The sequence below is a fragment of the Aeromonas sp. CU5 genome, from assembly GCF_002586745.1.
GTDB lineage: Bacteria > Pseudomonadota > Gammaproteobacteria > Enterobacterales > Aeromonadaceae > Aeromonas > Aeromonas sobria.
In genome coordinates this window covers 634385-747949 of sequence record NZ_CP023817.1, presented here as the reverse complement: position 1 = coordinate 747949, position 113565 = coordinate 634385, and the positions used below count along the sequence as shown (strand labels likewise).

Genomic DNA, 113565 nt, shown 5'->3' with positions numbered 1-113565 from the left:
CTGACAGGGAGCGGCCCGATCCGGCTGGAGGGGGAGATAAGGCTCGGCGAGCGGCCACTCAACGCCTTGCCACCGCAGGCGCGGCGCATCGGCATGCTGTTTCAGGATGACTTGCTGTTTGACCATCTGACGGTGGCGGAGAACCTGATGTTCGGCATGCCTGCGACCATCAAGGGAAAACGCGCGCGGCGGGAAAAGGCGCAGGCCGCATTGGCACAGGTCGCGCTGGCGGATCAGGCTGACAAGCTGCCGCAACTGCTATCAGGGGGTCAGCGGGCGCGGGTCAGTCTGCTGCGGGCGCTGTTGGCCGAACCCGATGCCCTGCTGCTGGACGAGCCCTTCTCCCGCCTCGACAAGCCGCTGCGGGCCGCCTTTCGCGAGCTGGTATTCGCGCAGATCAAGGCGCTGGCCATCCCCGCTATTCTGGTGACCCACGACGAAGAGGATGCACCGGGCACCATACTCAATCTCACCGAATCCTGTTTTTAACCGAGGAGTTCACCTTGTTTGACCGCCACCTGATCCCCGTGATCCGCAGCCCCCTCAGCCAGCTTGCCAAACCGCTCTGCCGCGCCGGGGTCAGCGCCAACCAGATAAGCCTCACCGGCTTTGCCATCGGCATGCTGGCGTTGCCGCTGCTGGCCTTTGGCTGCTATCAGTGGGCGCTCGCGGCCATCCTGCTCAACCGGCTGCTGGACGGACTCGATGGCGCCGTGGCGCGGGAAACCGGCATCACCGACTGCGGCGGCTTTCTCGACATCACGCTGGATTTCATCTTCTACGCCGCCGTAGTGCTGGGCTTTGCCCTTGCCGCCCCCGCCAATGCGCTGCCCGCCGCCACCCTGCTGTTTGCCTTCATGGGCACCGGCTCGAGCTTTCTGGCGTTTGCCATCATGGCGGGCAAGCGGGGGATCGAAAATCCGGTCTATCACCACAAGTCCCTCTACTATCTGGGCGGCCTCACCGAGGGGAGCGAGACCATCGCCCTCTTTGTGCTGATGTGCCTGTGGCCCGCCGCCTTCACCCCGCTCGCCTACGGCTTTGCCCTGCTCTGCGCCATCACCACCCTGAGCCGACTCTGGAGCGGCTACCACACCCTACGTCACACCCCGCGCTGACCCCTCGCTGAACAGTGCAGCCCTCACCGGAGGGCTAATCCATCGCTCGATGAATTGGCAGCCAACAAGGCACACGGAACACTTGCACGTGGATGACAATGTTTTACCATGACGGCACTTTTTTCAGTCTCTTTGAGAACCCTATGCGTCGCCTTGCCTCTCTTCTCACTCTGTCGTTATTCCCCCTGCTCGGTGGCTGCAGCAGCGCCCCGGCCCCCAAGCCCGTGGTCATCCCCCAGCCCAACAGCGCCTTTATCAATCAGGCGCCATCGAGTAAACCCGTTTACACACAAGGGGTTAGCAAAGGGGATTTCGCCAATCGCCCCAATGTGGACAGATTCGTCCAGAAGATGGTTGAGAAGCACGGTTTTGACAGCGCCCAGCTGCATCAGGTGCTGGCACAGGCAGAGCGTTACGACTGGATCATCCGCCTGATGGATGCCCAGGCGCCGACCACCGCCAAGCCCACCGGCCCGACCGGTGCCTGGAACCGCTATCGCGCCAAGTTCATCACCCCCGACAACGTGCAAAACGGCGTCAACTTCTGGCGTGAATACGCGAGCGAGCTCAACCGGGCAGAACAGATCTATGGGGTGCCGCCGGAGATCATCGTCGGCATTATCGGGGTCGAGACCCGCTGGGGCCGGGTAATGGGCAAGACCCGGATTCTGGATGCGCTGGCCACGCTGGCGTTTGATTATCCGCGCCGCGCCGAGTTCTTCACCAGCGAGCTGGAAGCCTTCCTGGTGATGACCCGCGACGAGGGGATGGATCCGGCAGAACCCAAGGGCTCCTACGCCGGTGCCATGGGTTATGGCCAGTTCATGCCCTCCAGCTTCCAGCGCTATGCGGTGGACTTTGACGGCAACGGCCACACCAACCTGTGGGATCCGGTGGATGCCATCGGCAGCGTCGCCAACTACTTCAAGGCCCACGGCTGGGAGAAAGGCCAACCGGTGGCGGTACGCGGTCAGGGGCAACTGCCCGGCTATGAGCACGGCTTCCAGACCCGCTACCCGGTCGCCACCTTGCGCAGCGCCGGTTTGACCCCCACCAGCAGCCTGGGCAACCACAGCGAGTCGAGCCTGCTGCGCCTCGATGTGGGCACCGGCTACCAATACTGGTATGGCCTGCCCAACTTCTACGCCATCACTCGCTACAACCACAGCACCCACTACGCCATGGCGGTGTGGCAGCTGGGCTTGGCGGTCAAAGCGGCACGCTAGCAACACCATGAGGCGCCATGGCGCCTCATATCAACAAACGGGAGGCAGGATCTGCTGGCGATAAACCAGTCGATCCTGCCTCCCGTGTTCTATTGTGGTTCACCATTTGTGGGTCACCGTTTGTGGTTCAGGATGGTTGCGCACCGATGCGGCAACTCATCCATCACTGCTCTGGCAAGTTAAGATCCAGCTTGGCGGCCGGTTGCGCCGATTGCTGATTTTCAGCCTGCGCGGCAGCCAGGGCTCGCTTGAGAGCCCGCCGTTTTTGCACCACCACAAATCCGACCCCACCCAGTATGACGGCCAATAACACCCCGCCACCGGCCAGCACCCAGACTAACCAGCTTATACCTTGCTTTTTTGGTACTTCATCAGTCGCTGCAGCACTGGAAGCAACTGGCTTCACCACCACAGGCTCAGGAGGTGGTGGCGGCGGAAAGATGTTGAAGGTTTTGGCCGGTAAGGTGATTTTCAGCTCACGACCCTGCAGGGTGGTGCCATACAGGGTGGCATTCACCACATGTTGCCCGACCGCGGTGATCATGGAGAGATCAATGTCCAATTTGGGCTCAATGGCCATCTCGCTAAAAGCGTAATCCCCCCCCGCATTACTGGTCACACGGCCTTTAACCACCACAGAGGCAGGATCCAGTTCATCACGATCAATCAGAAGTGAAAGTTTGGCGCCCAACTCTTCTGAAGGCGGCGCAAGGCTATAGGTAAACGGAGAGGGATAGAGCAGGATGTCCTGATAACGGGCCCGCACGAACACCTGATTACCGGTGCTGAACATGGCGCGGTACTTACCGCCGGGAATATCCTGCAGGCTCACTTCCGCGGTCATGATGCCATCGCCCGGCACTTCATCGAGCCCCTTGCCATCATCGCGATAGTGGCCAAGTACCTCATCCAGCACCACCCTTTGCTGGCTGGCATCGCTGAAGGATTGCAGCTTGACGGTCATCCCCAGATCAGAGAGGTAATATTTATCCTTTGGCGGCTGACCATTAATCAACAGCCATGACTTGAGCTTGATCAGCTCCCCCTGATAGAGCTGCATCGGTAGCGCCGCGATATCGAGCCGGATATCGGAGAGGATGCGCACCCGATTATCGGGGTCGACCTCGCCAATGGCCTGCCAGGGACCGGGCATGGGATTGCGCAGGGTAATAAGGTCATGTTCAGGGAGTGCCAGCCAGCCAACCTCATCGGGTTTGACCTTGCCGACATAGAGCTTGCTACCATCGGGCCGCACCAGGATCACCGAAGGGGTTTGTGGCTTGCGCTTGACGATAAAGGTGATCTCCTTCACCCCGTAATCAATACGAAAACGGTTATCCAGCAACGGAATATCGGAGGGTGCAAACACCTCAGTCTCGGTCGCTGTTGCGCCCAACGAGGCTAACAGCAGCAGGCAGCCCCACCACTTGCTCACTCTCGCCACAGGCAACTACCTCCTTTTTTCTGCACCAAATCGAGTCTGGCCTCGTGCAGTGCCAGATCCTCGGCAGTGGCGCGCACAATATTGAGCGCGGGACGGTTGCTCTCCAGCCGCCGAATACTGGTGTCCTGATTGTTTTCATTTTCGCTGTTTTCGCTCGCCAGATTCAGCTTGGTCTGGCCACCGGTCATCAGCAGATAGACATCCGCCAGGATCTCCGCATCGAGCAAAGCCCCGTGCAAGGTCCGGTGAGAGTTGTCTATGCCGTAGCGATCACACAGCACATCCAGGTTGTTACGTTTGCCGGGAAAGATATCCCGGGCCATTGCCAAGGTATCTGTGATGCTGCAGATATCTGCCGTCTTGAAGTCGAGTCCGAGCTTGCTGAACTCATAATCCATAAAGCTGACGTCAAACGGCGCGTTGTGAGCGATAAGCTCTGCGCCACGAATAAACTCGATGAAGTCATCAGCTATCTGTCTGAAGGGAGGCTTGTCAGCCAGATACGCATCCGTAATGCCGTGCACCTGGATGGCTTCCGGGTCAACCAGCCGATCCGGCTTGATATAGACGTGGTAGTGATTACCGGTCAGCTTGCGGTTGATCACCTCCACACAGCCGATTTCGATGATGCGGTGACCCATATAGATAGGGCCGCCACTGGTGTTCATACCCGTGGTTTCAGTATCCAGGATGATCTGGCGATTCAGTTGGGGTGTGTTCATGATCCAATCTATGTCAAACTTCGGTTTTACTCGCTAGTTTACCCCAAGCCTCATGCTAAAACAGATTGATTGCTCATGTTAAAACACATTGATGTCTATACCGATGGCTCCTGCCTCGGTAATCCCGGCCCCGGTGGTTACGGCGCCGTCATGGTCTACGGTACCCATCGTAAAGAGATTTCCGCAGGCTTTACCCTGACCACCAATAACCGGATGGAGCTGATGGCCGCCATCATGGGCCTGCGCACCCTCAACGAACCGTGCAAGGTACGTCTCACCACCGACAGCCAGTATGTCCGCCAGGGGATCACCCAGTGGATCATCGGCTGGAAGAAAAAAGGGTGGATCACCGCCAGCCGTCAGCCGGTCAAAAATGTCGATCTCTGGAAGGAGCTGGATGCGGAAGTGGCTCGCCATCAGATCGAATGGCTTTGGGTGAAAGGCCATTCGGGTCACCCCGAAAACGAGCGCTGTGACGAACTGGCCCGTGACGCCGCCTGCGGCAAGGATCTGGCCGAGGATACTGGCTACCAGCCCTGACGTGCCATTCCCGGTGTGGCAAGCGACTTTGGCAACTGCCAGCGCCGCCGCACCGGGAGCAATGGAAAGCGCCGTTTACGAGCCGCGATCACGTATACCGAAGCAAACGCCCTGCAATAATCCCGCCCGACACTCTCTCTCCACCAGCTATGCCAGCTCTGCTTGCCCATGAGCGAGTAGCCAAAACGATCATCAAACATCACCTCACAGCCCAATAGATGGAGCCAGTCCGTGACTCGTCCAGGGGTGAACATCCGTGCCGACCAGGGCAGTTTTCGCCGCAAGAACGGCACGCAATGACCTATCCCGACCAGACTCAAGGGATTGTAGCCACTGATGATCAGCCAGCCATCGTCGGTCAGCACCCGTTCGGCTTCACGCAATACCTGATGAGGATCGGCAGAGAAGTCGAGGCAGTGGGCCAGCAGGCAGGCATCGACGCTGCCGGTACGTACTGGCAGATCCAGCGGATCGCCATACATATCGAGCAAGCGCCCGCTGGGCGCCACCCCTATTTGATGACGAATGGATGAGCGTTTGCAGGAGAGTTCGGCACTCAGGGCGCCAATTTTCAGCAGATGATAACCAAACAGATTGGGACACCAGTTGTCGAGTCGATCCTGGATTTCTGCGGCTACCCAATCCCCCATAGGGAGGGCAGACCAGCTGGTCGGTATCTCGATTTGTTGTTCGGTATGTGCCACCTGCATAATAGAGCTCAACTCGGGGTTTCGAACGCCATCCTGTTATATAAGATACCCTCCCTAAAGAGAAGCAAACTCATGTATACCGTCATCACAGTTCCTGCCTTTAATGACAACTATATCTGGTTGATCCGCCACGAAAATCACTGCCTGGTGGTCGATCCTGGCGAGGCCGCGCCGGTGCTGGAGCGGCTCGCAGTGCTGGGGTTGCAACTCGATGCCATTTTGCTGACCCATCATCATCATGATCATGTGGGCGGCGTCACTGAACTGCTCGCCCACTTCCCCCATGCCAGACTCTATGGCCCCAAACTTGACCCCATGCCGGATCACCACGGCCAGTGGCTGGACGACGGCGATCAGATCACCTGGCACGGCCTCGCCCTCGAGGTGCTCCATGTGCCCGGCCACACCCGTGGTCACATCGCCTACCATGGCAACGGCATGCTGTTTTGTGGTGACACCCTCTTCTCGGCCGGGTGCGGGCGCCTGTTTGAAGGGACTGCTGAGCAGATGTACCACTCACTGCAACGACTCGCCGCCCTGCCCGATGAGACCCTCATTTATTGTGCCCACGAATACACCCTCTCCAACCTGCGGTTTGCCTATGCGGTCGAACCAGGCAACCCGGCGATCCAGCGTCAGATCGGTCTGATCAGCAAACTGCGCCAGCAAGGGCTGCCAAGCCTGCCGACCCGACTGGCAGACGAACGCACTTTCAACGTTTTTCTGCGCTGCGAGCAGGATTCGGTAAAATTTTCTGCTGAAAAACATGGGCTGAAATGCGTGGAAAATCCGGTAGATACCTTCACCATACTGCGCCAGTGGAAGGACGTTTTTTGAACAAACCTTGATCAGAGGGGCATTGCCCCTTATGATGCCCGCTGTTTTTCCTAAAAATGACCGGAGCGAGATGAAGGTACGAACGGCCTTATTGGCGGCGCTGTTGCTCAGCGGCTGCCAAAACCTGAGCCATCAGGATGACCGGGCGCTAACGGCAATCGAGTCGATCAAGTCCCCCCAAGTCAACAAAAAAGCGCACAAAAAGCACGCTTCCGGTTTTCTGTTTGGCGATGAACAGCTAGACGAAATGGAAGATACCGACAATCTGTGGGTACGTATCAGCAATGACATGCAGCTTGATACCCCAGAGAATGATCGCGTGCGTCAACAACGTGCATTGCTGTTGCGTAATGATATGCATCTGGCGACCATTGCCAGCCGGGCTGAACCCTACCTCTATTTGATGGTGGCGGAGATTGAACGGCGTGAGCTGCCAATGGAGCTTATTACTGTCCCGATGATCGAAAGCATGTTTGATCCCCATGCCCGATCCCGCAGCAATGCGGTGGGTCTGTGGCAGTTTGTGCCCGCCACGGGCAAAAACTTCGGTCTGCGCCATGACAACTGGTATGACGGTCGCCGCGATGTGATGGCCTCAACCAATGCGGCGCTCGATTATCTGGAATACCTCAACCGCTTCTTTGATGGCGACTGGCTGCAAACCCTGGCCGCCTACAATGCCGGTGAAGGTCGGGTGCGCAGCGCCATTCAACGCAACCAGCGCGCCGGTCGACCGACCGATTACTGGTCGCTGGACCTGCCCCGCGAAACCCGGATGTATGTCCCCAAGATCCTGGCCATGGCGGACATGATCAGCAATGCCGACAAGTACAACGTCCAATTGCCGGTACTCGCCAACCAGCCGCAGCTGCGGGTGGTAGATACCGGTAGCCGGATCGATCTGAACGTGGCGGCGCAACTGGCGGGCCTGCGCACCTCACAGCTCAAGGAGGTCAATCCGGCCTTGAGCCGTGGCGTGATGTCCCCCCGTGGCCCTTACCGTCTGCTGGTACCGGTAGAGTATGCCGATACCCTGGAGCTGGCGCTGGCCGATCTGCCCCAAAGTGAGCGCACTCGCACCACCACGGGCTCTGGCTCCTATCTGGTCACCAGTGGCGACACCCTGTCACGGATCGCCCAGAATCACGGCGTCAGCGTCAGTGAACTGAAGCTGGCCAACAATCTGCGCAGCAATAACCTGCGTCGTGGTCAGCGACTGGAGATCCCGGACAACGGTCGGGTCAGCAGCAAAGCCACTCCTGCCAGCAAGCCTCAGCAGCTTGCCAGCCGTGGCAGCAGCCAAAACAAGATCAACTATAAAGTCCGCTCAGGTGACAACTTGTGGAGCATCAGCCAGACCCATGGTGTCTCCCATAGCGAACTGGCCAAGTGGAACGGTCTGAATGCCAAGTCGGCACTCAAGCCGGGCATGAAACTGGTGGTCTATACCAAGCCAGGCAAAAAGAGCGGTAAATCGATGGTGTATCAGGTACGCCGCGGTGACTCTGTCTCCTCCATCGCAGCCCGCTTCCAGGTTGCCATCAACGATGTGATGCGCTGGAACCAGCTGGATAAAGGGGAGTACCTCAAGCCCGGTCAGGAGCTGACCCTGTTTGTGAAGAACAACAGCTAAGCGCCACCCCTTGAACCCGATACAAAACGGGGCCAGTCAGATGACTGGCCCCGTTTTTTTATCCCGCGACAAACCGCTGTGTTTCAGCCGCCAACCCAAACAGTGGGCTTGGCGCCGCCTGCGAACGCCTCACCACTCTGCCGGCAAAGAACTCAAGCGCTATTCCCAGAGCCTTGTTGGCACCACCAGCAGCACGGTGCGCTGGCCTACCGCCACGTTGGCATTGGGAAAGACGACGGCTTCTCGCGGCTGCTCAACCGTGTAGCGCAGCTCGCCATCCTCGGCCAACACGAACCCTTGGGGAAATTCGGTGAAGTTGTCCACATCGCTGGCAAACAGGAAGCGAAAGTCCGCCGATTTTTTAGTGATCACCCGATCGATGGCAAACAGGGTGAAATCCTCGGCCCGCCAAGGCTCCAGCTCCACTTCATCCTGACTCACCAGCTCTTGCAGCGCTTGCCGCGTCTCGATAAAGCGGGTCATGTCGTTCTCGCCAAACGGCCGAACCTTGCCCAGCTCCACCGTAAAGGCATGGGCCCCATGCTGGCGGGAGCTGTAGTAGCTGAAGGTGGTGGTGGGGGCATTAGACAGCAATAGGGTACGCACCCCGCAGGCGCCAAGGAACTGCACCTGCTCGCGGCAGTGGGGCCGCTCGTGAGGGAAGGGGTAGACGGCGAACTTCTCGTGGCGGGAGCCGCGAATGGCGGTGTGTAGATCGTAGTGATAACGGGGCCGGGCCGGATCGGCAAAGAAGCGGCTCACATACTGTTCGAGGCGCATGGCGCGGATCCGCTCCCGATTGCAGAGCCCTTCCCCCTTGCTGTGGGCACCGGAAAAGAGCCGATTCATGTTCTCTTCTACCTCCCGCAGCCCCAAGTTCATCGCCGCCGGATTGCCAAACAGGAACAACAGCCGATGGCGGGCGCTCAGCTCGCCAGAGAGCAGGCGGCTCAGCAGCTGATTACAGATCTCGATGGGAGCAGTCTCGTTGCCGTGAATGCCGCAGGAGAGCACGATATCCTTGCGCCCGCCCGGCAATTCGCCTGCGCCTTTGGCAGGCTCCAGACAGAGCACTCCCGTATCCCAGACGCTGACCCGCGCGCCGTCGGGCAAGGCAAAATCAAAGGGCTCAAGCTGCCACTCATTACTGCGGGTCAGGGCCAAAAAATCGTGCTGGGGAATCATCCGTCTCACCCTCTTGCTCTGGATCACTATGGCCGGATTATACGCAAGGCATCGCGGCTTAAAATCGTTTTTTAAACAAATTCAAACATTAACGACACAATTGTGATAACAATCGAACGATGACAGCAATGACAGTAGCGATGTGAAATAAAGAGGAGAGGAAAGAGGATCAACGAACAACAAGAGGAAAGCAGGGGAGATAAAACAGACTATTGCCAGACTGATAGCAGGGCGCTACAGGGGCGGAGCAGTAAACGAGTCAACAGAAAAACAAGGCATCCATGCCCGGCTGATCAACCACGCCAGAACGGCTTGGTGGTCTCTTGATAACGGTCAGCTTCGTTCAGGCCGATGTCTTTGAGCAGGTACTCGGGCAGCTCGGAGAGCTGGCGACGGCTGCGGCTACGCTCCAGCCAGGTCAGAACGGCCATTTTCACCCGGGCAACCAGATTCAATTGGCTGGACTGCTGGTAACCGGTTTCGGTATAAGTCATGTTGGCCATGTTGTGGCTCCTCTGGATTATGTTTGCGCACTGGGCTTTATTTGATGCGCAAAGCTTAGTCAGGGAGAGCATCCGACTCAATTGACGAATTTTGATACATTACATTAGTAAAACTAATGGCATAAATCTGACTGATACAATTTTAATCATTTGATTTATAAAGAGTAATTAAATCACCATTCGGCCATCCACTGCCCACAGCATATTGTGCTGCATGACACCACCTTACATATGCAATTTACCGCCCTGCCTATGCACTCGCCAATATGCCCCCAAGCGCTGGCAACCCCACCATTACATTCAGTTGTTAATCAGGAGATCTTTTGGTGATCTCCATTTAACACAATGATACATAAAACAAACTTCAGGTCATTCACTCACATCCTGCTGAACAGCAACCTGCAAACGAGACCCTTGGCGCGCAACCGACACAATGATATGGTTATTTATACAGTAGTTTAGTCGCCCGCCCTGACGCCATCGCTTATGCCGTCAACGGCGGATGAAACCACAGGATCATCGATGGATACCTTTACCCCGACCGCGGCCCTGCGCCAACAGATGGAAGCCATTGAAGCCTCCTTGCACCAGCTGACTGACCTGCTCGGCCAGCTCACGCTGCAAGAGGCCCATGTCTACCCCCTTCCTCCGGTGCCGCAAGGGGAAGAGCACGACCCGATCGAACAGATTGAGGTGGGTTACCTCAACGGTGAAGCGGCGCTGGCGGCCACCCTCGCAGCCTATCGGGATCACAGTGCCCGCCCCGGCTGCTCCACCAAGGCGACTCATCGGCTGCCCGGCTGGTTGCGCTTTCCTGCTGCCGCCGCCCCCTTGCTGCAACCGCTGATAGACCAAATCAACCAGCACAAGCTCGATTTCAAGGCACTGGTGCAGCAGGCGGGCGGACGGGACGAGAAGTTTGATCTGGTGCACACCGCCCTGCCCGGGGTGATCACCTTGCAGGTCTATCGCAAACTGACCCTGCTGGCCGGGGAGCTGCAGTCCCTCGGCTTTACCTGGGCCGACAAGCAGACCATCAATCGCCTCAGTCGCGAGCAGGTGCTGGAGATGCTGGAGCGCAGCCGCCGCTACATTCCGGCCCTCTCCAACAACGAGGAGTGGAGCAAGATGGTGGATCAGGAGGTGTATGACATTCGCCGCCTGCCCGCCGATGCCGAGTTGCGGATCCGCCGCCCGGTCAAGACCCACCCGATGATCAACCTGCTCTGGCTGGAGCGCACCCCGCGCAAGCAGCAGATCAAGGCGAGCCTGCCCCTGCTGCTCTGCTCGGATACCCCGCCAGCGGTCACCCATCTGGGCAACTACCCCCCAAGAGCCGACAGGCGCGGCGAGATCGTAAAATTGGCGGCGAGCCTATCATCGAGCGGCTGCACCTCTATCTCTATCAGGGGTGACTGGAGCAGGGATAACTGGGCCGCCTTGCCGCGATAAACGGCACATCCCACATCAGCATCCCAAATGAGAAAGGGGAGAACATCTTTGGATGTTCTCCCCTTTTCTGTATGAATAGGCGGTGTGGATAAGCGGTTAAGCCAATCAGCCCATCAACAGGGCCCGCAGGCTCTCTACGTCCAACCCGCGCACCTCCGACTGGCCGCTTAGCAAGCCATCGGCCAGCGCCCGCTTCTCGTCGTGCAGGGCGACGATCTTCTCCTCCACCGTCTGCTCGCACACCAGCCGGTACACTGTCACCGGCTGGGTCTGTCCCATCCGGTGGGCCCGATCGCTCGCCTGATCTTCCACCGCCGGGTTCCACCAGGGATCGAGGTGCAGCACGGTATCGGCCTGAGTCAGGTTGAGGCCGGTGCCCCCCGCCTTGAGGCTGATCAGAAACAGCGGCACCGCTTCATGGCGAAAACGCAGGATGGACTCCTGGCGGGATTTGGCCGAGCAGGCGCCATCCAGATAGCAGTAATCCCACGATTTTTGCTCGATACGGGCCCGCAGCAGGCTCAGCAGATCGACAAACTGGCTGAACACCAATACCCGATGACCGTTATCGATGGCCTCTTCCAGCAGCGCCATCGCCTCATCCAGCTTGCTGCTGGTTTGCGACCACTCGGGCATCACCAGCTCCGGCGAGCAACAGAGCCGACGCAGCCGGGTCAGGCCACTCAGCACATGCATCAGGGCGCGGCCATCGGCACTTTGCACCTGCTGCACCACCTCGCGCCGGGTCGCTTCGTAGAGCTGACGCTCTTCGGGGGAGAGGCTGATGTGGTGGATGATCTCGGTCTTGTCCGGCAACTCGGTCAGCACCTGCTGCTTGAGACGGCGCAGGATGAAGGGGCTGATCACCGCACGCAGCAGCGCCATGTGCTGGGGATCCTTGACCGCCTTGCCAAAGCGGCGCTTGAACTCACCGAGGCTGCCGAGCAGCCCCGGGTTGATAAAGGTAAACAGGCTCCACAGCTCCCCCAGATGGTTCTCGATGGGGGTGCCGGAGAGGGCGAGGCGAAAATCACCGTCGAGCTGGAACAGCAGCTTGGCGCGCTGGGTGCCGGCATTTTTGATCTGCTGCGCCTCATCGAGCACCATGCTCGACCAGCGGCGGGATTTGAGTGCCTCCGCCAGACTGCCGAGCATGCCGTAGTTGATGAGGATCAACTGACCGGCCTTGGCCTCGCGAATAATCGCTTCGCGCCCGGACGCATGTTCAAACACCACCACCTCCAGTTCGGGGGCGAAGCGAGCCACCTCTTCCTGCCAGTTGGTGACCACTGACTTGGGCACCACCACCAGCGCCGGGCCCAAGTGCTGGCGCATCCGCAGTACGATCAGCGCCTGCAGTGTCTTGCCCAGACCCATGTCATCGGCCAGACAGGCACCAAAACCATGATGGGCCAGGGTCGCCAGCCAGCGCACCCCATCCTTCTGGTAGTCTCGCAGCGCGGTGAGCAGCTCGTCCGGGCACGCGACCTCCTGCTGCCACTCCTGCTGCAGGGATTGCCACGCCGTATCCCCTTCAGTGGTAATGACCGAGAGCAGGCGAGTGAGCGGATAGGCCAGCTTGTTGTTGATGCGCTGCTCTTCATCGAGCATGGCCCCCAGCATGGTAAGCCGCTCCACCAGCTTGTCGCTCAGCATCAGGCTGGTCTTCTCGTCGAGCTGAACGGTGCGCTGGCCCGGGGTCATCTGGCGCAAGATAAGGCGCAGGTCGAGGATCTGATGCTCATCGAGCGCCAGCGCCCCTTCGACCTGGAACCAGTCCTGCCGCCGCTCGATGCGCAGGCTCAGGGCCGCTTCATCAAGGCTCTTGAGGCGGGCGCTGTCCTGATGCCAGTGAATCACCACGCCGGCATCCACCAGCTCGGGCAGGGCATTGACCAGCGCCAGCGCCTGCTCCCCCTGCAGCAACCACTCGCTGCCGGGCAGGCCGATGGGCAATTGATTGCGCAGCAGCTGGGCCTGTACCTTCTCTGCCGCGAGATCACGTAGCCAGTAGTGATACGCCTTGATCCCCTGCCGCACGATGGGCTCCCCCTTGCCGAGGGGCTGGGGCGGCAGCTCGTCAAAGCGGGTGACCAGCTTGACCGACAGCTGGCCATCCTGCCAATCCAGTTGCACTGACGGAATACCCGGCCAGGGGGCCAGTTCGGCATTGCCGCTAAGCCCCTCGACCTGACTGTGCCAAGGGAGTTCAGCAATACCATCCAGAGTCCGTTGCAGCTCGGCGAGCCCTTCGGCGGGCAACAGCGGGATAGATTCGAGCGCGGGCAGCCGGTCGAGCAGCGGCTGCGGGGTGAGGATCAACTGCCACAAGTCTTGCGCCAGCGGCACTATATGGGCCCCGCGCGCCGCGGCATCCGGGCAGAGCGCCGCACTCATTCCCTGCTCGGTGGCGACCACCTGCAGCAAGGGCGCACTGATGGCCAGTTGCAGCTTTTGCCCCTTGGCATTGAACAACCGCGGATGATCGGCCAGCGGTGGCCAGACATCCCGTGGCAACTGTCCCATCACCCGTGGCAGGGTGCGCACCAGCGCCCAGTCGTGCTCATCGAGCATGGCCGCATATTGGGTGGAGAGCAGCGACGGATCGACCCGACGACCGGCGGTCCACTCCCCCTTGGTACTCAGTTTCTGGATCTTGCACTCCAGCTCCGGGCCCTCGGCATGGAGCAGCCACACCAGCCGCTCCTGGGGCTTGCGCACACCGCTGGAGCGACCCAACCCCTGCAACCAGTTGAGCCAGCTGGCAGAGGCCGCACTGTTATCTTCGTCGGCCTCCTCTTCTTGCTCATCAGCTTGACTATCCGCCGTGCCATGACTGCTACGCAGCTGGCAAAGGGGCGCCCCTTTGGCACCCTCCCCCAGCAGAATACGCAGCAGATCCTGACAAAACGCCATCAGGCGATGATGGGGCTCGGCATCGAGCAGATGGGTAAGATCCCACTTGTGCAGCATGGCCACTTGCGGACTCTGGGTGCCGTGACGGGCCAGCGCGCAGAGATCGAGCCAGAGATAACCCCAGTGAAGCTCCTCCACCGGCAGTTGCAGGGTGTCGAACAGACCGACCGCCTGACCGTGGCGATCGCCTGCCCACTGGCTGAGTAGATCAGAAAGCAGCGGGAACTGGCCGGTCAGGCTGCGCTGCCACTTCTTGCGCTGTTCGCTGGCAATGACCGGATCGGCCTGCTGCAACCAGCCAAGCCAGAGCAGGGCGCTGAACGAACGGGGCCACTGCCCGGCATTACCTTCATCACCGCCCTGCCACTGACCCAGCGCCGTCAGCAAATGCTCATCGAGCGGGCCACTCTGGCTCTGCTGGGCCAGCGCCTGCAGCGCAGGCCAGCAGGTGGCGGCATCCTTGTTGCTCTCCAGCTCACCATCACCGCAAAGCCAGTGCCACTCGGCCTCACACTCTTTGGCCCGGGTCTGTACCTCGGGAGTACAGCGCACCAGGGCATTGGCCAGCGGCCAGCGCTCTTCATACGGGGCATCGAGCAGCAGTTGCAGCGAGAAGTGCTCCAGCAGCAGTTGCTGCCAGGCGGGGCTGGAGCCTGCCAACAGTTGGTATGCATCCGGGGTATCGAGCAGGGTCAGCAGATCGCTGGCGGAAAAATAGGTCGGGATCTCCCCCGCCTTGCCGCGACATAGCTCGCGCACCACCGCATGGGTGAGGTCCTGCCCGGTCAACGAGGGCACCCGGCTCCAGTCCGGTGCTGGGCAGAGTCCGGCACGCACCCCGAGGATCAAGGCCAGGGTGCCTTCGGCAGTCAAGCTCCACTGCTGCTCTCCGCGCAATCTCACCAACCCGGCCTCTTGCAGCGGAGTCAGTTTATCGATCAGCGCATGGCCAACCGCCAGTTGATCTTGCAGCAAACGGGTACTGGCGACGCGCTGCAATTGCAGGGTGCTGAGCAGGGCATAACTATCCGAAGAGAGGGTGGACGCAGACATCAAGACTCACGGGCAGGTGCAAAAGCGGAATTTTAACGGTAAAGCGTCAGCGGCTCGACCCTTAACTGCGAAATAACTCAAAAAAAAACGGCCATCCGTGATGACCGTCGAAAGTAACGAAGGAAATAGCCGGATTGTCCGGTACTTCCCACAGCGGGAAAATCGAGGGCGTGAGCCCCAAATTCGTGCCGTCATGCTAGAGCCTGGCGACGGAAAAAGCTATGAAGCAGATCACAGTTGAAAAGGTTTTCTGAAAGCGGTTTCAATTTTTGACTGCAACAGACCATGAATTGGCGCCAAGTGCCCCCCCCCCCCTCCCTTCTGCAGCAGTGGTCAGACGATAACTGGTGCTGTACATCAGATCTCAGAATGCCAAACGCTGACCGGCGAACTCGATGCGCAACGCCAACTCTGAATCACGATCCCGCACAAAGGGTGCACCTGCGGAGCCGATCCCCTTGGGAGTCTCTGTTCTATTTACATCTGCAGTTATCAGTACATCACTCTCTACAAATATAATTCCCACAACTATTTGCAGTTCAGGTACAAAGACAGCTCTCTAATTTAACTTTACGCGAAACTACTACTGCCGAATAAATAACAAAATGGGTAACTATAACGTCCAGCGTAAAGAGAATGTCGTCACGGCGACATGCTTGCTACCTAATGCAAAATCAAGTTTTGGTGCATATCCAACTTCTAGCGCCAATGATTTGTAACCCAGCGTCACCATCGGCAAGGCAGCAAAGCCATCCAGGCCAGAACCATTGAGATAACCGGCCTGAAACCCCAAGCCAGCAAAGGCATGCTCGGTAAAATACCACTCCTTGCGATATGAGAGCGCACCGTATAAAGCCGTCTCGCTGAAAGAGTCCTTATATGCCCCTCCGCGCACCGCCAGCTTGCCAGTGTCGTTATCGCCCCAAAAAGCCCAGGCCAACCCTAATCCCGGATTGAAATTATTAAAATCACAACTCTTGCTTTTCTTTCCCTTTCCTTTGGTGCAATCACTATGAATTGCTGCGCCATGAATTAAAATTGAAAAATCATCTGCGGCACTCGAAACGACAGGCAAGCACAATAGCGGAATGGCCAACATATATGGCTTGGTTTTCATATCAGCATCCTTGATGGTTATTTTTTTACGAAAGAGAATGAAATTCGTGGGTTGAAAATATCGGAGTCCCTATGGGGAAGGGCTATGGTGATCTATTTCCCTGCTTATCTATGCTCCACGTGAACGAGTTGGCTCTCTGTGCAACGCAGGTTCATGAGTGACCGCCGTTTCCGCAAGCCGCATCCTTGCGAGCACCGCCTCAGCCCCCGTATCAAGATGGCGATAGAAGCTGGCATTAAGCTGGGTGAGGTGCAGCAGGGAGTTTCTGGCTCGCTGAAAGGTCGCTTCACAAACCGGGCTCTGATGTTGCCAGAAAGAGGAAAGCGGACCTGTGGTGGTTAACCCCTTAATGTCATAGATCGCACGGCCAAGGCAGATGGTGGGTACCCGATGCAACAGGGCTGACAGCCCAACCGTGCTATTGATGGTGATCACCCCCTTGAGCAGTGGGTAAAGGGCCGGAAGCGGCCATTCATAACCATAAAAGATCCGCCCCGCCAAACCATGCTCGGCGATGAGTCGATCGATACAGTCACGGTAGCTGACATACCCCCGATCCATGGGGTGATGTTTGAACAGCAGCACATCATCCGGATTGGCGTGGCGGGCAAACGAGCTGACCACCTCCGAGATCATCGCCTCCAGGTCACCAAACTCGGAGTGCTCTCTTATTTGAAAATCTTCACTCACCTGCAGCGGCACCAGGAAGAGCTGCCCGGCATGTTCCTTGAAACGATGGAGTAGTGCTCGATCGCGATGCCAATGGCCATATTTGATCCACCCGCTTCTCAGCCAGCCCCTCGCCTCCTGCCAGAGCGTCCAGGGGCGGTGATCGACAAAATGGGGATAACGTGACTGCTTGATTGCTTTGTTGATGTGATAGCGGCTGGCATACCAGGCTCTGGCCGCAAACGTCTTGCCCACCTTGAGAGGTGCAATAAACTCGGCGGGCCAGTCTACTCGCGGCAATCTGGCGCGCTCTTCATACCAGGAGCTGAATGCATTGACGCCGCCCGGCTCAAGGGTCACAAAATCGGGACGCAGATACCCCTCCTCCAGTGCCCAGAATGACAATCCCTTGAGCTCACACACCTGGCTCGCCACCTTGTGGTAATAACGGCAATCGCCGTAACAAAGCACTGTATTGATTGAATATTCCTTCAACATCCGCCGCAGAAACGTATTCCAGCCATCTGGCTCGCCGTGATAACTGATAGAGATCCCGGCACAGGGCCAGCACTCGTCGCCACCGTTGAAGTTGATCTTCACCACCTGATGGCCAGCCCGAACCAGATGCTGGCTCAGGGTTTGATAAAAGGGGCCAAGCGGCCCCTGTAACAACAACACATTCATACAATGAGGATCCATCAGGAGAACAGAGAGCGAGTGGGTTTGAGGGTATCAACCAGAAAACGGAGCTTGAGGTGCCAGCGTCGCCAACGGCTCGCACCGCTCATGGCGAGGGGCTTGTGTGCCGCCAGTTTGCGGATCAACTGTTCGGGGCTGCACCACAAACCTGATTGCCAATCGATATAACGGGGATAAGCGGCAAGGGTCAGACAAACCAGTGCCGCCAACGGCAAGGGACGCTCGCGTCTGGCAGGCGGATGGATGTCGCGGGTCAGGCCCCAACCGCTGTAAAAGGGTTGCCCCCAGGTTGTGACCTTGACCCCCTGCACCAGCGCCTCGAAGCCACTGAGTGAGGTCATGGTGTGCAGCTCGTCGATATGGGGATAGAGGGAGGCGAGATCGCACTGGATCACCTGACTATCAACACATTCGGCCAGGCAACTTGCCGAGATGGTCCCTTCCCGGTTGCCACACACCACATCCGGGTGGGGCTTGAACAGAATATGCGCCTGCGGTTTGGCGGCTCGCACCGCCCACAGCAACTGCTCGTTACTACGGATCACCGGGCTGCCGCAGAGAATGGAGGCATCGCCATCAACCTGCCCCACCACCAGCACCAACTCGCGGCCATCTTGTGGCGGCTGGAATGGCACGCTCATCCCCACGTTGTATTTGCTGACTCGGGATCGGCGCAGCAACGCCAGCAGCCTGTTGCCCCGAGCCAATAGCGCCTCGTCGATTGGCTCGTAATTGAGCAGCTGCTCAAGCGCACTGGGGCGGCGACTGTCGAAGTAGATCCCGACCGGATCGATAGAGAGTGACGACGGCCTACAGAGATTGGAGCCAAGGCCACTCGAGCGGATAAAACCATCCTCGACCCGGATGGCCGAGACCAGTTCGGGATAACGGCTACCCCATACCAGCACCTGTTCATCACCAGTCAACCGTCCGGGTGGGCGCCTGACAAACCGCAGTTCATCGGCCAGATGGGCACAAAAGGTGCGCATAAAGGCCCGCTTCCAGAGCGAAAAACCCACCAGATAAAGCCGCCGCCAGCGGGCTGGTGCCATCTGCTGGCGGGCCAGCAGCTTGACGACATCTTCAACTTCGCAGCGCTCCCCCAGCACAGGGTCGACATAACGGGGATAACAAATCAGCGCCGCCGCCACCAGTTGTGACAGCGAAATCGCCCCATCAGCCCTTGCCAGCACACGCCGTTCGCAGCGCTTGGTGTCATGGGTCAAGCCCCAACCAGCGTAGAAAGGCATGCCAAAGCAGTGGACCGGCTTGCCAATTAGCAACGCCTCGAACCCCAGTTGGGAAGAGACGGTATAGACCGCATCCACCCTCTTGAGCAGGAGATGGGGATGACAGGGCTCGCTCACTATCTCCAGATCTGCCAGCTCAGGGAGCTTTTGCGTCAATCGCGCCAGCACCCCGCGCTTCTTGCCAAAGCGGGTGTCTGGGTGAGTGCGCAGCAGCAGACGGGCTCCAGGATGATTGCGACGTGCCGCCGCCACCATGACCAAGAAATCGGCCTCGCTAGCCAGTGCCCCCGGGATGGAGAGATCCCCCGCCACCTGATCGACCAGCAATACCCTGGGTCTGCCATCTTGCAGCAACCCCTCGGCCATTGAAGCAGGCAACCCTTGCTCTTCACCATACGGCGCCTGGGGGGCAAGTGCATCGGGACGAGTGGCATAGCAGTTGTATTTGGTAATGCCAAAGCGCACCAACTCTCTGATCAGCCGCTCGGCACGGGCCAGCATCCCGGGCTCGCAAGGGGTGGCGATCAGCTGCTCAAGCCAACTCGGCTGGCGGGCATCGTAATAGATACCGACAGGGTCAGCGATCAGCGACACCGCCTTGCCCCCCCTGGCGGGGTGGCCGATATAACCGATAAAGCCATCCTCCAGCTGCCAGTAGGGCAACCCCAGCGCCTGCGCTTGCTGTTTTATCTCTGCGGTATTGGCCTTCTGGCCCCAGCCGACCAGCACATCGCCCGCTTGTGGCACGCACTCAGAGGAGGGCTCAAGTCGGGCCAATGGCTGGCCGAGACAGGCAGAGATCTGCCGCCTGCGCGCCAGAATGCCGCTGGATTGTGTCCATAGAGTCATGAAAAATCTCGGATGTCAGTAAGGGGGATAAAAGAGGGAAGGTTTAAAACTATCGGTTAAAGCCAATACCAGGGGGATTACCAATCCGGGTCACTTCAGTTGCACATTTCCCATCGGGATCCTGTCGAACTCCTCACGCGAGAGATAGCGGATCCCTTGTACGCTCGACAAGGGTACCAGCAACTGTGGGCAGCGGGTCAGTGACCAGACAGACACATCCCGATCAGTAAAAGCCTCGCCACCCAAGGCATAGTAGCGCCCCCGGCAACCCTCATCCCAATCATCCCCCACCACCTCGGGTGTACTCGGCACCAGAGAGCACCCGCGGATCACCGCTACCACCATGCCCTGATAGACACCGACCACGGTATCAATATCGGGCACCCGAGCTGCGGCCACTCGCCACGAAGAGCGGGCACAGCTTTCAGGGTGGCGACCGGTTGGGTAGGTCGCTATCAGATTCACAACAAGAACAGGTTTCATAAATCGTCCAGAGGAATAGGGCCACAGCCCCCGTATGGAACAATCAGGTGAGCAGATAAAAGGATGGCTGGCCGTTTTAGGTGAGCGGCACAGCAACTACAGCCTCTCAATCAACGTCAGTCACCCTCTCATGCAGGAAGTGGCGTTGAATACGGGCCAAATCCTCCGGGGTATCGACACCATGGGGAGGCGCTTGATCCACAGTCGCTACCGCAATCCGGATACCGTGCCAAAGCGCACGCAACTGCTCGAGTGATTCCAGCTGCTCCATAGGGGCGGGTGGTAAATGGCTCAACGCCTTGAGCGTCTTGACGCGGTAGGCATACAAACCGATATGCCGCAGCCAGTGAGTAGAGGGGCTATCTGGCATGACGTTCCCCTGCTGCAAAGAGGTGAAATGATCCCTCGCCCACGGCACCGGAGCACGGGAAAAATAGAGAGCCTGACCAGCCTTGTTGGTCACAACCTTAACACACTGGGCGGCCATGACCTGTGCCATATCGGTGATGGGGCATGCCAAGGTGGCAATACCACACTCCGCATCAGCCGCCAGCGTAGTGGCGGCCAGCTCGATCATCCCGGCTGGCAGCAAGGGCTCATCCCCCTGCACATTCACCACAATCTCATCCTCTCCCCACCCCTGGATGGTAGCCACTTCAGCCAAACGGTCGGATCCACAACTGTGATGGATGCCGGTCATCACCACATTGGCGCCGAAACCTGCGACCACATCCCTGATCCGCTGATCATCGGTGGCAACCCAGATATCGCTGGCCGGGCAGCCGGTTTCCAGTGCTCGCTGCCAGACATGCCATACCATGGGTTTGGCACCAATCATGGCAAGGGGTTTACCGGGCAGGCGGCTTGAGCCATATCGGGCAGGAATGACAATTTTGTAGGCCATAACAGAACCAACCATTTAATAGAAAAACAAAAGGGAGTACCGCAAGGCACTCCCTGTTTACCGGCTCACATTTGCCACCAAAGTACGGCGCACGACCGCAATCTCGTGAGTAAAGGCACAGCACGGCATCAATCAGACAACTCAGACCAGCGCGTCTTCAAGGAAGCGATGGCCACGGGTAACACGGTCAAGCTCGGCCAATACGGTCAGCATCTCCTCCATAACGGAAAGAGGCAGCATATTCGGGCCATCGCTGAGCGCCTTGGCAGGCTCTGGATGGGTTTCCATAAAGAGACCATCCACCCCCACCGCAACCGCGGCGCGAGCCAGCACGGGAACAAATTCCCGCTGACCACCGCTGGTGGCACCCTGTCCGCCCGGTTGCTGTACCGAGTGGGTTGCATCAAATACCACTTTGCAACCTGTGCGGCGCATCACGGGCAAACCACGCATATCGGAGATCAGGGTGTTGTAACCAAAGGAAGTACCACGATCACACAACCAGATATCCTGATTACCCACCTCATGGCACTTCTTGACCACCTGTTCCATATCCCAAGGGGCCTGGAATTGCCCTTTCTTGATATTCACCGGCTTGCCACAGCGGGCGACACGCTGAATAAAATTGGTCTGGCGCACCAAAAAGGCCGGGGTTTGCAACACATCGACAATACTGGCCACTTCTTCCACTGGCGTATCTTCATGCACGTCAGTCAATACCCGCAAGCCATAGGTCTCTTTTACCTTTTGCAGGATCTGTAAACCACGCTCCATACCCGGGCCACGAAAACTACCGGTAGAACTTCGGTTGGCCTTATCAAAACTGGATTTAAAAATATATTCCATACCCAGTTTGTCGGTGATCTCTTTAATACGACCAGCGACATCCATCACCAGTTGCTCGGATTCAATTACACAAGGGCCTGCGATTAAAAACATAAAAACAACACCAATTAGGTTGATAATTTAATGCCGCTATGAAAGGCATTTTTAGAATAATGTAGCTCTAGAAACAAGAGCCTTGAGCTTAATATTCAAGGAAGTGCTTATGTCATTTCATTAGTGCGTTTCATATAATTTTCAGGACTCTGTCGCGACCAGTTAATATTGTGTCTAAGGACTTTTGCGGGTACTCCACCAATAGCCACATTTGTATCATTGAAATGCTTAACGACTACAGAGCAAGCGCCAACAACCGAATTGTCAGACACGACAGAGCCTTTCATTAAATTAACGTGATAACCAACCCAAACATGATTTCCAATGATAACATCTTTACCCTGATTTAGGCACTCTAGTGTATCATTATCGAACATGGTATGACCATCAGATGTCCAGATGGTAATTCCGAATGAAAACATACAGTCGTTACCTATGTAGACGCTGCCAGATTCATTCATATTAATCTGGCATCCGACACAGGAGAAGTTGTCACCAATACGAACTACTGCATTTGTTGCACGACGTCCGGCAATAATCATGTGTTTAACATGATGTCTTGTTTTTCCAATGTGGATATTTGTACCACTCCCACAAATTATTTGGCATTTATGAAAATCTGTTCCTTCGTAAACAGTAACTGAATTACCCGTTCCCGAAAAAGAAACCTGCAGACCATCGACTGAAGTTTTTATCAGTCTCTCACCTGATGCAGTTATTACGATAAGTTTGTTTTCCATATAATCACCATGTAACATTTTTCCAAATGTAGATTCTGTACAAACCATAATTATCAAACCAATGTTGATAGCAATATCACTTTAGGGGCTGTATGGCATTTTTCAGGTGACACCAGCTGTCTAATAAAGATGTATGTGTAGTGATAAACGCTTTACTGGTAGAACATCGCAGAATCAAAATTAGCAAACTGAGGCTGAATACAACGATTCAAACAACAGACTAGTAACAAGAGGTACCTTTACGTTAATACGCTTACTATCTATATGAAAATGCATTTATATAAATATGCATAACTGTGTCTATATATAATTATCACATTAAAAAATTCTAAAGTATTTTCCAGTCATAGTTGTTGTACTTATAGTCTGAATTCTCGCTTTATTTTAAAATTATTTATTTTTTTTCCTATTATTTTTAATAAAGAAAATTGACTATCTATCAGGAATCTTGTCGGTGATTTAGTGAATTTTTTAATTTTTTTAATTACCATGAACTTTCTGATACGTGAATTGCCAGAAATTGTCTCTGATGTATTAGTTATTGGTGTTTTAGTATGCTGTAAAGTGTAAATTTTATTAAGCATACTAACCGCACCTTTCCATGAATATGATTTGTGAAGATTTTGCAATTCTTTATCTGTTATGTGTTGCTTCAGCGGGCCGACTAGCCATCTGTCGTCCCGCCCACCATAGGAGTCTTCAAGTTGTGTTTCTTCAAAAAGTTTTATGTCTGTTAAAGATGGTGTAGCTAAAAGAGAGTAATAATTATGCTTTACACAAGATAAATCTATTTCGTCATAAGTGGAAGAATGTATGGTCCAGTCATCAACAAAATCAAATGCTCCCTCATGAATATGCTTCGTGATGAGTTGTCGTGAAATATCATGCGCCTGCTTTTGTTTAAAGCATGGTTCTGCCTTTCCGTCCAAAACTGTAAACTTTTCAACGGAAGTATCACCGTCAAGTGTCAGCCATTCAGCTAACGCAACTCCTTGCCAGAATGGTGATGAGCCTGCTTTGTTGACTCGGTTCTCAAGGAAACCTTCTGATGGAAGCTTGCCAATTTCATCTGTTGTCACTAGATAATATCCTAGTATTTTATTATCAACTAGATTACTAAGGGACTGTTGCATCGAGCCTTTATATCCAATATCAACAATCGCGATTTTTTTATTGTGAGTAATTTTTGATTTCAAATAAACATCAAGAGCTTCTCTTTCTGCTGTAGCATTATTAATAATTCTTGACTCAGCAGCATCAATGAATCTTGCTATGTCGTGGTCATTTCTTGTGACAACTTTTTCAAAATTAAATTTTTTTGCAACCGCTGGATCAATTGATTCAGGAGTAAGGCCGAGTCTATTCTTAATAAGATAACCCAACGTACAAGGATTGAACGGAGCCATCATTATTTCTTTGATCTGAGCCTTTGTAGTAATAGACGGTAAGTTTATAGATCTTCGACTTGCATATAAATAATGCGTGGATAAATTCAAGTTGGAACATGTTTTATCAAATGCCTTCTTGAAAACTTTTCCATCTCTAGCCAGAAAATAAATATCATCAATTCCATTATCAATGCATTTTTTTTCCAGCCACTGTGAAAATGAAACGAGTAGAGGACCAATTACAGAATAACCTAAAAGGTACTTGCTGCCACATGTTACTCCGTCAGCACGAGTTAATGAGTTATCATAGAGTTTACTTATTAAAAGACCTGAATAAAGGCTACTATTAAAAGATGATTTGTTTGATATTTCTTTATGAAAAAAAACATTTCCTTTAAACAAATCGTAAGCTTTTGGAATGTGTAATGATTTTATACCATTCAGTTCAGCACTCTTAACGTCTCCGGTTGGATTATCACCTATATGTAATCCAGATTCGGATTTTACTTTAGTATCAGATATGAACTTTTTAAATAAATTGCCACTGTGTTTTTGCAACCTGAAATTACTAGAGACATAAATATCCTCTGCTGGAATGTTAATATTGTGTTTTTTTATAATTTCAATTATATGACTTTTTTCCAGATACATGTCTGAAATTAAATAAACTTTCTTCCCCATTTTCTTTGCATAAGAAAGAAGCTCAATACCTGCTTTTCTAGGTAGAGAGAAAGATACTTCAGCCTCCAGTTCAATATTTACTAACTTCTGAACAATATCATACGACAAATTCAACTCAGAGATTATTTCATTATAAATCTCAAATATAGTGACTTCTTCATAAATGGAGTTATCTCTGACAGTTTTCTCAGCTTTAACTCTTAAAGAAGCAAAAACTCTAGGCTCAAGGCCTATAATTTTCTCCATTGCCAAACCGACATAAATAAAAATGTCTTTAGGAGTACGTGTTGCTCTCTGAACAAGTGTGTCAAAGATATCGAAAGACACCCACTCAGCACTGTCAATTAACTGGCGATGATTACACTCTATCTCATGTAAAGAAGGCAGCTTTAATTTATTGCTTTTTTGGGGGGCTTTTTTATTTATTATGATGGGGTCTGATACAGAAATGCCATTTAAAATATCCTTTATCACTCTCTCCTCATCTAATTTGTAATCTAGATAGAAATTAATGTTGAGCTTATTATTTCTAAATTTATTTAAGGTATTGTCAAGATAGTTGGAAAGCCATGCTCCGTTATGAACTTTTTCTTCTTGATTATGCCAATATTTTGTAATTAAATGGTATATGATTTTATCAAATGAATTTTTGTGATGCCTATTTACAATCCTTTCTGCTCTATGTAGTCCATGTGGTGATGAGAATATAGAAACATGAGAGTCACCAATAACTTTTACTGGAATGTCTAATATTACTGCCTGTAACAACACACTGGAAGTTGTTCCTACAACAAAATCGACCAGTGGCAATAGATATTGTGAGGCTCCCTTTACTTCATTTAACTCTTCATGCCAATAAAAATTGCTATATCTTTTTCTGAGATAGTTTAATGTTCTCGGTGTAAAAATTGATGGATAGCTTGTATGTTCAGTTACAACAACAAGAACATCTGAAGACATGTTATCAAGAATATGACATAAGTAATCAAACTGAGATTTATATGGCACGTTACCATCAAAAGCATAGTATCCGGACACTTGGAGTGGAACTAATGCAACATATTTAAACCCATTGTTATGCAATGCATAATTGGCGAATGGATTTGATAAATTCAATGACTTTTTAATTTTTTCTCTAATTTTAGATAAATTGTAAGACTGTTTTTTTGTAAGATCAGGAATTAATATGTCGCCACTTTCAAGGTTGCTTTTCAGTTGAGCGATATATGAATTCTTGAATAAGCCAAATATATCAATTGCCTGAGTTGTTGGAAATGGATGCCTAGATATTGCCCCGTAGTTTTCATATACGACTAAAGCATCAGGGAATGCAACAGACATAAATGGGATCGGAGACTCCCACGTCATTATCACATCTGGAACATAACCATCTAGCACATTATGTATAAGTGTCACCATAGATTGCAATTGTTCTTCGGTATATTCATTTTTATACCATGACATAGATGCTTTATGATAATCGCAGAATATTTTTCTAAGATGCTTCTGTCGAATAGTTTTATAATTAAGCTTATCTAATTTAAACCCTTTTTGTTTAGCCTCTAATTCTAGACCATCACCGATAACCAATAAAACTTCATGTCCTTGTGAGATAAGGCCATTAATTTCTGCATTTAGATATCCATTTAGGCTACCGAAACGGAATCCAGGCCAGTTCATTTCAATCCAAGGCTCTATATAATATAAAATTTTCATAATGACTTCTTTTTGATTGACTTATATATTTTAATTAAGGATGGGAATTAAAATAATCAATAAGTGATTGAGGAAGATGAGTGCAAGTACACTATTTAAATAGCATTGAGATTTCTGACCTGTTCAGTTTTTTCTCTTATAGAGAAATAATTTATGTTTATGAAATTTTCAAACCGTCCTATGTATTGCGCTCAATTATAAAAATCAACTATACCTACAGGGGTATCGGCATCATTAACAACCAGTAATTGCTTAATTTTTTGCTCGCGCATCAACTCTTCCGCATCGCTTAACATAGAGTTATGAGTCGCCGTGATGGAATTCAGACTCATAATATCTTTGGCCTTGAAGGTATTTAAATCGAAATCATGACGCAGCATGGCACGACGCAGATCACCATCAGTGATAACGCCGAGCAGGTTATCCTGTTCCATCACCAGCGCGATACCATGCTGATCTCGTGTCATCTCAACGATAACCTCTTTAAGAGCTACCTCTGGAGCCACCTTGGTCAACTTGGTGCTCATGATATCTTTAAGACGAGTCAATAAGCGGCGACCCAAACTACCACCGGGATGGAATCTGGCAAAATCATTGGGCATAAAGTTGCGTTTATTCATCAAGGCGGATGCAAGCGCATCACCAATCGCCATGGTCAAGGTGGTCGAGGTGGTTGGCGCCAGATTGTTGGGGCAAGACTCCCCCTGCATTTTTATTTCCAGCACGACATCAGCATTTTTTGCCAAAGTGGATGGCATACCGCCGGTAATGGCAATAATCCGGTTGCCAAAGTTTTTCAGCGATGGAATAAGTTTCAATACTTCATCGGTTTCCCCACTGTTGGAGATCAGTACCACCACATCATCCGGGGTGATCATCCCCAGATCCCCGTGAAACGCTTCGGCAGGGTGAACGAAAAAACTGGGTGTACCGGTTGAGGCCAGGGTCGCCGATATTTTCCGCCCTACATGACCTGATTTTCCCATACCGCAGATAATCACATGCCCTTTGCACTGGATCATCAGTGACAAGGCCAGCTTGTATTGTGCCTTATTGAAGGTGGCGGCAAGCTCAAGCAGGGTTTCCCCCTGCTGTTTGAACGTCTGTTTGATGCTGTCGATGACATCCCCACCAAAAGGCACTTCATCATAAAAACTGCGAATATCCACTGATGGCTGGCTTTTCATGGATTTACCTTATCCCGGTTTGATGTTGAAAAATATATGGAGAAATAGGCATCAGAGCGCCACCAGTACACCCGCCGAGACGGCGATCTGGTAAAGCACGCTGGTGAAGTCTTTGGTAATTTGCAGCGATTTGGTTTCAACCTGCGGCAAGACAAAAATCTCGTCGCCCGGGGTGACGCGAATATTCCGGTCTTCAAGTTCGCTCTTCTCTATCTGGCTAAAGGTGCCGTCGCGATGCAGCAGCAGGATGCGTGAGTTGCTCGCCTTCTGGGTAAAACCACCGGCCAGATTGATATAGTCCGCCACGGTGCGTTTCTGATCCGCCAGAATGGCGTTCGGGAACATCACATCCCCGTGCACCATCACCAGATTGGTCTGGCGCGGAATGCGGATGATGTCGCCGGGCTCAAGACGTACCTCCTCCAGATTGGGGGCGTTGGCCAGCACCACCTGACCGCTTGGTTCGATCTCTTTGGCCCGCGCAACCCACTGCATCAGCAGGTCCGCCTCGCTTTTGCGCAAGCTGGCTTCACCATCGGAGGCGGAGCGGGCGGTGAGAATGCTCGCTTCAAAGGCCTTGAGGGAGGAGCCCAGCATCTCTTTCTGGCGTACCTTTACCGAGTCGCGATAGAGCTGAATGGCGTTGATATCGGCATCACGGGTCAATTTCAGGCCATTGAGCACCTCGCCCAACCGCGCGCCGTAGCGCAGTACCACCTCCTGCTCGCTGTCGTGCTCCCCCTCAATGCGTACCGCGATGGAGGCATAACGCTTGTCGGCGATGGCCTCTACGGTATCGCCGCTGCTGACCATTACCCGAGCCAGAGTAGCTGTATCACTGAGGGGATAGTTATCCATCCGGATATCTTCCCCCTGATTGCGGCTGACCCGGATATGGGTGGCATCTGCATCGGGTCTGGCCAGCTGTAGTAGCTCGGCCAGGGTCATATGGGGGGTGGCCATCTCAAACTTGTTGGCATTGGCCACCTTGCCACGCACCGTGCTCTGATAGCGCAGCGGCGCCACCACCAGGGTATCGCCGTCGCGCAGTTGGGTCGGCTGAAGATTGCCGTTTAGCAAAAACTGGTAGAGGTTGAAATTGCGCAGGGTCTTGCCACCGCGCTTGAGCGCCACATCCAGATAGCTGCCCCGCTCGGGAGAGATGCCACCCGCCTTGTCGAGGAAATAGAGGATGGAATCTCCCGATTGACCGGCATAGAGGCCGGGTTGATTGACAAAGCCGGTAACGAAAATCTTGACCGGCTGGCTCACATCAAGGGTGGCGTAGACGCTGACGTTCTTCTGATAGACGCGGGTGATAGCACCAAGCAGGGTGTCATTGAGCTGCTCGTTGCGCACTCCGGCTACCTTGACCGGCCCGACCTTGGGCAGAAAGATATTGCCCTGGTGATCCACCAGCAGGCTCTGTTCAAACTCGACCCCTCCCCACAGTTGCACTTGCAGCTTGTCGCCGATGGCGATGCGATAATCGGGGTTGAAGCCGTTGAACGATTCACGGGCAAACTCGCCGCGAAACAGCCAGTTGCCAAAGACGGGATCACGGGTTTGGGTGTCGCTCACCACCTTGCGCACCGGCGCCGCCTCCTGGGCGACCTCCAGTCCATAAGCCTGAGGGATCATCAATGCGGCAACCAGCGCCAGTGATGTGGTGCGGAGATTGCAGTGGATAGACGTTAACTGCCGGTTGCGTCCGGGGTCACGGGTACGTGAGAACAAAGTTGAAATCAAGGTAAACTCCTGCCGGGCGCAAGTTTATGCACTGCGCCATCGGGTATTGAAAAGGACGAGTATCAATTGGTGTTGCTACCCGTGCTGGCGGGTAGCAGTGGCCATCAATCCTGATGTTCACGCAAGGTGGCGAGTCCCATTACCACCAGGCCATAGAAGAGGCAAAGCAGCACGCCAATGGTGGCGAGGTTGTAGAGGCGGCGCGGGTAATGCGCCTCCTGTGCGGCACTTGGCGTGCTTACCACCAACAGGTGCTTGAGCTTGCGATAGGCTTCGACCCGGGCCTGCTCCAGACTGACCAGACCGGTTTTGTAGATATCGGCCGCCAGCTGGGTCTGTACCTGCACCGCCTGATAGTCGGCATTAACCTCGTTAAGGGACTGTTCGTCGTTGCTGGTCAGCCGCCGCTTCTCTTGTGCCAACTGGCGGGTCAGCGCGTCCACCCGGTCTTTGGCTGCCACCACATCAGGCGCTTTGGGATTCATGTAGATTTGCAGCCGCTTGAGCTCGGTATCCTGGCGCACCAACTCGGCCTCCAGCTCCGAGACCAATCCCAGCATGGCGCTGCTGGTGGCCTCCGGGCTCATCAGCTTGTGGCGATTCTGGAACGCCAGCATCTTGTCCCGCTCGGCCTGCAACCGCTCGTGGGAACGGGCCACCTCGCTTTCGACGAAGGCGAGCTGCTCGAGGGCGACCTGATGGCTCAGTCGGTTGATAAAGCCCTCCCCCTCTTTCAGCATCAGGGCCACCACCTCGCGGGCATACTCGGGCTCGAATGCCTGTAGCCGGATGGTCAGGATCCCCGACAGCTCGTCGAGGGTAAGGGTGAGATGGTCACGGTAGTAGGCAAGAAACTCTTCATTGCTGGCATCCCGCGGGAGTCGTGACAACCAATCAGCGTGACCACTCTGATAGTGCCCCTTGAGGTCGAGCGCCTTGTCGAGCCGCTGCAGCATGTCCCATGAGCCCAGATGGGCATGCAGCACCTGCACATCCTGATGATTGCTGCCACCCAGCCCCAGCATGGAGAGGGCATCCGGCATCATCTTGAGCTGATCTGCCTGCTTGACGATGATGCTCGCTTCGCTGACATAGCGATCACTGGCGATGGCAACGTAATAGAGGGTCGCCACGCCAAAGCAGAGCAAGACCCAGAGAAAGCTGCCCAGCCTGACGGCCTTTTGCCATGAGAAGTGGGCAACCTGATATCCCCTGGAATCGATGAGGAAGCGTTTGGGGTCGCGCCTGAATTTGCGCAGCTTGCGACCGATATGGGTCTTGATGGTACTGGTGTTCATGACTATCCGAAGTGAGGATGGCAAGTGGCCCGCATCGCGCGAACCGACATGGCATCGTGACAAAAATGAGTGTGAAGACAGTGGTTACAGCTTTTGATAGACCGCGATGGCCTCTTCAATATCGGGATAGAGGGTCAGGCTGGCATTGTTCAGCACAATCCCCATGTCACACTGCTTGCGCAGGGTATTCATATCGTGGGAGACCATGATGAGGCTCGCCGTTTCTCGTTTCTGCTTGAAGACATCGATGCACTTTTGCCTGAATCTGGCATCCCCCACCGAGGTGATCTCGTCGGTCAGATAGATGTCAAAATCAAACGCCATGCTGACCGCAAACGAGAATTTGGACTTCATCCCGCTTGAATAGCCTTTAATGGGCAGCTCGAAGTGCTGGCCTATCTCGGAAAAGCCCTTGACCCACTCCTCTACCCGGCGCGTGTCATGAATGCCATGGATCCGGCAGATAAAACGGGTATTTTCACGACCCGTCATGCTGCCCTGAAATCCACCGCTCAGCGCCAGCGGCCAGGAGACCCGACTGTGGCGGGTGATCTTGCCGCGGCTCGGCATATCCATGCCGCCAAGCAGGCGCAACAAGGTGGATTTGCCTGCCCCGTTGGCACCCAGAATGCCGATATTTTTATCTCCCGGCAGAGTGAAGTTCACATCCTTCAATACATAATTACGCCCGAATTTGGTGGGGTAATATTTGCTGACATTTTCGAGGGTTATCATTTTTTAACTTGCAATCAGTCGACGGTGGCTCAAGCGATAGGCACTCATCGCAAACGCCAGAAGTATCAAGGTGGTACCGAACAGATAATTCCAGCTCCCCCCCTGGGTTTGAAACCCTGCAATCCAGCCACTGCGAATCAACTCGAGCGCATGCACGATCGGGTTCCAGAGCAGCAGATGCTGATAATTTTGGGGTACAGCCGCTAATGGAAAAAAGACCGCAGATATCCAGAGTAGAGGACGCATAAAGATCGGAATTAGCTTGTCCACTTCGGCAGAAAGACTGCTCACAATGCAAAGCAGGGTACCGAGGCCCAATGAGAAGATCATCAGGGTGCCATACCCCATGATCACCGCCAGCGGATCATCGGGTATCGCATCAAAACCAGACCAGACCAAAATCAGGATTAATACGATGGCCACCAATATGCCGATAATGGATTCCAGTACAAAGCGGGAGAACAAGGTGGCAAAGGCTGTGACCTGACGATAGCAGAACAGTCCCTTATTCGCGCTGACGGCTGATATCAGGCGATTGGCAGTATTTTGAAACATCAAAAATGGCAAATAGCCGCTGGCAATAAACACCGGCGCCTCAACACCACCGAAACCATTGCGTTGCCTGATGCCGAATATGACACAGAATACAGCGATAGTAATCAATGGGTCCAGCAAGGCCCAGGCATACCCCATGCGATAATTTCCAAAGCGGGTCTTCAACTCCCTCATCAATAATCCGAATGTGACATCTTTCAATACCACTGCAGGACTGCGTCTTTGTATCAACATTGGGTTTGGCTTGAACACCTCAGGTAATAGATAAGAATGTGGCACTCATTTTCAATGAGTTTCCCTGCGGCCATCATCTGTATGCCAGGGCTGTCAACTACTTGTAAAACACCATAGCTACCGCACGGCAATGACAATTCCCGAATCTCATTCAAGCCACGTTTTCTAGTTGCTTTTCATTTGCCATAGCTACCGCACGGAAATGACATTTTCCGTTGTCGGGCCAGAGCAGGAACAGAGTCTCATCGCCAGAGACAAGAAACACTGACGCGCTCTTCGCTTGTCTGAGTGCTGTTGCAACCCATGATGTCTCTCTGGATCACCCGTCTCTTCGACGAGCGGCAATATAGCCACAGGCTCTTTTCGTTTCCACTCGAAACCATGAGAAAACCATGAAATAAGTGTGATTTTTCTATGAAATGTGAATTAACAAACCACAAAAGACATACTTTTCAGCATTAATCACCACCTCCATCGCCATAGACCAGATACAGAGCGCCAGACCTGATTATGAGAAATGAGGTTGAAGCGCTGGCAAGTAAGTGCTCACCAACCCTTTGCTCACCCAGCACTCTCCCATGCTGCCAGCGACCTCCACTATCGCGAGCACATTCTCATCCGTTTCCAAGCCATCACTCAGCGCTGTTTCACTCGCCAATTGACGCGGTGGCAGCAGGCGAAAATGGCACCGCCACAGAGTTTCCGTCGTGCAAAAATGAGCACAACGACACATCAAGCAAGGTAATTACTCACAAACTTGATAGCCCGTAATCCCTGCGATTATCCGCTGATTGCCCCAAGTTGATTGCGAAAAAACGTGATCACAAGCTACAATACGGCCCTGATTTTATGTCTAGCCATTATGTTAAACGGCGCATAAAGGGTGCATAATTTGATATTTGGTGGCACTAAAATATGATTTCGCTAAATGAAAGTAGCGGAGAGTTAATATGGGATGGCACAGTCATTGCCCAGCTTAGCTCCAGCGAAATTCAGGTTTTGCAATGTCTGCTGGAGAGGCCTGATGAGCTGGTAGAGAAAGAAATTTTGCTAGAGGCAGGCTGGCCAAGTAAAGTTGTACAGCAAAACTCACTGACCGTTGCTATAAAAAACATCAGAAAAGCGTTAGCAGAAATTACCGATGGCCCCATAATTGAAACGCGTCATCGGAAAGGATACATATTTCACCCTGCGGTGAACCAAAATAAAAATATCGAACTCGACTCGACAATAGATGACGATGTATTTAGCCAAGACAACTCTATTGAAGCAATAAGTTCTGATTATATTCATGAACGAAACATCCATAAGCCAGGTTCCATTCTCGCCAATATTATTTTTTACAGTGCATTCATGGCTCTTGCTTTATGGTCATTATTCATTACCACTCTCGACACAGCAATACACTGTAACAAGATCAACAAGGCAAATCTCTGTGGCTATTCAGAGCTCAGTGATGCCGACATAACATATATTGAGCAAACCGTTGGTGAATCAGCAGGAACTTACCTCTATGGATACGATAAAGAACTGGGCCAGCTTCAAATCCATAAAATGGATTAGTTTCGCTATATTACTGGTTTACTCTGTAACACCCTTTATCAATGGGCTCGGATGTGATTATCAACAGCAATATGAGCGCGATGATTTCTCATTCTACTCAACCTGCAAGTTTGGTTATGCCAAGAGCGTTGTGCATGACAAGGCCACGGGTGAAGTGCTTAAACATGAAGGCTTGTTAGGGAAACGTGGTGATACTGTCATTTTCATTGCAAATAGAGTGACTCGAACAGCACCACATCCGGACCTCCATAGCAATGTGTATTCGGTGATGCACAATGACTTTCTCTATATTGCCAAGATCATTCATAAAGATAAGGAAGATTGGATTGTCATGACCTATCCCTACTACCGCCTACAGAAGGTCAAAACGCTCGGTAAGCAGTCGTTCTGGTAACCAAACGATCCAAATCGAATTCACAGTGGTTCAAACTCTTGCAGCATAAAAGGCCTCATTTAACCCCCTAAGAGGCATGAGTTATCCTCGGGAAGATCATGCCAAAGATGTGTCTGGTTCCCATCCTCTGGGATAGTCCAAGCTGACCAGCCCCGAACCCGAGGGTGAGCAAAGTAGAGGAATTTTCACTAAGAGCTGGAATGAAATAATGTCCAACGCTGTTCAGTGATGTTCTATGCCAGTCAATACCCGATGGCATATTGAATGGTACATCAGCAAAAGTAAAATAATGAAAAAGCCCAACCTATTCAATAGGTTGGGCTTGGTATGTGGCGGAGAGACAGGGATTCGAACCCTGGGTGGCATTGCTGCCACAATTGATTTCGAGTCAATCCCGTTCGGCCACTCCGGCATCTCTCCGTGGGGAGAGATTTTTACCCAAGCTGGGCCGAGGATGCAATAAAAATTTCTTAGATATCAAATGGCTGAATCAGATATCTGGGAGCAGGCTCACAATGTGGCGCGTGCTGTTCGCGTTGCCAGGCCACCCTGCATCCACCCGACATTAACCCTCTCGCACACCCGGCCATTATCCATATCGTGATATTGCCCCATTGCCATCAGGCGTCTCTTTTTCCTGCTTGGCGCTCAAATTTATGGGTGATGCCGATTTTGGCCGGTTTCCTATGTATCCCCACATCATTGCGGGTGCGCAGCAAGCTGGTAATCATGGGCTGATTGAGGAACAATCGCGCCATTCTGGCGGCTGTGTTGATGATGTTCCGCCCCGATTGAACTGATGGATCTTCTTATGCGATTGCCGAAACTCAAGCCCCTACCCTTAACGCCCGCCCTTTCCATGCTACTGGCAGCGATCCTGCTCTGCGCCGCGCCGGCAGAGGCCAAACGCTACCCGCTGCCACCTGCCGGGAGTCGCCTCATCGGTGAGCTGGAGGATTACATCATCCAGCAGGATGAGCATCTGGAGCTGGTTGGCAAACATACCCAGATTGGTTTTTTAGCGCTACTTGAGGCAAATCCCGGTGTAGACCCCTATTTACCCAAGCCGGGCACCCGTTTGACGCTGCCTACCCAGATGCTGTTGCCCGATGTGCCGCGCGAAGGGATCGTCATCAATCTGCCCGAGCTGCGCCTCTACTACTTCCCCAAAGGCAAGCCAGAGGTGGTCGTGCTGCCCATCGGGATCGGTGACATTGGCCGCGAAACGCCGGAGATGACCACCACCGTCATCGAGAAGAATCCCGACCCGACCTGGGTGCCCGGCCCCATGGTGCGCAAATCCTGGCTGGAGCAAAAAGGGATCACCCTGCCCGCCGTGGTGCCCCCCGGCCCGGAAAACCCCCTCGGCAAGTTCGCCATGCGCCTTGGCTATGGCAAGCGCGACTACCTGATCCACGGCACCAACAAGGATTTTGGCGTAGGTCTGAGGGTGAGCGCAGGCTGCATCCGCTTGCGGCCAGACGATATCGAGGCACTGTTCAAGATGGTGCCTATCGGCACGCCGGTGCGGGTTATCAACCAACCGGTCAAGGTGGCCATCGAACCGGATGGGCGACGCTGGCTGGAGGTACACTCCCCGCTCTCCCGTACCGAAGAGGAGCTTGAAAATGGGGCCCCTTTGGTGCTATCACCGGCCATAGAGCACTTTATCGCGGCCCCTGAAGTCGCACAGGATGAAGTCTCCGCTGCACTGGACAGTAAAAATGGCCTGCCCCGGCCTATCAGTAGCTAGCTATCCAGCGGCTAGATCAGCAGTGGCTACGCCATCAGAGCCTGAGTCATACCGGAGTTGTCATACGCCATGAAATACCTGCCCCTCGTGCTCATCCTGACCAGCCACTGCTTGTGGGCAAAGGACATTCTCTGGATGAACAACGGCGATCGCCTGACCGGCACCATTGAAGAGATCGGCGAGGAGTCGGTGCGTATCGCCCTGCCCTATACCGGCGCAGTTACCGTCCAGCGGGATGCCATCAAGCGCTGGCGACTGGAGAAGCAGGATAAACCCAAGGCGACCGCCAAAGGGGGGATCAAGCTGTTCAAGGATGAGCAGAATGAGCGCAATGCCTGGCTCTGGACCGGCAATGGCGATCTCAACGTCAAACTCAAAAACAAAGACAAACACACCAACAACGTCAACTTCAAGGGCAAGACCGAGCTGGCCAATCTGGACTGGCGCTACAGCCTATCCGGTGAATACTCCTACGAAACCTCTGACAGCGTCACCGACAGCCATGATTATCAGCTCAACCCTACGCTGGACTACTTCTTCACCCAGCAGTGGTTCTTGCGTACCTCACTCGATGCCGAATATGACATGCTGGATAAAGATCGCTATCTCTACATGGACTACGGCTCGGGGCCTGGCTATCGCTTCTGGAACGATAAACGCCGCCGACTGGAGCTGATCGCCCAGGGGGGGCTAAGCCGACTCTACTTCCGTGAAGATAGCGAGATCACCGAGATTTTTCTGGGTGAACGGGTGATTGACTACCCTTTCGTCGGCATGAACTGGGATTATCGCCAACCTTTCTCCATCTGGCAGGAGAAGATGGAGCTGTTCAGCCAGGGGCGCTATCTGAAATATCTGGCACAACCCTCCCCCTATTTCACCCGTAATCAGGATTTGAAAGGCAGCATAGGGTTGCGCTACTACTTCAACGACCATCTGCGCCTCTCCTGGTCGAGTGAGCTGGATTGGGAAGATGCTGACATCCTTATCGACACAGGCAGCCCGGCCCCCCGGGAGAGCGAATTCAGACATCTGCTCAGCCTTGGCGCCAGTTTCTAAGTCCCTATCCCCAACAAGCACAGAGGAGCCATATCGGCTCCTCTGTGCTTGTTGGGCAGACAGGCTCGCTAGATCAGCCCCCAAGCCGCAACCTGGTAGATCCACACCATCGCCAGCAGGGTGCCGACCAGTCCCATGATAACGCCGATCCGCACCATCTGGCGGCTCTCCACCAGGCCGGTGGCGTGGGCCAGCGCATTGGGCGGGGTACTGATGGGCAGCGACATTCCGAGCGAGACCGAAATGGTCACCGCCAGGATCAGGGTGTGACTGCCGCCCCACTCAGCCAGCTCCGGCATGCTGACCGCCAGCGCCGCGACCAGTGGCAACAGCAAGTTAGCGGTTGCGGTATTGGACATAAAATTGGCCATCACCACCGCCAGCAGACAGGCTCCGACCAGCACCGCCAGCGTGGAGTAGTCATGGAACGGAATATGGGTGATGAGTCGCTCCGCCAGACCGGAGTCCTCCAGTGCCAGCCCTAGCGCGATACCACCCGATACCAGCCAGAGCACGTCGAGAGAGATCTTGTGCAAATCATCTTTGGTGATGATGCCGGTGGTCAGGAACACCGCTACCGGGATCAGGGCAACCACATAGGAGCTCATGCCATGAAGATCCCCCAGCAGCCAGAGCACTATGGTGGTGATGAAGGTGAGGTAGACCACCCAGGCACGGGGGGTCTGCATAAAGCGCCCCTCGATCTTGAGATCAATGCGCTTGAGGGTACTCGGGAAGAAGCGCCCCAGCAGAAACCAGCCGAGCAACAACAGTACAGCGACAAAGGGCACCGCAAACCCCATCCACTGACCGAACGAGATAGCATGCTCGCCGGTCAGGTATTTGAGCGCCACCGCGTTGGGCGGAGTGCCGATGGGGGTACCGATCCCGCCCAGGTTAGCGGCCAGCGGAATGGCCAGCACGAAGCCGATTTTAGCGGGGTCCTTGTCGGGAAAGACCGCCAGCACCGGTGAGAGAATGGCCAGCATCATGGCGGTGGTGGCGGTATTGCTCATGAACATGGAGAAGGTGGCAGTGATCAACATCAATCCCAGCATGACAATCTTGGGATCCCGGCCAAAGGGGCGCAACAGCACCCGTGCCAGATTGATGTCCAGTTGATATTTGGTGGCGGCGATAGCGAGGAAAAAACCGCCCAGAAACAGCATGATGACCGGCGAGGCAAAGGTCGCCATCACTTCGGTCGATTTGAGCAGCTCACCAAATCCCGGCTCACTCTTGCCAGCGGTCATGAACCAGAGCCCCTTGTCAGAGAGCAGCAGCAACTCCAGCACGATGATCAGCACCGAGGTGGCAAAGATGGGGATGGGCTCCAGGATCCAGCAGAGGGCGGCCAGCACGAAAATGGCCACGACCCGCTGCTCGACCACCGTTATCCCCTCCAGCGGGATCCACTGGGTCGGGATCAGCAAGATAGCAAGGCTAAGCAGTAGTGGCAGAATAATCTTGTGATTGATGGGCACTATTGTCACCAGAATAGGGAATCAGGCGCCAATAGTCGCACAATATGCTATTTCGTCAGACCTCAATGTGGCCAAAATGGGAGCTGGATAACTGCAGTGGGTCCGGTTTTGTGAGTCATATCAAGCTGGGGTCGGCGCGTAATGGCTGACACCTCACAACTGACAACAAACAGGCAAAAAAACGGGCCCACTGTGAGTTGAGCACTACAGTGGGCCCATTTCATCATTTATGCCAATCAGGGCGCTTAGAAGTAGATGCGGGTCACTGACTCGATCACGCAACCCGGGCGGCGGATCCCTTCGATCTCCACCTTGATCTCTTTGAGCAGCTCCAATCCACCCTTTATCGGGGTCACCCGTGCCAACTTGGTACGAGCACGGATCTTGCTGTCCACCTTGATGGGGTACGGGAAACGCACCTGATCCAGCCCGAAGTTCACCACCATACGGGCGGTCGGGAACTCGGGGGTGGCCTCATCGACCGAACCGGTCAATTGCGGCAGCAGCGACAGGGTCAGGAACCCGTGAGCAATGGTGGTCTTGAAGGGCGACTCGGCGGCCGCCCGCTCAGGATTGGTGTGGATCCATTGGTTATCGCCGGTTGCCGCAGCAAACTGATCGATCATCTGTTGGCTGATATGAAGCCACTCACCCACATGGGTCTCTTCGCCAACCCGAGCCTGCAGAACCCCATAGAGCTCGCCAATCTCGCCCGACAACGCCATCACGGGCTCTTGGGCCATGATCGGCTGACCGTTGGCCACTTGTGCCACGGTTGCTGCATCCTGTTGCTGTTCGCTCTGAGACTCACTCTGCAAGTCCAGTACACGTCCCAACAAAGGGTGAAGATGTGCCTTTTGCTGAAACTCACGCCAGTAGTCGCGGATCGCCGGAGAGAGCCAATCCTTGAGCTCAAAGGGGTGCTGCGCCAGAATTTCGCGCTTGCGCTTCAGAAAATCGACAACTTTCATTTACCGATCCCTATTTGATTCAATGCCGAATAAGAGGTCTAACCAGTCCTATTTTATTAAAGTTTCAGCGGTAAGTGCAAAAAAATCTCGGCGTACACGTGTACCAAGGCGGAAGTAACTACTTACACCATGTAAACCAGCACGATATGCCAATGAGGAAATCGATTACCAGAGATGCAGCCAGCAGAGGGAATTCGCGGGTTCATCATGAAAAAAGGCCCTCGTCGGGCCTTGTTGTGGGGGTTTAGCGCGCGCTCGACCAGCCGTTACGCAATCCCTCTTCATCCAGGAAGGACCAGGCAAGGATCCGGCTCACCTTGTTGCCCTGCGCCATGTCGATAACCCGCACCTGACAGGCCCCAACCCTTGCCAGCGCCTTTTTCGCCCCCGGCAAGTTCTCTTTTTTTGACACCAGCGAGCTGAACCAGAGGCACTGAGTGGCAAACTCCTTGCTCTGGGCAATCATGTTGGCCAGAAACGCCGCCTCGCCCCCTTCGCACCAGAGCTCGGCTTTCTGACCACCGAAGTTGAGCACCGGAGTCCCGGTGACCTCTTTCCCCAGATTGCGCAGCTTGCGCTCAGAGCCTTTGCTCGCCTCTTCCAACGATGCATGGAACGGTGGATTGCAAAGGGTCAGGGCAAAGCGCTCCTTCGGCCCTATGATGCCGCGAAACACATGGTTGGCATTGCCCTGCAAGCGGCACTCAATCTGATTACCCAGCCCGTTGCTCTTGGTCAGCAAGGTCGCCGCCTTGACCGACACCGGATCAATATCAGACCCCACGAAGCGCCAGCCATATTCGCGGCACCCGAGCAGCGGATAGATGCAGTTTGCCCCAACCCCGATATCCAGCACCCTCACCCCCTTGCCGGTAGGGACCTGGCCCGCGCTCTCGGCCAGCAGGTCGGCCGCCCAATGCAGATAGTCCACCCGTCCCGGAATGGGAGGGCAAAGGTAACCGGCAGGCAGATCCCAGTGGGCAATCCCGTAGTGATGGGCCAGCAGGGCGCGATTGAGAGTCTTCACCCCATCGGGATTGGCAAAATCGATAGTGCGGGTGCCGTAGTCATTGGTAAAGACGTGAGCAGCCAACTCGGGAGTTCGCAGGCAAAGCGCCTCAAAGTCGTAGCCCGCCTGATGGCGATTACGGGAGTGAAGTCCGGATTTACGGTCGCCCGACTGGGGGCCACCGGCTGATGGGATGCGGGGTTTCATACTGAGCCTGCCGAAGAAAACGGGCCCACACTATAGTGATTTGACTCGGGAAAGTCTAAACGACGGCAATAAAAAACCGGGCTATCGAGCCCGGTTCAAGTGAGGTTGGAAAAACAGTCCGTACTGCGAGCCGTTTGTCCAGCCTGACTCAGATGTCGATCCGGCGAGCTTGCCAGAACTTGCTGCGCCAGTATTGGCTGTCCAGCTTGGAGCGCGTCACCCCGGCGCGGGTCGAGGCGTGGATAAATTCACCATTGCCGACGTAGATACCAACGTGGTTGAGACGACGATTGATTTTGAAGAAGACCAGATCACCTTCGACCAGATCCTGCTTGGAAACGCGTGTCCCTTCGTGGACTTGGGAGCGGGTATCACGGGGTAATTCGACACCGACGGCATTGCGGAACACTTCACGGGCAAAGGCGGAACAATCGATACCACGCTGGCTACTGCCACCCATCCGGTACGGAACGCCACGCCACTCTTTATATACAGTCAGGATTTCATTCACATCGGGTGTCTGGGAAGCTTCTGGTTCAATGACAGGTTCAACCATGGAAACTTCGATCTTGCTCGCGACCTCGGTCTGGGGTGCCGAGGCACAACCCACCATTCCGAGCGCGACCAGCAGTAGCATCAGGTGGCGCAATCCTTTATCCCCGCTAAATAGTCAATCTTGTTAAAATACGGCCCCAAAGGGCAATTTATAAGGCAACAGCACCCGACTATATCCAAGAATTCTATCGAGGCAAGTGAAAATCCCTATCGAGCTCACATTTTTGCAAGGTAATGCACTATTTTTCATAATTAATGTGATCATGCCCAAACAATATACAATCGCTAAAAGAGCCTTGGGGCTCATAGATAACTGACTTTTATCCCTGCTTCAGCACCTTTTTTAAGTGAATAACAATGATCGAAACCGATCTTTTTTTGTTAAATTCAGCCGCTGTATGCCAGCAACAACTGCTGCAATTACCACAGTGGCTGTCGGACAATGAACGGCATATCTGGCAAACAATTACCCATCCCGCTCGCCGTCAGGAGTACCTGATAAGCCGCGCCCTCTTGCGCCAGCTACTGGCCGAACGGCTGCAACAAACCGCCGCCAGCTTGCAATTTTGTCAAGATGAACACGGGAAACCACGGTTGCATGATAATGGCTGGCACTTCAACCTCAGCCACAGTGGCCACTGGCTGGTGCTGGCGCTCTGCCCGCAGGGGCCGTTGGGGGTGGATCTCGAACTGGGCAAACGGCGGCATCATCCCCTCCCCCTGGCCCGTCGATTTTATGCACAGAGTGAATATGAGTGGCTCTGTGCGCTGCCCGCTAACGAGCAGGAGCGCGCCTTCTACCGGCTGTGGTCGCGCAAGGAGGCGGTACTGAAAGCCCACGGGGGCGGCATAGCCGCGGGGCTCGAAAAGGTGTGTTTCATCCCGAATGAAGAGTGGCGACTCGACAATCGGCTGGATAACCTTACTTATCAGGTGCAGGATTGGCCCTTTGCCAACGGCTGGCTGAGCCTGGCCGGGGCGGCAACCACGGTGAATGTTTACCGACTGGATGAGCGCTTGAATTGCCTGCCTATCAACCCCATGTTACTTACCACCCTTATTAAAGAGTCCAACTCATGATCGTCGATATTACTCCCCAGAATTTTCACGCCGAACTGATCGATGCGTCCATGAAGAAACCGGTCGTCATCTACTTCTATGCGCCGCAGATGCCGGAGTGTCAGGGGATGACGCCGCTGATCGAGTCTTTGGTTGGGCCCGTCAATGAGCAGGTCACCCTGGCCAAGGTGGACATGAACGATCCCCAGCTGCAGCCACTGGCCAGCCAGCTCGGCCTGCGCGCCCTGCCAGCGCTGGTGCTGTTCCATCAGGGACGACCTGATGAGCAATCCATTATTGAAGGCCCGCAGGATGAAGCAACCTTGCGTCAGTACTTCGCCGCATTTGCCCCCAAAGAAGAGGAAGAGCTGCTGAGCAAAGGACAGCAAGCGCTGACGGAGGAACAGCCCAGCATCGCCTATGCCCACCTGACCAAGGCCCACCAACTGGCGCCCGAGCGCCACGACATCAGCCTGTGGCTCATTCAGGCGGCGCTTGATCTCAATTTGCTAGAAGAAGCGCAGGAGCGCCTCGGCACCATCCCGATGGTGGCACAGGATGATCACTTCCTTACCCTGAGCTCACGACTGGCGCTAGCGCTGCAAGCGGCAGACAGCCCCGAGTTGCGGGCGCTGGAAGCCCGCCATGCAGAACAACCCAATGATTTTTCCCTGACCCAGGAGCTGGCTGTGCAATACCACCAGGCTGGCCGTCAAGAAGAGGCATTGAGCTTGTTGCTGGAGATCCTCAAGCGGGACTTGGCATTCGGCGATGCCAGAAAGACCTATCTCGATATTCTGGCAACCATGGGCAGCACAGCGGCGGCACAGAACTACCGTCGCAAACTCTATAGTCTGCTCTACTGATCAGAGTCGAACTGGCTGGTAATGATGGGGGAGTGCCGGGAGACCGGCATGACCTCATGGGTCACAGGTAAAGACAGGGACATGCAGACAGGGAAACGGTGAATTTCAGGCAAAAAAAAATGGCGCATAATTGCGCCATTTTTTTCGCATGGATTACTTCTTGTAAGAAGTAGCCATGTTGTCGATGCGCTGGTTAGCACGCATAGCTTCTTGCTTGGCTTCAGAAACATCAGCAGCAATTTTGGATTGATCAGCACGAACAGCGCTAACATCTTGAGCCAGTTGGTCAACTTTGTTAGACAGATTCTGAACGGAAGTTTCCAGTTCGCTGGTGTTTGCACAACCGCCCAGCAGAGCGGACAGACCAACAACACCTACCAACAACAATTTTTTCATTTTTAAAGCTCCCTTGAACTCGCCAGACGTTTAGCAAGCGGCGTGATTATGGCACAAAAAAATCATACTTTGCATAGTCCCCACCACAGATAAACGCATTAAAAGCCTCATTTTTTTTCGAGTGGACAGTTTTTATCCAAAATCTCTAAAAAATGAGTGCCGCATGGTGGAAACACAGACAGAGGTTACCCAACTTTTTGCCTTATTACAATTTCGTATGAGGCTTAAGCTGTTCGATCTGACGCCGATTGACGGTATTGCACCAGATCTTCAATGGTCAGTACCGGCATCCGGTGCTGCCGACCAAACGAAATCAGGTCAGGCAGCCGTGCCATGGAACCATCTTCTTTGGTTAATTCGCACAACACACCGAACGGTTTGAGACCGGCGAGTTGCATCAGATCGACCGTGGCTTCGGTATGACCACGGCGGGTGAGCACACCACCGGTACGTGCCCGCAGCGGGAAGACATGACCCGGGCGATGCAGATCCCCCGGTTTGGCGCCATCGGCAATGGCAGCACGGATGGTGGTGATGCGATCGGCCGCAGAGACACCGGTGGTCACCCCCTGCGCCGCTTCGATGGTGACAGTGAAAGCAGTCTGGTAATGGCTGGAGTTGGCGTCCACCATCATCGGTAGTTCCAGCTGACGACCCCGTTCGTCGGGCAGGCAGAGACAGACGATGCCGGAACACTCGCGGATCATCATCGCCATCTGTTCATTGGTCATGGATTGAGCGGCGAAAATAAGGTCACCCTCGTTCTCCCGATCTTCATCATCGGCCACCAGCACGCCGCCACCGGCACGCAAAGCTATCAGGGCCGCTTCGACACGGGCAATGGGATCACCGAATTCACTGAGTAGAGACTGATTCATGGTAAAACTCCTAAACAAGACAAGGACCAGAATCAGGGCACGGAAAGGCAGACAGAGATAAGCATGCAGCAGCCAGCCCACCCTGGGCCAACGCGGCAATGTCTGTCTTATCCTCTTTCATCCGGACTATCACCGTCGGCTCCGGCATCTCACCGGATCTGCTGACCCCGAACCGGCAATCTGCCAGGTCGGGCGCTCGCGGGCTCCCCGAGTCAATCGGGATACCGCCGGTGGGGAATTGCACCCCGCCCTGAGAATAAGCGCAGACAGCCTAAAGAAAAACGGTTGCAGATACCAGCCAAAATCCCCCGCGGGCTGAAAACCGTTTCAACACCGTATCAAATGAGTGCCCTCAACGGCCGACTGACTACCGCACCACCTTGGCTGGCGAAGTACTTTATGGTGCGGATCGGTTTATGGCATAGTTCCCCCCCACAACAACCATAAACAGTGCCTCGAAATGAGAGCCTGAATAAATGCGCTCCCTGCGCAGACAGCGGCGCCAACACCACAAACGGAAAATGACAGAGATGGAAAAGAAAATACTGCTCACGGATTGCCCGGATGCCAAAGGGCTCATCGCCAAGATCACCAACATCTGCTACAAGCACCAGCTCAACATCATCAAAAACGATGAGTTTGTGGATCACGAGAATGGCCGCTTCTTTATGCGTACCGAGCTGGAGGGGCGTTTCAACGACGAGACCCTGCTGGCAGATCTGGACGATGCCCTGCCCGCTGGCGCCGAGCGTCGTCTGGTCAAGGCAGGCAAGAAGCGTATCGTCATTCTGGTGACCAAGGAGACCCACTGCCTTGGCGACATTCTGATGAAGAACTACGCGGGCGCGCTGGATATGGATATCGTCGCGGTGATCGGCAACTACGACACCCTCGGCGAGCTCACCGGCAAGTTCAACATTCCGTTCCACACCGTCAGCCACGAACAGCTGAGCCGTACCGAGCATGAAGAGCAGGTGCGCGCCATCATCGACAGCTATGAGCCTGACTATGTGATCCTGGCCAAGTACATGCGGGTGCTGACCCCCAGCTTCGTTGAAGCCTACCCCCGCACAATCCTCAACATCCACCACTCTTTCTTGCCCGCCTTCATCGGCGCCCGCCCTTATCAACAAGCGTTCGATCGCGGGGTCAAGCTGATCGGCGCCACCGCCCACTTCGTGACCAACGATCTGGATGAAGGCCCCATCGTCGAGCAGGATGTGATCCACGTCGGCCACGCCTTCAGTGCCGACGACATGGCCAAAGCGGGCCGGGATGTGGAGAAATCGGTGCTGAGCCGCGCGCTGGAGCTGGTGTTGAACGAGCGGGTATTCGTCTGCGGCAACAAGACGGTGGTGTTCAAGTAATCCGCCAACGCGGCACGTATGCAAATGCCAGAAACAACAACGGCTCCCGCGGGAGCCGTTGTTGTTTACACACCATCTATCAAAGCGGCAAATTATTCACCGTCACGGCACCCTTCACCAGCTTCAGCTCGGAGGTCAGTTTTTGCTGATCGGCCTTCAGATAACCCATCAGGGTCAACTGATCGAGCATCGGGGCCAGTTGCGGCACCGCCTTGCCCAACTTGTCGCTGAGGCTGGCATGCAGTTGGCCACTCAGTGCCTGCATCCCCTCCTCGCTATTGAACAGCTGCTCCAGCGAGGTGGACGCCAGCACCACATCCCCTTTCATGGCGACAGCTTCACCGTTGAGCTTGGCACTGAGGTCGGCCAGCTCCAGGGTTGCGCCACGTTTGAGCATCTTGTCCAGCGCCTGCTGGATGGCGCTATCCTCAATCCCCTGACCGCTGGCAGCCTGCAGACCCTGATACCCTTCCAGATCCAGCCCCTTGAGGTTAAGCGCCAGCTTGCTGTCAGTTAATGCCAAGGTATCGGTTTCACTCTCCAGATCGAGTTTGGCAATCTTCATCTGATAACTGCTGGAGAGGGTTTGGGCATTGTCCCCTGTCAGCTGGGTCGTGGTGGTCAGCCCCTGCAACGATACCTTGACGCTATCGGGCAGTTGCAAGGTCAGCGCCGCCAGTGCCATTTCACTCTGGGGAGAGAGCATGACACCGCTGATCTCGGCGATGTCGGCGCTGCCCTTCAGGTCGGCCAGCACCAGATCCATCTTGCTCTGCTCTTCGTGGACCGTCATGCCCTGCCAGGTCATGGTGAGGTGACCACTCCCTTCCAGATCGCCGTGGAACTCACCGCTCAGTGGCAAAAAATTAAACTCGTCCAGCCCCTGTTTGACCTTGAACTCGTTAGCCCAAAAGCGGCTGCTGTTGGCTTGGGTCCAGAGGCTACTCACTGACTCCAGACCTAATTGCCACTGCTCCATCCCCAACGTGGCAAACACCGGCGCCAGAGAGCCTTGTTTGGTATCAAGCAGCACGTTGCTTTTGATATAGAGCGGCAGGATCCTGCTGGTCACGACAAACTGCAGATCCAGTGGTTGATCCCCTTGCAGATTGCCATCGAGTGCCGCCATCTCCTGCGGGCTGACCACCAGCTTCAACACCCCGTCGCGCGCGAACAGATTGCTGTTGCCCGGCAGCCACTGCAGTTCCAGGCCCGTCTCATTCTTCACCTTGGCAATCTGCTCCGCCACTATGTTATCGAAGCTGTTTCCGGTGTACCAACAGGCAGCCAAACCACCACCTACCAATGCCGCACCCACGGCGAGGGCCACTATCTTTTTCATAAATCCATGTGTCTCCTAGGAGTTGTCACTGCACTCTACGGGGCGGACTCGGGACGAGGCAAGTCCAATCAGATGGCAAGCCAACATTCTGCCGGCTCGCCACAGCGTCACAACAAGGGACTGAAGAGATAGAAGATGTTCTCCATCGCCTTTTTGTACCAGGGGCGCGCCTGCCATTTGGCCAAGGTCATCGGGGTCGCTTCCATCATATAACCCTGCACCAGGCGAGTCATCTGGGCCACGAAGGCCGGATTATCGACCAGTAGCGTCACTTCGAAATTGAGCCAGAGGCTGCGACGATCCAGGTTAACCGTGCCCACCAGCGCAAAATCATCGTCTACCAGCACGCTCTTGGTATGGAGCAAACCGGCATCATAACGATAGATCTCCACCCCGGCCGCCAGCAGCTCTTCCATAAAGGCATTACAGGCATAGTTAGCCATGATGGAGTCGTTGCGTTCGGGCAATACCAGTTGCACCTGCACCCCGCGGGCGGCCGCCGAGCTGAGCGCTGCCGCCAGTGGATCATCAGGCACGAAGTAGGGGGTGGTTAACACCAGATGGCTACGGGCTTGATAGATGGCCAGCAGCAGGCTCTGCTGAATACAATCGCCACCAACGAAAGGACCCGACGGGATAAGCTGGGCACGGTAGTTGGTCTGGGGCCAGACCTCAGGATCATGCTGCAAACTGTCGAGCAACCGCTCGCCGGTCTCCATCTCCCAATCCCAGACGAAGATGGACCACATCAGCGGTACCATGGGGCCCTGTACCCGGATCATGATATCGACCCACTGGCCGACGCCGGCATCCTGTTTGAAGAAACGGGGATCCACCATGTTCATCGAGCCGGTGTAACCCACCCGGTCATCGATCACCACCAGCTTGCGGTGCATCCGCAGATCCTGGCGCTGGAACAGAATGCGCCAGGCGCCGACCGGCAGCACCTCCACCAGTTTGACCCCCGCCTTGCGCAGCTTTTTCGGCCATGGAGAGCGGAAGAACTGTTTGCTGCCCACCGAATCGAGCAACAAACGACAATCCACGCCGCGCATCGCCACCTCAATCAACGCCTCGCATACCTGGTCAGCATCGCCACCCGGGTGCCAGATGTAGAACTCCAGATAACAAGACTGGGAGGATTGACGAATATCGCGCACTATTTCGCGTAATATCGATTCGGGTTTGTTCAGCAGCGTCATGCGATTGCCAGACAGCATCGGCATCCCCAAGCGACTCTGGATCAAATCGTGCAAAGGCAGCGCCTTGGCACCCACCTCACAACAGTGCTGGGGAAACAGACGGGCCAACTGACGCGTCCAGATAGCATAAGGGCGGTACATGGCCTGGGCACGCTCAGCGCGGCGGCGACCCAGTTTGATCTCGCCAAACAAGATGTAGAAGCCTACCCCGGCAAACGGAATGGCATAGATAAGGGCCAGCCAGGCCAGCGATACCCCGATGGGACGCCGCTTCATGATCACCCGAAACGACACACCGGTGACGATCACGGTATGAAAAAGCAGTAGCAGCCAGCCCAAAAAACGGGAGAAAAGCAGGTGGAGATCGTATTCCAGACCGTTGAGCAACGGGGACTCCTTGTGATCGACAAACTGTGCGCTGGGCAGACCCAACATGGCCAAAATGGTATGCTGTAAGACAAATCCATTCTATCAGGTCGCCCCCATGATCCTGCAATCTATGCTGCTGAGTCTGGCTATGCTAAGCCAGGGCTCATATGACATCAATGAGCAACAGATAAACCAGTACCTGCAATCCCAGGTACAAGTCGACAAACAGCTGGAGCTGCCGGGCATCATCAAGGCCCATGTGCAACTGGAGCAGAGCGATGTGCAAATTGGTCGCCAGCGCCCCGATACCGCCCGAGTCTATGGCAAGGGCAAGCTCAAAATAGCCCTGCCCGACAATACCGAATATGACGCCCGCCTGCAGATGACCTATGAGGCGAGACCCCGCTATGACAAGGCCCAGAGCGCGCTATTTCTCGATAACATGAAGCTGGTGGAGTACAAGCTGGAGCCGGAGGCGGCCGAGAAAAAATTCGGGCTCATGCTCGGCATGCTGTTGCAAAGCATGGAGAAACGGCTGGAGAGCAAACCTGTCTACAAACTCAATGACAAGGATCCGGATCAGGCCTGGCTGAAGGAAAATCTGCTGGGACTGGAGTTGTCACCGGGCAAGATCCATCTGCTGACCAAGCCTCGTTGACCACTTAATTCGGGAGGAGCTGGGTGCTTTCTCGTATCAGTAGCTCAACCTGATAGCCTTGCTGCTGCTGCCGCTCATACAGTGAGAAGAGTGACCCACTCAATCGGTTGAGCGGCATATCGGCAAAACCGGCCTTGAGATAAAACGGCTTCTCGAAAGGCAGCGCCTGGCAGACCACCGGCTTTTCGAGCAAATCGCGGCAGGCATGTTGCAACAGGCAAGAACCCAGCCCCAACGACTGATAGTGGGGCAACAGGCGAAAGCCGCACAAGTGATAGAACTCCTCTTCGTCCCGCAACCGCACCGCCCCTACCAACCAGTGCGCGTCACGTACGACAAAGATCCGCTCGGCCAAATCCGGCACATAGTGGGAAAATGTCGTCTCGTAATAGTCCCTGATGAGAGAGAGGTCGGCGTCGCAGTACTCTTCGAAAGTGAGTTCCATCGCCAGCTTGCTTGTCACAGACAAATCCTTTGATAATCAATTATTAGTGCCAGATACGGTGTGCTAATCCGACCAGATGACGCCAGCACGATAGCATGCCTTTCGTCAACAAAAAAGCGGGCATCATGGACACCTTGCTTACCCGGAGGAAGAGGCCATGACCCACCGCCTGACGACCAAAACAGGGCTTCATGATGACTACCCTTTATTGCGGTGGATACTTTGATCCCGGTCACCGAATCGGATCATTTGCATCCTGTTGGCCGCTTGTTCTGCCCTCGTCATGATGCTTTACTCAACATGGTCTTCACAGGAAGGAGTGTTACGGTTGAAAGCATGGATGCTGGCAGGCCATATGTTGTTGATCCCCCTGAGCGGATGGAGCCAGACTCCCCCGCCCGCGGAGGTGATCTTCCTGACCGCAGCCCCCTCCCCCTTGCGTCCGGCCAATGATGCCGCGCCCGCGCCGCAACCCGAAATCGCTCAAACGGCGGCAATCGCGACTAGCGGCAAGAAGCAGATCCAGGTCTATAAATCGGTGCAGCAGAACGGGGTGGTACGCTACTCCGACATGGCTCCCGAACAGGGCCACTACGAGCTGCTGCTGTTCAACGACTGCTTCGCTTGCGATCCCAAATCCAGCGTCAACTGGCAGACCACAGGGCTGTTCCTCTATGACTATGCCAGCACCATCAAGGCTGCCGCCAAAACCTATCAGGTTGAACCGGCGTTGATCCGGGCCCTGATCCATGCCGAGTCAGCGTTTAATCCGTTGGCGGTTTCCCGCAAGGGGGCGATGGGCCTGACCCAGCTGATGCCTGCCACTGCGCAAGAGCTGGGGGTCGGCAATGCCCTGTTGGCGGAGCAGAACATCTTCGGTGGGGTAAAATACCTGGCAGGCTTGCTGAGGCAGTATGGCGGCAATGTGACGCTGGCAACCGCTGCCTATAATGCCGGCCCGGGAGCCGTACAAAAACATGGTGGTGTCCCGCCCTATGCAGAAACACGCGCCTATGTGGAACGCGTCCAGCTATTGCACCAACGCTACAAAGATATGCTGCAGGCCAAGGGGCTCTAGTCGCTCAGCCAAGCACTGCCAGCACCAACCAGAAACAAAAAACACGCCCGCAGGCGTGTCGATACCACACTTTTGTTTGAACGATTACTTCTGCTCAGTCGCCACCAAGCGATAAGCCAGCGCACCCAGAATGGCACCGACAATCGGGGCAACCCAGAACAGCCACAGCTGGCTGACAGCCCAGTCACCGACAAACAACGCGACACCGGTACTGCGAGCCGGGTTGACCGAGGTATTGGTCACCGGAATGCTGACGAGGTGGATCAGGGTCAGGCACAGGCCGATGGCGATCGGCGCGAAACCGGCAGGGGCGCGGCTATCGGTGGCACCCATGATGACGAACAGGAAGAAGCCGGTCATCACCATTTCACACACCAGTGCCGCAGTCAGGCTGTAACCACCCGGAGAGTGCTCACCGTAGCCGTTGGAGGCAAAACCGGCTGAGAGATCAAACCCGGCCTGACCACTGGCAATCACATAGAGCACAGCTGCAGCGGCTATGCCACCCAGCACTTGCGCCACTATGTAAGGCAGCACACCGGATGCAGGGAAACGACCACCCGCCCACAGACCAACGGTAACGGCCGGATTAAGGTGGCAACCGGAGATATGGCCGATGGCAAACGCCATGGTCAACACGGTCAGACCAAAGGCCAGCGAGACCCCCAGCAGACCGATCCCCACATGCGGAAAGGCCGCTGCCAGCACAGCACTGCCGCACCCGCCCAATACCAGCCAGAAAGTACCCATAAACTCAGCAGCAACAGGTTTCACATTCATTCTCCCAATGAGATAACAGCAAAAAAGACTCAAAAAAGCCTCAGATTCAATAAGCGCAGCATTATGGGAGTGTCACTCGAGAATACGAACCTTACAGACGCGGGTCACTTTTTGTGACGAACATCACAAACAATTGATTAAATGAGATTTTTATCACTATAGAGGGGTGGCATATGGTGCTGTCACTGCAAACATGGTGCGACAAAAATTGACGCCACATGTCAGGAGCGCTCGTATATCGCTCAGCTAACGTGCCATATGCCCTGCGGGCGTGAAGCGGCTGACAACCTGCCCTTGATGCTCGATCCACTCCATGAACATAGCGACAGGGCGAGCATAGACCTGACCATCCTGCTCGGATTGATAGATCACCAGCTGCTCCTGGGTTTCGGTATGCAGGGCGAGGGTGAGCACTTGATAGTAACCCCCCTTGAAGTGGCGATAACGGCCAGGAACGGGTGCATGCATGGGAATGCCTCAATATGGGTGGGTCGATGCGATGACATGGCTCGCCGAGTATGGCTAACCCAATCAGCCGGTACCAGCTTGCCTCAAAGAACAAAGGGGATAAGACATTTTTGTAAACAAGCTCATCGTGCCAGCGGATACCAATATTTCAACACAGTCGGGTATCTTTGTTAATCAGCCCACCATCTTTCACTGGTAACCTCTAGTCACACAAACGATCGTGCTGAATTTAACGTTCTGGCAACCCTGTTTCAGGGCTAAAAATCAGGGAATTCTTCTAAAAAGAGGATTGTTCTAGCATTCAATTCTGTGAAGAATAGGGGAAAAGAAATTTGATACTAAAAATCGCCTTTTTCGCCAACGCGTCCCCATGGGGAAGGAATCACAGTCACCATGTTCACTATCGACAAGTCGCACAAGCTCGACGATGTCTGCTACGACATCCGCGGCCCGGTGCATAAAGAAGCCCGCCGTCTCGAAGACGAAGGCCACCGCATTCTCAAGCTCAACATCGGCAACCCGGCCCCGTTTGGTTTTGATGCCCCGGAAGAGATCATCAAGGATGTGATCCTCAACATGCCGCTGAGTCAGGGCTACTGCGATTCCAAGGGGCTGTTTTCTGCCCGCAAGGCGGTGATGCAGTACTACCAGCAAAAAGGGATGCGCAAGGTCGATATCGACGACATCTATATCGGCAATGGTGCCAGCGAGCTGATCGTGATGGCGATGCAGGCGCTGCTCAACAACGGCGACGAGATGCTGGTGCCCTCCCCCGACTACCCGCTCTGGACTGCCGCCGTCACCCTCTCCGGTGGCCATGCGGTGCACTACCGCTGTGACGAAGGGGCTGACTGGTATCCGGATCTCGACGACATCCGCGCCCGCATCACCCCGCGTACCTGCGGCCTGGTACTGATCAACCCCAACAACCCGACCGGCGCCGTCTACGGCAGCGAGTTCCTGCTGGAAGTGATCGAGATCGCCCGCCAGCACAACCTCATCATTTTCGCCGACGAGATCTACGACAAGATCCTCTACGACGACATCTCCCACACCAGCGTCTGCACCCTGTGTGACGATGTGATGGTAGTGACCTTCAACGGCCTCTCCAAAGCCTACCGTGCCTGTGGCTTCCGTCAGGGCTGGATGGTCCTCACCGGCCCCAAGGGCCGTGCCAAAGGCTACATCGAGGGGCTGGAGATGCTGGCCTCCATGCGGCTGTGTGCCAACGTGCCAATGCAGCACGCCATCCAGACCGCGCTCGGCGGTTACCAGAGCATCAACGAGCTGATCCTGCCGGGCGGTCGCCTGCGCAAGCAGCGGGACAAGGCGTGGGAGCTGCTCAACGACATTCCGGGGGTCTCCTGCGTCAAACCCAAGGGGGCGCTCTACATGTTCCCGCGCCTCGATCCCAAGGTGTATGACATTCGCGACGACCAGAAGATGGTGTTCGATCTGCTGCAGCAAGAGAAACTGCTGCTGGTGCAGGGCACCGGCTTCAACTGGCCGGCACCGGATCACTTCCGATTGGTGTTTCTGCCCCGCGAAGAGGAGCTGGAAGAGGCCATTGGCCGCCTCGCCCGCTTCCTCAAGGGTTACAAGCAGTAAGCACAACTCATCGTAACAAAAAGGCTCCTTCGGAGCCTTTTTGTCTTTTTACGCGCCATGATGCTGGCAACCTGTGTGGCGATCTCCCCTCACGACCATAGTGCGAGGAAACCACGTAACCGCAACCCCATTGCGTTGATAAAAAAAGCCCCCTCTTTTTCCAAAGAGGGGGCTCTGTTTTCGCTTGCGTCAGGATCAGAGCTCGACCACGTCGAATGTCACGTCCGGATTCACATCCGCATCGTAATCAACCTCATCCAGCCCGAAACCGAACAGGCCGAGGAAGGTCTGCTTGTAGCCGGTGTAGTCGGTCAGCTCGGAGAGATTCTCGCTGGTGATAGAGGGCCACAGGTCGCGGCAGGTCTGCTGCACATCTTCGCGCAGTTCCCAGTCATCCATGCGGATGCGAGCCTGATCGTCCAGCGCCATGTCAGAGGCGTAGAGACGGGTGCGCATCATGCGGTCCACCTGCTCCATGCAGCCCTCGTGAATGCCCTTCTCCTTCATGATCTTGAAGGCCATGGAGATATAGAGCGGCATCACCGGAATAGCAGAAGAAGCCTGGGTCACCACGGATTTCAGCACTGCCACGTGAGCAGTGCCACCCTTGGCTGCCAGATCGCCACGGATGGCGGTGGCGGCGCGGTCCAGATCTTCCTTGGCGCGGCCCAAAGTGCCGTGCCAGTAGATTGGCCAGGTCAGATCGGTGCCGATGTAGGAGTAGGCCACGGACTTGGCGCCGTCAGCCAGCACGCCGGCCTCACGCAGGGCTGCCATCCACAGCTCCCAATCCTGACCGCCCATCACTGTGATGGTGTTCTGGATCTCTTCCTCATTCGCCGGCTCGACGGTGGCGGTGATGATTTGATCCTTGTTGGTATCGATGGCGGTGGTGGTGTAGGTCTCGCCGATGGGTTTCAGGGCAGAGCGCACCACTTCACCGGTCTCCGGCATCTTGCGCACCGGAGAGGCCAGGGAGTAGACCACCAGATCAATTTGACCCAGATCCTGCTTGATAAGCTCGATCACCTTGGCACGGCATTCGTTGGAGAAGGCATCACCGTTGACGCTCTTGGCGTAGAGACCCGCCTCTTTGGCGGCCTTGTCGAAGGCGGCGGAGTTGTACCAGCCAGCCGTGCCGGTCTTGGACTCGGTGCCCGCTTTTTCAAAGAAGACGCCGAGGGTGGCGGCGCCGCTACCGAAGGCAGCCGCAATCCGGGAGGCCAGGCCATAACCGGTGGAAGCGCCGATCACCAGCACCTTCTTGGGACCATTCTCGATGGTGCCTTTGGCCTTGGTATAAGCGATCTGGCGACGAACATTGGCTTCACAACCGACCGGATGAGTGGTGGTGCAGATAAAGCCGCGAACCTTGGGTTTGATGATCATATGGGGTCTCGGATCCGTTTAATGGATGAAATCGGGGCATAAGATACCTCATCTTGCCGCGATAAGGTGCTCTGATGTGTTGAACTGCGGCAAAAATGGTGTAGCCCGCCGCCGAAAATGAAAAAGAGTTACGGGGAAAATGAAAAGCTACCGGCCCAGTAGTTTATCAAACTTGGTGGCACCGGAATCACTGAGTTTGATAAGCCGGTTAAACCGGCATTAAACCTCTATCTCATAGGTCGGTAAGTCCGGCGCCTCTCCTGCCAGCTCCCCTCCCCTGTAAAACGCCGTCTTGCCAATGGTTACCCCAGTGCCCCGTACTGTGACCGTTCCACCTGCCAACGTACTGAGAGTGGTGGTCGTGGTACCTACTGCGATCACGGTACCAACCAGCAAGGGATCAGCGCCGGGTACCAGCTCAAGGAATCGCTTAAACAGGTTCATAAAAATCGCTCCACACTCAGTTGTTGGCGCACCGTCATGGCCCAGTTCTGCAACGCAGCAGAGACCCTGACGCCCCGGTTGTAGCCCTTCCAACCGTCCACGGCGAGCAATGCGCCCGGCAGGATCAAGCCGGTATCAGCAGACAACGGCAGCTCGATGGTCTGGGTACGCTTGGGCATGGTCTTGGCCAGCCCCACCACACCCTGGGCACGGGCTGCCGTCACATCACACACCAACGGGTGGGTGATGGTTGGCGCTTGTTGCTCGCCAGCCGTCCCCTGGCGCACCACCCGCGCACTGATGCCCTGATGACCACCACTGACCCAGATCCCGTTGGCGGCATGACCCGGCTGGAAGTCACTGCCCAGGGTGGTAATGATGGCGCGGGGGATCGCCACATCGGCCTGAGCAGTATCGAGCTGCCATGGGACGGTGGGATAACGCGGCTTGATGACCAGATGACGGTTGCGCTGGTGTGGCAGCACAAAACCACCGGCCGCCTCGGCCAGGTACCTGACCACCTCAATCGGAGTCTGGTTATCCAGGCTAAAGAATCCGGCAGGTACCAACCAGTCAGCCGCTTGCCAATCCAGCGTCCAACCCATCGGCAATACGGCCGCCGCCAGCTGGGCCATGGTGGCGGCCGCATTTTCGCTCACCGCCTGTCCCAACACATGGGTCGGTGACAGATAAGCGGTGCGAGAGCGGCCGGTCAGCGTTGCCGACTCACGACCAAAGCTCTGGCTCGATTGCCAACCATCGCACACGCAGTCCCATTGCTGACCGTTGATATGGATGCTGACCTCTTCCTCATCGGTCAACGCAGCCGCCGCGATACGGGGAATCTGGGCACTGAACTGCCACGCCCAGGAGTCGGTGTCGAGTTCGATACTCACCGCAGTAGCTGGGATATCGAGCCCATCGCGTACCCGCACGATCTTCGCTGTATTGCTCACCAGATAAACCCTCCGGGTTGGAATGACGATTGCCGCATCACTGCCCTGCCAGAGAAACTCCAGCTCTGCCGTGTCGCGCTTGCGCCCGAACGCCAAACGCAGCACCCGCTTATCGGGGCGGATGGGTGGCTTGGGTGGTTCTGGCGGCGGCGCCTTGCCCCAGGTGGGCAACATGGCCTCATCCCAGCCATCACACCAGTCCTCTATCAGCAGCTTGCCGTGGTGCCAGGCTTGAGCGGCCACCCCTTTACCGATGGGGATGCCCTCTTGCCACTGGTCAGCCTGCCAAACCTGGTCAAAGCGCGGCGGGTTGGTGAACCCGACCAGGCGCCAGCTGCTGGCCGGCGCCGCCTCAACCCACAGGGACTGATTCGCCACATGGCCAGCGGCCAGACTGTCATAGCCCTGGCGGTTCTGCTGGCTGACCGGCAGCCCCTCGGCAAAGCGTTGTTGATTGGCCATGAACGTCTGGGGCATCTGCTCGCCCAGCTCAGCCACCTGCTGCTGATGCGCGGCGGCCTGTTGCCACAGGGAGCGGCTGGTTGCCCGCTCGGTGCCTGCCTTCTGCCATTCGCTACTGAGGTCCTGGGAATGACTATCTGCCCGATCCCAGGCATCCCCCATTGCACTGGCTGGGCCCCGGAATACGTTCTGGTCATACTGCCCGGCGAGCACAGGCTGCGGGGCGCGGGATGTGCTGGCCATGGTGCATTCAATGACGAACGCGCCGACCAGCTCCCCACGGCCATGTGTATGGCTGGCAAGCACCGCATCAAGTACCACAGAGCCGTCCAGCATCGCGCTGGGGCGATGCGGGGCGCCATCCAATACCGATGACAGCACCAGACTCGGTGACGCACTCAGGCGTGGCGGCATGGTGGTACCGTTAAGGATACCGACCAGCCGCACCACCTCAGACTGATTCAGCTACAGCTGGCCATTGATGCTGCGAGCCTTACGCAGCTCTAGGCTGGCATCCTTTCTGGCCATATGGCCCCCCGGTTACGGTTCAGTGATGGTGGCGGTATTAATGCGGATCAGCGCACCGGCAAAAAACTCCGCTGCGGGCAGCTCCAGATCGGCACCGCTGCCCGGCACCCCGACATCGAGATCCGCCACAAAGGCCCCATCCCGGTCAACAATGCGCCCCCAGGTGGGAGCACCGCTGGCGGTGGCCATCTGCTCGGCCAGGGGTTTCAGGGTCAGCACCCCGCCGCTGATCGTCTTGGCGCAAGGGTGGCTGAACGTCAGCGCCACCAGAGCCAGCTGGTCAGTCGGGGCCGCCCCCGGTGCCGGTTTGGTACCGGTGTAGATGGTCAGCTTGGCACTGGCCCCGGTGCCCGTATCAATGGCCGTGGCCAATAGCTGGGCGCGGCTGGTGCGCACCCCTTCGGCATAAGAGATCATGGTTATTTCCTCTTGAGCGGGGCAATCATGGGGAACGGCGCAGGGGCCACCCCGCCGCCTGGCGGGTAGGGTTTCGGTGCCTGATAGTCGGCGGCCACGGCGTTGTAGTCGGCGGGGCCAAAGGCGGGATCGTCCTGGGCGACCACCATATAACGGCGATTCAGCCACAGCAGATCTAACCGATAGACCCCATCCGATGCGCGGCTGTAGGTCTCGCCAACCAGCTCGCCATCCTGGGTAAAGCAGAGCACCCGCCGCCGCACTCCCACCCCGCTGATGGTCACAGTGCTTTCAATAAACCCCTGCTCCACGTTGCGCACTCCATCGCGGATCCAGAAATAGTCCCGACCCTTGCAGAGCGGGTACTGGGTCTGTTGCTGGAGGTTGACCGGGCCAGGGTAGAGCGGCGGGGTGCCGCGCCAGGCCACATCTTGCGGCTGAAATTGGCTGCGGGGCTCCTGGTTGGCAGCAACTGCGGTGATGGTATGGCGAAAAAAAACAAAGGTGTATTCAGCCGTTAATTGGCTGTACTCAGTGCCTATTTTTGCCAGTATCTGCCCTGGTTGTAGCTCTATCCAGATCGTACTATTTGGGGGGGCGATAAACTGCGATGAACGCACCACCACCTTGGTCTGGTAATAGCCAAACACCTGGCCATTGATGGTAACCAAGCCAAGATAAGGGGCATCGGTTGTGCCCTCTATCGTGACGCTGCCCACCGTCAACTTTGCCACACCATTGATATAGGCCAGCTTGGCAACCACAGCGCCAGCCACATTAAACAGTACCCCAGTTTGGCCTGGTAATATGTTTCTGGCCAAGACGTAGGATGGCTCCGTGCCAGAAGCAACCAACCCAACCCCTGATTGATGTTCAATGGCGGCACCGGCTGGCAAGACTAAATCAGGCTTTAAAGCGGTGTACTGCTCTGTTGTCAGCGCAGCAAAGTCGCCATTAAATGGTGTCGCGCCTTTCTTGATAATTACCCGCACATGAGCAACACCAGGCCCGGTATACGTTGACTGGGCCCGAAGATTACTAAACCGCATCGCCGCAAATTTTTGCGGTTGGCAGGCGAAGCTAAACGACTGATTGCGGTTGCCCTCTGGGTCTGATGTAAAGACTAAAGCGCTATCGGTAAAGCTCAAGGCGCCAAAGGTGAGCGGGTATGATCCTGCTTGCGGTGCCTTGGTCAGGTTGGCCAGGTTGGGGCCATACCAAATCCCATGGCGATAAGCCCCATCATAACGGGTACGAATTGCTGCCAGTACCACCCCGGTATCATCCAGAAACTCCAGATCCATATCTGAATAATCTGGGTTCCAGTTGCCGTTGCTTATTTCCAACCTGAACACGTAGTTTCTGGGCGCAAGTGTGATCGTCTTGGTAGGCAGTACCCCCGTATCCCCCCCAACACCAGAGCCGTAGATATATTTGAAAATCCCTATATCTGCCGTCTCGCCAAAGTTGGCGAACCAGTCAGGCCCTTCCGTACTGTCAACGTTGAAAAAAGGCACATTCCCCGAGCTAGATTGGGATTGCACAACAACCAGGAAACCCCTACTAGGTAAGAAGGTAGCCATGACTTACCTCCATGGGCCGGTGATATCGAACCCAATCAGTGAGCGCGGATCGGCGTTGTAGGCATTTGTCTGATAAAGCGCACGGATAAACCGCACCTTTTTACCTGGCAAGGCTGGCATGTCACCAAAATTTTTACGGTGCCAAGAGGTAATATCTCCGTAGGGTACGATAAGCCCAGGAATATAACCGCGCAGATGGCTGCCGTTCTCCAGCACCATGCAAGGGTCGGTAGAGAAGTAGAATCCGTTATCTGGGCCATTAGGGATATTCAATCCATTACCGAATCGCCCAAAGATCCCTTTCAACCACCAGGAGGTTGCGCCAAACAGCTGGTGATAGGGTCGTGCTATCGCTCGCTGACCTGACTGGTCGAAGGTGGTCAATGGAGTACCCCAGTTATTTGGGCCGATGGAGTCTCGATTATCCCATCGTATGCCCTGATCTGCGGCATTGGTTGACGCATAGTGACAGACCACTGCATGGTAGCGATCACCTGGTCTTACGGTTCGGATATACCCAGCACAATAAACCGTTTGAAAACTGTAGTTACCGATAGAGGGTAACCAATAGAACAGCTGTTGATCACCTATCAGATCCCATGTCTTTGCTGTATAGCGCTGGGTAGCTGGCCAACGGTGGTCGTAGATGGTGGTATAGGTATTGATATCCACCACATCCTCTACCATGGTTATTTTTGCTAGGTAGTGGGTTGAACCATAAGTGCCCGTCCAGCCAGTGAATGCGCTGTTATCAATCCGCCACGATACGTTCCCCGACTCGCTGACGTTGGTGGGCCGCACGATGAAGATCTTACCGTCCCCGCTTTCGTGGGTGATCGTCCAGCCCAGCGGCGCCACCTTCATGGTCATGGCTGCGCCCGTTCCTGGGGCGCCGGGGTTGCCGCCGTCCAGCTCAAACCAGACCTGAGTGGCGGTGACCTGCATCACCCGATGCTCGCCGTTGTAGGCGGCAGGGGATACCCCCTCGACCTGAACAACTGAGTCTTGCAGATAGGCATGCCCACCGGTAAAGGTCGCCACCGCCCACCCCTTGGCGGCATCGAAAGCCAGCGCGTTGATGGTCAGGGTGCCAAAGCCGGTGACCAGCACCGCCTTGAGCAGCGCCGCCAGGGCGCCCTCTGCGGTATCGCCCAAACTCGGTGCGCCCTGCATCTCGCTTGCAAACCATTTGACCTTGTATTCAGCCATCGCTTTTTTCTCCACGGGCAAGGCGCAACGCCTCGCCGGTTAACGGTTGACGTTGCCCCTGAGCTGGGCCTCGAAACGGTCGGTATCTACCGCAGCCACCGACTGCAAGATGGTGCGGATAAACCAGATCGGGTAATTGGCGGCGTAGGTGTTGAAGCGCAGCACATTGCCCGCAGCCCACCCGGCGCCCCAGCCACGCCGGTCAAGCCTGAAATAGGGCTGGCCGTTGTTGGGGTTGATGGGGGCAAAGTCGGTATTCACGTCCCCCACCGCAATTTGGCCCACATGCTCGCCGACCAAAATAAACGTGGTGGTGGTCTGGAAGATGATGGCCCAGCGCTCTTGCAGGGTCGCCCGGTTGGTCACCCCGATCGGGAAGTCCGTATCGTTGTATTCCGCCGTGCAGGGGTCGCCAATCAGAAAATCAGACCAGTTATTTGTCCAGGTGCGTTGGTCGAACAGCGCCCCATAGCGGGCCCACAGGTCACCGATAATGAGGGCGCTGGAGACCAGGGTATCCGCCGCCTCATAGTTGTGACTGAGGGGCCGAGCCAGGGTGATGCGGCCCGAGATCTCCACATCGGTGGCCAGGCTCATATCCTCAATCCGATGAACCACGGCCAGCGGCTCCACATAGCCGGTTAGGCTCAGCGGGCTGGCCAAGGTCACTACCCCGCTATTCATGTTGACGCTGTAGAGCTGCGGCGCCAGCTCCTTGCCGTTCTTATCCTCCACCCGGCAATAGGCCAGCCGTTCGCGCCCGGTGTTGAGCTGTTGCCCCGCCTGCACTCCCATGGGGAAGGCGCTGCGCTTGGTGGAATGCACCACCACTATGTACCCCTTGCGAATGAAGGGCACCCGGCCATCAGATGGCAGGCGCACCGGATCCAGCTTGATCAGATCCGCATCGAGCGGCAGATAGCTATAGACCACCGCATTAAACCGGATGGTGTCAGCCACCACCGACAAGGGGCGCCAGATCTTGCCATCGACCACCATATCGGGGTCAAACCAGGGTTTACTCTCGTTGCCCGCCGCCGTCACCAGGCGGCCAAAGCGCACCGATACCACCCCGGTCTGATAGTCCACCTTGCCGGTTACATCCTGGCTGGTGATGGTGCCATCGCCGTTGGCAGTCACCTCAAACCGGCGCCCGTCTGCGGTGTTGCCACTCAGGTAGAGGCTGGATGGCGCAATGGGTGCCCCCGGCGTTCTGAATGTCACCTCGTCCACCGTCTGGGCCACCAGGCTGGTGACCAGCGAACTCAGGGCAGCCACTGGCACAGCGCCAGGGTTCCAGACCGTCACGGTCGCCTTGCCGGTGGCGTAATCCAGTGTACCGGCCTGCTCACCGGCCCCAGTGGATGGGTCGATGTTGCGATAGAGGATCCCCTGCCTGTCCACATAGACTGACCCGCCCAGCGCAAAGCGCACTGAGTTGGCCAAGATCGCCTCGCCGTTGCGCGGGGTGATATCCAGCACCAGCGGGGTGGCCTTCACTGTGTCTTGTCCCGCGCTGCTGGCGTTGTTGCTGCGGTACTCCACCTCGACCCAACCGCTGTCGTCCACCGGGAACAGGTAGGCGGCCTGCACGTAGTAGATTTCAACCAACGTCCAGCGCTGGCGGGCAATGGTGTTGCCGTGACCATCGCCATAGGTGCCGATAGTTCGCCACTCATAGCGGGTTTTCGGAATGCCGCCCTGGCCATCCGGCTTGATGGTGATCTGGCCGGTGGTGTAGTTGACGGTACCCCGCTCCACCCCTGCCGCATCCAGCAGCTTGCCCGCGCCGTTGTCACGGACACTGATGATCGGGTCACGCTGGGCGATCACCAGTTCGGTGTCGTCCTTCACCTCCTCATAAAGGGCATTCCAGCGCAATGAGACCATTCGGGGGGTCAGGTTCTGCTTGGCCAGCTGCAGGGTGATCGTCCCGTCCGGGTTGCGGGCCGGGTAGTCAAAGCGTTGGGTATCCGGGTCGCCGTACTGGTAAACAACCTGGTACTCCTGGCCGCCATCGGGCAGGGTCGCCACCCGCAGGGCCAGATCGCCGGTCACATAATTGATGGTGCCGGTGGCATCGCCGGTCAGCTGGCCCGCCCCGTTGTCGATGGCGGTTTTGGTCGTGCCACCGGCTTGCCATGTCAGGGTCAGGCTATTGGGGGTAATCCCCTCATGGGCCAACTTATGGGCCAGCTGCACCGGATCCAGCACCATGCTGGCCCGGTTGAGGTAAGAGACCTTGGTACCCCAGCTGAACATGATCGCGCTGTTCACATCCGGCAGCGCTCCCAGGGTCAGCACCACAGAGCCGGTGGTGAAGTTGAGCAGGCCAGAGCCATAGGATTTGTCCTGGCCAAACAGCTCCCCGCGCCCGTTGTCTTTCAGGTCGTACCATTTGCCCTGGGCCAGATAGCTGACGGTCAGCGAACCGGGGCAAGGGGTGGGCAGCAGGGTCGCGGTGTAGGCATATCCCCGGTTGTTGGCGGCGATCTGGATCTGGGCCGTGTCAGCGATGCGCGATGGCATCACTGCCGGGCGAAAGCTCACGGTTTTGCTGGCAGCGCCGTAGTTCGGACACTGGCTGTTGAAGGTCAGCAAGCCGCGCCCGTAGTCGATAGCCCCCACCACGGTACCGACCAGGAACAGCTCGCCGCCCTTGTCGGTGATCACTGCCGCGCCGATGGTGACCGATACACTGCCCGGCATGGCACCAATCCCCAGGAACAGCCCCTGACTGGGGCTGACCGGTGAGGTGGTGGTGAAAGTGTGGGGACTGCCCACCCCAGATTCCAGCAGGGCGCCCAGCTCACCGGCAGCGGTCAGATCGACCACCGGGGTTTCACTGCGGGCACTGGGTACCAGCTGGGTGAAGATGGTCTTGGCCTGCACCCGCATTGCACCCAGCGCCGCATCAGCCACCATCTTGGTGGTCGAAAAGTAGTTGGCGGCATCGGCCACCACGGTTTCCCGCAGGGTGGTCTTGGTGGTTGCCTGGTCATAAGGGCTGGGCTGCTCCCCTTCAAAGGTGTAGCGCAGCGGGTCAGTGATCACGCAGGTGACCACGTTGCGGGTGAACTCGCCCTGGTAGCCAGCCACCCCGAACTTGCGCAGCTCGGCGGTTACCCGGTCAACCCGTACATACTGCTCAACCTCGTTCCCCTTCCCTTCGTTGCCGACCAGCACCAGCACCTCCCCGACCTCCGGCAACCGCACCTCAATGCGTTGCAGAATGCGGATCGCCCGTTGCCCCTCCAGCTGGGTATCGTAGAGCACCCCCTGCCACTTCGGGCCTCGGGCCTGATAGCGCTCCAGACTGTTGCGGGCGTTATCGCGGGTGTCGTTGTGGTCTTTGGTGGTCATCAGCGTCAGGTTGACACTGGGGTCACTGGGCGGCAGCAGCACCATGGCATTGGCGCCATAGTAGGTGTCGGTGTCGTCCGTCTGCACCGCCAGAAACGCCTTGCGCATATTCACTGTGCCATAAGCCCGATCCATGTCGCTTATGCCAGGGAACAGGCTGTTATGGTTGCCGCTGATGATCTCGCGGCCAGTGATGCGACCACCGCCGTCATCGGTATCAACCAGGCGCTGGCTGGCCAACAGCACGATATCGCCAGAGAGAATGGTCATGGGGTTACCTCGGTCAAATTCAGGGTCAGGGCATAAGGGTCGCCCCCTTCCGGGTCGGCCATCTCGACCAGTGGCATGGCCACCACACCAGGGCGGCGCCAGACCACAGTGCGGGCCACGCCATCGAGCAGGGTCAACGTCATCAGCTGGGCCACCTGTGCCTCCAGCACCTTGAGCTCCTGCACCTTGGCGCGGGAGCAGTGCCCGCTCAGGGTCAGCGGCCGTCCCTCGGGCTTGGCGGTCTCCTCCACCAACAGGGCGCCGCTCAGGGTCGGGGTCACCACCTGCTCGACCGGCGCCCACTCGAACTCGTCGCGCCAGACCAGATCATCTGGCAGCAGCACGCTGTTTAAGGTCACGTTCATTGGCGCAGTCCTTGCTGTTTAAGAAGGGAAATCAGGGCATTCGCATTGGCCTCATCGGTCTGCAGTTCGGCCGAGCCCCCTGCCCCTTTGAGCTCTATGGTGATCCGCTCGGACAAGGGCCTGCGTGTCCCTGGGGTGTTGGCGCTGGGGGTAGATGGCGTGACAGCCGGGGCCGGTGGCTGGGTGGCGGCCTGATTGGTTTTGGCACTCTCTTTGGCCAACGCTTTGTTGAGCTCCTCTTTGAGGCGGGCCTGCATCGCCTCCATCTCTTTTTGGAACTTCTCGCCGTAATACTTGCTCCACTCGCTGTAGGCCGGAATGTCCTTGACCTTCTGGCTGTAGCGGGCCAGCTCCTCCTCCACCCCAGCCAGGGTGTTGGCCAGCCCCTCGGCATTGCCGCGCAGGCTGTTGATATCCACGCTCTTGTAGTAGAAAGAACCGGCGTTCACGGTGCGGGTGATATCGCCTCGACCACCGCCCCCGCCGCTACTGGTGAGGCTGGCATTCGTCTGCTTGGCTTCATCCTGTACCCCTTTAAGCCCCGCCCGCATCGCATCAGTAGCGCCTTTAGCCCGTGCGGCCGCTTCGTCAAAACCATCACCAATGGCAGCGACGGCCTGCTTGGTATCGCCGCCCCCCCCTTTCACTTTGGCCATGGCATCGGCGGCGATGGCCATCGAGCGGGCCAGCGCATCCCCGGTGATTTTGCCCTGGGCGGCCAGTTGCTTCTGACGCGCGATCACCGCATCGATCTCGGCGGTGGTCTTGGCGCTGTTGTAGGCGGCGGCCAGCGCCTCCTCGATGGCGGCACTACTGGCCCCCGTGTGCGCCACCAATACATCCAGGGCGCCGATGGTCTTCTGAAAGCCCGCACCGATACGGCCATTGGCTCGTTCAAAGTCCAGCCCCAACTCTTCAAACGCCTTGGCCAGTTCTGCTGCCCCATCGGCGCTTTGGCGGGTGGCCTGCCCCATCAACTGCTGCTCGCTCACCATGCGCTGCGCGGCCTGGGTGGAGCGACTGTCCAGTAGCAACAGGGTCTCGACCACCGCAGCCAACTGCTGGCCCCAGCCCTGCCACTGGGGGGTGGATTGGGCCAGCAGTTCGCCACTCTCGGGCAGGCTCTGCTGCAATGCCTCCTGCGCGTCGGTCAAGGTGGCCGTTGCCGTGGCCGCCTGTGCACTGCCGGGGCCAAGTGCCTCCAGCTCGGTCAGTAGCCCTTGCAGCTCTTCGCGGCCAACAACACGGGCAACCAGCTCCAGCGCGAGTTTGAGGGTTCGGGGGTCTGACATGGGCGGCCTTACCAATAAGTGAACAGACATGCTCATTCTGCCCATGCGAGGCGATGCCAAGGGGTTATGGTGGATTAAAAAAAGAGCGCCACAAGGAGGTGAAACGCTAGAATGAAAGGAAGGATGTGTGATATTTTGCCACTCCATCCCTGCATAAAGGGATGGTTAACAGCCAATATTTGTATGGTTTACAAGCGAATTCGTGTGTACTCAGCCTCTTCTTGGCGCTAAGCTTGCTGGCAAGCTTAGCGCCAAGAAGAGGCTGAGTGACCAACCAACTGTCAGGCACGGCAACAAAGGAGGTGCAACATGACAATCTCGATGCACTCTTTACTGCAAAAAACTGAAGTGGTGAAAGAGGTCAGCGATAACAGCTTTCCGCGCCCCATCCAGATCCGCCGTGATATCACCAGATACAATCAGCCAAGATACATAGTGCTGTGGCGTGATGAGTTTGAAACCAAGCGCAACGACAGCAGTGCCGAAAGCTACTACATCGAACCGATCGCAGAGCTGTTGGTCAAGAATGACAAGCTCCGTTATGCCGTCAAACCGTCGAGTCACCACAGAGTTAACTCACGTTTTGACGAAGCGGTAAAATGCGCAGTCAACGAAGCGCTGACCCAAGAGCTGCAACTGCTGGCATAAACAAAGAGTGGTAAAAGCCTGATCTCCGAATCAGGCTTTTTTATTTTTGAGACAAGTCCGGGAAGACTATGGCCCCCAATCTGGTTCAGACCTACCGCAAACAACTCGATACCGACCCCGAAGGCATGACAAATGAGGTGACCTTTCAGCACTTCATGATCGCCCGACGCAGATTGGCAATACTGGCGCTGACTGAATATCGCATGAGCGACGACAGCGACTTTTCATGCTGTCTGGTGGTAACCGAGCTGGGGGTGGATGAGTGGCTGACCGATGCTATCGAAGATGACAGCCAGTGGAGCGAGGAAGAGCTGCTAGCCTCTGTCGCAGATGCCCGCACCGGCAACGATACTGTTGTGGGCCGCTTTGTTTATAACCCGGTACAGTTGCCCATCAATGCAGAAGCACAAGATCAACAGGGTATTCAAATCCGTGGCGCCTTTATCGACCCGGATTACCGCAGCGGCCTTGCCCGACAAGTGTATCAATATCTGCGGGGAAAATATGGCTGTGTGGTCAGTGATGATATGCAAACCCTGAGCGGGGCACTGCTCTGGTTGATTGGTATCAATCAACTCACCTCACAATGTATTGAAGTTTACGACGCACAGCGTCAGTCCATTCGCGGCTATCTCGACTATCCCATCAAACCGGGCAGCTTCAAACCCTGGTGCCTGACCGGGTTAACCCACCAGCAAATCACCCAAGAGAGCAGCAGCAAGTTTGATGTCGTCGATTATGCAGAACACGACGACAAACGCCATATCCTGTTTCTTTTACGCTGACCCCTATTGTTCCGCGACCATCGATAGCGGCAAACCCCTCTGCTTGTTTATTCCCCTCTTGTAAGCCGCTGGCTACCGTTAACGGTGGCCAGCAGCTGCGTCGTTTCGGCGGTAGTTTTGTCAGAGAGTGGGCGTAGGTTCGATTAGCCGGTAGGCGTAATCGGACATTCGCGGAACCTCACCCGCCAACGCGGCCAAGTCTTCCCGCCCGGTGACCTTGGCCGCCAGCTCCAAGGCAAGTTTGAGGGTGGTAGAAGTGGACATAGGGCATTCCTGAGAGATTCAGATATGCCCTATGGTAAAGGGGTGGCAAGATGAGAGGGTTTATGGCGAATTACTTAGAGCGAATGCAGTAAAACCGATAATGTCCGATGACTTTACGGTAACCGCACCGGACACACATATACAAAGAGGTAACGTTATGACATGCAAGTATCGACCTTACTATGAATACAAACCTACGAGAGAGAATTTCATGGATGACGAGATGAGCGAGGAAGATGTTGCACGCAACATTGAATTGCTAGTTGACGATCTTACTGAACACTTCTCTGCGATCGGTGGGATGGTTGAATTCTCAAGTGAAAAGGTAATCTCCATAACCACAGATCTCACGGAGGAAGAATGTGATACGGCTGTTACCGGCTACCTTAACAACCTAAAGCTTTTTGCGAAGAAGCTACCCTGACAACCCCAATAACCTGTCATTTCTGACAGTGGCAAGTGGGCCTGGGCGATCAAGACTTAGATTTACTTGTGCTGAAAGGTATGGGTGAAATGCATCAATTTGGCGTCTGGCATGAGGGGGGGCACCACACCATACAAGGGCTGCCGATCCTGAAACATCTACTGCGTTCACTTCATGGCGATGTGATGGTGCGCTATGTCTGCCGTGCCGATACCCCTTGCACGCTGTTCCTGACTATCAAAGATGGCGTGCCATACCAGAAGTTCAAAGAAGGTACTCCGCCGCTGGATTGGCAGTGGTTAGAGCAATCCATCCTGCCCCTTTCAGCCTCATCTCAGCCACTGGCCATGATTGAGCGGCTGGAATTGCGCTAAAACCAAGCATTACCCCAAAAAACCATCCCTTCTCGGTTACGCCATGCCAACAAGTTGGTTTCCGTAGCAAGTAATCGTTATCTGATGTTCAATATACCGCCCACAGATACAGCAACAAGTTTATGACAATGTGTTTAATGCTTAATTAACAAACAAGTAAAAAGGGTTATTGACCATTCTTTGAGCCATATCACAAGACGACTACAGACCTTTCATTACGCTTGTTCAACTTAATTTATAACTCATGCAGGAGAACTCTTCGCTGTGAATCAACAAAATCCAATTCAAGCCTCTGCAGATGCGGTCCGTCGACTATGGGAAAAGCATGGCATCAAGTCTCCTTTCCGGTTACTCGGCTTTTGCCTCAGTCTATTACCCATTCCTGTGATTCAACAGGCTGGCATGGCTCTTGACCGCCATATATCTGACAAAGAACTGGAAGCAGAGCTCTCGCAGGTCTGGGCACAACTACAAGCTGTAAACGACACCATTGATAAGGTAGAAACTCTAGAGGAAGCAATAGCCGAGATCGCTCGAACAGTTCAAAGCAATAGTGATCTCCTAGCTGCCTGTGAGCATCTCTCTAGTACCCTAGCCAGCAAATGCTCAGAGTTCGTGGTTGATACAACTGGCAGTAGCTACCAACAAATTGTCAATTCGGTCATCCAAGCTGGGAGGGTCTTTATCTCTGCCATGGGCGCCAGTACGAACGTCCTTGAAAACTCAAAAGTCGTCAGCCCCAGCACCCATCTTCACGCAAGCGGAGGCAGTCGGAACTTTGTCGATGGCACTTCGTTCACGGATGGATCTGGCACAGTTGGGATGCAAGGCATCACTACGCAAGGCAACATCCATGTCAGTGGAAACTCAGTGGGTTTTGGTCCGGGCAGTGCGTTGATCTTCGGTGGAAATCCGAATAAGGTTTCTGGAGAATGTCCCATTTGCCACAGGCCAATCACGGTAGACAAAAGAATGCTCACTGGTTACACAAGCCTTCAATGCCCACATTGCACGAATGTGCTGCCATTCAGAATTAGCTAGATTTTATCCGTTGATGCGAAAACGGCGGGTCTCCCCGCCGTTTTTCATTAACTCTCCCCCTCCCCTATCATCATACAGTCACCGGCCGATCCACATAGAAGGGGGCGGTCTCGCCATCCACGGCCAGCAACTCCCCCTCCAGCTCGATCTCGATGGGCTTGTCGCTCATAAAGTCCACCGCCTTCTTGGGGGACAAGCTGGCACGGGGCACCGTCAGCTTGATGGCCTCGCCGCTGACGATACTGCGGCCATCGAGCAGCAGCCGCGCCTTGATCTCCGGCTGGATGTTGCCTGCGATGCGGGTACCGGTCACCGCATTATAGGTACCGCTGACCGTCAGGCTACCGCCATCGGCTACCGAGCTACCTTTCAACGCACGCACCAGCCCGAGCACATAGTTGACCTCAATATCGGTACCCACCACCAGCGCCTTAGCCCCTTCCTTGATGGCCAGGCCAGTCGAGGCAATATTGCTCTTGCCGAGCGGAGCCCACTTCGGCCAGGCGGGCAGAACGACCGGCAGATCAGTCAGCGTCCCGGCCCCCTGATTGATGGGGCTTTCCAGACCCATAAAGGCGGCGGCCAGCAACACGGGCGGGATCTCGGTAGTCTTGATGGTGACCATGGCAGGTTTGGGAATGTGGTAGTTCTCCCGCGCCTGACCATATTGCCCCTTGCGCTTGCTGGGAATGGAGATCTTCTGGCTGTCGGGTTTCACTTCCAGGCTATCCACATCGATGGGGCCAATCACCCCGGCCGAGACCCCGTTGGTAAAGGTCTCGATAAAGAGATCCCCTTCCAGGTGCAGTGTTTCGCTCATCATCGCTCTCCTTTGAATTTCACTCGGGTAGTAAAGGCAAGCGGCAAATAAGCCGCACCGCCGCTGTAACTGGGTTTTACCGGTGGGGTGACCCGGCGAAAGGTACTGTCACCACATGCTCGCCCACTGACGGCCTGCAGGATGCGGGTAAGCCACACTCCGGCACTGACCTCCCTGGGGCTGGCACGATGTACCAGCACCAGCAACCAGAGCTGATCAAAGCTGCTGGCCCGGCCTGACTGGGTGCCTTCGCTCTCACGTTCGCCCTGATAGACCACATGCACCGCCGGACTGTGCTGGCCCAGATTGGCGATGGTTGCCACATCGGTGGCCACAAACACCTCCTTGAGCCCCGCAGGTTTGAGGGGGGTCAGCAGCTCACGCAGCCGCTCGCCCGCCTGCAGGTAGTCGAGTTCGGTACCAGACTGGTTGGCGGGTTGGCTCATAGAAAGCCCCCCTTGTCGCGCCCCTGACTCCGGCCAAAGACGCGCCCATCCGACTGCAGTTGAGCCAGATTCTGGCTCTCCAGGGTGGCGCCATCGGAGGCCAACCCCAGCGCCAGCTCCCCCTTGCCAACCGATTTCAGAAAGGCCAGGGCCGCCTCGTTTCGCTTGGCTATCTGCTCCGGTGCCTGTTCACCATAGAGACGGTGACGGGCGATATCGGCGCAGATAGGTACCAGGGCACTCGGGATATGGGCCAGCGGCAAGGGATAGCGACCCGCCAGATAGCCATCGATCAAGGCGCCTGCATCCTGCAGGGCGATGGTGATAGCCGCCTGATCCAGCTCACCGGTCGGCGTCATGGCCAGGCGCAGCAACTCGGCCTCGCCAAAGCGGATCACCATGTCATTGACGCTGGCATACATATCACTGCTCTCCGTTCTGGCCAGATGACTGCTCATCCTTGACCGGGTATTGCACGTCGGTCGCCGCGATCGCCGTCACCAGTTCGGCCTTTTTGAGCTTGGTCGCCTCCGGGATACCCATCTGCACCGCCAGCTCGCGCAGCTCATCGACCTTCATCTCGGCCAGCGGCGTGACCTTGCCCGCCAGTGTGGCGACTCCCGCCAGATAGCCCGAACCGGTCAGGACGCCCAGTGCTGCGTCCAGATCCCCAGGCGCCGATGGTGCATCACTTGCCTGAAGGCTGGCGTTTTCAGCCAACCGGACGACCACCAGACGCGGGTCGTTCTCCAGGGTCGCGCACTGCTCAGGCGACACAACCATCTCAGACTTGCCCGGTACAATCGGCAGGCCCGCGCGAAAATAGACCTGACGAACTGTTGACCCTGTTTGGCAATAAATGCCCACTCGAATAGCCAGTTCCATCTCTTGTTCCATCTCATGTTTTCCTCGTCGTATCTGATAGAGAGGCTGTTTAAACCGAGGGTTAAACAGCCACAACGCAGGGTTAGAGGTAGTCAGCCACCACCAGCTCCAACTTGCCTTTCAGCTCGTTGCTACTGCTGCTATCCAGCTCTCGCTCCAGCATCTGGGTCGCCAGCTTCTCAAGGGAGGGCGGTACCACCAGCAGAGTGGCCTTCACCCCGAGCTTGCGGCCACCATCAGCCTGAAACTCCCGCATTTTGGAGAAGGAATCCCACAGGTTGTCGGGGGTCAGCGCCCGCTTGTTGGCAAAGGCCAGTTGCCAGAAACCAAAGCCTGCGGCATCACGGCAATCGACCCCGTAACGGAACTCCTTGCGGGTGAATACCGCCTCGTCATCGACCTTGGTCATGGCAATCAACTGCGGTGACTTGCGATCCTGAAAGATGACCGGCTTGAGGGCGCGGCTGGTATCGAGCAGGAACCAGGGCTCCCCCTGATAACCGGCATCCACCACCACGTTGGCGGTCAGGACAGGGGTACCGGTGCCATCGGCCTTGGGATAGACCGGGTGATCGGTGTCGAAGAAATACTGACCGTCATAGCAAGGCGTGGTGAAGCCAGCCCCCAGCAGGCCAAAGCAGAGCTCGTCGGGGTGGATCCCCGCCGAACGGCCCATCTCGGCAAACATCGGCGCGTAGATACCCAGCTCGTCATCTTCGATATCGTTGCGATCGACCGCCACGGTGGCCTCGAAGTCTTCGTTGACGATCTGGTAACCGTGCGCCTTCATCGACTCGATCACCCGATCACCGACCCACTTGCGCAGACTGGGAAACTTGCCCAGCCAGCCATAGGTGTTGGACTTGGTGGTCGATTTGATCACGGTGGCGATCTTGGTGTACTGGGCAGGCGCTTCACTCTTGGCGTCTTCAAAGTTCTTCTTGAAGCCGGTGAAGAGGGACTGCAACAGCGCGGGAGTAACAATGGCCATACGGGTGTTCCTTCTCTGGTTAAACAGGTTGGTCTGGCGGTCGCGTTTGTCCGATTACGCCGCTGCGCGGCTAAGCGAACCTATCGGCCTTTTGCCTTGGCAAACTCTTCGTAACTGATACCGAGCTGATCGGCGGCATACTTGTCATCCGCCGAGAGCACAGCCTCTCCCTTCTTCTCTGGTAGGGTCACCTGGGTGGTCTGGCTGGCGGACAGTGCGGCAATCGCCGGACGGGGATCCAGCAACGCCTTGAGGGCTGCCACCCCTTTCTGGGCGGCATAGGCGGTCAAATACTCCTCTTCGGCGGCCACCACCTTGCCCTGGGTGCGGGCTTCCTTGATCAGGGTTGCGGCATCCGTGGTCTCGACCTTGGCGCTCAAGGTGGCCACTTCCGTCACCAGGGCGTTATAGGTCTCCACCGGCACGTACTTGGCCAGGTCAATCTGGCCACCCTGCCCTGTGGAGACGGTCGCCTTGAGCGCAGCCAGCGATGCGCTATCTACCGCCAGCTGCGCTTTGGTGGCAGAGAGTGCCGCCTCCAGCTCCGGCGCGCTCGCAGCGCTAGCCTGCAGGGTATCCAGAGCAGCCAAAGCGGCAGTCCCCTGCTCGGCGGTAAACTGGCCATCGGCACCCGGCTGGATGCCGAGTTTGCCGAGCAGCGCGATCAGGTGTTCGTTCATGGATTTCTCCTGTTGTGCAACATGGGATGAAGTGGCCAGCTGGCCGGGTTGGGTAGACATAAGGCTTGAAGCGGGTAACGCACTCAAAGCGGCAAGCGCCTGCATGCCCACCACACCGGGGTCATTGGTGATGGCGGTCATCCGCAGTTCCAGCGGGCGGCCCTGGGCGTCATAGGGGAAAACGGCTGACAGGAATCGGTACTCTTTGGCAGCCACCAGGGCGGCGGCGCGATCCGTCCAGCGCGGCTTGATAAAGAGCCCCTGCCCTTCGCGCCATACAATCTCGTCACTGTTGTACCAACCGGCCGCAGGGGCAGGCTGGCCGTTCTGGTCAGTCTTGAGGGTCTGGTGGTCGTAATCGATCAGGATGTCTTGCCCAAGCGCTTTGGCACGGGCAATCAGGGCTGCAGCGATCTGCCCGTCCAGTTGCCAGTGGCCACTCGCCACATCGAACGGGCGACCATCACGGGCCTTGAACGGGCCGACCGGCAGCAGCTGGTACCAGCCATCGCCTTGGGGGGTGAGCTGCGCATCGAGCACCGCCAGCCGCTCCCCGCTGACGGGGTTGGCATGGAGGATGGCCACGAAAGGCGCTGAGTATGGGGTCTTGGATATGTTCATGCCGCCATAGTGCGGCGGCATGAAAGGGGATGGGGTTTATGGTGGGTTACTAGTCTTTTGAAGGAGGTCGAATTTCTCCTTTTTGCTGATGAATTCGCACAGTCAAGTAATACAGTCCCAACAATGTTGTTATGAATACATTGCAAATAAAAAACAAATAAACGAATAACAAGCCCAACTTATAATAATTGCCCCAATCAAAGCCTGCGAACCATTGAGACAAGGATGGCGATACTAAATTAACAACTACACCAGCAAAAAAAACAGCGAGACTCATTAATGCCAAATAGCCAAACAGATAGCTTAGAAAACGTCGCCGACTAAGCTTTATAATTTTTTTTGCCCCCTTTATCTCCTCTTTTAATGTAGGTGGAGTTCCATCCATGAACTCATCCATACCTTGCCCTTGAAAGGTTGCGACCGCAGCTAATGATGCAATATAAAAACCTATCAGCACCTGCAATAGCCCATTAATCTGCACGATTAGTCCAGACGGCCCCATCAAAGGGAATGGCTTAGGCATAAAGGCATACCCGGCAGTGCATACTACCGCCAAGAAAAGTGGTAAAAAATAGTCAAACCAAATCTTCTCAGAATGAAAGATTCTAAGATAACTCATTGGTGCCACTAGCTTTTTCACCACTCCCCTCAAAGCCATCATAAAATCACCTATAAGCTCCTTAGCAAAGTAACCATTTTATTGAACAGCTCTTCATGAATGGCCTGCTCACATTGGTTTATATTACTATCCAAGATAAACTGCTCTTGCCTAGTGAAAAGAGCATTGGCTGCATCCTCTTCACGATCCATCGTGACAGTTTTTTGTCTTCCTTCTGGTCTTTTGTACAAAACCTTTAACTGATCAAATCCATGATTTGATGCTTTTTGTCGCCACTCATTCAGCCAAGTGATTCTATCAAGCCATGTTTCTGGTTGGGTCGTCACTTGTATCCGTACCGTATGCTCTACAAACTGAGAGTACGGGTCTCCATCCATGATGCCATCAACCACTTCATGTTTAACTAATGTCAGTCCTTTTAAAACGCCTTCTTCTAAGGACTCTTCTAGGCTCTGACTGGGTCGACCAGACAATTTACACATTGGACGACACCGATTTTCGGTTCGCGTGTCTGGATCAACGAACGTATACCCTTCAAAAGCATCTTTCAGTAGTGCGGTCAAAAAAGGGGCAACTCTAGATTTTGTGATCCCTGGAACCTCTTCCATCACTGCATGAAAACGAATATTTGTTGCATCCACAGAATCAAGTGAGAGCATGAAATGAGCTGATAGTGCGATACCTTCACCCTCCAGCTTAGGCTCCGTTCGCAACTCGCCTGTAGTCAAGTTCGCAAACACCGGATCAGAACCATTCTTATCCCCAAGCTGCACTAGAAAACAAGCAATGTCCATGTCATCTGTATAGCGCAGATCAGTCAATCTAAAGACCTGTGTTTCTTCGCTGTACATTTTGAAAGCTGACTGCTGGCGTATCATCTCAGCCAAGTTTGTCACGACTTCGCGCATCACAAACTGTCCATTGGCAGCTTCTGGCGTTGCTTCCAAAAATAAGTCATAACAGAATACCCAACGCTCATTCGATGCCAGCACGATACGATTCTCCAGTCGCCAAAGTAGTAGGTCTCGAAATATACCCTCTGGTGAAATCGATTACTATGAGCTGACTCAATAAAGCAATGCTGTTTAACACTGTTTAAATCATGAACAGACAAGACAAAACCCTGCGGGCTATACATCGACCTAGCCAGAAGTTGGCAGTCCGTATACGTAGCTAGAAGAGCTATGGAACAACATACCCCTCCAGCGTCTCCAACACGCTTTGCTTGTCCTCTTCTGACAACCCCAGATAGGGGCGCTCGGGCAAGTGAGTCTCCTCACGGCCGAACTGGTGGGCCGCGCCATATTCAAGCGGGGTACCGAAGTAGAGAGAGCGGGGATCGGGCTGGGCAGCCAGCAGTTCTGGCACAGCGCTGACCGCCGCCACACCGTTCCCCTGCTCCAGTGCAGCGAGCCGTGCCAGCAAGCTGGCCAGATAGTCGCTCGCCGCCACCAACCCCACCATATTGAGCGCACTCTCGTTATTTGCCATCTGATTACCCCCTGCTGCTTGTTGTGCCAGTGCTCGTATCCTGCGCCCAGTGAAAATTGGGCAGCCAGGTCAAATATCACGGTTTATCAACTTTTATCATTAAATCATCAATGGTATAAGATTATGAATTAGCTAACATTTCTCTCGTCATCACACACACAAGGGAGAATGTTATGACCAAGCAATCAAACCACAATGCCGATATCAGCAACCCCAACAAAGGCTCGAACGGTACCAACCCTACCTATGACCGTAATCAGGGGCACCGTGGCTGGCAATTGAATCCGCAGAACCCGAAAAGCAGCGGCAAAAAGTAAGCAAGAGACACCGGGGGCTCGTCCCCCCTTATCTGGATCCCTATGACACAGAACGAGCAATCCACCGGCGCCAAGCGCCCCTTTAAACAGACTCGGGCCCTTATCCGGCTTGCCCTCAACGATGGTCTTACGCAAAAAGAGATCGCCGCACTTTGCCGAACCCAGCAATCTATTGTCAGCGCGTGGGCAAAAGGGACAAAACTGGCCAATGAGGGGCAACTGACCGAATTGCTGACCCGCTATGGCCATACGCTGCGCCGCCAATCCTTTCGCCTCTATTGGTCTATCGATGATGAAACCAAGACGAAGAAATTTTATCGGGTTGAGGGCAAGGTTATTTTCCAGCACATCTTCTACAACCTGCGGCGCGAAACCAAGAGCGGGAAACTGCATAAAAACAACCCAGAAGTACGCCTGATTGTGCACCACCAGGGTCAAGATAGCTTTCGACTGGTCGAGCAAAATCGCATCCCACTCGATGACGGTCTATTAATCGATAGCTATCAGGACGAAGCGATCTGGAACTCATTCATTTTTGAGCCTCAGACTGGCAAAGAGTTGGTGCAACTGATTGATGTCTCCTGCGCGAACATGACAAAAAAGTGGCCTAGCGATGGCCACCCCCTCCCCTTTCTGATCCGCCAAGCCCTGCTCCAACACGGCTTTCCGGTGGAAGGGATTGAGGAGTACCCGGCACAGTGGTAGCCTCACCGGACACCCAAACAGGTGTCAGAGCACCTTAACGCTCTGAAAGGCGGCAATACCGCCACAGATTTGAGCACTCTTGCGAGTTAAGCCCTGTGAACAGCCCTTTGCTCTCACGGCGCGATTCAAATCGACAAGGGGTATGCAGGCGGCTCATACAGAGCTAGGCGAACAGGTCACCCAGTAGCCGAAATGGCTGTATACCAACAGGGATAGGGGTGGGCGCGATACCCAAGCCGTCAGTATCTGGCCGCTTGGGTATTTTTATTTTCCCCCTGCAACCTCCCCCTCACCCCAACCCTCTCCCTTTTTTGCGACAATCAGAGTGGGAGAGGGAGCTGCTTGCGGCAAACGTGGCTCCTCGGCATCAGCGCCTGAACGGCATCGGTCATCCCCGCCAGCAAGGGAGCCAGATAGTCGCTCGCCTCCATCAGCCCCACCACGTTCACCACCGCCTCGTTTTATGTGCCATCTGATCCGCCCCTGACTCTTGTTATGCCAACGACAAACTGACGTTACCCCCCCCTCACCCCAACCCTCTCCCGCAAGGGGAGAGGGGGCTAAAGAAGAGCGGTCGCTAAAAACAGCAGCCGCCATCACCCCTCCCCTTTATCAGCTGGCGGTTTGCTGGCCGACGTAGCGGCAACCAGTTGCGGCTCATCGGGCTCGGCCTGCGGGATCTGCATCTTCTTGTGGGCCCAGTCGAGCGGGATGCGCATGCCGCAGGCGGCCAGCTTGGGCAGGCTGTCTGCATAACGGCAGATATCCTCCGGCTCGGTCACATCAAACTCCAGCCGGGGGCTGCGGCGGGGGCCCTGATAACTCTTGCCGTTCAGGGCATAGAGGGGATAGACCAGATCGCGGGTCAGGGTGGCGGCCAGCTGGCGGAGATCTGCATCCCGTACCTCCTGGCGCACCTCGTTATGGACATTGCCCAAGGCATTGGTCGAGCTCTTGCCATCGGCCTGTGAGGTCAAGGTGCCCCCCAGGATGGCCTTGCTCATGGAACGCTCGCACCAATCCATCATCACCACGAAGGGATCAGCCTGACCGCTGGCGGCGTTCTCGAACTCAATCTCCATCCCGCGCGGGATAATGCCCCCGGCGTTATGACCAATGGAGAGCACCGCCTGCAGCAGAGTGGCCTTCTCTTTCTCGGTCGCCCCTTCCGGGTATTTGCCAAGGCGCACCGGCAGGCCGTAGATCTCCAGAAACTCGGCGAGATCCCGCACACTGTAGTTCTTGAACAGGAACGGCCAGACCAGGGTGCGGACAAGGCCGGTGCGGGCCAGATACCCCGATTTGGACTTGGCCTTGTGCAGCAGCCAGCCAAAGGGGTGGAGGGCAACCCCTTCGTGGCTGTTATCCCGCAGCCGCAACTGGTTGCGATCGTCCGGGTGGGTCTGAAACCAGGCAGGATCTCGCCAGATGATGCCCTTGGGGAGCTGCAACCCCTCCACCAACTCCCAGCCGCAAAACTCCTGGGCACAAAACCCCTTGAGTACCGCATCGGTGGCGTCAAAGATGGCATCATCAAACCAGGTAAAGTCCTCAATCAGCTCGCGGATCATCTCGCTGTCACGCTTCTCCGCCGGGGTGGCGTTGCGGGGCGGCTCGATTGTCCAGCTGACCCCCAACAGAGCGCGGCGGCGTTTGCCGAGTTCACTCTGCAGGTGGGCGTCTTTCTCTTCCATGTCTTCGGCCAGCTCGCACTGGGCGATCAGGTTGCCCTGTTCTGCCTCCTTCAATGCGGCTGCCGCCCTGCTCGGGGTGAGCCCCACCGTGGGGTGTTCACTATAGTGACGGCGCAACTGGGCAAGCGCCGCCGAGTTCTCGGTCTGCGGCTCTTTTTCCATCCGCAGGGGATTGCCGTTGATATCGATGATCCTGCCCATTACCAGGCCCCTCTCTCGAACGAATAATGGTTATCGCCCCTTGCTTCATCGCGCTTGTTGGGCAGCGGGGTGAACTCGATAGCGCCCCCCTCCATCCAGCTGGCCCGCACCGCCATGGCCAAGGCCACCGCAAAGTCACCGTGGCGCTGTTGGCCTCCTTGGCCGGCGTGTTTGGAAAGAGAGCGGCCCTTGTCGATCTTGGGGATGCCATTGATGACCTGGATTTTCCCCAAGTCATCCTGCACGTCTGCATGGCGCGGGATGGTCAGGTTGCCATCCTCAAACTCTGCCTTGAGCTTGGGCATCCACTCCCGATACCAAGGGTCATTGAGCATCACGCACTCGATCATGCTGGCGCCCCAGCGCAGTCTGGCTGCCTCCGCCAGATAGCCGCCGTTACCGGTGGCATCGAAGGCCGCCGCAGTAAAACGGTGCAACCCTTGCAGCAGGTAGAACAGGATCTGGCGCTGACTCTCATAGGGGGCATTGACCAGCTCCACCACAAAGGGCACCTGTTTGCGCAAGTTGGTGGCGATGGAGAGCGGCACGAACACCGACAAGTCCCCCTTGCGAGCGAAGTCCTCTCCCAACACATGGCGGCAACTGCGATCGAGCGCTTCCTGACAGGGCTTGAGGTTCTCCTCGCACCAGATATCCACCACCGCCTTGCGGGTCTCCTCGCTCGAGAGCTCAAAGTCTTTGGGGGCGGTAAAGCACAGGATGGGGATATCCGGTTGCATCGCCCGTTCGATCAGGGTGCGCTTGATATAGACACCGCTGCTCTGCTTGGGTACGCAGAAATACTCCTCAAGGGCATCCTCTTCGGTGGCAGTGGCCTTGAGCAGCCCCGCCTTCCAGGCATCCTCTGCTTCCTGTGTCCAAAGGCCGCCCTTGACTTGGCAGATCCGACGATAGAGCCCCTGGCGGCAAGCATCGTCCAGGCTGATGGTATGGATGGAATACTCTTTACGGCCCGCTCGGCTGTCATTGATGAGCTGGTTAAACAGGTTATCGACGCCGTTATGGGTACTGATCAACCGCACCTTGGCACCCCACATGGTCAGCGCCATGGCGGCCTTCAACACCTCGGCCAGTCGGTCGTGGAAAGCGGCCTCGTCGATGGTGACATTGCCCTGCATCCCCCGCAGGTTGGAGGGGTTGCTGGAGAGCGCCTGCACCTTGAAGCCCGAGGCGAAATAGACCACGAAGGTGAGGATCGCTTTATCCTCATCGTCGGTGAACACCTCCTCCTGGATCTCACCGGCCGCCTTGCTGTACGCCTTGGCCCACATCGCCACCGCATCGATAAACTCGCGGGCCATCTCCTTGTTGCTACCCACATAGAAGTGGTGGCAACCCCCGGCCGTCTTGGTCTTGGCGGCCGTCAGGGCCGCGTCAGCCGCCTCCGCCCAGGTGATACCGGTACGGCGGCTCTTCTCGGCGATCTTGAGCTGGCTCTCGTCGGCAATCCAGATCCGCTGGTACGGCAGCAACACCTCGTCGGGGTTGTATTCGGTACCCAGGGTCTGGGCCAACTGCTGGGCGATAGGGGTCTGTGCAATGGCAGTCATCAGGCAATCCCCAATATTTCACGGCGAATCTCGGCAGCAACCTCACCGCTCAGGCCCGCCTGAGTCACGATCGCTTCGGTCTTGGCGGCGATCTCTTCGGCAAATGCCTGGCGGATCTCTTTCTCCCGCTTATGACTCTGCATGGCGGTTGATTCGAGCCGCTGGGCCGCCAGCATGGCGTTTTTCAGCATGTCGATATCCACCGCCTCCTCCGGGTTCTGCACCTGAGCCAGCATCGCCTTGAACAGCTGGGAGCGGCCCAGCTCCAGAATGAGCTTGGTGGTCTCCCCCATCGGCTTGTCGCCAAGCTGGGAGGTCAAGGCGGCCGTGGTTTCTCGCAAATCCCGCAGGTGCTGGCCGACCTGTTCAACCTGGCTGGCATGACGGCTTAACCCGGAGCGGGAGAGCTTGAGCTCATCGGGCAACCCCGCCTCCTCGATCAGGCCGTTGATCTCATCCAGGATGGCGGCCTGACTGTTGCCCTTGTCCCGCAGCATCTCGTTGAGCGCGTTGCGGATGGACTCAGGCAGCAGCCACACCTTGCTGGCGCGGCCTCGGGTCGGTTTATCGGCCATGGTCAATCCTCCGCCCTGGGCTTCTTGACGCCGGGCACAGTTGCCCGGCCCTCTGCCACGTCCTGGCCCCGCCCGGTCAGGTGAGCCACCTGCACCGTGGCCAGTCGCTCGATGCGCACCAGCCCCTGCTCTTCCAGCCAGGCCAGCAGGGTCTTCACCCGATCCCGCGTCACCCGGCCGGTACCCAACTGGTCGAGGCAGTCATTGAGGATTGACTCGTTGGCGGCACCACCGATATCCAGCAGGGAGCGCAGGATCACCAGTCGCTGCTGGGCGTCCAATATCGCTTGAATGCTCATGGCTTCTCCTTCTGTACGGCGGCAAGCTCATTTTCCAACAGCAGATCGGCAAGGCGACGGGCTTGGCGCAGCTCCGGCTTCACCTCCCGCAACTCCCCCCGCAACTCGCTGATCTCCAACTGCAGCTTGTGCAGCTCACGCTCGCTCGGCAGATCAGCCAGTACCTGCTCCACCCGCTGGACTCTCTGCACCAGGGCAGTGAGGTCTTCGCGCTTGGCGTAGGTCTTGGAGAGCAAGATGATGACCACCAGCCCAACCAAACTGGCCAACGCATAGAGCGGCCCCCAGTTCTTAACGATGAATTCCCACACGGGTCGCCTCCTTGCGCTCATACAGGGTCTGGCACTCGATACAGCGCTCGGCACCAGGCTCGGCTGCAAGGCGGGAGGGCGGGATGGCGTCGTCACAATCGCAGCAGATACCATCGCCGTGTGGCCTTGCCCTGTTCTGGTGGGCTTCGATAATGCGCTCAGTCCGATCGGCATCGGCCTGCTGGGCGCGGTCTATATGGTCTGTCACATGACCTCTCCCGGAGCCCATCCCATTAGGCTATTTCACTTGCCATTTTGGCCCTGGGCAGTGCTCGAAAGCCTCACGTACTGCGTGTACGCTGCGGTTTCTGCGCGCTGTCCGAGACCAAACTGGCTGCGCCAATCACGCCTACTGGAACAGGCTCATACTGTGTTCTAACGGACGGTATGGGTCGCCTTGATGCGGCCCCAGATAGCGAGTAGGCCACCCACCGCACTGGCCAGATCCACCAGGGTGGATGCCAGGCTGGCTTGGGTACCCGCATCGACCGGCACACCGAACAGGCCCGCAATACCGGCCCCCACGGCAATCACACCACCGATCACAGTGCGGCTTTTAAAGGCAGATTTCGCTTGAGGTAACAGGGAATCAGGCATGATGGACTTCCTTCTTTTTGGGTTGAAATAACGGAGGTTGGGAATGACGGGCACGGGCCCGCAGGCGATCCAGTTCGGTCACCGAACGCCACCCCTTATTTGTCAACAAAGAGCCGAAGAGGGATTGACGGGTCTTGTGGTGGCTATAGAGCGGGATCGCCTTCGGGTCAGCGATCTGATTGGCCAAAGCGGCCTTGAGATGGGCTTTGCGCCCATCCTTGAAGCAAGCGAGATAACGGGGGTTTTTGAGCTCAGGAATGCCAAAGCAGCCCGCAGCCTGGAGCGCGGCTGCAGCTTTCTGTTGCTTGATAGTCAGCACGCTCATGCCACCACCTCGCCAACCACATCGGAAAGGAGGTAGCTCTGCAGACGCAGCAGCCGGTTGATCCAGCCATCGGCATTGGCCCACTGGCTCGGGTCTTTGCGCACAATGCCGTGCATGAAGCTGGCCCGCTGCATCATCAGCGCCAGCAGGAATGAGGTCTCCCCCTTAGCGCCCAGTTGCTGCTTGAGCCTGCCAATCGACACCGGGCCAAGGCGGCCATCTGCCATCACCCCCAAGACCTGCTGCAGCAGTTGGATAGCGCGTTTCGGCCCGTGATGCACCGCTGCATCAAACACGGCGATAGAGAGGGCCGGGCTTAAGCTGGCAATAAGGTCACAGCGGGCGGGCGCCCAGTAGTTCTGGCGGTAAAAGGGCTCGGTATGGGCGGGGGTCAGATCACCGATAGTAATATCGGGTACCCCATCCCGATCGAGGTCGGCCATGCCGTCCTTCTTGCCATCGGCGGCATCGGCAATGCCGTACTTGGTATGACCACCACGGTCGGCGGGATGATTGACTTCGCCCCCTTCCACATCGGGACGGAGCAGCCATTTAAGAGCGAGTGATAACATAAAGGCCCCTCGGTGAACTGCGTTATCAGCAGCGTACCGAGGGACCTCTATGGCATGGGTTTATGGTGGGTTACATAAGAATCAGTTGTCTAACGACAACCATAACCAGTAGTAAAAGAGGCAAACCTCAAGTGGAGCACTTTTTATTTTCCATGGTGATGACATGCGTAGTTACGTCGATTCAAGGCTTAAATTCCCAGTACCGACCTGCCTGCGATTGGGCGCGCTGGAGTTCGGAGCGCTGATCGGCCCTTGCTCGATACTTAATTAGCTCACTCATATCCGTTTGAATATCTCGCGACTCGGCATAGTAAGAGTGTCCCAGAAGACTTGTATCAACAGATGTTGCGTCAATTGTTTCGACGCCAGGAATCACGAGTACCCCTTGTCCTGAATCGCCAGCTCGCGCATGCCCATGAATTTTTCTTGATGCGATCAATGCAAGATCTTTGGATGATGCATACAACGTGATTGGGCGTCCTGCCGCGGTAAGTGAAGGAGCTATATCTCGTTTAAATACATCAGCGTCAATATCCGGTGCAGCAAGAATAACCTCTGCCAGTCGGCTTCGAAGTTCTGGCTTATCAGTTAAGAGGGATATTAGCGCACGTGTCAATGCGCGGTTTCCCATACTGTGTGCAATCAAATATACGTTTTCCGCTTCTGACCGCTGGAAAAAATCTTCAAGAAAGCTTCGCAAGTTACTCTGAGCCCATTCTACGTTTTGTTCGTCAGCAGTATACGCAGGAGCGGTTCCTTGCGACGGCCAGCTATAGAAAACAGCTGCGCCCTCGAAATCGAGATCATACGACATCTGCGCCGTTCTTCTTGCTGCATCCTCGAACGTCACGTTATATCCATGAATGAATAAAAATGTACTCTTTCGTGCGGAAGTACGGACTCGAGAAGCCAGATCATCGAAAAACTCATTCTTCGATTTCATTTGCGTGTCAAGGAGCACGACATGCTTGGCTGGGTCTTCACTAAATTCGAGCCGCCAAATTGAAGGCGATTCCAACTCCCCCTTATGATGGTCTCGTGGAATGCTTATATCACAATAGCCAAAGCTAAGCTGCGCCCGCTCTTCACCATACATTTCAGCGGATTTAGCGCCAGGAATGTAATTACGGTCTGTTGCATATAAAACGCGTACTACGGCGAAGTTCTTACTCTCTACTAGCGGCGGTAGTGGCGCTGGCGCTGGTGGTGCATTAGAAGTACAGCTCGTCAGTCCTACCAGTCCTACAACTGCAATAATTAATAGCTTTAGGTATGTATTCATGACTTGGATCCTTAAGGTACCAAGTACTCGAGGTACCTGACCTGTTTCAGATGAATAACATATCACCCATCCATGATAGAATACATTTCATACAGTCTAAACTACAACACTAACTAAAAAACACACTACAAGAACCGAAGCATCATAATGAAATAACCATAATAGATACCAAAATAATCGTAGCTATAATAGAAAGAACCCGACTTAGACGATGTCTAGAACAAGTCCGGCTGCATTCGCCGCCGGGTCAGCCCCCGCTGCTCCGCCACTATCGCATAGGTCTGTGGCACCGAGAGTCCGTACTTGCGAGCCAGCTGGTCGATATTGCGGCCGTTGAACTCATCCCAGATAGCCCTATCCCGCAGCGCAGCCTTGAGATGATCCCCGGTGGGGAGGTAGTAGGCCCGGCCCCCCATATAGTGGGCCTGTACCAGCGCCAACTTGCGGGCCTGAGCCTTGGCCTGTTCTTGTGCCATCCCACCTCTGACCAACTCGCAGGCCAGCACATCCACCAGCTCGCTCAGGGCTTTGGGCCATTTGGCCGTCAGTTCCGAGGCCGGGATCTGGTCGAGGCGATCGACCAGTTGCCCCAGTGAGGCGTGATCATCGGCAAAGAGGTCCTGATTCTGTTCCATGACTCCCCCGGCAAAATAGAAAAAGCGGTGCGCCGATTAGAACACAGGCCATTTTATGCGCACATTTTTTAGCGCATACTGAGTCCCTCGTTATCAAAGGGAGATTGAGACGAATGAAATGGAATGAACGCTTTAAAGAGTGGCTGCTCGATATGATGGTCATGCTGGATATGGCCCCAGCAGCCTTCTTCCCTGCCTATGCCTGCACTCTGATTGGCCTGCTGCTGATGATTATCCCCGGCTTTTTCCAACCAGACCCGATGCAATTTGCTGCGGGGACCTTGCACTTCCGCATCATACCTGCGCAGGTATTTCACATACTCTGGGGGGCGATAGCATTGATCGGAGTAATGATAATGTTCAGCGGTATCAACCTCACTCGATCTCGTCTAAAAAAGCTCAGAAACCGCCTCTACTGACCTTCCGACTTACCCTAAGGAGGGGAAATGGCACGACGTTATTATCGACGGAGAAACCAGTCACTGATCACCGGCACCGCCAGCACTATGCTGATGAGTTCCTGGTGGGGTGCTCTAATGCTGGGCCTGATCGGATATGGGCTTTTCTACTGGCTACTACCCGCATGGATCATCAGCAAGATTCAAGAAATCCCTCAGCTCACAGCCGGTCTGGATCTCCGTACCATGGCCTTCCAAGCTGTTGCGCGCAGACTACATTGGTCTGAGTTCGTTGGAATGGCATTCCTATGGTTGGGTCTCTTGATTGCAGGTATCAAACTGTTGGCAACGGAACTGGAACCGAGCCAACACCATTCAGGGCAGCTCGGTTTTCTAGCCCGCTTGCTGGCGCGGTGGAGTGACTAGGATTCTGCTGGCCCCTGTTTCGCCCATCAGATAAAATCCTCCTTCAATCAGCAGGTTAATGGGGTAAGCGATGAAGGTATTTCTGAGTTGGTCGGGGGAGCGTAGCAAGCAAGTAGCAACGCTACTGGATGAGTGGCTACGTTGCGTACTGCAGGCGATTCGACCATGGATTTCCACCAAGGATATTGACCGTGGAGCTCTCTGGTTTAGTGAGATTCAAGATCAATTGCAGGATACCACCACAGGTATCATTTGCCTGACACAAGAAAATAAAGAAAGACCTTGGATATTATTTGAGGCTGGAGCCTTGGCTAAGGGACTTTCAAATGCTCGCGTCTGCACCCTACTTGTTGACATTAAACCCAGTGAGATCAAGGACCCATTAGCCCAGCTCAACCACACACTTCCAGATCGTGAAAATATGTTTGAGCTGGTCCGGACGTTAAATAGCAGGCTTGTAGGAAATTCTTTAGACCCACGCATTCTTGAGACGGTTTTCGATACTTATTGGGAGCAATTTGAAACTGAGTTCAATCTAATCCTTAGTCGAACAAAAAATCCTGAAGCACCAGTACCCCGTTCAGAACAAGATATATTGAGTGAGATACTAGACATAACCCGCTCACTTGGTAACCGGGTGAATGCAATAGAAAACGCAACTGTACTCCAAGCAAAAAAAATAGCACCACCACCACCGCCTCCCCCCAAAAGATCCATATCTACAAATGAGATATTATCTCTTAGCAAGGCTGGCCACAGTGTCGAAGAAATAAGTACAATGCTTCGCATACCCAGCAGCTTTGTTCAGGATCTTCTCGATGTGCCTTTTTAACCACTCAAGGCTCATCAAATCACTTTTCTCTTAAACCATTTTTTCAGCGCCTCCAGCACTTTGACGGCCAGAGGCGCATCCAGCCATCCCACCTCGGCCACCCCTACTCCACCGTTTAAACGGGCGGTCATCCGTTGAACCCAGCGGTTTAATGCGGTTTCCGAACCATCCCTGACAATGCCAAGGCGGGCCATCTCACACCAGATGGCCCTGATCTTGGCAATTTCATTGACCCGTAGATGGCCACCGGACGCAGGACTCAGCCGTCTGTTGGCTGCATGGCGAGCAGGCTTGGGAATAAAGCCCGCCGCCTTGAAGGCAGTCAGCACCTGTTCCAGCTCCTGTTCGCTTAACAGGGCGGCGCTGCGCTTGCCGGTGTGGCTGGCCAACAGGTCGCGGTAACACTCGTCATCGAGCGCCAACGCACGGCGCCCCACCTGCACCAGCCGGATCAATCTGCTGCGCTTGTCCATCACCTATCCACTCCCGGTTCCGCCTTACTGTCATGGTGCTGCCCGGCCACCCTCAGCTGTTGGTAGTGTTCATTGAGGCACCCCCGACACCAGCTGGAGAGCCCAGAGGCATCGCTCGCCAAACCGAAAAACTCGGTATCCCATGGCCAGAACTCGCCACAACGGGGGCAGCGCTGCTCCAGCCCCAGTTCGGTGATGCAGGCCCGACCGCTTTGCAGGCGACGGGCCAGAATATGGGGAGCCAACAGTGGGCTATAGATGGCCATGGCGATCCCCGGTTCCGTGTACCCCGCCACAATCTCTGGCCGATTTGGCCTGCTGCAGTTCGGCCACCAGTTGCCAGCGCATCTGGCAGGCTTCTCCGGCCAGCGCATGAAAACCACGGGCGCGCGCCTCTTTATCAAACTGTTTGAGCTGTTTGCACACAGCCCGTTTGTCAGCAGCTACCAGTGCAATGGCTGCGCTGCTGAATATCTTGGTAAGCCGAATATCCATCTCTGTTTTGGTCATCGCCGTGCTCCTTGTATCAAGACGGTGAAGACCTGGGCCCAGATCATTTGGTTGCTCATCAGTACCCGGCCACCACACCGGATAGACAGGGCGGCAGTGCCGCCCTGTTTCGCATCGGGTCATTAATCGAACTGCAGTGGCGTCACCCCTTGATACTCCTCGGCATTGAGGGGCGCGGGCCCCAGCCCCAGTGCCCAGAGCAGGGCGGCCTTGATGCCATCCTCATAGGTGTCATCGGGGTAGCAGGTGCCCTCGGTTTCGCTGATCTGCTCACAGAGCAGCAGCTGCTCTTCGGCTTTTTCCACGTTGATTTCCATCACGCTTCCTCCTTATACCTTGGCCAGATCCAGGCTCATCTGGATATAACGCCCGTGAGCGTCACGCTCGTAGAGCCGCAGATATTGGCTGGTACCGGTCACCTGGATGGCATCGACAGCGGCTTGCATGGCCAGCAGCCAATCCGGGTCATCGATATTGAGCTGGCGCAGGGAGAGCACCTGATTCACGTCGATATGACCGCTCTTGGATACCCGAAAGGCATGGTCTACCAAGGCGCGGATCTCGCTGCTGGCGCCATCACTCCAGCGTTCGATGCACTGGTCAATCAGCACTTTGGCAGCCTGGATCCGTTCATCAAATTTGCGGTGCTCTCCCACTGCCCGAATGAGCTTGTAACGGCCATCAAAACTGAGCAGAGTCACGTTGCCCTTGGTACCGCCCCATGCCACGCCATACTGCTCGGCCGAGAGATCTACAAAGTCGGCGATCTGTTGCATGGCGCCAATCTTGAAGGCGGCCAGCTGTGCGCGCTGCTCGCGAGCTGCGGCGATAATGGCCAGCACCACTTCGTCGCGCAGCTTGTCTGCCGGGGCGATCAGGTTTTCCGGTACCCAGTGCCCCTGGGCGTTCTGGCGCATCGGGGTAGTACTGGCGGTTTGTGCTTCTTGCATGGGCTTCTCCTTAATGAATCTTGTTGCTGCCGGACACCGGAGGGCACATCACGGCGCTGTACTGCTCTGCTGTTGCGCTCGCCAACTCCTCCTGGTGGGTCGCGCTGCAGAATTCGAGAAACTTGGGTAACTGGCGCAGCACCACCCGCGCCAGCTCCTCGTCTTCTATCTCAAGCTGGATTTTGCTCATCTCATCGCCCTTGTTGGTTTCAGGATTCTTGGCGCCAGTGGAGCAAGCAACCCCCAAAGCGCACCAGGGCGACTTCACGCACCACGCCCGACAGACATTCACGGCTTAACACGGCGCGCGCCTGCATCTCTTTGGGCAGTGGCCCGGTAACAGCCAGCAGCGGGGTATGGCAAACCCGACTGGTACGAACGTCATATCCCTTGGCCGTCAGCCAGTGGCTGAGTTGCTCGGCGGTCTTTTGCAAATTGCTGTGCAGATGCTTTTTCATCCCGTTCTCCTTGTGATCTCGTCACTGGGCCCACCGCGAAAGAGCCCCACCAACCGTTATTTGCCTGCTTGCTTGTCGAGCAGCCGGTTATATTTGATGGCCATGATTTTCAGCTCTTCGGCCAGCAGCTCACTCAGAATGCGCAGGCTGCTGCTGGCATTGTCGCCATCGCTTTTGGCCTGACGGCGCAATCTGGAGAGGGTGGCCTCGGCGTCATAGCGCGCGGCTTTCTGCTGGCCACTGCCCTGCTCTACCGATAACCGCATCGGACGGCGCAGTTGCTGCGCCTCGGTCAGCTGGCTATGGGGGCAACCGCTGCGGCAGGCTTTCCAGAGCTTGATATCCATGGGACTGCTGCCTACTTCGCTCGGGCCACGACGTTGGTGAGCGAGACACTGATGAGCAGGGATATCCCCCAGGATGGGGCACCTCACCTTGTTGCCCATCAGGGCCCCTTCAACCAGGGTCTGTACCCTTGCCATATCGCCGGGATACTTTTCGTTGCAGACCTGGCTGATGGTGGTGCGAGAGAGCCCAAGCTTCTCGGCCACCTGGGCCAGCGAGCTGGCCGCCACTTCGGCCTGCAACACCTCAAGCCACGTTTCCATGAGGAGCCTCCTTCACATCAAACTGATAAAAATGCTGCTCGTTCTGATCCCAACATCCCCCCTGTTTTGCTCGCACCATGGGAGCAAAACGTCCGGTATCACGGATCAACTGGTAGCGGTTCTGATCCCCTTTCACCTTGAAGCGCTCTATCTTGTCCACCAGCCGGACATATCCAGCCCTGATCAAAAAGGTGGTGTAAGTGCTGGCGCCACTGTCATCGACCCCAGAGGTAATCGCGAGGTCACTCAGAGTGAAAAAACGGCTGATCTTCATGGTGTTCCACATCTTTTGCTGCACCGTTTTTCGATGAATACGGCGCTTTTTCCGATGCTTTGTCTGGCGATTCCCTGAGCCAAACTGCGGCACGTTAGATGGGTCAATCACCTGATAGCGGCTCCCGCGAAACGATATCCGCCGACCAAACGGCTTTTGATACACGCAGCGCAAATGGCTACTTGCCAGCCAACGGCGCACAATCAGATAGACATTTCCCAGCTTGAGCTGGCTCCCCTCTACCAGCTCAAACAAGTCGAAAGAGTCCTGCTGACACATCCAGTGCCATGCTTCTTCTGCATTGCTATTTCTGATTTTTCCAACCACTGGAATCCCTCCCGTGCTTTGTTTTTATTGGCTGTAGCCTGACGGCTAGCGGCTGCGACGCACGTCATGGAGCAGCTCGCTGGCGTCAACGTCCTCCAGCCGGATAATCCGGGTATCAGAGGCCATCGCCATTTTTTCAATCTTGTCGAGGGCCGAGACGATGGTGCGCACCACGCCGTTGGAGCGCTTGCGGATCAGATCCAGCAGTGCATCGTCGATCTCCACGTCCACCTCCAGCATTTCACTGGCAATCAGGGACACGTCATCGAGATCGGCCGGTTTGAATTCGATCCACTGGGAGATGCGGTTAAACAGTTGCTTGCGCTGGCTGATCCGACGGGCAATCTCTTCCATCCCGACCAAGATAAGGGGTTGTTCGGTGGCATCGTAGATATCGCGCAGGGTCTCCATGATGCGGGCATTGCCGACCACGTAATCGGCCTCGTCCACGAAGATGGCCAGCTCTTCGGCCCGCACGGCTTCGACAATGCTATCGACCTGGGCGCGCAGGTTGTGGCGCTGGGGAATGCCGATCTCTTTGGCAATCTGCTCCAGAAGGCTGGTCACCGTGTCGGCCTTGTAGCAGCGGACATAAATGCCGTTCACTTCGTCCTGGTTGAACAGCCACTCCACGGCGGTAGTCTTGCCAAAGCCGGAGGGGCCGTGGATCAGACCAATGCCTGGCACTATGCTGGAGCGGTTGAGCAAGTTATCGAGCAATTGCTCGGTCTTGATCATGTTTTTGACTTCAACGATCTTGTGTTTCATAGTGGGTTTGTCCTTTGTTTTTGGGCCTTTTCGGGCTACTCACTAACCTTTTGCCTGGGTGCGGCGGGCAGCCCGAACTTCATCCAGATGGCGGTTAATTCGTTTTGCCATCAGCTTGTGGCTGTAGAGGTATCGGGTCAGCCACTCCTTCTCCCGCTCTGTCAGCGGGGTATCCACCTCCCGCTCTGCCAGATAGATGGCTTGCTCGTACTCGGTCTTGAGTGCTCTCGATTCCTGCCCTGCGGTGGCTTGCGCCCGCTGCGCTTTCGCTTCCCGTCTGGCTTCTATGGCGGCCAGCTCTGCCGCATTGAAACGGGCGGGTTCAGCGGACGTTGAGACCCCGGTGAGCGCGGCCAATGCCGGGTTATCAAGGGTGAGATCGCGACGGCTGAACGCTTCAATACCCTTGGCCTGATCGACGAAGTGGCGCACCACATCCTGATGGAGCTGGTCGATGCCAAAGGTTTTGGCAAGGTTGCGCATCTCGCGGCGAAAACTGGCCAACGCCTTGGCATCGGCTTTTTTGGCCGCCCGGAAGGCATCGGGACTGATGCCATTGCCCAGCAAGTCGATGTTGATAGACTCGATCCGCTCGTTCCAATCGCCGGTGCGGTACAAGATGGCGCGGCCCACATCGCTCGGATCGAGAAAGACGCTGACCCGCTGGCTCTTCCAGTTGTGCTCCAACAGTTCGGGGGCGCTGTATTTGAGGCCACCGGCCTTGATAAAGCCTTTGGAGACGGTCGCCTCGCCGATATGGTTGAGCAGCAGATCCAGCGCAGCTTCATCGGGGATGGCGCGGCGCTGATAACGGGCCAGTTGGTACTTTTCATTGGGGCTGACCCCCAGGGCACTGTGCTTGCGGTTGTGGTACCGAGCATCGAGCCAGTTATCGAGCAGGGTTTGCAGCTCTGCGGCCGTCATGGCCAGCTCGTAAATCTCTTTTTGCGCATCCGGTTTGCGCTTCTCCTCCAGGCGCTGGGCAAAGATCTTGCGCGCCTCGATCACCTGACGGTCTGCCACGCAGTGGCCGATATAGGAGGGCAACAGCTCGATCAGGCCGTGGCTCAAGGTGCGAAAAAACCGCTCAATATGGGGTTTCTCCCACCCCGAGTAGGCGTTGGAGCGGCTGACGTTCATGCCAAGCAGGGTGCAGATGGACATGACCCGCTGGCTCACATAGTCAGAGCCGTTATCGGTGCGCATCACGCCGTTATCGTTAAGCGTGCCCCAAGCCAGCAGAGTCTTGCGCAGCAGCAAGCAGATCCCTTCGCTCGATGAGCTTTTGGCCACCAGCAGACGAACGCGACGGGTATACACGTCGATCACCGCGATGATGCTGTGGCGACCATCCACCAGCATGGCATCGACCGGAGTGCTATCGAATTCCCACACGTCATTGGGCTGGGCCATCCAGGGGTACATCTCCTCGATCGCGCTGCGGTATTTGTTGTTGTAGGCATCCGGGTTGGTGGTATAGGTAAACGCCACCTTGTTCTCTGCCAACCATTTCACCATCCAGCGGCGCAATGAGGATTGGCTGGGGATCTGCCATCCCAGCTGGTTCATTTCGCTGTATTGGCTGGCCAGTTCGTGCAGCGCCCCCCACTTGTTGGCCAGATGGGGTTTGGTAGTGACCAGGGCGGTGAGAAACTGGGCCAGATCCGGGCTCTGTTCGACGGTTGATGGCCGCTCCCGCTGATAGTTGCCAGCCAATGCGGCTGGGCCTTCATTGGCCAGCGAGCTTTGCCAACGGCGCAGGGTGATCAGACTGAATGGCTTTTGCCTTTCATAAACGCTGACAGGCAAGGCGAGACTGCGAGTACGGTATGCCTCGATAAAGGCGTGGCGACCCACCTCCCCTTGCTGACAAGCGTGATAGGGGGCCAGGAAGATATCGGCGGCCTGCAGGATCAGCAGTCTGGCATCAACCTTCTGGCGAGCCCCCTCCCCCAATGTCAGCAATTTGCGGCCTGCCTCCGGTTTGACCGGTACCTCACGCTCCAGCAACTTGGCCATGGCCTTGCCACCCGCTGCATGGTCGGTCACCGCATGACCTTGTGCGGCCACGGCTTGCTCTGCCAGGTAACGGCGAGTTTCGATCGGCAGTGAGCCAATGTGGTATTCGGCCCCTTTGCCTTTCTCGCGCTTGCGGCTTTGCCACTCTTCACGCTCGGCCTTTTTGCGCACTCCATCGGGGTAAGCGGGCATGCCGACCAATCCGGCCAGCGCCTGGGCGGTGTACCAGGTGCTCATTGGTTACCTCCCAGCAGGTCGATCCCCAGCGATTCGGAAAGCAGGGCCATGATGGCGCGGCTTTCCCGACGCTTGGGGCTAATCCCTCTGGCAGGAGCATAGTGTTTGATGCAACGCTGTACGGCTCGGGGGTGCAACCCTTTAGCGCGGGCCCAAGCAGCTTGGGAATATCCGCATTTTATGAGCTCAGCCCTGATCCACTCTGGTGTTTTCCCTGACATACTCACCCCGTTTCGGTATCATCAAGTGTCGCAGTGCGTATCTTTATCATTCATAAAAGAATGATTTTATGTCGCAATGCGTCACATATGAATGATTGATCACCCCAAAAAGATTGACAAGTCTTTTTGTGCGGAATTTTTTGTCTATCGACTCACCAGCATTAGCCACTAGCCGAGAATTCCTTGTATGTCAGAGCGTTATGAAGAAAAACCACAATCAGTACAAAAAGACGGTGAGGTATCTTTTCTGACGGCGGGAATGGATACTTTGAGTGACCGTCTGGATGAGCTGCGCGGGAGCCTGAGCTACAAGGCATTTGCCGAACTGGTGGGGATGAGTGAGTCGGGGATGCGCAAATACTTCCCTCCGTTTAATTCACTGCCCACCATCGACAAGGCGCTGCGCATCGCGCGGACGTTCAATGTGAATCTGGAGTGGCTGGCCACCGGTCAGGGCCCGAAACATCCCAATGGAACGGCCGAGCAGATAGTGCAACGTGAGGAGTTTGATGAGGAGTACGCGCTGATCGATGGCTACCATGTCACCGTCAGTACCGGCCATGGTGCGTTTAATGATGATCATGAGGTTAAACGCAAGCTGGCCTTTCGCCGCAAGTGGCTCACGTTTCGCAAGTTAAACCCGGATAACCTGGTGGTGGTCTTCGCCAAAGGCGACAGCATGGAGCCCACCATCCACTCTGGTGACTCTATCCTGGTCGATATCAGCAAGAATCAGATCGAAGATGGATCCATCTTCGTGTTGCGCCTGGGGGAAGAGCTCTACGCCAAGCGCCTGCAGAAAAGCTTCGATGGCGGGATCACTATCATCAGCGACAACCGTGATGATTACCCCCTGCAGGTCGTTCCAGCCAACCAGCTGGAGAACCTGGCCGTGATCGGCAAGGTAGTCTGGGCAGGGCACGACTTTTTTTAACTGGTGGTGCTACAGACAGTCGCTTAAACCCGGATTTAAACCACTCGCTGTCACACAAAAGAAAAAACAGGCGGCCAGCCTGTTTTTCATTTTCAGTGCATCGACTAGCTGCCTGACTCTAAAGTTTTCATTTTGCGGTTAAACGGCTTGGTTTAACCGCATCACGCCACAAGCCTCGCCATTCCTGAGTTTGTCCCGCCATCTCCTACTTGTTTTCACCAGCTCCCGGTTTTTCATTCTTGGTGGTGGGTTACAAAATGGCCATCCGAAGGTGGCCATCATACTCCATGCCATGGTGCCCACCTCACAGCAACTAGCAGGCAATGCGGGTGATATGGCCATCCTGCAGCTTATAGAAGGCATCTTGCGGCAACTCCTGTGACCAGGTCGCCTTATAGTCGAGATCGGCATAGACGCCACGCAGCATGGCGCCGAGCAGGCCGTGGGAGATGACGATAGCCCGCTCGGCGAGCGCGGGATCCTGCAACCACTGGTGTGCCCGGCGCTGGATGCTCTCGAAACTCTCCGCCCCTGGTGCCTGCAGATACCAGTCCCCCTTGCCGGTATCGAGTTCGGGGTGGGCAAGCCGCAGTGCCGGGATCTGGCAGCTCTCCCACTCCCCCATCCCCAGCTCCATTAACCGATCGTCCCAGACGATGCGCTCCGCCGCCAACCCCAGTTGCTCGCACACCAGCAGCGCAGTCTGGCGAGCACGGCCGAGCGGGCTGGCATAGACGGTCCAGCGGGCGGGGTCCACCAGTTCGTCAGCAAGCCGCCGACCCATGGCGATGGCTTGCGCCTCGCCCTTGTCGGTCAGATCGGAGTTGCAACGTCCCTGCAGACGCTGCTCGGCATTGAATCGGGTCTGGCCGTGGCGCAGCAGATAGATGAGTCGGGACATGGTTTCTCCAGCACGTTCAGATAGATAGAAAAATAAGGGGGACGATGATAGCAGATGAGCCCGGGGGATGGCCCAACCAGACGTGTAAACGCAGGCGTAAAAAACGGGTCAGTGCCGACCCGTTTGCTGTCAATTTGGCCAGAGTGAACCGGCTCAGCCCTTCTTGATCTCCCGCAGATAGCGGTAGATGGAGTGGACCGAGATGCCGAGCTGGCGCGCGGCGATCTGGGCACTGTCTTTTAACTCGAAGATCCCCATGTCGTGCAACTGGTTGACGATGACCCGGGTCTTCTGGGACGGGGGCACCGCCTCGTTGCCACGCACCTCGGCACTGACGGTGTCGATGGTGCTGTTGAGCGCCTCGTCGATGTTGCGGGCGAACACCTCCGGGGTGGCATGGCTCTCGTGGGGATGCATGCACTCCGGCATCATGGTGCGCAGCACGGATTGCAACGGGGCATCCATGTCGCTGTTGATGCAGAGCAGTCCGATGGCCCTGTGCTCCCCGTTGCGGATCACGGTGGTGATGGAGCGCAGGGTCTTGCCGGTGGCGCACTTGGTCATGTAGGGGCTGGAGATATCCTGCCCGCTCTTGAGCTTCATCATCGCCAGATTGGTGATGGGAGCGCCGACACTGCGGCCGGTGATATGGCCGTTGGCAATCTTGACGATCGAGGGATTGCGCACATCCAGACTGTGGAGCAGCACCTCGGTGTGCTGGCCATACATGGCGGCGATGCCGTCCACTATGTTCTCCATCGACTTGAGGATCTCAAAATCGCTCGGACTCAACTCTTGCAGCTTCACAATGGGACCTTCTTGCAAGGGTTGCTGCACGCGGGGGGATGGCAGTACAGCAACCGACAGGGACATCAGGCGGACATGATATCAATAATGGTGGTGTCTGTGGCAGACATGCCTTCCTTCACCATCTGACCCACGTTGCGGATGGTCTGATCCACATTGCCTGCCACAATTCCCTGACCCGACACCGAGTGGCTGTTGAGGGCCATCAGGAAGCCGCGTACCGCCGCGCCGGAGGAGGTACTCACCTTCATGGCACAGGAGGCTTTCGCCCCGTCGCACACCATGCCGGCGCTGTCGCTCAGCACGTTCTGGATGGCGAAGCAGGATTGCTCGAAGCTGCCGCCCGCCAGATAGACCATGGCCATAGAGGCCGCCGCGCTGGTCACGGTATTGCCACAGAAGGCCGACAGCGGCGGATAGTGGGACTTGATATAGATGGCGCCCAGATGGCTCATGATGAGCGCGCGAGCCAACTGCTCTTCGCTGGCACCGTAACGCTCGGCAATCACCATCACCGGGATGGTGGCGGCAATGCCCTGGTTGCCACTGCCGAAGTTGCTCATGGCAGGCAGGGTGGCGCCCCCCATACGGGCATCGGAAGCGGCGGCCGTCATCATCACGATGCGGTTCATCACATCCTCACCAATAAGGCCAGCCTGAATATTCTGCTGCATAGTACGGCCAATCTGCAGACCGTAAGGATTGTTCATCCCCTCGGCAGAGAGCTTGCCGTTGAGCACAGAGGCCTGGAGAATGAACTTGATCTGCTCGAACTCCACCTGGGTGGCGAACTCATAGATGGCGGCGATGCTGATATCGACCCCGTCACAGATGGCACCGGTGGCACCGCCCTGGTTCTGATCAGCGGCGAAGGTTATTTCACCATCGCGGCGCTGCTCAACGATACGGGTATGACCACCGCACAGGGTCACGTCGGCGCTGTGCTCTTCCCCTTGCTCATCCACACCAAATACGGTCACTCGGCAGAAAATAAACTCGGGAGCGGCGGTGCGGCTCACCTGCACGTGGCCGGCATCGATCAACAGTTGGGCACGGTCCACCTGCTCGGGCCCAATGGCAGCCAGTACCTCCAGTCCGGCATCGGCGTTACCACCGATGGCACCGGCAGCGGCCGCGATGGCCAGACCGATCTTGCCGGTACCCGGCACATAGACACCCATCGAGTTCTTGTAGAGATTATCTGACACCACGACTTCGAGGCGGCGGGGTTCACACCCCAACTGCCGGGCGGCGACAGCCGCAGCATAGGCAGCGGCGATTGGCTCGGTACAACCCAGCGCAGGTTTGACAACCTGTTGAATAATTTGCAGATACTGCTGCCACGCTTGTTTCATCTCGGGAACCTTTTTTTCAGCATTAACGAGCGATATGGGCGATCGCTTCCACTTCAACCTTGACGCCCATCGGCAGATCCTTCACTGCGAAGCAGCTGCGCGCCGGACAATCTTTCTGGAAATAGGCTTTATACACCTCGTTGAACGCGGCAAAATCGCTGATCTCGGCGAGGTAGCAGGTGGTTTTGAGCACGGTATCCAACGAGCCGCCAGCGGCTTCCAGCACGGATTTCAGGTTTTCCAACGACTGGCGAGTCTGGGCGGCAATGCCCCCTTCCACCACCCCACCTTGCTGTTTGCAGACCGGCAGTTGGCCGGAGGTAAAGATAAGATCGCCATAGGCGGTGCCGTGGCTGTAAGGGCCGATAGCGTCAGGTGCCGCTGCTGCTGTGATGATGCTTTTCATTTTACCACTCCAATGCATGCAATTTTTTTTGCAGTTATGAATCTAATTTACTTCAACATTATTTGCTTTTTATTTTATTCATTCAACAAAAAGATACAAAAATGGCGTTTAAAGGCACCTTTTGGCCTCAATATAAACCGTGATCGCCATCCTGATTTGAACAAAAGTACTCTTATGGGCATTGTTTATGACAGTTTCATTCAACTATATTTGCGCAGCTTTCCCACACCCCTACAAAAAAGAAGGTTTTAATGGACGCGCATAGCACTACACTCGCCAGCCCCGCGATGGGCACGCTGGAATGGAAAGAAGCGGTTCGCTTCGACAGCACCGACTGGGGCTGGATCATCATGAGCATCGGCATGGCCATCGGCGCGGGGATCGTCTTCTTGCCGGTACAGGTAGGTCTGATGGGGTTGTGGGTCTTTCTGCTCTCTGCGGTGATCGGCTACCCGGCCATGTATATGTTCCAGCGCCTCTTTATCAACACCCTGGCCACCTCGCCAGAGTGCAAGGATTACCCCAGCGTCATCACCGGCTACCTCGGTAAAAACTGGGGTATGCTGCTCGGTGCCCTCTACTTTGTGATGCTGGTGATCTGGGTCTTTGTCTACTCCACTGCCATCACCAATGACAGCGCCTCCTTCTTGCAAAGCTTCGGCGTTACCGACGGTCTGATCTCGGACAATCCCTTCTATGGTCTGGTGCTGATCTGCGGTCTGGTGGCGCTGGCATCACGCGGCGAGAACCTGCTGTTCAAGATCTCCACCTTTATGGTGCTGACCAAGATCAGCGTGGTAGCCGTGCTCGGCCTGATGATGGTGGACAAGTGGGATGCGGCCAACATCACCGCCATGCCCGCTGCCGGTGACTGGATGAAGGATGCCATCATCATGCTGCCCTTCACCCTCACCTCCATCCTCTTTATCCAGAGCCTGAGCCCCATGGTGATCTCTTACCGCTCCCGGGAGAAGTCGCTGGAAGTGGCCCGCTTCAAGGCGATGCGCGCCATGAACATCGCCTTCGGCATCCTGTTTGTGGTGGTGTTCTTCTATGCAGTCTCCTTCACCCTGGCCATGGGCCACGATCAGGCGGTCAAAGCCTCTGAAGAGAACATCTCCGCGCTGGCCATGGTAGCCCAGGGGATGCCTGGCCAGACCCTCAAGCTGCTCAGCCTGACCCTCAACATCTTCGCGGTGATGACCGCCTACTTCGGCGTTTACCTCGGTTTCCGTGAAGCCTGTCAGGGACTGGCGATGAACCTGCTGCGCCGCGTAATGCCGGAAAACCACATCAACCGGGATCTGGTGGGTAAAGGCATCATGGTCTTTACCGTCATGCTCTCCTGGGGTGCCATCGTGCTCAACGCACCGGTGCTGAGCTTCACCTCCATCTGCAGCCCCATCTTCGGTATGGTGGGTTGCCTCATCCCGGCCTATCTGGTCTATCAGGTACCGGCGCTGCACAAGTACAAGGGCACTTCCCTTTACATCATCATCGTCACCGGCCTGCTGCTCTGCGTCTCGCCCTTCCTGGCGTTCAACTGATCGGTTGCAAGCGGATATCCCCTCATCGACCACGGGTCACCTTCGGGTGGCCCGTTTTTTTATTGCTATCAATAGCGGAACAGATGGCTCGTGCTGCTTCCCCCCACAGAGACAAAAAGCCAAGGGGATCACAACTTGCAATCGGGCCTCACCCAAGGGGGAGCCGCTCAGAGTACTATTCAGGCAGCACCCATCACGCCCGCACTCAGGTATCGAGGCTTAACATGAAATGGATTTTCAACCCCGCCATCCGGCTGGGCAATCAGCTCTCCTTCAAATACAAATTCCTGCTCTGGTCCTGCCTGATGCTGCTGCCGCTGGCCTACAGCATGGCCAATCTGCTGGGGCGGCTGCAGGATGACAGCGAGCAGGCCAACCGGGAGCTGGCGGGGGTGGTCAATCTCGCCCCCGTTCCCGCCATCGAACAGGCCCTGCTCACCCATCGCAATCTGGTGACCCGCCACGCCTATGAGGTGGATCCGGTCGGTGACGATCAGGTCAAGGCGGCCGCGCAAGCGGTGGAGCAGAGCCTGCAAGCCTTTGCCGACACCCGCCAGAACAACCCCTCCTTTGAGGTGCTCCAGCAGGGCTGGGCCGCCCTGCAGAGTGAAGCGGGCAAGCTGGAGGTGGAGCAGAGCAACCTGCGCCACGACAAGCTGCTGACCGGAGTGCGCCACCTCTACAAGCACATCACCGCCTCCAGCAGCCTTATTCAGGATCCGGCGCTCGGCACCTACTACATGGTGATCCTCACCAGCGAGCGGTTGCCACAGCTGCGCGACCTGCTGGCCCAGGTGCGGGATCGCGCCGCCACCATCGCCGACTTCGGCCTGTTTCAGGCAGAGGGCTACAGCGGCCTGCGTTTTCGGCTCGACCTTATCAATGCCACCCTGCAGGAGCTGGAAGCTGACCTGACCCTGCTCTATCAGATCGAACCGGCCTACCGCGCCGAGCTGGGCCAGCAGACCGATGCCCTGATGCAACTGGTGCGTCAGGGGGTCGAGACCATGGAAAACAAGATGATGAAGGATCAGCTGGTGCAGCTCTCCACCAAGGAGGTACAGGCACTGGGGGATAACATGGATGGCGCCATCACCGCACTGGCAGGCCATGTGCGCCAACGGCTGGAGACCGATCTGCACCAGCGGCTGGAGGCCAACCACCGCCACTTCTGGTGGGTCACCGCGCCGCTGACTGCCAGCTTGCTGCTCTACCTCTACCTGATGATCGGCGCCTATCTCTCCCTGCGCGAAACAGTGGGGCGGGTACGTGATATTGCCGCCCGGGTCAACGCCCGGGATCTCAGCCAGCATATCGAGATCGTCGGTCAGGACGAGCTGGCCGCCATCAGCCGGGATTACAACGTAACCCTGGAAACCCTGCGCACCCTGATGCTGCGGGTGCGGGAGAATGGCGTCACCGTGGTGGAGAGCGCCACCGACATCGAAGCGCGCACCTGCCGCTCGCAGGAGGTGATTGCCGATCAGCAAGGGGAGACCCATCAGGTCGCCACCGCCATCAAGGAGCTGGCCGCCACCTCCCAGGACATGGCGGGCAACGCCCTGCAGGCCGCCCGCATGACGCAGGAGGCGCAGAACGTGGTCGGTCAGGGTGAAGATGTGGTGGAGCGCACCATCAAGGCCATCGACCATATCAACCGCGAGGTGTTGCGCACCGCCGACACCATAGGTCAGCTGGAGCAGCAGTGCAGCCAGATTGGCGGCGTCATCAGCGTGATCCGCGGCATCGCCGAACAGACCAACCTGCTGGCCCTCAACGCCGCCATCGAAGCGGCCCGGGCCGGTGAACAGGGTCGCGGCTTTGCGGTGGTGGCCGACGAGGTGCGATCCCTGGCCAACCGAACCCAGGGGGCCACCGTCGAGATCCAGAAGATGATTGAGCAGTTGCAATCCGGCGCCCGTGCCTCGGTCACCGCCATGTCGGCGGCCAGCCATGAAGCGCAGGAGGGGGTCGGGCTGGCGCAGGAGGCGAAACAGGCCTTTGGCGCCATCACCGAGAAGGTGGATCGGATGGTCGATACCAACGCCATCATCGCCAGCGCCATTGAACAGCAGGGCGCCGTGGTCAACGAGATCGAACGCAACGTGGTGCGCATCTCCGATGGCAGCGACGAGGCACTGCAAGTGGCCAACGCCGCCCGCGATGCCGCCCGCCAGATCCACCAGCTCACCGAACAGCTGCGCGCCATGGTTCAGAGCTTCGTGCTGTGACCCCGCGCTAACAAGCCGGGCTCAATATGAGCCCGGCATCATCCCAGCCTCGCGCCTGCCCACAACATCTCAGTTGCACGGATCATCCAGAAAATCCCTACGCCCCACTTGCTCGACAGATATCGAACAAGTAGTCTCGAACGAAAACAAAATGCGGCATTTCCGACACGCACTGTCTGCGATGTCGAGGCAGGCCGCCTGCGAGCCACAGATAAAACCAGCGTCACTTCATCTATCACCCGCTTCAGGCAAGGATTTACCCATGGCCAGATACCAGTTTTTTACCGTTCCGGCATCCAATCGGCAGCAATACACCTTTATCGACATGGCATCCCCGACTTTTCTACATGAAAAGGCGGCGTTGCTGACCCAAGGGTTCGAGGTGGAGGAGGACTTCATTGACGCAACCAGCCCACAGGAAGCCGTCGAGAAGTACCAATCCAATTTTCTCTATGTGGCGGACGAGATAGGTAAGTCAGATAGCAGCTACGCAGCAGCCGTCGCAATGCTGGAGATCGGTAAGGGGCTATGGGGCAGCAAGACCCGCCGTTGACAAAAATCCGTAGTCACAATGCTGGCATCACCCTGTTCTCTATGGCGATAGCCACCAACAAAAACGGCGCCCGAAGGCGCCGTTTTTTCATCCCCGCGACTGCGGAAGCACAAGCCAAAGACTTACTCTTCGTCTTCCAGATAGGCATAGCCTTGCAGACCCAGCTCCAGCTCGTCGAGCAGGGCTTTGCGGGTGGCCTCGTCCAGCGCCGGATGGGCGGAGATCCGCTGATAGCTCTCGCGGATCACGGACGGGTCGATGTTGACGTAACGCAGCAGCTGGTCGACGGTGTCGCCGCGCACTATGTTGCGAATGTCCATCTTGCCTTCGTCATCCAGCCACACTTCGGCGCAGTGGGTGTCACCGAACAGGTTGTGCAGATCGCCGAGGATCTCCTGATAGGCACCGACCAGGAAGAAGCCAACGTGGCACACTTCGTTCTCGGCATACTCCGGCATCGGCAGGGTGCTCTCGACCCCCAGACCGTCGACGTAGTGCTCCACCTGACCGTCAGAGTCGCAGGTGATGTCCATCAGGATGCCACGACGAGTGAGCGGACGCTCAAGCCCGGTCAGCGGCATCACCGGGAACACCTGACCGATACCCCAGGCATCTGGCAGGGACTGGAACAGGGAGAAGTTGGCAAAGCACTTGTCCGCCAGCTTCTCGGAGAGCTCGTCCGCCAGCGCACGGTGGTTGCGGTTAACCGGGTTGAGCAGCTCTTTGAGCGCCAGACAGGTGTTCTGGTGCAGCATCTCGGCCCAGGCACGCTGCTCAAGGTTGAGCAGGCCCATGGTGTACTGGGTATTCACATCACCCAGATCAGCCACCGAGTCGTGGAAGATCTCCAGCAGAGAGGGATCTTCGCTGCGCAGATCCAGCCAACCTTTCCACATGTTCTGCAAAATGGTGGGGGCATCTTCATCCGGCGCGCTGATGTCGCTCATCTCCACCCCTTCGGCACCAATCAGATTGGTGACCAGCACGGCGTGGTGAGCTGTCAGGGCACGGCCAGACTCGCTGATGATGGTGGGGTGCGGCAGGTCGAACTCACGGCAGACATCGCCGATGCCCCATACCACGTTGTTGGCGTACTCGGAGAGGCTGTAGTTGGCGGAGCAGTGGCTCTGGGAGCGAGTGCCCTCATAGTCCACACCCAAACCGCCGCCAACGTCGACCACGTCGATGGGCACACCCAGACGACGCAATTCGGAATAGAAGCGGCCGCACTCGCGGATCCCGCCCTGAATGTCGCGGATGTTGGCGATCTGGGAGCCCAGATGGAAGTGCAGCAGTTGCAGGCAATCCAGCTTGTCCAGGCTGCGCAGACGCTCGACCAGCGCCAGGATCTGGGAGGCTGAGAGGCCGAATTTGGACATGGAGCCGCCGCTCGATTCCCACATGCCGGAGCCGGTGGAGGCAAGCTTGGCACGCACCCCGATATTGGGCTTGATGTTGAGGCGAGCTGACTCGTCCAGCACCATCTCAAGCTCGGAGGGCTTCTCTACCACGATGTAGACCTTGTGGCCCATCAGGTTGCCGAGCAGGGCATGGCGAATATATTCGCGGTCTTTGTAACCGTTACAGACGATCACCGATCCTTGATCATGGTGATGGGACAGCACGGCCAGCAGTTCCGGTTTGGACCCAGCTTCCAGGCCAAGCCGGGGCTTGTCACTGTAGGACTGGCTGATGGTCTCGATGACGCGACGCTGCTGGTTTACCTTGATCGGGTAAACGCAGAGGTACTCCCCTTGATAGCCTGACTTCTCGATGGCCTGACCAAAGGCGTTGAACAGTGCATCGACCCGGCTCTTGAGGATGTCGGGGAAACGCAGCAACACGGGGGTAGTCAGCCCGGATTGACGCAGCTGTTCGATGGCATCAGAGATGACAATATGTGCATCAGGGCGCGACTTGTCGGGAGCAACGGTCACCTGACCGGCGTCATTGATATTGAAAAAACCCGCACCCCAGTAGGGAACGTTGTAGACCTTCAAGGAGTCCTTGCTGGACCAGTTAGTCATGGGCTATGCCTCGCAAATGAGCGACCAGAAGTCGCCTTCGTTACCCTCTATCACATCCAGACCCTCTTTCTTTACATCGTGGCAAGCCAACGCTGTCTGGTGGATTTTGGGAAGTAACGAGTCTTGATGTGGGGCTGGTGGCTTTACATCAAGCTCAACGGTATGCGGTGCCACCAGAAACGGGGCGCCGCGGTACTTTGATGACAGACGACATCAGCCACGCCGTCAGTTCATCATTCGGCAGCCATCACGACAGAAGGAGAGGGTTTCAAGGAAGAGAAGCGAAGACGCCAGCACGCATGCGTGTTGATAGACGACAACAACCACAGCCCAGCTCACATCAAGTGACCACCCATGACAAGGGAAGATGATGAGCCATTGGCCCACTCGGTCAAATGAACGATGAGAGTCTGTTGCTCTCCCTGATACCGGAGCCTAACCGGTATTAAAGAAACCATGCCCAGCAGTGTCTGTCGTTTCTGCGTGCCTCGCCCTATAGGCGTATGATCGGTCGGTTATCTGGCGGCGCTGCCTGCTTCAGAGTTGCCCTTGGATCGGCGCGGAGTGTACACACTTACCGCAGGCAGTGACAATAAAAAAGAGTGCGCAAAATCCCCTTTTAACCAAGGGATGAAATCTTGCTGGCGGGCAGGCGGGCTCTGGGATGGCACTGGTTATGCGATGCGGCTATTTCCCCTTGAAAAGTGTGTTAAAACGACACGGCAAGGCTGACGCCTTGCTGTGCGGTGGCTGGGGGGAATTTCGCCCCCACCACAAGCGCCTAAATATCGCGATAACGCCACATTTTATGCGCACCGGCACGCCACAGATACCCGACGGCCATTCGGCGCACCGCCGCGCTGTGCGTCAAAAAATGGGAAAAACCTGCGCTGACGCAATGAGTGGCCGACACGGATTAGCCACAATGACCGCTCACAACCGGTTAGAGGCTGACTAATGGATACCCTGCTTGAGCGTTTTCTGCGTTACGTGACTTTTCATACCCGCTCCGATGAGACCAATCCTGCCTGCCCCAGCAGCGAAGGCCAGCTGATCTTTGCCCGTGCCCTGCAGGGGGAGATGACAGCGCTGGGGCTGACCCAAGTCACCCTGGATGAGCACGGCTACCTCACCGGCTGCCTGCCGGGCAACCAGCCGGATGCCCCCGCCATCGGCCTGATTGCCCACATGGATACCGCCGACTACGAGGCGGAGCACGTGGTGCCCCAGCTCATTGAAAATTATCAGGGCGGTGACATCTGCCTTGGCAAGGGCGACGAGGTGCTCGCCATCCGTGACTACCGCTTCCTGAAAAACTATCTGGGTCAGGATCTCATCACCACCGACGGCACTACCCTGCTGGGCGCCGACGACAAGGCGGGCATCGCCGAGATCCTCACCGCCATTGACCACCTGCAGGCCCACCCCGAGATCCCGCGCGGCGATATCTGGGTCGGCTTTACCCCGGACGAAGAGATCGGCCGCGGCGCCAACCTGTTCCCGCTGGACAGATTCCCGGCCAAGTGGGCCTATACCGTCGATGGCGGCGAACAGGGGGAGCTGGAGTATGAAAACTTCAACGCCGCCAGCGCCACGGTGCGTTTTATCGGCAACAACGTCCACCCCGGCACCGCCAAGGGGAGCATGATCAACAGCCAGACCCTGGCTGCCCGCTTTCATACCGCCATGCCTGCCGCCGAAACCCCGGAGTGTACCGAGGGCTACGAAGGCTTCTGCCATCTGGCCCAGATGAGCGGCACCGTGGAGGAGAGCACCCTGCACTACATCATCCGTGACTTCGACGACCAGCGTTTCGCCGCGCGCAAGGCCGAAATGGAGAGCCGGGTGGCCGCCATGCAGGCCGAGTATCCGAAGGCCCGCATCGAGCTGACCCTGACCGACAGCTATCGCAACATGCGCAGCCAGATTGAGCCGCACATGCATATCGTCCAGCTGGCCAAGGCGGCCATGGAGGCCGCCGACGTGGTGCCGAAGATCAAACCCATTCGCGGCGGTACCGATGGCGCCCGCCTCTCCTTTATGGGTCTGCCCTGCCCCAACCTCTTCACCGGTGGCCACAACTTCCACGGCAAGCACGAGTTCATCCCGCTGCAATCCATGGAAAAATCGGTCGCCACCTTGGTGGAGCTGGTGCGCCTGACCGCAGCTTGGCGCGCATAGCGCCTTGGCTACAGAATGGCGGATCCGGGCAAACCGCCCGAATAGACCATCCCCGCAGGTGGGAAACTAAACAAGGAGAGGGAGGCCATGGCCTCCCTCTCCTTTTCTGTTTTTGTTTTTGTTTTGCTGACGACGCGTCAGCTGCTACTCGGCCGTCTTGCGATCCGAGTGGCCGAGATCCCGAGCAGGGGCGATGACATCACGCACCCGCTGCTTGATCTCCTTGGCTTCGGGGAAGCCATCATCCACCACCCGATCCCACACCTGCACCCCGCCCACCAGAATGCGAAACTCCCCCTTGCTGGCCGGCACCAGCGCCACCTCTCCCAGATCGCTGTCGAAGGTGGAAAGCAGCTCCTGCGCCAGCCAAGCGGCGCGCAGCATCCAGCGACAGAGGGTGCAGTAGCGGATCTCAATGCGGGGTTTGCTGATCAGGGTTTCGGATTCGGTCATGAGGGACTCCATAAAAAATCGGCCAATGGCAGGAAATGGCGTACCGCCGCCCAATGGCCGATCCCGGTTTGGTCAAATCAGTGCTGGTCAACACCATGAAAATCGGCCAGCCAATGGCGGGCAATGGTACGCATCGCCGATTCTGGCAGCTCGAACAGGCCGGGTGCAAGGGGGCCTGCCGCCAGCATCCGGATCCCCTCCATGATCTCCGCCAGCACCAGATAGACATATTCGCCAATCACGGCGCCATGGACGAAGTTGACCGCCTCGCCCCGGTTGAGCAGGTAGATCTGGGTGCCATCCGGCCGGTTGAGGGCCAGCACGTGGGGGCACACCTCTTCGCTCGGCCACGGCAACTGGGCCAGCGAGAAAGCGAACTCGTCATCGGCCGAGGTGACCGAGGCCACCATGGTGCCGGGGCGCAGCGCCTGCAGATCCGCCAGATCAAGCGAGCCGTTGCCGGTGGAGCAGATCACCAGCTCGGCGCGGCCGAGGGCCTCGGCCTTGGTGATCAAGCGAAAACCATGGGAGAGCGCTTCGACCTGGCGCAGCACATCGGTCTCCACCAGCCCGAGATGGAGGTTGCGACCACGCAGGTCGCGGGCGATGCTGCGCCCCACCTTGCCATAGCCGAACAGCACGGCTTCGCAGACGTTGAAGGTGCGGTTGAGGGTGCGCGCCAGCGACTCGGCGGAGTAGACCACGCTCAGACCAATCTGAATATCCTCGGCCTGCTTGAGGGGGCTGCGCGCCACCGACACCACCGGGGTCGCCAGCACCTCCTGCTCATAGCGCTGATGGCCATTCTCGGTCATCTCTACCACCCCGAGGAAACGGGGACCGAAGTACTCGCTCAAGATCACCTGGGTTCTGGCGAAGTAGCCGCCGATATCGAGGATCAGCAACCGCTCGTGGGGGGCCACCAGCGGGGCAATCTGCTGGATGAGGCTGTCGGGATCATTGGTCCAGTGCCGGTTGAGGGGCAGCACCGGATAGTGCTGGGATACCCACTCCAGGGTCGGGCCATGTACCGATTTCGGTTTGGGCAAAATGGCGCCGATCCGTCCAATTTGACCAAGGGCGTCGATAAAACGGGGGCGATCGGGCAGCAGGTGGGTGACCAGCAGAATGCAGAGCCCGTCGATGCGTCCCTGTCCGGTGAAATGGCGAAAAAACAGATGCTCAGATCCTTGACTGCGCAACTGTGGCCTCCTTATGTGCCGCAAAGAGTGTGCTGCAAGCAAACACACAGAACCCGGCATAACCGGGTTCTGTGTGTGTCCAAATAAATTGAAAATCCTTTTTATCTGAAACACATAGGGGGCTCAATCATTATCTGCCAAGAGTATGAGCGGGTATGCAAAAATGACTGTAATTGCCTGTTTTTCATGCAAAAATCAGTACAAAGAAGCAGCAGGCCACACCCACCACAGGCTGAGTCCGGTTCCTGCGGCGGCGAGCAGGATCAGTGCCCCCCAGCGCAGCGGCAACCGCTTGTCACGCAAAGCCCACTCCAGCAGCGGCAGCAGCCAGACCGGCAGCAACACCACCAGCGGCACCTCCACATATTGCCAGGCGAGCATCTGGACGAAGGCGAGGGCCAGCGCCAGACCGGCGGGGGCCACCTTGATGCCAACAAAGGTGGCGAGCAGGACGCGAAAACCGGCAAAAGCCGCCAGCGCACCGGCCAGCTGGGCAATCAGCAGGCTGCCATCGATACCGATCACCAGCGCCAGCCAGATAAAGCCGAGGGCAAAGCCAAGCCCCTCGTGGCTGTCACCACGCAGACCGCTCCAGCCAAACCAGAAGATGGCGGGCAGCAGCGCCAGCCAGATCATCGGCTCGCTGGCCAGTACCGAGGCCAATCCCTGCCACCACACTAGCGCACTGATAACTACAAAAAGCAGCAGCGAGCCGCGCAGGTCATTCACCTGAGCCGCGATGGCGGGCACCAGCAAGGTCAGTGGCAGCCACTGCCACGCCTTGGCCGGGATGCCATAAAGGCCACCGAGCAAGGATCCCACCAGCCAGAGCGCCAGCGCCCCCCACAGATACCCCAGTCGCGGCCAGCGCCACGATAGCAAAGCGGCTCCCAGAGGAGCCGCCAGGGTTTGCAGCAGAAGTTCCGCGCCCATTACTTGCGCACGCCTTCGACAAACAGGTTGATGTTCATCTGGTCCGGGATGCCGGGCAGCATGTAGCTCACCCCAAAGTCACTGCGCTTGATGGTGGTGGAAGCGTTGAAGCCGCTGCGGTAGCCGCCCCAGGGATCCTTGCCCTCACCGATCTTGACCAGATCGAAGGCCACTTCCTTGGAAACGCCGTGCAGGGTCAGGGTCCCTTTCAGCACGCCTTTATCCTTGCTGCCCTCGTAAGCGGAGCTGACGAAGGTCATCTTGGGGTACTGCTTCACATCGAGGAAGTCAGGGCTGCGCAGGTGCTTGTCGCGGGCCTCGTGGTTGGAATCGACGCTGGCAGCCTCCACTTCAAAGCTCGCCTTGGCCGCCGCCGGGTTGGCGTCATCCATGCTGAAGGTGCCGCTGAAGGTGTTGAAGCGACCCACCAGCTCGGAGAAGCCCAGGTGACCCACCTTGAACTGCACCGTGGTGTGAGCCGCATCCACATCGTAATCCGCCGCCATCAGAGGGGTTGCCATAAACAGGCAGGAGGCCAGCAGAGCCTTGGTCATTTTCATCCGTTCGTTCCTTCATCTTGGGGTTCACATCAGTGGCCAAAATGCTAACCTCGTTCTGAAGATGAATAATCAGTGATTTATTAAATTCATTATTTACTGAGGATGGAAAATGGACCAGATCGCCGCCATGCGCACCTTTATCAAGGTGGTGGAGTGCCAGAGCTTTACCAAGGCCGCCAACCAGCTCGGCATCTCGGTCGCCATGGCCTCCAAACTGATGCAGCAGCTGGAGGAGTCCCTCGCCACCCGGCTGCTGTCGCGCACCACCCGTCAGGTCAATCCCACCGAGGCGGGCCAGTTCTACTACCAGCGCACCCTCGCCCTGCTGGCAGAGCTGGAAGAGACCCACAGCCAGCTGACCCACCACAACCAGCAACCCCATGGCACCCTCAAGCTCTCGGTGCCAATGGATTTTGGCTACCTTCATCTATCCCCCGCCCTGCCGCTGTTTCGCCAGCGCTTTCCCGATCTCAAACTCGACATCGAGTACAGCGATCGGCGGGTGGCACTGGTGGAAGAGGGGTTCGATCTGGCGCTGCGCATCGGCCATCTCAGTGACTCCTCGCTGGTGGCACGCCAGCTGGCCACCATCAAGCTGGCGCTCTGCGCCAGCCCCGCCTATCTGGCTCGCAAGGGGACGCCGCAGAGCCCGGAGGATCTCAAACAGCACGACTGTCTGGTCTATACCCTGACCCAGCCGGAGTGGCACTTCAAACAGGGGGGCGAAGCCCAGAGCATCCGACCGCAGGGGCCGCTGCGGGCCAACAACGGGGTGGCGCTGACCCGTGCCGCTTGTGATGATCAGGGCATCATATTGCAGCCCACTTTTATCGTGGGGGAAGCCCTGCGGGCAGGGCAGCTGGTGAGCCTGCTGCCAGAGTGGGAGAAGGGGGAGGTGGGGCTCTATGCGGTCTATCCGCACCGCCGCTTCGTTTCGGCCAAGGTGCGCTGCTTTATCGAGTTCGTGCAGGAGCGCTATCTCGCCCCGCAAAAGTGGGATGCGCCCGCCTGATGGCCAGCGCGGACTGTTCGGCTTAAACTCTAGCTTTTGCCGGTGGCCGCGGCGGGGATGAACTTCGCCAGCAACTGCTGTTGTTCGAGTATCAATTGCCAGCGTGGCAGACGGGTGCGGATCACCGACAACTGCTGTTCACTGAGGACATAGGGGAGCGCCACCTCCAGCTCGTTGCAGTCAAACATCGCGGCCAACTGCAGGATCAGGATGAGGTTCGCCTCGTCGGTTCTGTGCTTGTTAACCCGCTTGCGGATCTCATGGCGCAGCTGGCTTTCTGGATCCTGGGTCATCGCCTGCCAGCCGAAACCGAACAGCGGTACCAGCGCACTGACGATCCCCAGCGCTGTCATCGGCTGCTTGGGGGGATGATAGAGTTCGTTGAGAACAAACCGAACAGGATTCTGACGAACCTCATCATTACCAAATAAAATCGTTTTCGTCATTGGATAACCCGTTATATTCCACTAAAATGCGCCGCATATTTTACCCCGATATGCCAACGAGGTGCTGATGCTAAGCGATATCGAGATCTCCCGCCAGTCCCCCCGTCTCTCCATTCACGCGCTGGCCGAACGCCTCGCCATCCCCCAGCACCTGCTCAGCCCTCACGGCCACTACAAAGGCAAACTCAGCCTCGACATGCTCAAGTCTCAGCCCCAACAGAAAGGCAAGCTGGTGCTGGTGAGCGCCATCACCCCCACCCCGCTCGGTGAAGGGAAGACGGTGACCACGCTGGGCCTCTCCATGGGGCTCAACCATATCGGCCAGCCCAGCATCGCTGCTATCCGCCAGCCGAGTCTCGGGCCGGTATTCGGGGTCAAGGGGGGCGCTGCCGGTGGCGGCCACGCTCAGGTGGTGCCGATGGAGGAGATGAACCTCCACCTGACCGGCGATTTTCACGCCCTGACGGCAGCCCACAATCTGGCAGCGGCAGCCCTCGATGCCCGCCTGTTCCACGAGCAAAAACTGGGCGATGAGTTCACCGCCAGAACCGATTTGCAACGGCTCGATATCGACCCGGCCAATATCCTCTGGCCGCGCAGCCTCGACATGAATGACCGCGCCCTGCGCCACCTCACCATCGGTCAGGGCGGCGCTGCCGATGGTGTGGAGCGCAGCGATCGCTTCGTCATCACCGCCGCCTCCGAGCTGATGGCCATTCTGGCGCTGGCAAGCGATCTGAAAGATCTGCGCGCTCGCATCGGCCGCATCCAGCTGGCCCGCGATATCCACGGCAAGCCCATCACCGCCGAACAGTTGGAAGTAGCAGGCGCCATGACGGTACTGCTCAAAGATGCCCTGCAACCGACCCTGATGCAGACCACCGAGCAAACGCCGGTGCTGGTGCATGCCGGCCCCTTTGCCAATATTGCCCACGGCAACTCCTCGGTGATCGCCGATCGCATCGCCCTTGGCCTGACCGACTATGTGGTGACCGAGGCAGGTTTTGGCTCCGATATGGGGCTGGAGAAGTTTTTCAACATCAAGAGCCGCCAATCCGGCATCACCCCCGCCTGCGTGGTACTGGTGGCCACAGTGCGCGGCCTCAAGGCTAACAGCGGTCTGCTCGACATCCGCCCGGGCCAACCGCTACCGGCCAGCCTGCAAGGGGAGGATCTGCCAACCCTCAAGCAGGGCTGCGCCAACCTTGCCTGGCATATCCAGAACGCCCGCCGTTACGGGGTGCCGGTGGTGGTCGCCATCAACCGCTTCCCTACCGACAGCGAGGCCGAACTGGCGCTGCTGGCCCATGAAGCGCAGCAAGCCGGTGCCTGTGGCGCAGCCATCTCCAACGCCTTCACCCAAGGTGGCGCGGGTGCCAGCGAGTTGGCCCACGCCGTGGTCGCCGCCTGCGAGCAACCTAGCAAGGTGAAACTGCTCTACCCCGACGAGATGAGCCTCGCAGCCAAGCTGGCGACCCTGGTGGAGTGCGGCTACGGTGGCCGCGGGGTGCAACTCTCCGACAGAGCCCGCCAGCAGCTGGCGCAACTCTCCGCCGAAGGGTGGGATCACTTGCCCATCTGCGTGGCCAAGACGCCGCTCTCCATCAGCCATGATCCCGCCCTCAAGGGGGTGCCGACCGATTTCGAGGTGCCCATCGACGAGGTGAAGCTCTGCGCCGGTGCTGGCTTCGTCTATGCGCTGGCGGGCCCCATCATGACCATGCCGGGGCTGGGCAGCCTGCCTGCCTATCGTCATATCGATATTGATGAGAACGGGGAAATAATCGGCCTGAGCTGAAGAACCTGTTGGCAGCCTGCCCTTCCTGACCGTCATATCGATATCGATGAGAACGGCGAGATAGTCGGCCTGAGCTAAATGGTCGGGTGAGAGGTCTGGCATCGGCCGATGACGCTTCGCTAATCGACCCTACGATCAACAAACCGGCCAGATACAACAAGGCCCCGCCAATTGGCGGGGCCTTCTGTTATCCATGCGTCACGGTTTAGAGGGTGAAGCGCTGG

116 protein-coding genes, 1 tRNA gene, 1 other RNA gene, 1 pseudogene and 1 riboswitch (2 of these 120 only partly in view) are annotated in these 113565 nt (G+C 56.4%); of the genes and pseudogenes, 34 read left to right on the top strand and 85 right to left on the bottom strand.

All coding sequences use genetic code 11. The features are described 5' to 3' along the window. The 3 genes from CK911_RS03460 to mltB form a co-directional block, all read left to right on the top strand. Positions 1 to 489, top strand: the 3' portion of a protein-coding gene (locus CK911_RS03460; RefSeq protein ID WP_098968997.1) for an ATP-binding cassette domain-containing protein. 162 nt of this gene lie to the left of the window's left edge; 489 of the gene's 651 nt are visible here — the last part of the coding sequence; its start codon lies beyond the left edge, outside the window; it ends in the stop codon at positions 487 to 489. Positions 490 to 503: 14 nt separating this feature from the next. Continuing rightward, positions 504 to 1118, top strand: a complete 615-nt coding sequence (locus tag CK911_RS03455; RefSeq protein ID WP_098968996.1) for a CDP-alcohol phosphatidyltransferase family protein — start codon at positions 504 to 506, stop codon at positions 1116 to 1118. 143 nt (positions 1119 to 1261) lie between these two features. Next, positions 1262 to 2344 carry a lytic murein transglycosylase B gene (mltB, locus tag CK911_RS03450; RefSeq protein ID WP_098972427.1) on the top strand — a complete coding sequence of 361 codons (1083 nt, stop codon included), beginning with the start codon at positions 1262 to 1264 and terminating at the stop codon, positions 2342 to 2344. A 163-nt stretch (positions 2345 to 2507) separates the two neighbouring features. Here mltB and CK911_RS03445 read toward each other — a convergent pair whose 3' ends face one another. Both CK911_RS03445 and dnaQ read right to left on the bottom strand, forming a co-directional pair. Next, positions 2508 to 3779, bottom strand: coding sequence for a TIGR03503 family protein (locus CK911_RS03445; protein WP_172954085.1), 1272 nt, complete (start codon positions 3777 to 3779; stop codon positions 2508 to 2510). After that, entirely contained in the window at positions 3776 to 4510 is a 735-nt protein-coding gene (gene dnaQ / locus CK911_RS03440) for a DNA polymerase III subunit epsilon (protein ID WP_068976915.1), read from the bottom strand. The genes CK911_RS03445 and dnaQ overlap by 4 nt, the downstream gene beginning before the upstream one ends. Positions 4511 to 4585: 75 nt before the next feature. Between dnaQ and rnhA the strand changes: the two genes are divergently transcribed. Next, positions 4586 to 5050, top strand: coding sequence for a ribonuclease HI (gene rnhA / locus CK911_RS03435; RefSeq protein WP_042021226.1), 465 nt, complete (start codon positions 4586 to 4588; stop codon positions 5048 to 5050). On the opposite strand, the gene CK911_RS03430 is transcribed toward rnhA, so the two are convergent. After that, the gene (locus tag CK911_RS03430; protein ID WP_042021223.1) at positions 5038 to 5760 is read right to left on the bottom strand and encodes a methyltransferase domain-containing protein; all 723 of its coding nucleotides are present in this window, start codon (positions 5758 to 5760) and stop codon (positions 5038 to 5040) included. The two genes, rnhA and CK911_RS03430, sit on opposite strands and share 13 nt — an antisense overlap. A 72-nt stretch (positions 5761 to 5832) precedes the next feature. Here CK911_RS03430 and gloB point away from each other — a divergent pair, with 72 nt between their 5' ends. After that, positions 5833 to 6597 (top strand): hydroxyacylglutathione hydrolase, encoded by a 765-nt coding sequence (gloB, locus tag CK911_RS03425; RefSeq protein ID WP_098968993.1) that lies wholly within the window; start codon positions 5833 to 5835, stop codon positions 6595 to 6597. A gap of 70 nt (positions 6598 to 6667) precedes the next feature. Continuing rightward, entirely contained in the window at positions 6668 to 8230 is a 1563-nt protein-coding gene (locus tag CK911_RS03420; protein ID WP_098968992.1) for a LysM peptidoglycan-binding domain-containing protein, read from the top strand. 159 nt (positions 8231 to 8389) lie between these two features. On the opposite strand, the gene astE is transcribed toward CK911_RS03420, so the two are convergent. Next, entirely contained in the window at positions 8390 to 9415 is a 1026-nt protein-coding gene (astE, locus tag CK911_RS03415) for a succinylglutamate desuccinylase (protein ID WP_098968991.1), read from the bottom strand. A gap of 293 nt (positions 9416 to 9708) precedes the next feature. Further along, on the bottom strand, positions 9709 to 9918 hold the full coding sequence (locus tag CK911_RS03410) for a DUF1127 domain-containing protein (RefSeq protein ID WP_042021218.1): 210 nt from the start codon (positions 9916 to 9918) through the stop codon (positions 9709 to 9711). Between the two features lie 522 nt (positions 9919 to 10440). Here CK911_RS03410 and CK911_RS03405 point away from each other — a divergent pair. Continuing rightward, positions 10441 to 11333 (top strand): annotated as a pseudogene (locus CK911_RS03405) (DNA replication terminus site-binding protein). A 142-nt stretch (positions 11334 to 11475) separates the two neighbouring features. Here the strand turns inward: CK911_RS03405 and CK911_RS03400 are convergent. From CK911_RS03400 to CK911_RS03340, 14 genes are all read right to left on the bottom strand, one after another. Beyond that, complete coding sequence (locus CK911_RS03400; protein ID WP_098968990.1) at positions 11476 to 15339, bottom strand: DEAD/DEAH box helicase; 3864 nt, start codon at positions 15337 to 15339, stop codon at positions 11476 to 11478. A gap of 613 nt (positions 15340 to 15952) precedes the next feature. After that, positions 15953 to 16456 (bottom strand): hypothetical protein, encoded by a 504-nt coding sequence (locus CK911_RS03395; protein ID WP_098968989.1) that lies wholly within the window; start codon positions 16454 to 16456, stop codon positions 15953 to 15955. 108 nt (positions 16457 to 16564) lie between these two features. After that, positions 16565 to 17809 carry a capsule biosynthesis protein gene (locus CK911_RS03390; protein WP_098968988.1) on the bottom strand — a complete coding sequence of 415 codons (1245 nt, stop codon included), beginning with the start codon at positions 17807 to 17809 and terminating at the stop codon, positions 16565 to 16567. Between the two features lie 14 nt (positions 17810 to 17823). After that, positions 17824 to 19923 carry a capsular polysaccharide biosynthesis protein gene (locus CK911_RS03385; protein ID WP_098968987.1) on the bottom strand — a complete coding sequence of 700 codons (2100 nt, stop codon included), beginning with the start codon at positions 19921 to 19923 and terminating at the stop codon, positions 17824 to 17826. A 90-nt stretch (positions 19924 to 20013) separates the two neighbouring features. Beyond that, positions 20014 to 20406: a hypothetical protein gene (locus CK911_RS03380; RefSeq protein ID WP_157774522.1), complete on the bottom strand. Its 393-nt coding sequence runs from the start codon at positions 20404 to 20406 to the stop codon at positions 20014 to 20016. Between the two features lie 106 nt (positions 20407 to 20512). Then, entirely contained in the window at positions 20513 to 21310 is a 798-nt protein-coding gene (gene kdsB / locus CK911_RS03375) for a 3-deoxy-manno-octulosonate cytidylyltransferase (RefSeq protein WP_098968985.1), read from the bottom strand. A gap of 141 nt (positions 21311 to 21451) precedes the next feature. Next, positions 21452 to 22249 (bottom strand): 3-deoxy-8-phosphooctulonate synthase, encoded by a 798-nt coding sequence (gene kdsA, locus CK911_RS03370; protein ID WP_098968984.1) that lies wholly within the window; start codon positions 22247 to 22249, stop codon positions 21452 to 21454. Positions 22250 to 22356: 107 nt separating this feature from the next. Beyond that, positions 22357 to 22989, bottom strand: coding sequence for an acyltransferase (locus CK911_RS21090; protein WP_157774521.1), 633 nt, complete (start codon positions 22987 to 22989; stop codon positions 22357 to 22359). A gap of 359 nt (positions 22990 to 23348) precedes the next feature. Continuing rightward, positions 23349 to 26774, bottom strand: coding sequence for an HAD-IA family hydrolase (locus CK911_RS21085; RefSeq protein ID WP_157774520.1), 3426 nt, complete (start codon positions 26772 to 26774; stop codon positions 23349 to 23351). A gap of 191 nt (positions 26775 to 26965) precedes the next feature. After that, positions 26966 to 27961 (bottom strand): SIS domain-containing protein, encoded by a 996-nt coding sequence (locus CK911_RS03360; RefSeq protein ID WP_098968982.1) that lies wholly within the window; start codon positions 27959 to 27961, stop codon positions 26966 to 26968. Between the two features lie 51 nt (positions 27962 to 28012). Beyond that, positions 28013 to 29602, bottom strand: coding sequence for a polysaccharide biosynthesis/export family protein (locus CK911_RS03355; protein WP_098968981.1), 1590 nt, complete (start codon positions 29600 to 29602; stop codon positions 28013 to 28015). Positions 29603 to 29814: 212 nt separating this feature from the next. Further along, positions 29815 to 31008 (bottom strand): sugar transporter, encoded by a 1194-nt coding sequence (locus CK911_RS03350; RefSeq protein WP_098968980.1) that lies wholly within the window; start codon positions 31006 to 31008, stop codon positions 29815 to 29817. An 84-nt stretch (positions 31009 to 31092) separates the two neighbouring features. After that, positions 31093 to 31743, bottom strand: a complete 651-nt coding sequence (locus tag CK911_RS03345) for an ABC transporter ATP-binding protein (RefSeq protein ID WP_058055852.1) — start codon at positions 31741 to 31743, stop codon at positions 31093 to 31095. Positions 31744 to 31746: 3 nt separating this feature from the next. Next, positions 31747 to 32532 carry an ABC transporter permease gene (locus tag CK911_RS03340; RefSeq protein ID WP_098972425.1) on the bottom strand — a complete coding sequence of 262 codons (786 nt, stop codon included), beginning with the start codon at positions 32530 to 32532 and terminating at the stop codon, positions 31747 to 31749. Between the two features lie 915 nt (positions 32533 to 33447). Here CK911_RS03340 and CK911_RS03335 point away from each other — a divergent pair. Next, positions 33448 to 34095 carry a winged helix-turn-helix domain-containing protein gene (locus CK911_RS03335; RefSeq protein ID WP_098968979.1) on the top strand — a complete coding sequence of 216 codons (648 nt, stop codon included), beginning with the start codon at positions 33448 to 33450 and terminating at the stop codon, positions 34093 to 34095. After that, positions 34046 to 34489, top strand: coding sequence for a hypothetical protein (locus CK911_RS21080; protein WP_157774519.1), 444 nt, complete (start codon positions 34046 to 34048; stop codon positions 34487 to 34489). The genes CK911_RS03335 and CK911_RS21080 overlap by 50 nt, the downstream gene beginning before the upstream one ends. A 330-nt stretch (positions 34490 to 34819) precedes the next feature. Here the strand turns inward: CK911_RS21080 and CK911_RS03330 are convergent. Next, positions 34820 to 34909, bottom strand: a tRNA-Ser gene (locus CK911_RS03330). Between the two features lie 439 nt (positions 34910 to 35348). Here CK911_RS03330 and CK911_RS03325 point away from each other — a divergent pair. Next, positions 35349 to 36242 carry a L,D-transpeptidase family protein gene (locus CK911_RS03325; protein WP_253860408.1) on the top strand — a complete coding sequence of 298 codons (894 nt, stop codon included), beginning with the start codon at positions 35349 to 35351 and terminating at the stop codon, positions 36240 to 36242. A gap of 69 nt (positions 36243 to 36311) precedes the next feature. Further along, the gene (locus CK911_RS03320; protein ID WP_098968977.1) at positions 36312 to 37301 is read left to right on the top strand and encodes a DUF481 domain-containing protein; all 990 of its coding nucleotides are present in this window, start codon (positions 36312 to 36314) and stop codon (positions 37299 to 37301) included. A gap of 68 nt (positions 37302 to 37369) precedes the next feature. On the opposite strand, the gene CK911_RS03315 is transcribed toward CK911_RS03320, so the two are convergent. The 4 genes from CK911_RS03315 to CK911_RS03300 all read right to left on the bottom strand — a co-directional run bounded on the left by CK911_RS03315 (position 37370) and on the right by CK911_RS03300 (position 41609). Continuing rightward, positions 37370 to 38785, bottom strand: coding sequence for a DASS family sodium-coupled anion symporter (locus CK911_RS03315; protein ID WP_098968976.1), 1416 nt, complete (start codon positions 38783 to 38785; stop codon positions 37370 to 37372). A gap of 245 nt (positions 38786 to 39030) precedes the next feature. Next, a complete protein-coding gene (locus CK911_RS03310; protein ID WP_042021205.1) occupies positions 39031 to 39756 on the bottom strand; it encodes a MaoC family dehydratase in 726 nt (241 codons plus the stop codon). 244 nt (positions 39757 to 40000) lie between these two features. Then, positions 40001 to 40972, bottom strand: coding sequence for a 23S rRNA (adenine(1618)-N(6))-methyltransferase RlmF (gene rlmF, locus CK911_RS03305; RefSeq protein ID WP_098968975.1), 972 nt, complete (start codon positions 40970 to 40972; stop codon positions 40001 to 40003). 148 nt (positions 40973 to 41120) lie between these two features. Then, positions 41121 to 41609 carry a C40 family peptidase gene (locus CK911_RS03300; protein WP_042021200.1) on the bottom strand — a complete coding sequence of 163 codons (489 nt, stop codon included), beginning with the start codon at positions 41607 to 41609 and terminating at the stop codon, positions 41121 to 41123. A gap of 275 nt (positions 41610 to 41884) precedes the next feature. Between CK911_RS03300 and CK911_RS03295 the strand changes: the two genes are divergently transcribed. Both CK911_RS03295 and CK911_RS03290 read left to right on the top strand, forming a co-directional pair. Further along, positions 41885 to 42607, top strand: coding sequence for a 4'-phosphopantetheinyl transferase superfamily protein (locus CK911_RS03295; RefSeq protein WP_098968973.1), 723 nt, complete (start codon positions 41885 to 41887; stop codon positions 42605 to 42607). Continuing rightward, positions 42604 to 43452, top strand: a complete 849-nt coding sequence (locus CK911_RS03290; RefSeq protein ID WP_098968972.1) for a tetratricopeptide repeat protein — start codon at positions 42604 to 42606, stop codon at positions 43450 to 43452. The genes CK911_RS03295 and CK911_RS03290 overlap by 4 nt, the downstream gene beginning before the upstream one ends. Before the next feature lie 153 nt (positions 43453 to 43605). Here CK911_RS03290 and CK911_RS03285 read toward each other — a convergent pair whose 3' ends face one another. Both CK911_RS03285 and ribB read right to left on the bottom strand, forming a co-directional pair. Further along, positions 43606 to 43848 carry an Lpp/OprI family alanine-zipper lipoprotein gene (locus CK911_RS03285; protein ID WP_042021193.1) on the bottom strand — a complete coding sequence of 81 codons (243 nt, stop codon included), beginning with the start codon at positions 43846 to 43848 and terminating at the stop codon, positions 43606 to 43608. A gap of 224 nt (positions 43849 to 44072) precedes the next feature. Then, positions 44073 to 44726 (bottom strand): 3,4-dihydroxy-2-butanone-4-phosphate synthase, encoded by a 654-nt coding sequence (ribB, locus tag CK911_RS03280; RefSeq protein WP_098972423.1) that lies wholly within the window; start codon positions 44724 to 44726, stop codon positions 44073 to 44075. A 105-nt stretch (positions 44727 to 44831) separates the two neighbouring features. Further along, positions 44832 to 44988: riboswitch (FMN riboswitch) on the bottom strand. 268 nt (positions 44989 to 45256) lie between these two features. On the opposite strand from ribB, the gene purU reads away from it, so the two are divergent. Next, positions 45257 to 46093 (top strand): formyltetrahydrofolate deformylase, encoded by an 837-nt coding sequence (purU, locus tag CK911_RS03275; protein ID WP_098972421.1) that lies wholly within the window; start codon positions 45257 to 45259, stop codon positions 46091 to 46093. A 79-nt stretch (positions 46094 to 46172) separates the two neighbouring features. On the opposite strand, the gene CK911_RS03270 is transcribed toward purU, so the two are convergent. Together CK911_RS03270 and cls are read right to left on the bottom strand one after the other, a co-directional pair. Beyond that, positions 46173 to 47435 (bottom strand): DUF945 family protein, encoded by a 1263-nt coding sequence (locus CK911_RS03270; RefSeq protein WP_098968971.1) that lies wholly within the window; start codon positions 47433 to 47435, stop codon positions 46173 to 46175. Positions 47436 to 47542: 107 nt separating this feature from the next. Beyond that, entirely contained in the window at positions 47543 to 49024 is a 1482-nt protein-coding gene (cls, locus tag CK911_RS03265; RefSeq protein WP_042021374.1) for a cardiolipin synthase, read from the bottom strand. Between the two features lie 97 nt (positions 49025 to 49121). Between cls and CK911_RS03260 the strand changes: the two genes are divergently transcribed. Beyond that, positions 49122 to 49664 (top strand): DUF1439 domain-containing protein, encoded by a 543-nt coding sequence (locus tag CK911_RS03260; protein WP_042021372.1) that lies wholly within the window; start codon positions 49122 to 49124, stop codon positions 49662 to 49664. A gap of 4 nt (positions 49665 to 49668) precedes the next feature. Here CK911_RS03260 and CK911_RS03255 read toward each other — a convergent pair whose 3' ends face one another. Next, on the bottom strand, positions 49669 to 50109 hold the full coding sequence (locus CK911_RS03255; protein WP_042021371.1) for a GNAT family N-acetyltransferase: 441 nt from the start codon (positions 50107 to 50109) through the stop codon (positions 49669 to 49671). A 340-nt stretch (positions 50110 to 50449) separates the two neighbouring features. Between CK911_RS03255 and CK911_RS03250 the strand changes: the two genes are divergently transcribed. Further along, positions 50450 to 51187, top strand: a complete 738-nt coding sequence (locus tag CK911_RS03250; protein WP_172954084.1) for a lytic transglycosylase domain-containing protein — start codon at positions 50450 to 50452, stop codon at positions 51185 to 51187. A gap of 84 nt (positions 51188 to 51271) precedes the next feature. On the opposite strand, the gene aqpZ is transcribed toward CK911_RS03250, so the two are convergent. Then, complete coding sequence (gene aqpZ / locus CK911_RS03245; RefSeq protein WP_042656004.1) at positions 51272 to 51961, bottom strand: aquaporin Z; 690 nt, start codon at positions 51959 to 51961, stop codon at positions 51272 to 51274. Between the two features lie 252 nt (positions 51962 to 52213). Continuing rightward, positions 52214 to 52435 (bottom strand): DUF1653 domain-containing protein, encoded by a 222-nt coding sequence (locus tag CK911_RS03240; RefSeq protein WP_042021186.1) that lies wholly within the window; start codon positions 52433 to 52435, stop codon positions 52214 to 52216. Positions 52436 to 52828: 393 nt separating this feature from the next. Between CK911_RS03240 and CK911_RS03235 the strand changes: the two genes are divergently transcribed. Further along, on the top strand, positions 52829 to 54043 hold the full coding sequence (locus CK911_RS03235) for a pyridoxal phosphate-dependent aminotransferase (protein ID WP_098968969.1): 1215 nt from the start codon (positions 52829 to 52831) through the stop codon (positions 54041 to 54043). Between the two features lie 195 nt (positions 54044 to 54238). Here the strand turns inward: CK911_RS03235 and fabV are convergent, their stop codons facing one another. The 9 genes from fabV to CK911_RS03190 form a co-directional block, all read right to left on the bottom strand. Continuing rightward, entirely contained in the window at positions 54239 to 55432 is a 1194-nt protein-coding gene (gene fabV / locus CK911_RS03230; protein ID WP_098968968.1) for an enoyl-ACP reductase FabV, read from the bottom strand. A gap of 219 nt (positions 55433 to 55651) precedes the next feature. Beyond that, the gene (locus CK911_RS21635) at positions 55652 to 55876 is read right to left on the bottom strand and encodes a hypothetical protein (protein WP_098968967.1); all 225 of its coding nucleotides are present in this window, start codon (positions 55874 to 55876) and stop codon (positions 55652 to 55654) included. Continuing rightward, positions 55873 to 57708, bottom strand: coding sequence for a hypothetical protein (locus CK911_RS03220; protein ID WP_253860371.1), 1836 nt, complete (start codon positions 57706 to 57708; stop codon positions 55873 to 55875). The genes CK911_RS21635 and CK911_RS03220 overlap by 4 nt, the downstream gene beginning before the upstream one ends. Positions 57709 to 57834: 126 nt before the next feature. Beyond that, positions 57835 to 58239, bottom strand: coding sequence for a hypothetical protein (locus CK911_RS03215; protein ID WP_098968966.1), 405 nt, complete (start codon positions 58237 to 58239; stop codon positions 57835 to 57837). Positions 58240 to 58241: 2 nt separating this feature from the next. Next, entirely contained in the window at positions 58242 to 59822 is a 1581-nt protein-coding gene (locus CK911_RS03210) for a hypothetical protein (RefSeq protein ID WP_098968965.1), read from the bottom strand. 3 nt (positions 59823 to 59825) lie between these two features. Next, positions 59826 to 61031 (bottom strand): hypothetical protein, encoded by a 1206-nt coding sequence (locus CK911_RS03205; RefSeq protein ID WP_098968964.1) that lies wholly within the window; start codon positions 61029 to 61031, stop codon positions 59826 to 59828. A gap of 39 nt (positions 61032 to 61070) precedes the next feature. Continuing rightward, positions 61071 to 64664: a curculin (mannose-binding) lectin protein gene (locus CK911_RS03200; protein ID WP_098968963.1), complete on the bottom strand. Its 3594-nt coding sequence runs from the start codon at positions 64662 to 64664 to the stop codon at positions 61071 to 61073. Continuing rightward, complete coding sequence (locus CK911_RS03195; protein ID WP_098968962.1) at positions 64661 to 65029, bottom strand: hypothetical protein; 369 nt, start codon at positions 65027 to 65029, stop codon at positions 64661 to 64663. The genes CK911_RS03200 and CK911_RS03195 overlap by 4 nt, the downstream gene beginning before the upstream one ends. Further along, a complete protein-coding gene (locus CK911_RS03190; protein WP_098968961.1) occupies positions 65026 to 66321 on the bottom strand; it encodes a hypothetical protein in 1296 nt (431 codons plus the stop codon). The genes CK911_RS03195 and CK911_RS03190 overlap by 4 nt, the downstream gene beginning before the upstream one ends. A gap of 309 nt (positions 66322 to 66630) precedes the next feature. Between CK911_RS03190 and CK911_RS03185 the strand changes: the two genes are divergently transcribed. Together CK911_RS03185 and CK911_RS03180 are read left to right on the top strand one after the other, a co-directional pair. After that, positions 66631 to 66969: a hypothetical protein gene (locus CK911_RS03185; RefSeq protein WP_098968960.1), complete on the top strand. Its 339-nt coding sequence runs from the start codon at positions 66631 to 66633 to the stop codon at positions 66967 to 66969. A 68-nt stretch (positions 66970 to 67037) separates the two neighbouring features. Continuing rightward, complete coding sequence (locus CK911_RS03180; RefSeq protein ID WP_098968959.1) at positions 67038 to 67754, top strand: hypothetical protein; 717 nt, start codon at positions 67038 to 67040, stop codon at positions 67752 to 67754. Between the two features lie 120 nt (positions 67755 to 67874). On the opposite strand, the gene CK911_RS21320 is transcribed toward CK911_RS03180, so the two are convergent. Further along, the gene (locus CK911_RS21320; RefSeq protein WP_172953929.1) at positions 67875 to 68018 is read right to left on the bottom strand and encodes a hypothetical protein; all 144 of its coding nucleotides are present in this window, start codon (positions 68016 to 68018) and stop codon (positions 67875 to 67877) included. A gap of 211 nt (positions 68019 to 68229) precedes the next feature. Between CK911_RS21320 and CK911_RS03175 the strand changes: the two genes are divergently transcribed. The 3 genes from CK911_RS03175 to CK911_RS03165 all read left to right on the top strand — a co-directional run bounded on the left by CK911_RS03175 (position 68230) and on the right by CK911_RS03165 (position 69857). After that, positions 68230 to 68442, top strand: coding sequence for a hypothetical protein (locus CK911_RS03175; protein ID WP_157774518.1), 213 nt, complete (start codon positions 68230 to 68232; stop codon positions 68440 to 68442). Positions 68443 to 68531: 89 nt separating this feature from the next. Then, entirely contained in the window at positions 68532 to 68816 is a 285-nt protein-coding gene (locus CK911_RS03170) for a hypothetical protein (RefSeq protein WP_098968957.1), read from the top strand. Positions 68817 to 69080: 264 nt separating this feature from the next. Beyond that, positions 69081 to 69857: a hypothetical protein gene (locus tag CK911_RS03165; protein ID WP_216640694.1), complete on the top strand. Its 777-nt coding sequence runs from the start codon at positions 69081 to 69083 to the stop codon at positions 69855 to 69857. Positions 69858 to 69927: 70 nt separating this feature from the next. On the opposite strand, the gene CK911_RS03160 is transcribed toward CK911_RS03165, so the two are convergent. The 9 genes from CK911_RS03160 to CK911_RS03120 form a co-directional block, all read right to left on the bottom strand. Further along, positions 69928 to 70677 carry a hypothetical protein gene (locus CK911_RS03160; protein WP_098968956.1) on the bottom strand — a complete coding sequence of 250 codons (750 nt, stop codon included), beginning with the start codon at positions 70675 to 70677 and terminating at the stop codon, positions 69928 to 69930. Continuing rightward, positions 70677 to 71123 (bottom strand): hypothetical protein, encoded by a 447-nt coding sequence (locus CK911_RS03155; RefSeq protein ID WP_098968955.1) that lies wholly within the window; start codon positions 71121 to 71123, stop codon positions 70677 to 70679. Before CK911_RS03155 ends, CK911_RS03160 begins: the two co-directional genes overlap by 1 nt. Next, entirely contained in the window at positions 71120 to 71545 is a 426-nt protein-coding gene (locus CK911_RS03150) for a gp436 family protein (RefSeq protein ID WP_041217425.1), read from the bottom strand. The genes CK911_RS03155 and CK911_RS03150 overlap by 4 nt, the downstream gene beginning before the upstream one ends. A 1-nt stretch (position 71546) precedes the next feature. Beyond that, entirely contained in the window at positions 71547 to 72020 is a 474-nt protein-coding gene (locus CK911_RS03145; RefSeq protein ID WP_098968954.1) for a Rho termination factor N-terminal domain-containing protein, read from the bottom strand. A gap of 70 nt (positions 72021 to 72090) precedes the next feature. Beyond that, positions 72091 to 72999, bottom strand: a complete 909-nt coding sequence (locus CK911_RS03140) for a Mu-like prophage major head subunit gpT family protein (RefSeq protein ID WP_098968953.1) — start codon at positions 72997 to 72999, stop codon at positions 72091 to 72093. Between the two features lie 80 nt (positions 73000 to 73079). Next, a complete protein-coding gene (locus CK911_RS03135) occupies positions 73080 to 74321 on the bottom strand; it encodes a phage protease (protein WP_098968952.1) in 1242 nt (413 codons plus the stop codon). A 28-nt stretch (positions 74322 to 74349) separates the two neighbouring features. Further along, positions 74350 to 74961: a hypothetical protein gene (locus tag CK911_RS03130; RefSeq protein ID WP_216640693.1), complete on the bottom strand. Its 612-nt coding sequence runs from the start codon at positions 74959 to 74961 to the stop codon at positions 74350 to 74352. Positions 74962 to 74969: 8 nt separating this feature from the next. Further along, on the bottom strand, positions 74970 to 75911 hold the full coding sequence (locus tag CK911_RS03125) for a hypothetical protein (protein WP_157774517.1): 942 nt from the start codon (positions 75909 to 75911) through the stop codon (positions 74970 to 74972). 190 nt (positions 75912 to 76101) lie between these two features. Further along, positions 76102 to 76410 (bottom strand): phage virion morphogenesis protein, encoded by a 309-nt coding sequence (locus CK911_RS03120; RefSeq protein ID WP_098968950.1) that lies wholly within the window; start codon positions 76408 to 76410, stop codon positions 76102 to 76104. Positions 76411 to 76583: 173 nt separating this feature from the next. Between CK911_RS03120 and CK911_RS21315 the strand changes: the two genes are divergently transcribed. Then, a complete protein-coding gene (locus tag CK911_RS21315) occupies positions 76584 to 76727 on the top strand; it encodes a hypothetical protein (protein ID WP_172953945.1) in 144 nt (47 codons plus the stop codon). Between the two features lie 42 nt (positions 76728 to 76769). Continuing rightward, positions 76770 to 77432 (top strand): hypothetical protein, encoded by a 663-nt coding sequence (locus CK911_RS03115; RefSeq protein WP_098968949.1) that lies wholly within the window; start codon positions 76770 to 76772, stop codon positions 77430 to 77432. A gap of 320 nt (positions 77433 to 77752) precedes the next feature. On the opposite strand, the gene CK911_RS21575 is transcribed toward CK911_RS03115, so the two are convergent. The 12 genes from CK911_RS21575 to CK911_RS03060 all read right to left on the bottom strand — a co-directional run bounded on the left by CK911_RS21575 (position 77753) and on the right by CK911_RS03060 (position 85494). Beyond that, positions 77753 to 77881 (bottom strand): hypothetical protein, encoded by a 129-nt coding sequence (locus CK911_RS21575; protein ID WP_301337402.1) that lies wholly within the window; start codon positions 77879 to 77881, stop codon positions 77753 to 77755. A 147-nt stretch (positions 77882 to 78028) separates the two neighbouring features. Further along, positions 78029 to 79327: a DUF935 domain-containing protein gene (locus tag CK911_RS03110; RefSeq protein ID WP_098968948.1), complete on the bottom strand. Its 1299-nt coding sequence runs from the start codon at positions 79325 to 79327 to the stop codon at positions 78029 to 78031. After that, on the bottom strand, positions 79327 to 80898 hold the full coding sequence (locus CK911_RS03105; RefSeq protein ID WP_098968947.1) for a terminase family protein: 1572 nt from the start codon (positions 80896 to 80898) through the stop codon (positions 79327 to 79329). Before CK911_RS03105 ends, CK911_RS03110 begins: the two co-directional genes overlap by 1 nt. Next, positions 80898 to 81473 carry a DUF3486 family protein gene (locus tag CK911_RS03100; RefSeq protein WP_098968946.1) on the bottom strand — a complete coding sequence of 192 codons (576 nt, stop codon included), beginning with the start codon at positions 81471 to 81473 and terminating at the stop codon, positions 80898 to 80900. Before CK911_RS03100 ends, CK911_RS03105 begins: the two co-directional genes overlap by 1 nt. A 2-nt stretch (positions 81474 to 81475) precedes the next feature. Beyond that, complete coding sequence (locus CK911_RS03095; protein ID WP_098968945.1) at positions 81476 to 81772, bottom strand: hypothetical protein; 297 nt, start codon at positions 81770 to 81772, stop codon at positions 81476 to 81478. Then, entirely contained in the window at positions 81769 to 82083 is a 315-nt protein-coding gene (locus tag CK911_RS03090; protein ID WP_016350122.1) for a DUF2730 family protein, read from the bottom strand. The genes CK911_RS03095 and CK911_RS03090 overlap by 4 nt, the downstream gene beginning before the upstream one ends. Further along, the gene (locus CK911_RS03085; protein ID WP_098968944.1) at positions 82064 to 82291 is read right to left on the bottom strand and encodes a TraR/DksA C4-type zinc finger protein; all 228 of its coding nucleotides are present in this window, start codon (positions 82289 to 82291) and stop codon (positions 82064 to 82066) included. Before CK911_RS03085 ends, CK911_RS03090 begins: the two co-directional genes overlap by 20 nt. Positions 82292 to 82458: 167 nt before the next feature. Continuing rightward, the gene (locus CK911_RS03080; protein ID WP_005353373.1) at positions 82459 to 82680 is read right to left on the bottom strand and encodes a hypothetical protein; all 222 of its coding nucleotides are present in this window, start codon (positions 82678 to 82680) and stop codon (positions 82459 to 82461) included. Continuing rightward, on the bottom strand, positions 82673 to 83005 hold the full coding sequence (locus CK911_RS03075; RefSeq protein ID WP_098968943.1) for a hypothetical protein: 333 nt from the start codon (positions 83003 to 83005) through the stop codon (positions 82673 to 82675). The genes CK911_RS03080 and CK911_RS03075 overlap by 8 nt, the downstream gene beginning before the upstream one ends. Next, positions 83002 to 83577 (bottom strand): glycoside hydrolase family 108 protein, encoded by a 576-nt coding sequence (locus CK911_RS03070; RefSeq protein WP_098968942.1) that lies wholly within the window; start codon positions 83575 to 83577, stop codon positions 83002 to 83004. Before CK911_RS03070 ends, CK911_RS03075 begins: the two co-directional genes overlap by 4 nt. 181 nt (positions 83578 to 83758) lie before the next feature. Beyond that, positions 83759 to 84859, bottom strand: a complete 1101-nt coding sequence (locus CK911_RS03065) for an alpha/beta hydrolase (RefSeq protein ID WP_098968941.1) — start codon at positions 84857 to 84859, stop codon at positions 83759 to 83761. A 215-nt stretch (positions 84860 to 85074) separates the two neighbouring features. After that, complete coding sequence (locus CK911_RS03060) at positions 85075 to 85494, bottom strand: Mor transcription activator family protein (RefSeq protein WP_098968940.1); 420 nt, start codon at positions 85492 to 85494, stop codon at positions 85075 to 85077. Positions 85495 to 85607: 113 nt separating this feature from the next. On the opposite strand from CK911_RS03060, the gene CK911_RS03055 reads away from it, so the two are divergent. The 3 genes from CK911_RS03055 to CK911_RS03045 all read left to right on the top strand — a co-directional run bounded on the left by CK911_RS03055 (position 85608) and on the right by CK911_RS03045 (position 87150). Next, on the top strand, positions 85608 to 85913 hold the full coding sequence (locus CK911_RS03055; protein WP_098968939.1) for a hypothetical protein: 306 nt from the start codon (positions 85608 to 85610) through the stop codon (positions 85911 to 85913). Positions 85914 to 85940: 27 nt separating this feature from the next. Next, positions 85941 to 86318, top strand: a complete 378-nt coding sequence (locus tag CK911_RS03050) for a hypothetical protein (RefSeq protein WP_098968938.1) — start codon at positions 85941 to 85943, stop codon at positions 86316 to 86318. A 70-nt stretch (positions 86319 to 86388) separates the two neighbouring features. Further along, positions 86389 to 87150, top strand: coding sequence for a toll/interleukin-1 receptor domain-containing protein (locus CK911_RS03045; protein ID WP_098968937.1), 762 nt, complete (start codon positions 86389 to 86391; stop codon positions 87148 to 87150). A gap of 14 nt (positions 87151 to 87164) precedes the next feature. Here CK911_RS03045 and CK911_RS03040 read toward each other — a convergent pair whose 3' ends face one another. The 12 genes from CK911_RS03040 to CK911_RS02985 form a co-directional block, all read right to left on the bottom strand. Beyond that, complete coding sequence (locus tag CK911_RS03040; protein ID WP_098968936.1) at positions 87165 to 87623, bottom strand: gp16 family protein; 459 nt, start codon at positions 87621 to 87623, stop codon at positions 87165 to 87167. Continuing rightward, positions 87623 to 87889 carry a hypothetical protein gene (locus CK911_RS03035; RefSeq protein ID WP_098968935.1) on the bottom strand — a complete coding sequence of 89 codons (267 nt, stop codon included), beginning with the start codon at positions 87887 to 87889 and terminating at the stop codon, positions 87623 to 87625. The genes CK911_RS03040 and CK911_RS03035 overlap by 1 nt, the downstream gene beginning before the upstream one ends. Next, the gene (locus tag CK911_RS03030; RefSeq protein ID WP_068976970.1) at positions 87876 to 88133 is read right to left on the bottom strand and encodes a hypothetical protein; all 258 of its coding nucleotides are present in this window, start codon (positions 88131 to 88133) and stop codon (positions 87876 to 87878) included. Before CK911_RS03030 ends, CK911_RS03035 begins: the two co-directional genes overlap by 14 nt. 45 nt (positions 88134 to 88178) lie before the next feature. Further along, an RNA gene (locus CK911_RS03025) (hammerhead ribozyme type II) lies at positions 88179 to 88248 on the bottom strand. 7 nt (positions 88249 to 88255) lie between these two features. Further along, the gene (locus CK911_RS03020; RefSeq protein WP_098968934.1) at positions 88256 to 88450 is read right to left on the bottom strand and encodes a hypothetical protein; all 195 of its coding nucleotides are present in this window, start codon (positions 88448 to 88450) and stop codon (positions 88256 to 88258) included. Between the two features lie 12 nt (positions 88451 to 88462). Continuing rightward, the gene (locus CK911_RS03015; RefSeq protein ID WP_098968933.1) at positions 88463 to 89083 is read right to left on the bottom strand and encodes a DUF3164 family protein; all 621 of its coding nucleotides are present in this window, start codon (positions 89081 to 89083) and stop codon (positions 88463 to 88465) included. Between the two features lie 10 nt (positions 89084 to 89093). Beyond that, on the bottom strand, positions 89094 to 89273 hold the full coding sequence (locus CK911_RS03010; protein ID WP_098968932.1) for a hypothetical protein: 180 nt from the start codon (positions 89271 to 89273) through the stop codon (positions 89094 to 89096). Between the two features lie 19 nt (positions 89274 to 89292). Next, entirely contained in the window at positions 89293 to 89541 is a 249-nt protein-coding gene (locus CK911_RS03005) for a hypothetical protein (protein ID WP_098968931.1), read from the bottom strand. A gap of 56 nt (positions 89542 to 89597) precedes the next feature. Beyond that, a complete protein-coding gene (locus CK911_RS03000; protein ID WP_095592508.1) occupies positions 89598 to 90149 on the bottom strand; it encodes a transcriptional regulator in 552 nt (183 codons plus the stop codon). Beyond that, positions 90133 to 90750, bottom strand: coding sequence for a hypothetical protein (locus CK911_RS02995; RefSeq protein ID WP_134320756.1), 618 nt, complete (start codon positions 90748 to 90750; stop codon positions 90133 to 90135). The genes CK911_RS03000 and CK911_RS02995 overlap by 17 nt, the downstream gene beginning before the upstream one ends. A gap of 45 nt (positions 90751 to 90795) precedes the next feature. After that, positions 90796 to 91518, bottom strand: coding sequence for an AAA family ATPase (locus CK911_RS02990; protein ID WP_098968929.1), 723 nt, complete (start codon positions 91516 to 91518; stop codon positions 90796 to 90798). A gap of 42 nt (positions 91519 to 91560) precedes the next feature. Next, entirely contained in the window at positions 91561 to 93774 is a 2214-nt protein-coding gene (locus CK911_RS02985; protein ID WP_098968928.1) for a DNA-binding protein, read from the bottom strand. A gap of 408 nt (positions 93775 to 94182) precedes the next feature. Between CK911_RS02985 and CK911_RS02975 the strand changes: the two genes are divergently transcribed. After that, entirely contained in the window at positions 94183 to 94929 is a 747-nt protein-coding gene (locus CK911_RS02975; RefSeq protein WP_098968926.1) for a helix-turn-helix transcriptional regulator, read from the top strand. 313 nt (positions 94930 to 95242) lie between these two features. On the opposite strand, the gene CK911_RS02970 is transcribed toward CK911_RS02975, so the two are convergent. The 4 genes from CK911_RS02970 to CK911_RS02955 form a co-directional block, all read right to left on the bottom strand. Further along, positions 95243 to 95830 carry a histidine phosphatase family protein gene (locus CK911_RS02970; RefSeq protein ID WP_098968925.1) on the bottom strand — a complete coding sequence of 196 codons (588 nt, stop codon included), beginning with the start codon at positions 95828 to 95830 and terminating at the stop codon, positions 95243 to 95245. A 153-nt stretch (positions 95831 to 95983) separates the two neighbouring features. Beyond that, positions 95984 to 96637, bottom strand: coding sequence for a transcriptional regulator (locus CK911_RS02965; RefSeq protein ID WP_040065159.1), 654 nt, complete (start codon positions 96635 to 96637; stop codon positions 95984 to 95986). Between the two features lie 65 nt (positions 96638 to 96702). After that, positions 96703 to 97992 (bottom strand): serine dehydratase subunit alpha family protein, encoded by a 1290-nt coding sequence (locus CK911_RS02960; protein ID WP_098968924.1) that lies wholly within the window; start codon positions 97990 to 97992, stop codon positions 96703 to 96705. Between the two features lie 22 nt (positions 97993 to 98014). Then, positions 98015 to 98398, bottom strand: a complete 384-nt coding sequence (locus CK911_RS02955; RefSeq protein WP_042058012.1) for a Rid family detoxifying hydrolase — start codon at positions 98396 to 98398, stop codon at positions 98015 to 98017. A 251-nt stretch (positions 98399 to 98649) separates the two neighbouring features. Between CK911_RS02955 and CK911_RS02950 the strand changes: the two genes are divergently transcribed. From CK911_RS02950 to CK911_RS02940, 3 genes are all read left to right on the top strand, one after another. After that, positions 98650 to 99945, top strand: coding sequence for an amino acid permease (locus tag CK911_RS02950; RefSeq protein WP_216640692.1), 1296 nt, complete (start codon positions 98650 to 98652; stop codon positions 99943 to 99945). Between the two features lie 224 nt (positions 99946 to 100169). Next, positions 100170 to 102176 carry a methyl-accepting chemotaxis protein gene (locus CK911_RS02945; RefSeq protein ID WP_098968923.1) on the top strand — a complete coding sequence of 669 codons (2007 nt, stop codon included), beginning with the start codon at positions 100170 to 100172 and terminating at the stop codon, positions 102174 to 102176. Positions 102177 to 102438: 262 nt separating this feature from the next. Then, a complete protein-coding gene (locus tag CK911_RS02940; RefSeq protein ID WP_098968922.1) occupies positions 102439 to 102729 on the top strand; it encodes a hypothetical protein in 291 nt (96 codons plus the stop codon). Positions 102730 to 102851: 122 nt separating this feature from the next. Here the strand turns inward: CK911_RS02940 and speA are convergent, their stop codons facing one another. Continuing rightward, on the bottom strand, positions 102852 to 104756 hold the full coding sequence (gene speA, locus CK911_RS02935) for a biosynthetic arginine decarboxylase (protein ID WP_068976981.1): 1905 nt from the start codon (positions 104754 to 104756) through the stop codon (positions 102852 to 102854). A gap of 957 nt (positions 104757 to 105713) precedes the next feature. On the opposite strand from speA, the gene pepT reads away from it, so the two are divergent. After that, on the top strand, positions 105714 to 106937 hold the full coding sequence (gene pepT / locus CK911_RS02925) for a peptidase T (protein WP_098968921.1): 1224 nt from the start codon (positions 105714 to 105716) through the stop codon (positions 106935 to 106937). A gap of 144 nt (positions 106938 to 107081) precedes the next feature. On the opposite strand, the gene CK911_RS02920 is transcribed toward pepT, so the two are convergent. From CK911_RS02920 to CK911_RS02905, 4 genes are all read right to left on the bottom strand, one after another. Further along, a complete protein-coding gene (locus CK911_RS02920) occupies positions 107082 to 107390 on the bottom strand; it encodes a SelT/SelW/SelH family protein (protein WP_098968920.1) in 309 nt (102 codons plus the stop codon). Positions 107391 to 107467: 77 nt separating this feature from the next. Beyond that, positions 107468 to 108592, bottom strand: coding sequence for an adenosylhomocysteinase (locus CK911_RS02915; protein WP_098968919.1), 1125 nt, complete (start codon positions 108590 to 108592; stop codon positions 107468 to 107470). Between the two features lie 195 nt (positions 108593 to 108787). Beyond that, entirely contained in the window at positions 108788 to 109525 is a 738-nt protein-coding gene (locus CK911_RS02910; RefSeq protein ID WP_098968918.1) for a hypothetical protein, read from the bottom strand. Continuing rightward, positions 109525 to 110085 (bottom strand): YceI family protein, encoded by a 561-nt coding sequence (locus CK911_RS02905; protein WP_098968917.1) that lies wholly within the window; start codon positions 110083 to 110085, stop codon positions 109525 to 109527. Before CK911_RS02905 ends, CK911_RS02910 begins: the two co-directional genes overlap by 1 nt. Positions 110086 to 110194: 109 nt before the next feature. Between CK911_RS02905 and CK911_RS02900 the strand changes: the two genes are divergently transcribed. Beyond that, entirely contained in the window at positions 110195 to 111097 is a 903-nt protein-coding gene (locus tag CK911_RS02900; RefSeq protein ID WP_098968916.1) for a LysR family transcriptional regulator, read from the top strand. A gap of 29 nt (positions 111098 to 111126) precedes the next feature. On the opposite strand, the gene CK911_RS02895 is transcribed toward CK911_RS02900, so the two are convergent. Next, entirely contained in the window at positions 111127 to 111543 is a 417-nt protein-coding gene (locus tag CK911_RS02895; RefSeq protein WP_098968915.1) for a hypothetical protein, read from the bottom strand. 67 nt (positions 111544 to 111610) lie between these two features. Here CK911_RS02895 and CK911_RS02890 point away from each other — a divergent pair, with 67 nt between their 5' ends. Then, positions 111611 to 113341: a formate--tetrahydrofolate ligase gene (locus CK911_RS02890; RefSeq protein ID WP_098968914.1), complete on the top strand. Its 1731-nt coding sequence runs from the start codon at positions 111611 to 111613 to the stop codon at positions 113339 to 113341. A gap of 205 nt (positions 113342 to 113546) precedes the next feature. Here the strand turns inward: CK911_RS02890 and CK911_RS02885 are convergent, their stop codons facing one another. Further along, positions 113547 to 113565: the 3' portion of a methyl-accepting chemotaxis protein gene (locus CK911_RS02885; protein ID WP_098968913.1), read on the bottom strand. Its footprint extends 1637 nt past the window's final position; only the last 19 of its 1656 coding nucleotides appear in the window; its start codon lies beyond the right edge, outside the window — the gene reads right to left on this strand; the stop codon is at positions 113547 to 113549.

Excerpts from the sequence above, each read along its gene's own strand:
- CK911_RS02970 (WP_098968925.1), bottom strand. The coding sequence starts at position 95,830 with ATGTCCCGACTCATCTATCTGCTGCGCCACGGCCAGACCCGATTCAAT.
- CK911_RS03250 (WP_172954084.1), top strand. The coding sequence starts at position 50,450 with ATGCTGGCAGGCCATATGTTGTTGATCCCCCTGAGCGGATGGAGCCAG.
- CK911_RS03015 (WP_098968933.1), bottom strand. The coding sequence starts at position 89,083 with ATGCAAGAAGCACAAACCGCCAGTACTACCCCGATGCGCCAGAACGCC.
- CK911_RS03320 (WP_098968977.1), top strand. The coding sequence starts at position 36,312 with ATGAAATACCTGCCCCTCGTGCTCATCCTGACCAGCCACTGCTTGTGG.
- CK911_RS03135 (WP_098968952.1), bottom strand. The coding sequence starts at position 74,321 with ATGCCGCCGCACTATGGCGGCATGAACATATCCAAGACCCCATACTCA.
- CK911_RS03080 (WP_005353373.1), bottom strand. The coding sequence starts at position 82,680 with ATGCCTGATTCCCTGTTACCTCAAGCGAAATCTGCCTTTAAAAGCCGC.
- astE (WP_098968991.1), bottom strand. The coding sequence starts at position 9,415 with ATGATTCCCCAGCACGATTTTTTGGCCCTGACCCGCAGTAATGAGTGG.
- CK911_RS03175 (WP_157774518.1), top strand. The coding sequence starts at position 68,230 with ATGGATGACGAGATGAGCGAGGAAGATGTTGCACGCAACATTGAATTG.
- CK911_RS03205 (WP_098968964.1), bottom strand. The coding sequence starts at position 61,031 with ATGGCTGAATACAAGGTCAAATGGTTTGCAAGCGAGATGCAGGGCGCA.
- CK911_RS03300 (WP_042021200.1), bottom strand. The coding sequence starts at position 41,609 with ATGCTACTGCTGGTCGCGCTCGGAATGGTGGGTTGTGCCTCGGCACCC.
- CK911_RS03155 (WP_098968955.1), bottom strand. The coding sequence starts at position 71,123 with ATGAGCCAACCCGCCAACCAGTCTGGTACCGAACTCGACTACCTGCAG.
- CK911_RS03060 (WP_098968940.1), bottom strand. The coding sequence starts at position 85,494 with ATGGAACAGAATCAGGACCTCTTTGCCGATGATCACGCCTCACTGGGG.
- CK911_RS02890 (WP_098968914.1), top strand. The coding sequence starts at position 111,611 with ATGCTAAGCGATATCGAGATCTCCCGCCAGTCCCCCCGTCTCTCCATT.
- CK911_RS02950 (WP_216640692.1), top strand. The coding sequence starts at position 98,650 with ATGGACGCGCATAGCACTACACTCGCCAGCCCCGCGATGGGCACGCTG.
- CK911_RS03035 (WP_098968935.1), bottom strand. The coding sequence starts at position 87,889 with ATGGCCATCTATAGCCCACTGTTGGCTCCCCATATTCTGGCCCGTCGC.
- CK911_RS02975 (WP_098968926.1), top strand. The coding sequence starts at position 94,183 with ATGTCAGAGCGTTATGAAGAAAAACCACAATCAGTACAAAAAGACGGT.
- CK911_RS03005 (WP_098968931.1), bottom strand. The coding sequence starts at position 89,541 with ATGAAAAAGCATCTGCACAGCAATTTGCAAAAGACCGCCGAGCAACTC.
- CK911_RS03195 (WP_098968962.1), bottom strand. The coding sequence starts at position 65,029 with ATGAACGTGACCTTAAACAGCGTGCTGCTGCCAGATGATCTGGTCTGG.
- CK911_RS03065 (WP_098968941.1), bottom strand. The coding sequence starts at position 84,859 with ATGAATACATACCTAAAGCTATTAATTATTGCAGTTGTAGGACTGGTA.
- CK911_RS03395 (WP_098968989.1), bottom strand. The coding sequence starts at position 16,456 with ATGAAAACCAAGCCATATATGTTGGCCATTCCGCTATTGTGCTTGCCT.
- rnhA (WP_042021226.1), top strand. The coding sequence starts at position 4,586 with ATGTTAAAACACATTGATGTCTATACCGATGGCTCCTGCCTCGGTAAT.
- CK911_RS03210 (WP_098968965.1), bottom strand. The coding sequence starts at position 59,822 with ATGGCTACCTTCTTACCTAGTAGGGGTTTCCTGGTTGTTGTGCAATCC.
- CK911_RS03070 (WP_098968942.1), bottom strand. The coding sequence starts at position 83,577 with ATGTTATCACTCGCTCTTAAATGGCTGCTCCGTCCCGATGTGGAAGGG.
- CK911_RS03190 (WP_098968961.1), bottom strand. The coding sequence starts at position 66,321 with ATGTCAGACCCCCGAACCCTCAAACTCGCGCTGGAGCTGGTTGCCCGT.
- CK911_RS02920 (WP_098968920.1), bottom strand. The coding sequence starts at position 107,390 with ATGACCGAATCCGAAACCCTGATCAGCAAACCCCGCATTGAGATCCGC.
- CK911_RS03100 (WP_098968946.1), bottom strand. The coding sequence starts at position 81,473 with ATGGCCGATAAACCGACCCGAGGCCGCGCCAGCAAGGTGTGGCTGCTG.
- CK911_RS03400 (WP_098968990.1), bottom strand. The coding sequence starts at position 15,339 with ATGTCTGCGTCCACCCTCTCTTCGGATAGTTATGCCCTGCTCAGCACC.
- CK911_RS03220 (WP_253860371.1), bottom strand. The coding sequence starts at position 57,708 with ATGCCGCCACGCCTGAGTGCGTCACCGAGTCTGGTGCTGTCATCGGTA.
- CK911_RS21080 (WP_157774519.1), top strand. The coding sequence starts at position 34,046 with ATGGATACGATAAAGAACTGGGCCAGCTTCAAATCCATAAAATGGATT.
- CK911_RS03130 (WP_216640693.1), bottom strand. The coding sequence starts at position 74,961 with ATGATGGCTTTGAGGGGAGTGGTGAAAAAGCTAGTGGCACCAATGAGT.
- CK911_RS03075 (WP_098968943.1), bottom strand. The coding sequence starts at position 83,005 with ATGAGCGTGCTGACTATCAAGCAACAGAAAGCTGCAGCCGCGCTCCAG.
- pepT (WP_098968921.1), top strand. The coding sequence starts at position 105,714 with ATGGATACCCTGCTTGAGCGTTTTCTGCGTTACGTGACTTTTCATACC.
- CK911_RS02955 (WP_042058012.1), bottom strand. The coding sequence starts at position 98,398 with ATGAAAAGCATCATCACAGCAGCAGCGGCACCTGACGCTATCGGCCCT.
- fabV (WP_098968968.1), bottom strand. The coding sequence starts at position 55,432 with ATGATCATCAAACCCAAGGTTCGCGGCTTTATCTGCACCACCACTCAT.
- CK911_RS03360 (WP_098968982.1), bottom strand. The coding sequence starts at position 27,961 with ATGAAAAGCCAGCCATCAGTGGATATTCGCAGTTTTTATGATGAAGTG.
- CK911_RS03160 (WP_098968956.1), bottom strand. The coding sequence starts at position 70,677 with ATGAGCGAAACACTGCACCTGGAAGGGGATCTCTTTATCGAGACCTTT.
- CK911_RS03325 (WP_253860408.1), top strand. The coding sequence starts at position 35,349 with ATGCTACTGGCAGCGATCCTGCTCTGCGCCGCGCCGGCAGAGGCCAAA.
- CK911_RS03095 (WP_098968945.1), bottom strand. The coding sequence starts at position 81,772 with ATGAGCATTCAAGCGATATTGGACGCCCAGCAGCGACTGGTGATCCTG.
- CK911_RS03145 (WP_098968954.1), bottom strand. The coding sequence starts at position 72,020 with ATGGAACAAGAGATGGAACTGGCTATTCGAGTGGGCATTTATTGCCAA.
- CK911_RS02900 (WP_098968916.1), top strand. The coding sequence starts at position 110,195 with ATGGACCAGATCGCCGCCATGCGCACCTTTATCAAGGTGGTGGAGTGC.
- rlmF (WP_098968975.1), bottom strand. The coding sequence starts at position 40,972 with ATGAAACCCCGCATCCCATCAGCCGGTGGCCCCCAGTCGGGCGACCGT.
- CK911_RS02905 (WP_098968917.1), bottom strand. The coding sequence starts at position 110,085 with ATGAAAATGACCAAGGCTCTGCTGGCCTCCTGCCTGTTTATGGCAACC.
- CK911_RS03050 (WP_098968938.1), top strand. The coding sequence starts at position 85,941 with ATGGCACGACGTTATTATCGACGGAGAAACCAGTCACTGATCACCGGC.
- CK911_RS03340 (WP_098972425.1), bottom strand. The coding sequence starts at position 32,532 with ATGTTGATACAAAGACGCAGTCCTGCAGTGGTATTGAAAGATGTCACA.
- CK911_RS03140 (WP_098968953.1), bottom strand. The coding sequence starts at position 72,999 with ATGGCCATTGTTACTCCCGCGCTGTTGCAGTCCCTCTTCACCGGCTTC.
- CK911_RS03200 (WP_098968963.1), bottom strand. The coding sequence starts at position 64,664 with ATGACCATTCTCTCTGGCGATATCGTGCTGTTGGCCAGCCAGCGCCTG.
- CK911_RS03345 (WP_058055852.1), bottom strand. The coding sequence starts at position 31,743 with ATGATAACCCTCGAAAATGTCAGCAAATATTACCCCACCAAATTCGGG.
- kdsB (WP_098968985.1), bottom strand. The coding sequence starts at position 21,310 with ATGGCCTACAAAATTGTCATTCCTGCCCGATATGGCTCAAGCCGCCTG.
- CK911_RS02990 (WP_098968929.1), bottom strand. The coding sequence starts at position 91,518 with ATGAAACACAAGATCGTTGAAGTCAAAAACATGATCAAGACCGAGCAA.
- CK911_RS03410 (WP_042021218.1), bottom strand. The coding sequence starts at position 9,918 with ATGGCCAACATGACTTATACCGAAACCGGTTACCAGCAGTCCAGCCAA.
- CK911_RS03260 (WP_042021372.1), top strand. The coding sequence starts at position 49,122 with ATGATCCTGCAATCTATGCTGCTGAGTCTGGCTATGCTAAGCCAGGGC.
- CK911_RS03295 (WP_098968973.1), top strand. The coding sequence starts at position 41,885 with ATGATCGAAACCGATCTTTTTTTGTTAAATTCAGCCGCTGTATGCCAG.
- CK911_RS03350 (WP_098968980.1), bottom strand. The coding sequence starts at position 31,008 with ATGAACACCAGTACCATCAAGACCCATATCGGTCGCAAGCTGCGCAAA.
- CK911_RS21090 (WP_157774521.1), bottom strand. The coding sequence starts at position 22,989 with ATGGAAAACAAACTTATCGTAATAACTGCATCAGGTGAGAGACTGATA.
- CK911_RS03120 (WP_098968950.1), bottom strand. The coding sequence starts at position 76,410 with ATGGCAAATAACGAGAGTGCGCTCAATATGGTGGGGTTGGTGGCGGCG.
- CK911_RS02895 (WP_098968915.1), bottom strand. The coding sequence starts at position 111,543 with ATGACGAAAACGATTTTATTTGGTAATGATGAGGTTCGTCAGAATCCT.
- CK911_RS03215 (WP_098968966.1), bottom strand. The coding sequence starts at position 58,239 with ATGATCTCTTATGCCGAAGGGGTGCGCACCAGCCGCGCCCAGCTATTG.
- CK911_RS02945 (WP_098968923.1), top strand. The coding sequence starts at position 100,170 with ATGAAATGGATTTTCAACCCCGCCATCCGGCTGGGCAATCAGCTCTCC.
- CK911_RS03335 (WP_098968979.1), top strand. The coding sequence starts at position 33,448 with ATGATTTCGCTAAATGAAAGTAGCGGAGAGTTAATATGGGATGGCACA.
- CK911_RS03000 (WP_095592508.1), bottom strand. The coding sequence starts at position 90,149 with ATGGAAACGTGGCTTGAGGTGTTGCAGGCCGAAGTGGCGGCCAGCTCG.
- CK911_RS03055 (WP_098968939.1), top strand. The coding sequence starts at position 85,608 with ATGAAATGGAATGAACGCTTTAAAGAGTGGCTGCTCGATATGATGGTC.
- CK911_RS02940 (WP_098968922.1), top strand. The coding sequence starts at position 102,439 with ATGGCCAGATACCAGTTTTTTACCGTTCCGGCATCCAATCGGCAGCAA.
- kdsA (WP_098968984.1), bottom strand. The coding sequence starts at position 22,249 with ATGTTTTTAATCGCAGGCCCTTGTGTAATTGAATCCGAGCAACTGGTG.
- CK911_RS03270 (WP_098968971.1), bottom strand. The coding sequence starts at position 47,435 with ATGAAAAAGATAGTGGCCCTCGCCGTGGGTGCGGCATTGGTAGGTGGT.
- CK911_RS03390 (WP_098968988.1), bottom strand. The coding sequence starts at position 17,809 with ATGAATGTGTTGTTGTTACAGGGGCCGCTTGGCCCCTTTTATCAAACC.
- CK911_RS03170 (WP_098968957.1), top strand. The coding sequence starts at position 68,532 with ATGCATCAATTTGGCGTCTGGCATGAGGGGGGGCACCACACCATACAA.
- CK911_RS03420 (WP_098968992.1), top strand. The coding sequence starts at position 6,668 with ATGAAGGTACGAACGGCCTTATTGGCGGCGCTGTTGCTCAGCGGCTGC.
- CK911_RS03380 (WP_157774522.1), bottom strand. The coding sequence starts at position 20,406 with ATGAAACCTGTTCTTGTTGTGAATCTGATAGCGACCTACCCAACCGGT.
- CK911_RS03180 (WP_098968959.1), top strand. The coding sequence starts at position 67,038 with ATGGCCCCCAATCTGGTTCAGACCTACCGCAAACAACTCGATACCGAC.
- CK911_RS03385 (WP_098968987.1), bottom strand. The coding sequence starts at position 19,923 with ATGACTCTATGGACACAATCCAGCGGCATTCTGGCGCGCAGGCGGCAG.
- CK911_RS03235 (WP_098968969.1), top strand. The coding sequence starts at position 52,829 with ATGTTCACTATCGACAAGTCGCACAAGCTCGACGATGTCTGCTACGAC.
- CK911_RS03150 (WP_041217425.1), bottom strand. The coding sequence starts at position 71,545 with ATGTATGCCAGCGTCAATGACATGGTGATCCGCTTTGGCGAGGCCGAG.
- CK911_RS03040 (WP_098968936.1), bottom strand. The coding sequence starts at position 87,623 with ATGGACAAGCGCAGCAGATTGATCCGGCTGGTGCAGGTGGGGCGCCGT.
- CK911_RS03115 (WP_098968949.1), top strand. The coding sequence starts at position 76,770 with ATGACACAGAACGAGCAATCCACCGGCGCCAAGCGCCCCTTTAAACAG.
- ribB (WP_098972423.1), bottom strand. The coding sequence starts at position 44,726 with ATGAATCAGTCTCTACTCAGTGAATTCGGTGATCCCATTGCCCGTGTC.
- CK911_RS03045 (WP_098968937.1), top strand. The coding sequence starts at position 86,389 with ATGAAGGTATTTCTGAGTTGGTCGGGGGAGCGTAGCAAGCAAGTAGCA.
- CK911_RS03030 (WP_068976970.1), bottom strand. The coding sequence starts at position 88,133 with ATGACCAAAACAGAGATGGATATTCGGCTTACCAAGATATTCAGCAGC.
- CK911_RS03020 (WP_098968934.1), bottom strand. The coding sequence starts at position 88,450 with ATGGAAATCAACGTGGAAAAAGCCGAAGAGCAGCTGCTGCTCTGTGAG.
- CK911_RS21635 (WP_098968967.1), bottom strand. The coding sequence starts at position 55,876 with ATGAACCTGTTTAAGCGATTCCTTGAGCTGGTACCCGGCGCTGATCCC.
- CK911_RS21315 (WP_172953945.1), top strand. The coding sequence starts at position 76,584 with ATGACCAAGCAATCAAACCACAATGCCGATATCAGCAACCCCAACAAA.
- speA (WP_068976981.1), bottom strand. The coding sequence starts at position 104,756 with ATGACTAACTGGTCCAGCAAGGACTCCTTGAAGGTCTACAACGTTCCC.
- CK911_RS02985 (WP_098968928.1), bottom strand. The coding sequence starts at position 93,774 with ATGAGCACCTGGTACACCGCCCAGGCGCTGGCCGGATTGGTCGGCATG.
- CK911_RS03310 (WP_042021205.1), bottom strand. The coding sequence starts at position 39,756 with ATGAAAGTTGTCGATTTTCTGAAGCGCAAGCGCGAAATTCTGGCGCAG.
- CK911_RS03285 (WP_042021193.1), bottom strand. The coding sequence starts at position 43,848 with ATGAAAAAATTGTTGTTGGTAGGTGTTGTTGGTCTGTCCGCTCTGCTG.
- CK911_RS02910 (WP_098968918.1), bottom strand. The coding sequence starts at position 109,525 with ATGGGCGCGGAACTTCTGCTGCAAACCCTGGCGGCTCCTCTGGGAGCC.
- gloB (WP_098968993.1), top strand. The coding sequence starts at position 5,833 with ATGTATACCGTCATCACAGTTCCTGCCTTTAATGACAACTATATCTGG.
- dnaQ (WP_068976915.1), bottom strand. The coding sequence starts at position 4,510 with ATGAACACACCCCAACTGAATCGCCAGATCATCCTGGATACTGAAACC.
- mltB (WP_098972427.1), top strand. The coding sequence starts at position 1,262 with ATGCGTCGCCTTGCCTCTCTTCTCACTCTGTCGTTATTCCCCCTGCTC.
- CK911_RS03010 (WP_098968932.1), bottom strand. The coding sequence starts at position 89,273 with ATGAGCAAAATCCAGCTTGAGATAGAAGACGAGGAGCTGGCGCGGGTG.
- CK911_RS21085 (WP_157774520.1), bottom strand. The coding sequence starts at position 26,774 with ATGAAAATTTTATATTATATAGAGCCTTGGATTGAAATGAACTGGCCT.
- purU (WP_098972421.1), top strand. The coding sequence starts at position 45,257 with ATGGAAAAGAAAATACTGCTCACGGATTGCCCGGATGCCAAAGGGCTC.
- CK911_RS03110 (WP_098968948.1), bottom strand. The coding sequence starts at position 79,327 with ATGGGCAGGATCATCGATATCAACGGCAATCCCCTGCGGATGGAAAAA.
- CK911_RS03255 (WP_042021371.1), bottom strand. The coding sequence starts at position 50,109 with ATGGAACTCACTTTCGAAGAGTACTGCGACGCCGACCTCTCTCTCATC.
- CK911_RS03185 (WP_098968960.1), top strand. The coding sequence starts at position 66,631 with ATGACAATCTCGATGCACTCTTTACTGCAAAAAACTGAAGTGGTGAAA.
- CK911_RS03355 (WP_098968981.1), bottom strand. The coding sequence starts at position 29,602 with ATGATCCCTCAGGCTTATGGACTGGAGGTCGCCCAGGAGGCGGCGCCG.
- CK911_RS03105 (WP_098968947.1), bottom strand. The coding sequence starts at position 80,898 with ATGACTGCCATTGCACAGACCCCTATCGCCCAGCAGTTGGCCCAGACC.
- CK911_RS03290 (WP_098968972.1), top strand. The coding sequence starts at position 42,604 with ATGATCGTCGATATTACTCCCCAGAATTTTCACGCCGAACTGATCGAT.
- CK911_RS03430 (WP_042021223.1), bottom strand. The coding sequence starts at position 5,760 with ATGCAGGTGGCACATACCGAACAACAAATCGAGATACCGACCAGCTGG.
- CK911_RS02960 (WP_098968924.1), bottom strand. The coding sequence starts at position 97,992 with ATGAAACAAGCGTGGCAGCAGTATCTGCAAATTATTCAACAGGTTGTC.
- CK911_RS21320 (WP_172953929.1), bottom strand. The coding sequence starts at position 68,018 with ATGTCCACTTCTACCACCCTCAAACTTGCCTTGGAGCTGGCGGCCAAG.
- CK911_RS03240 (WP_042021186.1), bottom strand. The coding sequence starts at position 52,435 with ATGCATGCACCCGTTCCTGGCCGTTATCGCCACTTCAAGGGGGGTTAC.